Below are 115,343 nucleotides of genomic sequence, written 5' to 3'. Positions count from 1 at the left end.
TAGGTTGAAAGGGTTAAGAGTTCATAAAAGATTAAAAAGGTGAACAGGTTACCCGCCAGCGATATTCCCATCGTACTCGCGACACATAAGCTAAAGTAACCAAAGAAACGGCTTCGGTTAGGCGAGTTTTCAAGATAGCCTATGGCATAGAGGGTGGTGAACAGCCAGAGCACTGAAGACAAACCGGCGAACAAAATCGCCAGAGAATCAGCACGCAAAATCAAGTCTAACCCGGGAAGCACTTCTAAACGTATTTCAGGATACTGTTGTTTTAATACCACCTGTATCAAAAACACAATCAAGATAAGCTTGATACAGGCTGCACCAAGGTTCACCGTGCTGCGAAGGATATGGCGCTGTTCTGGCAGCATAAAAATAATCGTTGCTGCCATGAAGGAGGTCATTAATATCGCTAAAGGTAGCCAATCAAACCAGTTCATGGCAGTGCCTCCATGACCGGTCCCGGCAAGCTAATCATTTCGAGTGGCCATACGGAAATAAACCCCAGTAAAATACTGCCTACGGATAGACCTAATGCAATCAGTTCCAGTGATAGTTTTGGGCGCTTATAGGTATCGAGTGCATCGGTTTCTTGATAGGTGTAGGCAAACACTCTGAAGACATAAGCAGCAGACAAAAGGTTACCGAGCAGTAATACCACGATCCACCACCATTGCCCCGACATAAAGCTGCTTTGTAGCAGCAGCCATTTGGCGTTAAAACCCCCGCTGGGAGGTAGCCCCATCAGACTGACACCGGCCAAGCCAAAAGCAAATATATTCAGTGGTCGATAGCGACTCATACCCGCAAGCGAGACTAAGTCGGGTTTGCCTGTGCAGAAAATGAGATTACCCGCTGCTAAGAACATTCCCGCCTTGGCAAAAGCGTGAGCGAGTAGCATTAAAATACCGCCTTGATAGGCCAGCAGGGATGCTTCACTGCTTTCTGCAACCAGCAGAGGAAACATTAAGGTCATATAACCTATCTGCGCGACGGTTGAGTAGGCAACCACCATCTTTAGGTGTGTTTGGCGTAATGCCATCCATCCACCCCAAAGAATCGCGCCAGCGCCCAGAGCCCCTAATAGTTGGGATAAAGAAGGTAAGAATTGATAGATTTGGAACTCTATCCAAAAGCGAAGCAGAATATAAAAAGAAGCCTTGATCACCAACGCAGACAACAATGCGCTTACGGGTGTTAACGCGCCGCCATGAGCCGGTGGTAGCCACGTGTGTAATGGAAAAACAGCTGTTTTTAGCAGTAAGCCCCCGAGAATCAGGGTAACGGCGACTTGATTGGTCGGCCCCCAATGCCAAGTCTCTGCTAAGCTATCCATGGATAAGGTTCCCTGAGCGCCGTAAAGCAGAGCGACCCCTAACAAGTACGCCATTGATCCTAACAGTGCGGCATAAAGATAACGAATAGAGGCTTCTAACGAGCGCTCATCTGATGCAAAAGCAACCAGTCCAACCGCTGCAAACGTGAGTAACTCTAATCCTACATAGAGATTGAAGGTATCAGCTGCCAGCCAGATACCATTCAACGATGCCCATAAAAACCAGAGCAACGGCCAAAAGTGAGCACGCTTTTGCAGGCTTAAATAAGCATGAGCATAAAACGCACACGCAGAAGCCACTAGGCTACTCATTAAAATGAAAAGTGTTGCCAAACCGTCAGCACGAAGCGCAATCCCTAAAGGCGCTTGCCAATCCGCCATGGCATAAAACTGTGGTCCGTAATGCGTCACCTGATACCAGAGTACAACGGATGCCATCAGTTGCGTGAATATGCCCACGACTGAAGCGGGTGAGCGCCAATGATAGGGCACCAACATGGTCAAAACGGCACCCGCCAGCGGAATCACCAGTAGCCAGGGGATAGGCGACAAAATCATATTCATGATGCGTCATCCTCAGGTAGCTGTGTCGATCCCTTTAGCTGGAACCAACGGCGAATCAACACGAGTCCTAACGCAGTTGCTGCCACTGCAACAACGATACCTGTTAGCACGAGCGCCTGAATCACATGGTCAGTGACACCTTGCCCGCGCTGAGCAAAGCCCACCATGATCAAAAACGTGCCATTACCTATCAAATTAAAGGCAATCAGCCGTCTTAACAGATGGCGGTGATAGATAAAACCAAAAAAACCTATACCACATAAGCCAACACCACAGAGGGTGAAGATCAGATTAGTGTCCATGGTCGCCTCCTTGATCTTTATGGTGAGGAGGCGAATTAGCGATGGTAAATAGGCTTAAAAGAATCAGTCCAATGGATAATGTCAGTGCTAGCTCAATAAGCAGAATTAACATGCCTGCACCACCTTCTGGATAAGTCAGTAACGGTCTTCCCCCAATTAAGCTGCTGGTAGCGACGGCAAGAAACACGCCAAAACCTAACAATAATCCTGCTTGCATCATTCGGTGGCTGACTTGAGAAGAGAGTTTGATACCAGAAATATGCAGCAGAATAAACGCTGCAGCTAACATGGCGCCTGCTTGAAATGCTCCTCCAGGGCGGTCGGCCCCCGCCCAAAGCAGATACATGGAGGTAATCAGCATGGCTGGAATTAACAGGGTTAGGCAGGCATGCAACAAAGGATTCGGTAACCCAGGTAAGCTATCTTGGGCTTGTTGATCAGTTTGAAGTGCTAAGCCAACCAAGACTGCAAGTACTAGGACTCCCACCTCTAGCAAGGTATCGTAACTACGGAAATTGAGTAGCACAGCAGTAATCGGATGGGATACACCACTTTCCGGCATCGCCTCAGTCACCAACAGGTGAATATTGATTGCGGGAGTCGGTTGATTGAACACCGCCCATAGCAATAAACCGACCAGAGTAAAGCTGGATACTATGGCAAGAATCAGTCGTTTGCGGCCTGGAGCCGGTTCATCGTTTTCAAGGTTGCCAGTTTTTTTCAGATGTCCCAGCGTATCTAATAGCAAAACTCCAGTGATACCGGCACCTATTGCCGCTTCAGCTAAGGCAATATCAGGCGCACCTAAGCGTATCCAGCCGATCGCCAGCATCAAGCCTAACAAAATAAAAAACACCACTGATCGAAATAGGCTTCGACTTATTAGGCAGGTTAAGGCAATCGCTAGGATGCCGATTAACAAAGTGAAATCAATCAGAAGGTTCATCGCTAGACTCTTTGGTTGATAACTCTCTTTTCGAAAACGTCTCTTTAGACGATTCGCCTTCTGACGGTTTAAGTGGCACCTGTTGCGCACGGGCCTCCCACGCAACAAGATGCCCGCTTAAGGCGCTAGCCAACATGACTAATAGCCAAATTAACAGTATTTTTAGTGTCACTAACACTGAAAAACTGGCAGGAATGAGCCCGATTACGATCAATCCTAAACCTACGTTATCTGCTTTGGTCAGTGCATGGATGCGTGTGTAAGTATCTGGGAAGCGGACTAAACCTATCGAACCCACTAAAAACATCAGTGCGCCAGAAATTAGCAAAATACTTTGCAATATCATCAGTAGGGTCATGGTCGATCCTCTGAGTCAGGTCTGACTTTCCACACTCTGCTGACAAACGCGACGGCTGCTAACATGGCGAGTAAAGCAAGAACGAGCGCAGTATCTCGTGCTGCTGGAAGCGATTGGAGTTCCGCTAGAAGGAGTAAAACAGCAACACCCGTTGTGCCAAACAGCTGCGCAGCTAATAGCCTATCGGCTAAGCGTGGCCCTTGAATCACACGCCATACGCCAACGATTAGCGATATCAGCAGAATGAGCAGCGTGACAGCATAGACCCACGTCATAAATCACTCTCCCGCTTTTTAAATAATGCTATCAGCTTATCTTCAAGCTTTTTGAGGCCTGAAAGGGTTGTTGCTTTATCATCGAGCGAGTGAATCACAAGTCCATAAGCTTCGCTGCTGACACTGAGAGTGCCCGGCATCAGACTGAGGCAGCTCATAAACAACCAACGAGGCAAGCCATCTAAGCGGGTTTCAAAAATAACCCACTGAGAACCTACAGGTAAGTCACGATGAAGAGTACGTTTGGCAATATCAAAGCCAGCGATCAGCGAAGTGGCAATAAAAAAAATAATAAAACTGGGCAGTGCAATAAAACGGAGACGATAGGGGTTGTACTGCGTCAGATGAAAACTGACTAACACCGCAATTAGCACAGTAGGAATGCCTATTAACCAACTGCTCGAGCTGCCTTCAGTTAAAATCCACCACAGTAAGCAGCCGAGGGCCAAGCGCCAAAATAGCGCTAAGGGCTGAGCAATGATCCGATTGTAAAGACCCACCATACTCTGTTAAACCCCTTATATAACTACAAATACAACTGCTTACTTTAGCGGAAAGCGGCGCAGTAGTCTTGTTCAGGCATTGTTGGGGTAAAGAGTAGAAAATCGCTGGTTAGTTCCCCAACTGGAAATTCGGGGTAGGCTTCGACCAAGTATTTGCTGGGTTCTGTCATGTCTTCCAACGACATTAAAATCAAACTGGTATTATTTATTGATAACCATCGCGGTATGCCTAAGTCATTTCTGACGTGCATAGAACCAGCGATTAACACATTCACTTTTTCAGCATCGGTATTGGCAGCCATGGCATTAGCCATCTGTTGATCACGTCCCAATTGCACTTGTAACATTTGTGAAAGGTTGGCTCGCGGAAGCATTTCACAGTGACTGGTGAAGATCAATTCCATCATAAAGTGACTGTGGGCATGATCCAGTTGTCCCTCAGCGGCTCCCTGCTGATAGGCTTGCATTTGACCCGTTCTGGGAAGGTCTGCACCTATCACACGCGTTGCATGGTTTAATGCTTGTCTAACTTGCTGTTGATAACGCTCCCACGGCCAACCTGGTGACCAGTTAAGCTGCTCGGGTTCAACGTCATCACCGCGCCCTAACCATTCATCGAGTAAAGGCTGCTGTTCGATGTTGGCCATCTCAAAGGCGACGGCACCCAGTCGGTTATTCTCTGCAAGTTTAGCTAAGATAGCCGTCTGTAATTGATGGTGATCAGGGTGGTCATGCTGTTCGCCCATCAACAGCCAGCTACCCTTTTCAAGATCATCAATAAATTGAGTTAAAGAGAAAAGTTCATCAATTTCACTACTCCATACTTGACCAGCCAGAGGGTGTTGCTGATGATCCGGCGCTTGCCAATCAACTAAGGAATCAGCAATGACCAAAGACTGTGTCAGCAGCAAGCTGGCCATGAAGAGTGGTTGCCATAGTTTCATCCGTTACGGTTCCTTCTAGCGCTCTCTCGATTTAACATCTAAATAGTCACGCTGAATAACGGTTTCCAGCGCATTAACGGCGGCAACTAACTCATCAAAGGTTTCTCGGCATTGGCGAAGTTGTTTGATTTGATCATTAGAAGGAGCCGCGTCAGGAGACAGCTTAGAGATTTCGAACAGTTCAGTCACATAAGCCGCACGCGCATGAGCAACCATGGTTAGGATAGGCTTTAAGTCATCCAATGCCAGTTCAGGGATCAATGGATTGATGATAGAACGGTTAATCTCACGACGTACTTTTTCAAGTTCTAGCATTAATCGGTTGTTGTTAATGGGCATGGCTCTTTCCTCTAGAGTAGTAATACCTTTATTATGGTATCAGGGTTGCAATTGTGAAGCCTGTTTGTTGATATTTACGGAAAAATTACCCAAACCGGAATTTAAATGAGCATAGAAACAACGTTTAACGGTGAAACTGAAAGTCTTCCGCTACGGCATTTCAGTGAAAAAGCCTATTTAGATTATTCCATGTACGTCATTTTGGATCGTGCTCTGCCACACATAGGTGATGGTATGAAGCCGGTACAGCGCCGTATTGTGTATGCCATGTCTGAGCTAGGCCTAAAGGCAACAGCAAAGTACAAGAAATCAGCAAGAACCGTCGGTGACGTACTGGGTAAGTTTCATCCACATGGTGACTCAGCCTGTTACGAAGCAATGGTGTTAATGGCTCAACCCTTTAGCTATCGCTACCCGCTGGTGGATGGTCAAGGTAACTGGGGTTCGCCGGATGATCCCAAGTCCTTTGCGGCGATGCGTTATACAGAATCGCGCCTGTCTCCCTACGCTGAAGTTCTGCTGAAAGAGTTAGGTTTAGGTACGGTCACCTGGCAACCTAACTTTGACGGTACGCTGGACGAACCTGAAGTATTGCCTGCTCGTTTACCTAATATACTGTTGAACGGTGGAACAGGCATTGCCGTGGGTATGGCAACCGATATTCCACCCCATAACTTGCGAGAGGTAGCCGCGGCCTGTATCCATTTGTTGGATAATCCGCAAGCCGATATCGAAGCACTGTGCGAAATTATGCCCGGCCCCGATATGCCAACGGATGCCGAAATTATCACGCCACGTGATGAGCTGCTAAAGCTATACATTACCGGACGTGGCTCGTTAAAAATGCGCGCAGTCTATATGCGCGAAGATGGCGATATCGTCATTACTGCTCTGCCTTATCAGGTTTCTGGAAATAAAATCCTAGAGCAGATTGCCGCACAAATGCAGCAGAAAAAACTGCCGATGGTCAGTGATTTGCGTGATGAATCCGATCATGAAAACCCAACACGTTTAGTGATTGTGCCACGATCAAACCGCATCGATGCGGAGCAGTTGATGGCGCACTTATTTGCCTCTACCGATCTTGAGCGCAGTTATCGCGTGAATATGAATATGATCGGTATCGATGGACGCCCGCAGGTTAAAGATCTGCGCCAGATTTTGACCGAATGGCTCAGTTGGCGAACCGAAGTTGTTCGCCGTCGTTTGCAGCATCGTTTGCAAAAAGTATTGGATCGCTTACATATTCTTCAAGGTTTAATGATTGCCTACCTCAATATTGATGAAGTGATCAGAATCATTCGAGAAGAAGAAAATCCAAAGCAGGAGATGGTGGCACGTTTTGGTATTACCGAAATTCAAGCCGATGCCATTTTGGACCTTAAATTACGTCATTTAGCACGTTTAGAAGAGTTCAAAATCCGTACCGAACAAAATGAATTGGAAGAAGAGCGCAAAACCCTAGAAGAAACACTCGCGTCTTCTGAAAAAATGCGCAAGCTAATTCGAGAAGAGATCGAAGCCACTGCTGAGGAATTTGGTGATGAGCGTCGTTCACCGCTGATGCAGCGAGCTGAAGCACAAGCCTTTAGCGAAAAAGATCTACTGACCTCAGATCCGGTAACGGTTGTATTGTCCAAGCAAGGCTGGGTTCGTGCGGCTCGTGGGCATGACATTGATGCCGCGGGGTTAAGTTACAAATCAGGTGACGGATTTAAGCTGGCTTGTCTAGGACGGATGAATCAACCGACCATTTTGATGGATTCAACCGGTCGCAGTTACACGCTGGATACGCATACACTTCCTTCAGCTAGAGGGCAGGGCGAGCCAGTGACGGGTAAACTCACTTTGCCGAAAGGTGCCACCATCGATGGCATGATCTGTGGTGCAGAGACGGATCAAGTGTTGCTTGCTTCCGATGCTGGCTATGGCTTCGTGACCCGTATTGCCGATCTGAGTAGTAAAACCAAAAATGGTAAAGCGGCGCTGACGCTACCTAAAAATTCACAGGTATTAAGTCCAATCCGTATCCATAATGCTGAACAAGATTTGCTTGTCGCGGTTACCAATGAAGGTCGAATGCTGGTTTTCCCTGTCAGTGAGTTGCCAGAGCTGTCCAAAGGTAAGGGTAATAAAATTCTGAATATCCCATCCGCACGAGCTGCGAGTCGTGAAGAACTCTTGGTCGCTGTGGCGGTACTATCACCTGAAGATCAACTGCAGGTTATTTCAGGAAGGCAGCATCTGAAGTTAAAAGGCTCTGATCTTGAACACTATCGAGGTGAGCGAGGGCGTCGTGGTAACAAGTTACCTAGAGGCTATCAGCGCGTCGATGGTTTGCAAGTGATTAAGGCGGGTGGGGAAGAGCCATCAGCGTAGGGTAAGAGCCATCAGCTTAAAACTAAAAAATCCCGCAATCTAAAGCGGGATTTTTTATGTTTAAAGGGGCTTGGATGCTTGCTTACTGATTCAGTTTGCTCATCAAGTGTCTAGATTGTTTTTCAAGAAGGTCTTGATAAGACTGGCTTATCTGTAAAATAAGTACCTTGTCTTCAGCTTCCCTACGAATGCTGGCGCCTTCGAGTAAAGACTCTTTCAATTGCGGTGATTCTGTCAAGGCAGTATGACTGATCAGTTCGTTACTTTGTGTTGTTCGGGTTAAGAAACGGGCTTCTTCAAGCAGTCTATCCAGTTTTTCTGCTTTGCCTCGTACCAGTGCCATGTGTAAATTCATCACGGGTCTAAATAAGCGGATGCGCGAATGGTTGTACTGCTTATAAAGATGGGTAAACAACATCGCAGCGCACATCGCATTAACACCGTGAGTGTCGTCTTCTTGTGGTTGATCGAAAATTATCTGTAAATCGCCATTAGACGCTTTCTCGACACGGCCGTTGTAGATAGAAGCAACGGATTGAGCCAGCGTGAAGTAGGTCTTCAGTAGCGTTTGATGTTCCTCTTCTTCAACCAATTCTGAGTGTGCACTTGTTGTATCGACTAGCAGTAAGTATCCCGCCTCTTTAGCAGGGACTAACAGCTCAAGGTCCTTTTCAAATGCAAAGATATTAGGCAGATCTTCGTCATCATCCAGTGCACTCAGTAGAGGATTAGATCGAGGCAGAGTGATGTTGGGTTCAGGTTCGCGTTCTTCCAGTTCAACCCATGAATCCTTGTCGAACTTATCAAGATCACGTGTGCTGCCTGCGCTAATCGGTGTAAAACGAGGCATCTGAGGCGTGTCTCTTTCAGGGCGCAGGAGTGACACGAGTTCGTCATTATCAAGCTCTTCATCACGTGAACTTAAGTGGATCGAAACGTCGTCTAAGGCATCAGGAATGTCGCGCTCTGCAACAAGACGCTTGATTTCAGCGGTTCTTAAATCTGAACTAGGTGCAGGTTTAGATTCTTCTTTCACTTTAGCGTAGGGCTCAAAGTGAGAGCTTGATGCTAGTGGTGCTGAGTAGGTTGAATCAGGCTTTTGGTATTGGGGTTCAGTCGCCTTTGGTGCGTGAATGTCAGGTAGAATAGGGCTTAAATCTAAGCTATCCAAATCATCTGGATCTAATGTAGGCAAACTATCATCAAGGTCATCTTGAGTGACTTGTTGCAATACTTTATCAAAGTCGATGGAATCCTCTTCCTCTTCAGGTTTTTCAACTTTAGGGCGAGAAATAATCAATAATGTGAACAGTAGAAAGACCAGCGTCACCCCAGCACCAATGGCCATGGTTGTTTGTTGACGCTGAAGCATATCCAATAAGCTAGTGCCATCCGCCCAGACTTCTAACTTACCCAGGGGTTCTTCATTCTTCATGAGTTCAACATTAAGCGTTTGGCCCTGTTGGCTTCCACTCAGTCCTAAAATGGTGCCTTGACTGTCCGTCAGACGCATGCCTTTGATAACAGGTTGGCTGGCCATTTCATTTAATAGGTAATTGATGCTAATGCGGTCTTCATTTATGACCAGAGGGGTCAATAATAAACTGGCACTTTCAGCCAGAGCGCCACTGCTAAGTAAGGCATGTTCTTCCGCTAGGCGAGAATTGTCCTGTTCGAGCCAAAAAAGGGTAGCAAACATGCCTATCAAACTAACTAATAGAGTAACCCAAATGGGACGAAAGCGCGGTGCAGGTGTCTCAGTAACGACAGGGGTGTTTTCCATGGCAGAAATGTTCCGAAAACCTCAAAAATTGCTGTAAATCATACCAGTTCATCGTCCAGAGTCACACAGACGATTAGATACTTCTTATCTTCTGTGAAATGCGCATGACCCATAGGTTCAAGCAAGCTATAATAACCCACTTTACCGAATCACCGATGCAACCGTTATAGCGGATAGGTTGAATGAATACTGAAGCATATATGATTGAGTTGGGCAAACAAGCTCGACACGCAGCAAATACCATGGCTAGAGCTGAAACAGGTCAAAAAAATCGTGCCCTACAAGCAATGGCTGCTGCGTTGGATGCAGCAAGAGCTGATCTTCATGCCGCAAATGACAAAGACTTGCAGGCAGGTCGTGAAAAAGGTTTGGATGCCGCGATGTTAGATCGCCTTGAGCTAACGCCTGCTCGAGTTAACGCTATGATTGAAGGCTTGCATCAGGTAACTGCCTTACCTGACCCTGTCGGTGGTATTACTGGAATGAATTATCGTCCTAGTGGTATTCAAGTTGGCAAGATGCGTGTTCCTTTAGGGGTTGTGGGGATTATTTATGAATCTCGCCCTAACGTGACGGTTGAAGCAGCAAGTCTATGCCTGAAGTCTGGCAATGCTACGATTTTACGTGGTGGCTCAGAGGCGATGCACTCTAATCAAGCCATAGCAGAATGTATAAAAATTGGTCTAAAGCAAGCAGGGTTGCCTGAAGCCGTTGTTCAGGTTGTTAATACCACCGATCGAGAGGCGGTGGGTCACTTGATTACCATGCCTGAGTATGTGGATGTTATCGTTCCGCGCGGTGGTAAAGGCTTAATCGAGCGCATCTCTAAAGATGCGCGTGTGCCAGTGATTAAACACCTTGATGGCGTTTGTCATGTCTATATCGACAAAGCCGCAGATAAAGCGAAAGCCATTAATATTGCGTTGAATGCCAAAACTCATCGTTATGGCACGTGCAACACCATGGAAACTCTATTGGTTCATTCAGATTTAGCCGCCGATGTGCTTCCTGATTTAGCCGAACGTTATCAGTCATCTGGTGTGGAGTTGCGAGGCTGTGAAGTGGCACGCCAAAGCCTGCCTTATATCAAAACGGCAACAGAAGAAGACTGGTTTACCGAGTATCTTGCGCCCGTGCTGGCCATTAAAGTAGTTGATAGCTTGGATGATGCTATTCGCCACATTAATCACTATGGTTCTCATCATACCGACTCTATTGTGACCGAAAATTATACCGATGCTCGGATATTCCTTCGTGCGGTAGATTCAAGTTCTGTTATGGTGAACGCTTCAACACGCTTTGCAGATGGATTTGAATATGGTTTGGGTGCAGAAATTGGTATCTCAACAGACAAAATTCATGCACGTGGGCCGGTAGGATTAGAAGGCCTAACATCTGAAAAATATGTTGTCTTGGGTGATGGTCATATACGGCAGTAATTCATGCAGTTAGTAGAACCCTATGTGTTTATGGGCGGGACCTTTGATCCCGTCCATAACGGACATCTGCGAACTGCGTTGGAACTTCAGCAGTGGCTTAAGGTTAAACAGGTTACCCTGATACCCTCAGGTGAGCCTGTGCATCGCAGTGAACCGGGCTGTTCAGCCAAGGATCGATTAGCGATGGTTGAACTGGCTGTGGCGGATGCGGCGAGTTTGCAGGTTGACTCTCGTGAAGTGGATGCGCATACACCTTCATACTCGGCACTGACATTGGCCTCTCTTCGTCAAAGCTTGGGACCAGATAAGCCTATCTGCATGGTGATGGGGATGGATGCTTATTTAAGTTTGCCGAGTTGGAAAGACTGGCATACTTTTTTGTCGCTCTGTCATATCATTGCCGTTGCAAGACCGGGCTATGCTTATACAGCAGATGATGTGATGGACGACTTTACTCGCCGTCATCAAATAGAATCGACTGACATGCTGTGGCAGCAGCCCTGCGGTGCGGTCATGATCCATGAGTTAACCCCACTGGGTATCTCTGCTACACAAATACGCAACTTGGTAGCGCAAGGTAAAACGCCACGCTATTTAACCCCAGATCAAGTCTGGGAATATATCAAACAACATCAGCTTTACGGCTATCAACGAGGTGATTGGATTAGTGATGCAAACTGAGCAACTGATCGAAAAAGTACAAACTATTCTGGATGATATGAAAGCACGCGATCTTGTCATGATCGATGTGAAAGGTAAATCCAGTGTCACAGATTATATGATCATCGTGAGCGGCACGTCGCGTCGTCACGTTTTGTCTATGGCAAATGAAGTGCTGCAAAAAGTCAAAGAGCTAGGTATCAAACCGATGGGTAGCGAAGGACAAGAAGGCGGTGACTGGGTTCTGGTCGATTTGGGCGACATTGTTGTTCATGTAATGATGCCTGATGCCCGAAGCTTCTATGATCTAGAGCGTTTGTGGCGTCATTCAACAGAAGAAGCTGTAACGACCGCTTAGCATGCGTATTCGAGTTCTGGCCGTAGGGCAAAAAATGCCCAGTTGGGTTGAAACCGGCTATCAGGAATACAGCAAGCGCCTACCTGCCGACTTTCAACTTGAGTTAGTTGAGCTTTCCCCTGGTTATCGGGGGAAGGGTGCTGATATTGCCAGAGCCATGCGTGCTGAGGGTGACGCTATGTTGGCGGCGATAGGTAAAAATGAACGTGTCGTCGCCCTAGATGTAAAAGGCAAATCCTGGAGTACAGAACAACTGGCACAGCAGGCCGATGATTGGCGGATGGGTGGTGTCAATGTGTGTCTACTGGTAGGTGGTCCCGATGGTCTGGATCCTAGGTGCTTGGAAAGAGCCGATCAAAAGTGGTCTTTATCAGCACTGACTTTGCCTCATCCGCTTGTTCGTATCGTGTTAGCTGAACAAATCTATCGAGCATGGACGTTGCTTCAGGGTCACCCCTACCACAAATAACAGGTTACTATGCAGCAGGAAACAATCAAGGATTACAGCCAAGACGGACGCACGTTTAAACTGCGGGCTATCTTAGCGCTGGTCATAGTGACACTGGTTTTATTTATTCTGCTTGGCCGCGTCTATTTCTTACAGGTCGTAGAGTATGATCGATATGCAGCCATATCCGATCGAAATCGAATACAACTTCAGCCCGTACCACCGAGACGTGGTTTGATTTATGATCGCAACGGAATACTGTTAGCGGATAATCAGCCTACCTTCAGTGTGACGTTACTGCGTGAAGAGATTTCCAATATAGATGAAACGCTTGAAGCGCTGACTGACTTAATCGAGATCAGCGACCGTGATGTTGAACGATTCCGGCAGCGCTTACAGCAACGTCGTCGGCCCTACGAGACCGTCCCTTTACGTTTTCGTTTAACTGAAGAAGAAATTGCAAAAATTTCAGTTAACTATCATCAGTTGCCTGGCGTTCAGGTCGAAGCTGATTTGATACGTTACTATCCATTTGGTGCCTCTGCCGTTCATGCTTTAGGCTATGTAGGCCGCATTAACGAGCGCGATTTAGAAACCTTAGATCCGGTTAAGTATGCGGGCACTAACTACGTTGGTAAGTTAGGTGTCGAGCGTTTTTATGAACCCATTTTGCATGGTGAAGTGGGTTTCAGAAAGGTAGAAACCAATGCTCGAGGGCGTGTGCTTCGTGTTCTAGAGCAACAGGATCCTACCCCGGGAGCAGATATTCAGCTCAGTTTAGATCTACGCCTACAGCAGTTTACCGAAAAACTTCTTGAGGGAAGGCGCGCATCAGTTGTTGCCCTTGATCCCAAAACAGGTGGTATTTTAGCCTTAGTCAGTACCCCGACCTATGATCCCAACTTATTTGTAATGGGAATTTCCCACGCGGACTACACAGAGCTGCAAGAAGATTTGGATATTCCTTTATTCAATCGTGCAGTTAGAGGTGGCTATAAACCTGGGTCAACTTTAAAACCCATTATGGGATTGGCTGCCATAGACTCTGGGACTGTTCGTCCAGACTATACCATATGGGATCCTGGATATTACCAAATCACACCGGGTGGGCGACGCTATCGTGATTGGCGAAGAGGGGGGCATGGGCGTGTAAATTTACCCACCGCTATCGCCCAATCCGTGAATACTTGGTACTACGATGTTGGTCATCGCATGGGTAATGAGCCTATGGCCCGTTACTTGCGAAAATTTGGCTTTGGTCAGATAACTGCGTTAGACACGCCAGAGGCGATCACAGGTGTGTTGCCTACAGCTGAATGGAAGCGAGCAACCCTAAATGAGCCTTGGTACCCTGGCGATTCAGTGAATATGAGTATCGGTCAGGGGTTTGTAGTTGTGACGCCTTTACAGTTAGCCATCGCTGCTAATGTCTTAGCTAATCGCGGTCAATGGCAGCAACCGCGCTTATTGAAAGGAGTTGTCGAGACTACAGAAGAGGGCGAGGTTCTAACACTGCCTGATATTGTTGAATCTCGACCTGTTCCCGAGGATGTTGTTGTCACCAATCCAAGCTTTTGGGATCCCATTATCAAAGGCATGGTGGATGTTGTGCATGGTCCTACGGGTACCGCTCGTCGAGTAGGTCAGGGAATGCAGTACCAAATGGCCAGTAAAACAGGTACAGCGCAAGTGGTTGCCCTTCCCGATGATGGGCGCTACAGACCCGATGAGCTGAGTGAGAGAAATCGTGACCATGCATTATTTATTGCCTTTGCGCCTGTCGATGATCCAAAAATCGCCTTGGCCATCGTGGTCGAGAATGGTGGCGGTGGTTCCAGTGTCGCGGCGCCTATTGCCAGACAAGTAATGGATGCTTGGATCTTGGGTGAATACGGTGATGAAGAAGAGGAGCTAGACGATGGTGAGTCGTGATTTTCAGCGCACCATGCCGGGTGCTAGCACCCACTTTAGGCGAGCGCCGAGCTTGTGGAGCTATACTCACTTGGATGCTTGGCTACTATTGCTGCTTCTTATGCTCTGTGGCTATGGCTTATTTGTGCTCTATAGTGCATCAGGGCAGGATATTGGCGACGTCAAGCGACAAGCGATACGCATGGGTGCTGGCTTCTTTATGTTGATTTTTTTGGCGCAGGTGAAGCCAAGAACCTTGGTGACCTTAACCCCTTGGTTATATCTGTTTGTGTTAGCCTTGCTCGTTGCGGTAATGCTGTTTGGTGTATCTGCCAAGGGTGCCCAGCGCTGGATTGCCTTACCCGGTTTTCGCTTCCAACCCTCAGAGTTGATGAAGCTGGTGTTGCCTATGGCAGTTGCGGCTTATTTAGTGCGTGATCAATTGCCACCAAGCTTCAAGCAAGTCATCGTTGCTGTATTGATTATGGCTATCCCAACCGCCTTGATCATGAAGCAACCTGATTTAGGAACGAGCTTATTGATTGCATCCTCAGGTGTGTTTGTGTTGTTGTTATCTGGATTGTATTGGCGTTATGTGCTGGGTGCTCTGGCAGTTATTGGTGCTTGTTTGCCGGTTTTTTGGGGGTTTATGAAACCCTATCAACAGCAGCGCGTATTAACCTTTTTAAATCCTGAAAGTGATCCGTTAGGGGCAGGTTGGAATATCATTCAATCTAAAACAGCCATAGGATCTGGTGGTCTTTCAGGGAAGGGGTGGCTTCAGGGGACGCAGTCTCAATTGAACTTTTTACCAGAATCACACACTGACTTTATTATCGCAGTGATAGGAGAAGAGCTGGGTTTTTATGGCATAGCATTTCTCTTAGTACTTTACTTGTTAATCATTTTTCGCGGTATGATACTGGCAATGCGTGCTCATGACCGTTTTGCACGTTTATTAGCGGGTAGTATCACCTTAACCTTCTTTGTTTATGTGATGGTAAACATAGGCATGGTTACCGGTTTATTACCTGTCGTTGGCGTGCCATTACCGATGATCAGTTATGGTGGAACATCTATCGTAACCTTGATGTCAGGCTTCGGTATTTTGATGTCGATTGGTGCACATGCTCAATCAAAACAGAGAGCTTAACTCGGAATTTTTATCTTGGCGCTGACAGCGCTGATTGAGGGTGATAATGCGTTGGTTGCTTATATTCAGTCTTTCATTACTTTTATTAGGCGGATGCGCCACTCAAACTGACAAAGGTAAACCCAAGAAAGCTCCCAGTGATCAGCAAACCAATTTTGGTCGCTACAGTATGCAGCATGATAAAGCACCTGAAAGTCCACCGGACGTTAGTAAAGTGCCAGATGCAGTGCCTCGCTATGAACCTCATAGTCGTGGAGGTAATCGAAGCCCTTATGAAGTTTTCGGGCAAACTTATACAGTACTACCATCCGCTGAAGGCTATCGAGAAAAGGGTATTGCCTCATGGTATGGTTTGAAGTTTCATGGACATTTGACCTCAAACGGAGAGGTCTATGATATGTATGAAATGACGGCAGCTCATAAAAGTTTACCTTTGCCGACCTTTGCTCGCGTGACTAACCTAGATAATGGTAGGTCAGTTATTGTTCGTATAAATGATCGTGGGCCTTTCCATGATGATCGTTTAATTGATCTTTCCTATGCAGCGGCATACCGTTTAGGCATCTTGCAACATGGAACGGGGCGGGTTGAGGTGACTGCCATCACACCACCTCCACCTTCTGGACAGATGTTAGCATCAGCCAGTTCAAGTGCGCCGGGGAGTACTGCTGCAAGTTCGACAAGCACGTCTGCGAACAATGTTACTGCTCAAGGTTCCAATCTGACTATGAGAGCATCTCACGATAGGCGTTATTTACAAGTAGGAGCCTTTTCTACTGAAGATGCGGCTCAACGTGCTCAACGCCAACTACAACCTCTAGCCAATGGCTTTCCTGTTGGGATTTACCCTGCAACCCCCTCGGGTTCAACGGTTTACCGTGTTAAGATAGGCCCATTAACGGTCGGCGAACCTTTGGACACACTGATTGCAAGCTTGGCAAGTGCTGGTTTTCATCGACCTCACTTAGTAAGCCAGCCTTAAGTGTTAGAGTGAACTTAATTGTATATGGTTAGTCTATCGGCCACAGCCCATCATCATAATTTAACCGAAAGGGATGCATCACGGATGTTATCAAGAAGCTTAAATCGTCTTTTTTTAGTCTTCATCTCCAGCTTATTGTTGGTGGTTCAAGCTCACGCCAATATGATCCCAGCTCCTCCACAAATACCCGCGCGCTCCTATGTTGTTATGGATGCTGCAACAGGGCAGGTGATTTTGGCTAAAAATGAACATGATCGTTATCCACCCGCTAGTTTAGTCAAGATCATGACCAGCTATATCGTCGAGTTAGAATTGATTAGAGGTAACCTCTCTGAAGAGGAAATGGTCAGTATCAGTGAAAATGCATGGCGCACCGGTGGCTCGCGTATGTTCATTCAAGAAGGACGTCAAGTTCGTCTGCTTGATCTGTTGCGTGGTGTGATTATTTCATCAGGAAATGATTCATCGGTTGCCCTTGCTGAACATGTTGCCGGAAGTGAAAGAGCCTTTGCCGATCTGATGAATCAGCATGCTCAACGTTTGGGTATGAATAACACCCATTTTGAAAATGCCACAGGTCTACCTGCCGAGAATCAGTATTCAAGTGCCTTTGATTTGGCATTGTTATCACGAGCGTTGATCAATGATTCCCACCAGTATTACCCTATTTATGCGGAAAAATACTTTGAGTTCAATGATATCCGTCAGCCAAATAGAAACAGACTGCTATGGCGTGACGATACGGTTGATGGCATAAAAACGGGCCACACGACTGAAGCCGGTTATTGCTTAGTGGCCTCTGCGGTGCGCGACAATATGCGCTTAATTACGGTTGTCATGGGATCAGCTAGCGAAGAAACGCGCGCGCAAGAAACACAACAACTTCTAAACTACGCCTTCCGCTTCTTTGAAAGTGTACCACTCTACACTGCGGGTCAAATCATCAGCCAACAACGTGTATGGGGCGGCGATAAAGATGAAATTCAATTGGGTGTTGCTGAAAACCTAGCTTTGACCATTCCTCGCGGACAGCAAGATCGCTTGGAAGTTGTGTTGGATCTGCCTCGCAATATTCAAGCACCCATAGAGCAAGGAGAGATGGTGGGTAAAGTGGTGGTATCCATTGATGGCGAAATCATCAATGAAACTCCATTAGTTGCCATGCAAGCCATTGAAAAAGGTGGTTTTGTGAAGCGTCTATGGCATAGCGTATTAAAGTTCTTTACAGGCCTTTTGAATAGATAAGTGAACAATAGATGACTGATACTCCAGAAGCACCCAAAATTACGTTTCCCTGTGCTGACTACCCTATCAAGGTAGTCGGTAACAACGCCGATGACTTTTTTGGCTTTGTTGTTGAAACGGTGAAAGGTTTTGATCCAGAACTGGATCTAGAAAAGGTGTCTATTCAAGATAGCCGCAATGGACGTTTTCGTTCTGTTAGATTAAAGATGACCGCGACAGGCGAAGATCAACTTCAGGCTTTATTTGAAAAACTCAAGGCATCCGGTCGCGTGCATATGGTGCTGTAATTGACTGATCTGATTGTTCGTCAATTAGGACTGCAACCCTATGCACCGATTTGGGAAAAGATGCAGGCTTTTACCAATCAGCGTGATTCAGAAACACCGGATGAGATCTGGCTGTTACAGCATCAACCTGTGTTTACTCAAGGACAGGCCGGTAAAGCGCAGCATTTGTTAAGCCCCGGCGAGATTCCGGTGGTGCAAACGGATCGTGGAGGCCAAATCACCTATCACGGTCCTGGTCAGTTAGTTGTGTACCTGTTGTTAGACTTGCGTCGTCGCAAACTAGGTGTTCGCGATGTTGTCACCTTGATGGAAAACGCAGTCATAGAACTACTCGCTTCTATCGGGATACAGGCGTCTGCAAAACCAGACGCACCGGGAGTCTATGTGGATGGCAATAAAATCGCCTCCCTAGGATTGCGAGTCAGGCGTGGCTGTTCTTTTCATGGATTAGCATTAAACGTGGATATGGATCTAGAGCCATTTCTGCGCATCAATCCCTGTGGCTATGCCGGTATGCAGATGACTCAGGTGAAGCACTTTGTTGACGTCAATATTGATGATCTAGCTAAAGATTTGACTGATTATTTCGTGAAAAAGCTTAGTTAGCCAAGAAATCTCAGCCGCCCCCACTAAGTTGCCTTCTTCACCAATAGATGTGCATCATGGCTGATGCACATAGGTTCACAGTTTACCGAATAGCTTATTCAATAGTATTCATAATGGTTTGAACGATGTCGTTCATGCAGACTAAACCGATTAGCTCATTGTCATCGACTACAATCACTCGCTTAACACGTTGTGCAGTCATTAGGCTTGCAACATGTTTTACCGACAAGCTTTTGCCTACCGAGATGATGGGTTTTGCGCACACATCATAGACATTGATAAGATCGATATCGCCACTTTCTGCGACTACGGTTTTCATAATGTTGGTATAAGTGATTAATCCGTATGCATCATGGTCTGATGTTTTCTCTACCACCAGAGATTTAAGTTTGTGCTGCTTCATCAAGCTAAGTGCTTCACGAAGGGTTGCAAAGGAAGATACCGTTACTACATTTTTGATCATTACATCATTTACAAGCATGAAATACTGTCCTCTTTAAAGTGTGTCTTTGAGGTGCTGCTCAAACTTCGCTAATTGCGAAAGATCAATGCCGCCTAAATGTTCTAGTGGAATGGTGAAGACTACACCATGCGAGTCATTGTTTTCTTTGTCTAATATCAGCGCTTGAATCGCTTTTAAAATCTCTAAAGATAAACCCTTTTCAAGAACCATAATAACGATTGACTGGCTGCCTTCGTAGGTCATACCGAAAAAGGTTTTTTTGGCTTCGTTACCAATACCTCTTCCGGATAACAAAGTAATACCACCTGCCCCTGATTTTTGAGCAGTATCAATCACTTTTTGCTCATAATCTTCAGAAACAATGGCGGCGAGTACGGAGAATTTCATAGTGTCTTCCTATTGAGTTTGTTCAACCAGTCCACTGCAATGGCGTAACACATGACAGAGACAATCGGGAAAATAGAGGCAAAAGCGATCAAGCCAAACCCATCAATTAATACGTTACGACCTTCGATATGGGTTGCTAGGCCAATGCCGAGAGCTGTTACCAGTGGTACAGTCACTTCAGAAGTGGTCACGCCACCTAAGTCAAACGCTAAGGCAACAATGTACTTAGGGCTTAACATCGTCAGTAAAATAACAAGCGTATATCCACCAATAATGAAATAGTGAATCGATCCGCCAGTAATCAGTCGATACACACCGATGGTAATACCGACAGCGACACCCATGGCTACGAGGATGCGGATCATATTGCCTTTAATTTTGCCTGCAGCAGCTTCCTCTGCTTGTTGACCCACCGCAATTAAAGCGGGTTCTGCCATCGTGGTTGCGAAGCCAATCATAAAGGCAAAAAGATAGATAAAACCGTAACTATTTAAACCAATCAACTGCTCAGCCATGCTGGTACCAATTGGAAATAGTCCGATTTTAAGGCCTACAACAAACGCATATAACCCAATGATGACTAGAAGAAAACCAAATGCAATTTTGGGCGGATTAGATAGAGGGCGCTTCAGAACAATATATTGAAAAAACAAAATAGTGATAAGAATCGGTAATACATCTCTGAACATGGTCAACAGATCTAAGAGACCTTGTACCACAGGATGTGTCACAGCCACTTCGGCTGTTTGAATCACTTGAGCAGAAACACTGTCAACATCGACTGAATAGACAAAAATGCCATACAGCTGCACGCTGATCATAGGAACCATGACCGCCAAAGCGACTAGACCAAAGCCATCGATAAGCGGATTACGACCCCGTATCGACGATGCTAGGCCTATGCCTAACGCGGCTATCAATGGAACCGTCACAATGTTAGTGGTGACTCCGCCAGAGTCATAAGCTAAACCGACTATCTCTTCAGGTGCAAAGAAGGTGACACTGACCACAATGATATAGCCAATAATCATGTACCAATGAATAGGGTGTCCGAAAATAATTCTGAATACGCCAAGTGCAATGACTAAACCGACAGAGCTTGCTACCAAAAGGCGTAAAACGAGCGCATCAATCCTGCCTTCACTGATTTCTTGTGCTTGGCTTGCTACTGCTATCAAAGCAGGTTCTGCGACCACTGCTGAAAAGCCTAGTGCGAAACCAAAGCTTAACAAAATAGGTACAGAGCCTTTTTTGGCGAACTGGTTTGAAAGGCTTTTACCGACAGGGAAAATACTTAACTCTAATCCCTGTAGAAATAACGCGACACCAACAGCAACAATCAGCAGGCCAATAGCCATACTGAGACTGTTTTCCGGTATTTGTTGCAAAATAGCTAGTTGAAAAAACAAAACTACCACAAGAATAGGTAACAAATTCTTGAGCGCATGGATGAATGCATGGGAAAAGCTTTTTAAGTACAGCAAATCGGCCTCGCGTTAAGTTATAAGGTCATGAACGCTAATATCAGAGGCTAGATAGCCCACTTAAAACCAGGTCATCATAGTTAATAACACCAATGATTTCATCATCTTTGTTGACAACCGGTGCCATGGTTAGACCGAATTTATTGAACAATCGTGCACAAAAACGTATTTGCATCTGTGCTTTTACAGTTAAAGCAGGTTTCGACATGATTTCATAAACATTGACTCGCTCGGGTGATAGGTTGCGGGCCAATACTTTTTTTGCAATGTCAGAGAGAAGTACCAATCCAAACTCATCTGAAGAGTCGCGTTTTTCAACGATCAGGACTTGTGAACGCGTTTGCTTCATTAACTTCACCGCGTCAGAAACGGTTACTAAGCCATCAATCATCCGAAAATTCTGATTCATAACATCAGCAACTACTTTGTTTATATGATTAGACATCGTTAATCCTCCTGAGCAGAATCGAAATGTGCAGTGATAGACTTAATTTGATGCTTAACGCCAAGGGCATCTTCTACATCAAGTTGCAAAGCAATTCCTGTTCCATGAGAGTCGTCAAACTCACCCACTTCAGCAATTTTCTCTAAAATTTTGCGACAACGATGTTCTTCTACCAGTAAAAGAAGTACATCTCGACTGCTGGTAATTTCAAGCCCAAAAACACCTCTGGTTTTTTTGAGCCCTTCACCACGGGCGTTATTAATGATGGTTGCTCCAGTAGCGCCAGCGTCTCTGGCAGCATCCAAAAGAGCATCGGTTTTATCATCATCGACGAACGCTAAAATAAGTTTAAAGCGCATCTTGTTCTCCTAGAGTCTTAGGATGACTCATTACGTAAACGGTTTCGTTTTTCCAGCCATTCTGCAATTTGTGCGTAGCCCATTACGGTAATAATTGGAAATAAACAAGCCAAAGCGATCATGCCAAATCCATCCATCAATGGGTCGCGACCCGGTATCGATGTTGCTAGTCCTAAACCTAATGCTGCAATAATAGGTACCGTAATGGTGGAAGTGGTGACACCCCCCGAATCAAATGCCAGTGGAATAATGCTTTTTGGAGATCGCAATGTTTGAATAATAACAAGTAAATAGGCGCCCAAAATGAAGCCTTGCAGTGGTAATCCCATCACGATGCGCCACGTACCTAAGGTAATGCCTATTGCCATACCTAATGCCACTGCAATCCTTAATATAAATGGATTAATCGTGCCACCGGAAATTTCCCCCGCTTTTATCGATACTGCGATTAACGAAGGTTCTGCAATGGTCGTACTAGCACCTATGGTAAATGCAAAAATATAAACCCAATAATAGTCTGACCAGTGGCGCTGAACATCCTCTGCCAAAGTAGGTAAAAAGCTAGGGGAGGTTAGCTGTTCAGCCATCATGCTGCCCATAGGAAATAAGGCTTTTTCTAACCCCAGTAAAAATAAGCTCAGCCCCAATAACACCAGTACAAAGCCAACAATGACTTGGGGTAAACGATGGACCTTTTTACGAATAACGAGATATTGAAAACCAAAAATAATGGCAATAATCGGCGCGATGTCGAATGAGGTGCTAAGTAAGATATTAAAAAAATCCATGCTCTCCACCTTAAAGTAGGATTAATCCATAACTTAATACAAAGATGATCGGCATAACGGATGCTAAAGCGATCAATCCAAAACCATCCAACATTGGGCTGCGCCCTTTAATGGAAGAGGCCAGTCCAACACCGAGAGCAGTGACTAGGGGTACTGTGATTGTCGAGGTAGTGACGCCTCCTGAATCGTAGGCAATACCTACAATTTCTGAAGGTGCAAAGAGTGTAAGTACCATGACAATCACATAACCGCCAATAATCATATAATGTAAAGGCCAACCTTTTAAGATGCGTAAAACGCCGATAAGAACAGCACTACCAACCGACATGGCAACTACTAAGCGCAACTCTAAAGCAAAACGCTGTTGTGCTGTTGATGTTGCCTCAATCATTCCGCCACCCGATACCACCTCAGAGGCTTTTCCTGCAACGGCAATGAGTGCTGGTTCAGCTATCGTTGTTCCGAAGCCTAGCGCGAAAGCAAAGACTAGCAAGCTAATAACTGATGACTTTTTGGCAAACGCATGCGCAAGACTTTCACCCATTGGAAAGAGGCCGATTTGTAGCCCTTTGATAAACAACGTTAAGCCAATGAGAACTGAGAACAGACCAATCCATAGATCGGAAAAACTTATTCCATCTGGAAGTGGTTGACGAATAACAATAAGTTGGAAAAAAGCCATAACAAGCAACACAGGGATAAGGTCTCTGAGACTATCACGCGCTTGTTTGGTAAACGCTAAAAATATCTCTTTCAAAAATAATCCTTTCTAATGCTTGTGATCACTTCACAGGGATTTCTTTTTCAAGCGCACTGATATGCTCTTTAAGACCCAATGCTTTATCTACATCGATCTGAATAGCAATACCTGTGCTTAATGATTCATCCATTTCGCCCGCTACCGAAATTGCCTCAAGAATATGCTCTGTTCTTCGGCTTTCAGACAAGATCATTACAACAGCACGAGGTTCTAATACTTCAAAACCAAGAATACCAACAATCTTGTGTAGGCCCTGTCCTTGTGCATTATTAATAATGGTAGCTCCTGTAGCACCGGATTCGCGAGCAGCAAGCATTACTTTTTCAGTCTTGTCGGCGTCAACAAATGCCATAATTAGTTTGAACTGCATGATGACTCCCCTGTTGGCGGCTGTATTTAATATTAGGTTAGCAGATTTTTTGTAGCAGCTTATTGTTTTATCTCAATATAAGCTATGAATTTTTATAGCATTTCTTTTTGTTTTTGATAAATTATTTGATATAAATCAATTAATTATACAATCCTAATGTTTGAAGTATACGTCGCTAATACTGGAGATTTTTTCCTGAAGACAATTCTTTGAGTTCTTCGCTGCAAATGAGATTGGTAACCCCGAAAACATGTGCTACATTACCATGAGGAATAAAAATTTCATAAAGTAAAGTGCATGTTCTAGCTCATGGTCGCATGAGCAAGGGGGATAATTGACCGCGCTTTGGGATCAATACATACAGCAAGCGATTCATCTAAGAAGAGAGTTGCATAAGCAGCCGGAACTGACGTGGCAAGAAGAAGCCACAGCGGCACGAATTCGTGCTGAGCTGACCTCGCTGAATATTCCTTGGGAGTCTTGCGCGCAATACGGCACCTTGGGTCGGCTAGCGACGGATAAGCCAGGACCTCATATTGCCTTGCGCGGTGACATCGACGCACTTCCTATCAATGAAAAAAGTGGCATGCCTTGGAGTTCTGAAAAGCAAGGCTGCATGCATGCTTGTGGTCATGACGGTCACACAGCCACGTTGATGATGGCTGCGTATTGGTTGAAAGCGCATGAAGATCAGCTTCCCGGTCCTGTCACCTTGCTCTTCCAACCTGCTGAAGAGGGTGGCCATGGCGCACTGCGCATGATTGAAGAGGGCGCCTTAAAAGGAATCGATATGATTTACGGCTGGCATAACTGGCCAGCTATTCCTTATGGTCAAGCTGTCTGTCCAGAAGGCCCTGTGATGGCCGGTAACGGTACCTTCAAGCTAACCGTCACTGGTCAGGGTGGACACTCAAGTCAGCCTGAAGTCTGTCGTGATCCAGTGCTTTCCGCTTCTGCTATCGTGGTCGCACTTCAGCAAATTGTGAGTCGTCGTTTACCACCACAAGATTCTACGGTTCTGAGTGTTACCTCCATCGATGGTCGCAGCTCACCTACCGTGATACCCGATGAAGTCATCATCGAGGGTGGTTTTAGAATTGCCCAGCCTGCAAACCGTCAGCGATTAGCCAATTTAATCGAAGAGATTGCAGGTGCCACTGCGCGCGCTTATGGCACGCAATGCCACGTAGAGATGTTTCCTCGATATGATGCAACGATTAATCATGCAAAACAGGCTGCACATTATCGGGATGCCCTTGAGCAAGAGTTTGGCGATCAAGTCATCAGTCAAACAACACCTTTACCCATTATGGCTTCTGAAGATTTCAGTTATTACCTGAAAGAGATACCCGGCGCTTTTGCGCTGATCGGTAGCGATGATGGGCAGTTACAACACAGTAGACCTTGCCACAACGCGCAATACGACTTTAACGATGCGTTGATTAATCGTGTGGCAAGAGTGTACGCACGACTGGTGGGCGCTCCGGTCCCGGATAGCCCATAACGATAAACAGCAGGCATTTCTGCTGGTGTCATACCGAGTCATTGTATTCCCAGTGACTCAATAAAAACGCTGCTGAGACAGAATAACGATAGATCGCTCAGTAGTATCACTAACGGGTTCAACCCCAGTCATATGAAGGAGGATTTCCATGCAAGTTTTCGATAAGTGGGAATCAGAAATCCGCGGCTACTGCCGTATCTATCCAACTGTGTTTAAGTCTGCTTCCAATGCACGTCAAGTGGATGAAGCGGGTAAGTCATACATTGACTTTTTTGCCGGAGCCGGCGTGCTTAACTTCGGCCATAACAACCCCAAAATGAAAAAGGCTTTGATTGAATTTATCGAGGCCGATGGTGTTGCGCACAGTCTTGATACCAGTACGACGGTTAAACGGGACTTTATTCAAGCATTTGCTGATACCATCATTGTTCCACGAGGATGGAATCATAAAATGCAATTTATGGGGCCAACGGGCACTAATGCGGTGGAAGCGGCATTGAAGTTGGCACGACGTGTGACTGGACGTAAATCGGTGGTTGCTTGCACTCATGGTTTCCATGGCATGACGCTGGGTTCTTTAGCCTTGACCGCCAATAGTTATTTCCGCAATGCAGCAGGTGTTCCTCTGGATCATGTGGTCCGTATGCCGTTCGGGTGTAATAAGCCTTGTCGTGGCTGCAAGTTAGGTTGTGGTACCTCCACGTTGGATAAGCTTAGAGCGCAGTTTGAAGATAGCTCCAGTGGTTTAGAGCTACCGGCTGCATTTGTTGTCGAGCCGATTCAAGCAGAAGGTGGTGTACATGTTGCCAGTCAAGAATGGTTACTAGCGGTACAGCAATTAGCGAAAGATCTGGGTGCTTTATTTATTCTGGATGATATCCAAGCAGGGTGTGGTCGCACCGGTAGCTATTTTAGTTTTGATGGTATGGGTCTTGATCCAGATATTGTCACGCTTGCCAAAGGTATCGGTGGTTTCGGTACACCTTTGGCGATGAACCTGGTTAAGCCAGAGCATGATAAGCATTGGTCGCCAGGTGAGCATACGGGTACTTTCCGTGGTCAAGGTTTCTCGTTTGTTGCCGGTAAAGTGGCAATGGAGTACTTCCAAGACGATAGCTTGATGAAAGAAGTAAAGCGTAAAGGCGAGCAGATGGCAGCTGCCCTCAACACGCTTGCTGATGCCAGTAACGGAGCATGGCAAGTGCGTGGTAAAGGCATGATGCAAGGAATCGATATTGGTGACAGCGCCTTGTCGAAAGCCATCGTGACTGAGTGCTTTAATCGCGGGCTGCTGCTAGGTGGCTGTGGCACCGGTGGTCAAGTTATTAAAATGATTCCCCCTTTGACGATTCCGGATGAAGACTTGACTCAAGGTTTGGAAATCTTTGCACAGGCTGTGAAAGCAGCACAGGAGGCGCTATGACAGAAATGTCGGTTGCGGTGATCAATCCGGCCAACGGTGAAAAGCTACAGGACTCTCCGATGCTTGACGCTACTGCTCGTGAAGCGGCGTTAGTGCGTGCACGTGAGACTTATAACAGCTGGAAGTTAACCAGTTATACTGAGCGTGCTGAAGTACTCAAAGCCGTCGCCGCAAAAATGCGTGAAGAGGTGGAAACTTTAGCGCCTTTAATGACGGTTGAAATGGGTAAGCCCATTAAGGAAGCGCGAGCAGAAGTGCTTAAAGCCGCTTGGTGTGCGGAGCACTATGCCGAGCAAGCAGAAACCTACTTGACGCCGATGACGTTAGAATCAGATGCTTCGCACAGTTATGTTCAGTATCTGCCGCTAGGTACCGTATTAGGTATATTGCCTTGGAATGCTCCATTTTGGTTGGCGTTTCGTTTCTGCGCTCCAGCCATCATGGCAGGCAATACCTGTTTGATGAAACATGATCTTCATGTTCCCGCCAGTGCACAAGCGATTGCTGATCTGTTCATTAAGGTCGGTGCCCCTGAAGGCTTAATGCAAAATGTGCCGATGGATAATGCAGCGATTGAAGCGGTGATTCGTGATCCTCGTGTTCAGGCCGTTTCATTAACCGGTTCAGAGCGTGCGGGAAGTGCGGTAGCGGCTATTGCAGGTTCAGAAATTAAGCCTGTCGTGCTGGAATTAGGTGGCTCTGATCCTTGTATCGTCTTATCAGATGCCGATTTGGAAAAAGCCGCTGACATTATCACTTTGTCGCGTATTATCAATGCCGGTCAATCCTGTATCGCGGCAAAACGCATCATTGTTGAAGATGCGGTTTATGATCAGATGGTCGAGCTTCTTAAAACCCGTTTGGCGAAGCTTAATCTAGGTAATCCCGCTGAAGAAACCACCGATGTGGGGCCAATGGCACGTGATGATCTTCGTCAAAACCTGCATCGCCAAGTGGAAGAAACCAAAGCCGCCGGTGCGCGCTGCCTGTTAGGTGGTGAAATTCCAGAAGGCGAAGGTTTCTTCTATCCAGTGACCCTGCTAGTCGATGTGGAGCCGGGTATGACGGCGGCGGTTGAGGAAACCTTTGGGCCTGTTGCGGTGGTGATGAAAGCCAGTGATGCCGATCATGCGATTGCGATAGCCAACGACAGTCGTTATGGCTTAGCTGCCGGTTTGTGGACGGAAAAGTCTCGTGGAGAACAGCTCGCTCGCCGTATTGAAGTGGGTCAGGTCGCGGTTAACGGTATTGTGAAAACCGATCCTCGCTTACCCAGTGGTGGAATCAAGTGTTCTGGTCTGGGTCGGGAGTTGGGTCCGCAGGGCATTCGTGAGTTTGTGAATGCTCAGCAGATCTGGTTAGGCTAGGCTTAGCGTAAACACAACCAGTACTTAAGTTGTAGGCATGACCATAGCGTTAACAGTTATGGTCATGCTATATTTGATGTCGTTTTTAGTTCGAAACATGTCGATCGGGAGAGATTACTGGCTTATTTTACATAAGTGCAGTGACGCCGAAGGAGCAACCGCCCCGGAAACTCTCAGGCAAAAGGACCGGTTGATGTTTAAAGAACTCCGAAGAGATGTCTTAATTGGCACACCGAAGGAGCAAGCACTGTTATCAGTGTGAATCTCTCAGGTACAGCAACGGAGGGGGTGGCGTTTTTCAAATGAATGACGTCTAACCTAATGTTGAATTCGGAGTTGTCTGATGCAGTCTATTGCAGTTATCGGCGGTGGAATCACCGGCGTCACTTCCGCTTACGCACTGGCTAAGCGTGGTTATCAAGTTACCCTGTTTGAAAAGCAACGCTATGCAGCGATGGAAACCTCTTTTGCGAATGGTGGTCAGTTATCGGCTTCCAATGCTGAAGTGTGGACCTGTTGGTCTACCATTCTTAAAGGGTTGAAGTGGATGCTGAAAAACGATGCGCCCTTGCTCGTTAATCCCAAGCCTTCTTGGCATAAATTCAGCTGGTTTGCTGAGTTTATGGCCTCTATTCCTCAGTATGAAAATAACACCACCGAAACTGCCCGTATGGCGATAGCCGCTCGTGAACTACTGTTTGGTTGGGCTAAAGAAGAAAATATCGATTTCGATCATGTCGAAAAAGGGATATTACATATTTACCGTGATAAAGCAGGATTTGAGCACGCTCAGCGAGTATCCAAATTACTCGCTAAGGGTGGTTTGGTTCGTGAGACATTATCTCCCAGTGATATCCAGCGGATAGAGCCAACCTTAAAAGGTCAGTATTACGGTGGCTTTTTAACACCCAGTGATACCACCGGTGACATACACAAATACACTCAAGGTTTAGCTAAAGCTTGTGAACGCTTAGGTGTCAAATGCCTCTATGAGCAAGAAGTCTTGGATGTGAAAGCAGATGATCGCGGTGCCTCCGTTACGGTAAAAACCTCAGAAGGCTCAATCCGTCACCAATTTGATGCAATAGTAGTGTCTGCGGGTGTCGGCAGTCGGAAGTTAGCAGCATCTTTGGGTGATCGAGTCAATATTTATCCAGTTAAAGGTTACTCCATTACTGTCAATCTTCTTGACGAGCAAAGCCAAGCCGCAGCGCCTATGGTCAGTTTGTTAGATGATGAGACTAAATTGGTTACCAGTCGTTTAGGGAAAGATCGTTTCCGTGTCGCCGGTACCGCTGAGTTTAATGGTTACAATAAGGATATTAGAGCCGATCGAATCAAGCCGTTGGTTGACTGGGTTAATCAGTGTTTCCCCGAGGTAAATACTCGCAGCGTTATCCCTTGGGCGGGTTTGCGTCCCATGATGCCTAATATGATGCCGAAAGTGGGTAAGGGCAAATTACCCACCGTCTTTTATAATACCGGTCACGGTCATTTGGGCTGGACGTTAAGTGCTGTTACAGCGGATATGTTAGCGGATGTGATTGATCAAGCTAACACATCCGCACAATTTGTACCTGCTTAAGCCTTACCCAGGCATATTTTCCCATAAGGTCGATCTCAGTCTCTCTTTGGTGGCTGAGTCGGCTGGTTGGCTGCTGATAATCGACCAGTCATTGTCCACATGATGTATCCAGACCTGCCCATCACGCATTTCTATGCTGGTCAAAGGCTTAATGTCGCGACGATCTTGTGCGGTATAAATATTTAATAACTCAAAGTCTAAGATCCACAAACGATTATTCACCTCCACTGCAAGAACAGTCAAAGGTTCAATCTCATACCCACTGGGCGTCACATGTTGGGCGTGAGTGATCATTGTGCGAGCATGGGGATAGCGTTGACGGACTAAATGATATTTAGCCAAGGCAGAGTGGTTATATCGTTTTTCTTTTGTTGGCTGTCTTTGAAATTCTAAATTAACTTGTGCATTGATGCTTCTTAATTCACGAATATCGATAGCTACTGCCAATTGGCTCATGAGTGTCAAAAACAACAGCGTTAGACTGGTGACTATTGCTCGCATGATCGGGTCCTTATAATTGATCTATCACTTCGGAAAAGGATAGTGTCTGTAACTGATTAACCTCGCAATAAAAATCAGCTCACTTTGTGACCTAGATCACATATGAAGGGGGAGTGGCATAAAGGTTCGTTGTGAATAGGGTATCGTAAGCGCACAATGGAGATTCACACTAAATAGGTGTTCAGCTCCGATGTTAGAGCCTCAAGTAGTCTCCGCTACTAAAAATTCGCTATATAACCGATTTCTTCATACATTGTTTTTGGCGTTAGGCTATGCACTATTTGGTATCTTAACAATTCTCTCTTCATTTGCTGAAGGTTACTCAGTCCCTTTTTGGCCAGCTGCTGGACTAGGTCTTGCTGGGTTGTTAATTTGGGGTAGATACTGAATGGGGGTACGGCCTAACGCAGGTAACAAAAAGCGCTCTAGTGCGCTGCTTATCTTCTTTATATTTTGCTTATGTGTGCTGGGGTTTATGCCATCAGCCAGCAATTGCCGTGCTTCATCAGACTTTGAGCGAGCTTGTTTAAGGGTTGTTTCAGGTTATACCCCCAGTTCTACCCTCTGAAATAGCTATAAGTTTCGCTATTGAGTGAGAAGCTATTAGAGTAATATTAAGCTCTAACCCGCATGGTTACAAGGTTTGAGAGATTGTACGAGAAGGGTTAAAACCCCGTAATGGTAGCGGTGGGCGGACTCGAACCGCCACGCTTATTCAGCAACGGATTTTGAATCCGTCGTGTCTACCAATTTCACCACACCGCCAACTTGAAGCTGAGTTGAAGCGTTTACCTCAACAACAGAGCGCATATTATAAGGTCTTTTTCGCAGCGGTCAATCAAGACTGAAAAATTCTTTTGATTGAGGTAAAATACGCAACTTAATTTTTCTTACAGGTTAGATCATGCGCGTCAGTGATTTCTCTTTTGATTTGCCGGAAGAGCTTATTGCTCAGTTTCCTTTGGAAACGCGAAGTGCGAGTCGTTTATTGTGTTTAGATGGCAACACTGGTGAGTGTCAGCATCGACAGTTTAGTCAGCTGACTGAGCTACTACAGCCGGGTGATTTGTTGGTGTTTAATGACACTCGGGTGATTCCTGCCCGTTTGTTTGGGCAGAAAGCTTCAGGTGGAAAGGTAGAAGTCCTGATTGAGAGACTTCAAGGTGATCAGCGTGCGCTCGCTCATGTTCGCTCAAGTCGATCACCTAAAGTGGGCAGTCGATTACTGTTAGAGGGTGGTGTTGAGGCTGAGGTCATCGGTCGTCAAGACAATCTATTTCAGTTACAGTTTGATCCTCAAGAAGATCTGATGCGACAGCTCGAAGCGCATGGTCATATGCCTTTGCCTCCTTATATGCATCGTGAAGATTTACCCTCTGATCGTGAGCGTTATCAAACGGTTTATAACAAGCGCCCGGGAGCTGTGGCTGCGCCAACTGCGGGCTTGCATTTTGATCAACCGTTACTCGATCAGCTGAAAACGATGGGTGTAGAAACTACCTTTGTAACGCTTCATGTGGGTGCAGGAACCTTTCAGCCAGTTAAAGTTGATCAGGTTGAAGAGCATAAAATGCACGCTGAGTATATTGAAGTGTCAGAAGCTGTGTGTGACGCAGTTAATGCAGCACGTGCACGTGGGTCTCGCGTTGTTGCGGTAGGAACCACCAGTGTGCGGTCGCTAGAATCCGCCAGTCAGTCGGGGCAGATTCAGCCGTTTATGGGTGATAGTTCCATATTTATCTATCCAGGCTACCGCTTTAAAAGTGTCGATGCGATGGTGACAAATTTTCACCTTCCTGAGTCGACCTTGATCATGCTGGTTTCTGCTTTTTCGGGTATCGAGCATATTCGACAGGCTTATTCTGAAGCAATTCAACAGCGCTACCGTTTTTTCAGTTATGGTGATGCAATGTTTTTGACGTGTCAGTCTAATATTGCCAAGGAGTCCGCGTGACTAGACAATGTTTTATGCAGTTTGAGCGTTTAGCAACCGAGGGTAAAGCGCGTCGTGGTCGTTTAACCTTCCCGCGAGGTGTGGTTGAAACGCCTGCGTTTATGCCAGTGGGGACTTATGGCACCGTGAAAGGGATGTTGCCGCGCGATGTTAAAGCCTTGGGTGCGCAAATCGTTCTAGGCAATACTTTTCATTTAATGCTTCGACCTGGTACAGAGATCATCAATTTGCATGGTGATCTGCATGACTTTATGCAATGGCAAGGGCCTATTTTAACTGACTCCGGTGGCTTTCAAGTCTTCAGTCTTGGCAAGATGAGAAAGATTACCGAAGAAGGTGTTTCGTTTCGTTCACCCGTGGATGGTAGTAAGGTCTTTTTAAGTCCTGAGCGTTCGATGGAAGTGCAGCGTGCGCTGGGGTCAGATATCGTCATGATTTTTGATGAGTGCACGCCGTATCCCGCAACTGAAATCGAAGCGGCTGAGTCGATGCGGATGTCACTCCGTTGGGCTGAGCGCTCAAAAACCGCGCATGGAGACAATCCTTCGGCACTGTTTGGTATTGTTCAGGGGGGTATGTACCCTCACTTTCGTGATGAGTCTTTGGCAGGCTTAACTGAAATAGGATTTGATGGTTATGCGATCGGCGGTTTATCGGTTGGTGAACCTAAAGAAGAGATGATCGAGGTACTGGATCATCTAGCCTACAAGATGCCAGACGATAAGCCTCGCTATTTAATGGGTGTAGGTAAGCCGGAAGATATCGTTGAGGCGGTACGACGCGGTGTCGATATGTTTGATTGTGTAATTCCAACTCGCAACGCGCGAAATGGGTTCTTGTTCACGTCAACAGGCGTCGTTAAGATCCGTAATTCAGCGAATAAAACGGATATTCGTCCGTTAGATGAAAATTGCGACTGTTACACTTGTAAAAACTTTAGTCGGGCTTATCTACATCATTTAGATAAGTGTGGTGAGATGCTGGGTGCTCAGTTAAGTACCTTGCATAATCTACATTATTACCAGACCTTGATGGCTGGTTTGCGCAATGCCTTAGAACAGGGTAAATTGTGCGCCTTTGTAGACGATTTCTATCAGGCAAGAGGGCTGGAAACTCCTCCCTTGTTAGACACATCATCATGATCGTCTTTAAAAAATATTTAAAAGTTTCGTTAACTTAGACAATAACTGGAGAACGCCTGAATGAGCTTCTTTATTTCGCCAGCCTTCGCACAAGAAGCGGGTGGTATGGATCCTGGCATGTTTAACATGCTGTTTTTGGTTGGCTTTGCGCTAATCTTTTATTTCTTCCTTTGGCGTCCACAGGCAAAACGTGCCAAGGAACATAAAGCGCTAGTCGGTGGTCTGAGTAAGGGTGATGAAGTGATTACTGCCGGTGGTATTATCGGCAAGGTCGTTCGTCTGACCGATGATTATGTGGTACTAGAAGTCAGCAATGGCGTAGAACTTAAGTTTCAGAAAGCCCATGTGGCCGCTGAGCTGCCTAAGGGTACCATCAAGGATATCTAACGGCTGAAACCAGCGTCAGCGCCACTCCTGTAGTGGCGCTTTTGTTTACCGAGGAAGGAGCACAATGCTCAACCGCTACCCTTTGTGGAAAAATTTACTGATTGTATTGGTGTTGGTCATCGCCGCCATCTATGCAGCTCCAAACCTATATCCTGAAGACTATGCCGTGCAAATTTCGGGCTCACGCGCCGTTCATCAAGTTGATGACCGCATCATAGCTCAAGCGGTTAATGTACTGGAACAAGAAGGTATCAGCTTCAAAAGTGCCGAACTGGAAAATGAAGCGGGCATGATACGTTTCGATTCGGGTGATGCACAGTTAAGAGCTCGAGCTGCGCTAACGCGAGGGCTGGGCGAAAATTTTGTTGTGGCGATGAATTTAGCGCCAACAACCCCAGATTGGTTGACTGCGATAGGTGCAAGACCGATGACTTTAGGTCTTGATCTGCGTGGTGGTGTCCACTTCTTAATGGAAGTCGACACGGTACAGGCCGTGACTCAGCGTTTAGAAGTCTATGCCAGTGATATACGTACCACATTGCGTGAACAGCGCATTCGTTACCGTTCAGTGGAACTAGAAGATGATGGTCGCTTGGTTGCTCGTTTTGCTGATGCCGAAGCACGAGATGAAGCACAAAGCCGCTTACGCCGAGATTTTCAAGAGTTTGCCTTTGAAACTGCCCAGCAAGATGAGGCATGGTTTCTCTATGTTACGTTGAATGAGCAAACCGTTCGTGATATCGAAGACTACGCAATTCAGCAAAACTTAACGACCTTACGTAATCGTGTTAACGAGTTAGGTGTTGCAGAACCCTTAGTTCAGCGTCAAGGTCGAAACCGAATTGTGGTTCAGCTTCCTGGTATTCAGGATGCGGCTGCCGCTAAGCGTGTTATCGGTCAAACGGCTAACCTAGAGTTTCGTTTAGAGGCTCTTAGTGATGCAAGTAGAGCCGCAACTGAAGTATTTGAGTTCCGTAATGATCCTGATCGCCGTGCAACACTTGAACGCGATATTATTATCACCGGATCCAGCGTGGCTAACGCCAATGCCACCTTTGATGAAAACGGTATGCCACAGGTTTCTATAACCTTGGATGCGCGTGGTGGCCAGATGATGAGTCGTGTCACCCGAAATGCACTGCAGCGTCGCATGGCGGTTGTATTTGTTGAACATAAAACACGAAATGTAATGGAGCGTGTTGACGGTGAGATGGTCGAGCGCCGTATTCCCTACACGGAAAAGCGCCTGATTTCTTTAGCGACGATTCAAAGTGTCTTAGGCAATCAGTTCCGTATTACTGGACTAGATAGCCCTCGAGAGTCTTCTGAACTGGCCCTGTTACTGCGAGCTGGTGCCTTGGCCGCTCCCATCTATTTTGTTGAAGAACGAACCATTGGTCCAAGCCTAGGTGAAGCAAACATCAAGATGGGTGTTACATCGGTACAGATAGGCTTTGCCTTGGTGATGGTGTTTATGGCGCTTTTCTACCGCGTCTTCGGATTATTGGCAAACGTCGCGCTAACGCTTAACTTGGTGATGATTATCGCAGTCATGTCGATGTTAGGTGCAACGCTGACGCTTCCGGGTATCGCAGGTATTGTGTTGACAGTCGGTATGGCTGTTGATGCTAACGTGTTGATATTTGAGCGTATTAAAGAAGAGCTCCGTAGCGGTGCACCGGTGCAAAGTGCGATTAATTCGGGCTTTGGTCGCGCCTTTAGTACGATTTTGGATGCTAACGTTACCACCCTAATTGCAGCAGTGATTCTGTTTGCTATGGGTACAGGGCCTGTCAAAGGTTTTGCTGTAACGCTATCGGTCGGAATAGTCACCTCAATGTTTGCAGCACTCGTGATTACGCGAGCCTTGGTCAATGCGACCTATGGTGGCCGCAAACTGCAGAAGCTTTGGCTCTGAGGGTTATATGATTAATATTAAAAAAGAATTCAACTTTATGGGAGCTCGTCGCATTGCGGCGATCTTCTCCATCGTGTTGATACTCGTTTCCATAGGCTCATTAGCGATTAATGGACTTAAGTTCGGCTTAGATTTCACCGGTGGTAGTCTTGTCGAAGTGACCTATGATCAGCCGGTCGAACTAGAGGTGGTCAGAGGTCATCTTCGTGGTGCTGGTTATGGCGATGCAGTGGTGCAAACCTTTGGCTCTGCAAATGATATCCTCATTCGACTGGGTGAAGCGCATGATCCGCAACTAGGACAAACAATTCTAGAAATTTTGCAGCAAGAAGCTGATGGCTCGGTTACTTTAAGACGTAATGAGTTTGTTGGCTCTCAAGTGGGTGAGGAGTTACGAGAACAGGGTGGACTAGGATTGTTAGTTGCCTTGATTATGGTAATGATCTACTTAGCCTTCCGTTTTCAGTTTAAGTTCTCGGTGGGTGCGGTATTGGCTTTAGCGCATGATGTTATTATTGTGCTAGGCTTCTTCTCGTTGATGCAGATAGACTTTGATTTAACGGTATTAGCAGCACTTTTAGCGGTTATCGGCTATTCTTTAAACGATACCATCGTTGTCTATGATCGTATTCGTGAAAACTTTAGGGTTTTACGAGTCAGTGATTCGATTGAAGTGCTGAATACATCGCTTAACCAAACCTTAAGTAGAACGATAGTCACTTCTTTAACGACGATGATGGTGTTGGTCGTTTTAGCTATATTTGGCGGTGAAATGATCTATGGTTTCGCGATAGCACTGTTAGCAGGTGTTATTATTGGTACTTATTCGTCGGTTTATGTGGCTGGTAACATTCTATTGTTGTTGAATGTCACCCGAGAAGATTTGATCCCTCCACCTCCGAAAGAGGATGAGGAAGAGGAACTGGTTCCTTAATTGATCTTTACAAAAAAGCCGGCTATATGCCGGCTTTGTTTATAAATGGAAAAAATATGAAAAATAAATGGGTTGAAAAAGATCCTAATGCAGCACAGGAAGCAACCAAATATGACAATCCTGTGCCGAGTCGTGAGTTTATACTCGAATTTTTACAAAAATGGGGTGCGCCGATTGCACATCCTGATCTGTGCGATGAACTAGGTTTAACACACGAAGATGATATAGAGGCGATACGTCGTCGACTTATTGCCATGTGCCGAGACGGACAATTAATCTCCAACCGTCGCAATGAATTCGGTCTGATCGAAAAAATGAATCTCATCAGTGGTCGTGTGATTGGCCACCGAGATGGTTACGGTTTTTTAAAGCCTGAAGATGGTGGTGATGACCTGTTTTTGAATGCACGTAATATGCGTGAAGTGTTTGACGGTGATAAAGCCTTAGTTCAGGAGATCGGTTTAGATAGCCGAGGTCGTCGTGAGGCGAAGGTTGTTGAGGTATTAGAGCGCAGTATTAAAAAAGTGGTGGGTCGTTTTGACGGTCACAATGGCTTTGGTTCGCTGATACCTGAAAATCAACGCATCACCAATCAAGTGATGATTATTCCGAATGAACAGTCAGATTTAACCTATAGCGATGGTCAGTTAGTCGTTGCTGAAATTCTTCAGTATCCTAATCGTCGGCAACCTGCGCGTGCGCAAGTGGTTGAAGTGTTAGGTGAGCATTTATCAGCAGGGATGGAGATCAAAGTCGCCATTCACAGTCATGATATTCCCAATGAATGGCCGGAAGCGGTGCATCAGCAAATTGCTGAACTTGCTCCTGAAGTGGCGGAAAAAGATAAAGCCAATCGTGTTGATCTGCGTAATTTACCCTTAGTGACAATTGATGGTGAAGATGCACGTGACTTTGATGATGCCGTCTATGCTGAAAAGAAACGTCTAGGCGGTTGGCGTCTATGGGTTGCCATCGCTGACGTTTCTTACTATGTCCAGCCAGGATCAGCGCTGGATAATGAAGCGATTCTTCGTGGTAACTCTGTTTACTTCCCCGGCTTTGTGGTGCCGATGCTACCAGAGTTATTATCCAATGGACTTTGCTCGTTAAATCCTAAAGTTGATCGTTTATCCATGGTTTGTGAGATGAATATTTCACGTTCCGGTGTGCTAAAAGACTTTCGTTTTTATGAAGCCGTCATCAACTCTAAGGCACGTCTTACTTACAATAAAGTGGCAGCGATCCTTGGGCAGATTGGTGAGGCGGACGAACAAAAGCAGTTGCGTCAAGAATATGCTGCGGTTACTCCTCATTTGGAAACCCTTTACGGCCTGTATAAAGCCTTACGGAAAGCCAGAGATGAGCGTGGTGCGATTGACTTTGATACGGTTGAAACACGTATTGAATTTGGCCCAGAGCGCAAAATTGAGCGTATTGTTCCCATTCATCGTAACGATGCTCATAAAATTATTGAAGAATGTATGTTGTGTGCGAACGTAGCAACAGCACGATTCCTGGATAAGTATAAACAGCCGAGCCTGTACCGTATTCATGAGGGGCCAAAGGATCAAAAGCTTAAAAACCTCCGTGGTTTTTTAAGCGAGTTAGGTTTAAACCTTCCGGGCGGTGAGAAGCCAGAGCCGAAAGACTATTTGAAATTGGCAACTGCGATAGAAAACCGTCCAGATCAGCATATTATTCAGACCATGATGCTTCGTTCCATGCAGCAAGCGGTCTACAGTCCTGAAAATAAAGGACACTTTGGTCTGGCCTATGAGGCCTATGCACATTTTACATCGCCTATTCGTCGCTATCCCGATTTGCTGGTGCATCGTAATATCCGTGCTGCCATTCATACCGGTAAGCGAATTAAAGAGATAGAGCGACCTTCAGGGTTTAGTGCTAAGCCTGCTTTCGTCAAGCATTACACGATGGAAGAGATGTTGGCGCTGGGTGAACAATGCTCGATGACAGAGCGACGCGCTGATGATGCGACACGCGATGTGGTTGCTTGGTTGAAATGTGAGTATATGCAGGGGCAGATCGGCAATCACTTTGAAGGAGTCGTTGCGGCTGTGACTGGGTTTGGTTTGTTCGTAGAGATCAAAGACCTCTATGTGGAAGGCTTGGTACATATTACCGGTCTGCCCAGTGATTATTACCACTTTGATGCAGCAAAGCAGCGCTTAGTGGGTGATCGTACCAAGCGAGTATTTAAGCTAGGCGATAGCCTAAATGTGCGTGTGGTTAGAGTGGATCTTGATGAGCGTAAAATCGACTTTGATTTGGCGGATGGAACCAGTCAGAATAGCGCTCCCGTGCCCAAAAAACCGTCGAAGCGAGATCAGCTTCGCAAAGGCAAAGTCGATGACAGTAAGTCATCACCTAGTCGTAAAGCTGGGCCTTCAACCGCTTCATCACGTAAGCCATCATCAAGAAAAAAATGACATCCATGAACGAAATAATTCTGATGACACTCTCGGGTAAGGATCGCCCGGGAGTTACCGCGGGTATTACCGGAATTCTGGCAAATTTTAACGTCAATATTTTAGATATCGGTCAGGCTGTTATTCATAACACCCTGTCCTTAGGTATATTGATTCAAGTGCCCACGGAAGCCGGCGCTTCTAACTTATTGCGTGATTTACTGTTCAGAGCGCATGAATTAGATATGCATGTGCGTTTCGAGCCTGTCGATCCACGTGATTATGAGCAATGGGTTTCTGGGCAGGGTAAGTCTCGGCATATCATTACGTTGCTAGGTCGTCGTATTAGTGCACTGCATATCGCACGTGTTGCTGAAATTGCGGCTAGTCACGGTTTGAATATCGATAATATCAATCGTCTTTCGGGTCGAGTGTCTCTTGAAACACCCTCCAATACAGAAAAGACTAAAGCCTGCGTTGAATTCTCCGTTCGCGGTATTCCGGCAGATGCTTCAGCTTTAAGACAGGCATTTCTTCAAGCAGCTTCAGATTATGAAGTGGATATCGCTTTCCAGCATGATGATATCTTCAGACGCAATCGTCGTTTAGTTGTGTTCGATATGGATTCAACCTTGATTGAAGCAGAAGTGATTGATGAGCTAGCGAAAGAAGCGGGTGTCGGTGATCAAGTTGCCGAAATCACCGAAGCCGCGATGCGAGGTGAGCTGGATTTTAATGAAAGCTTCCGCAAGCGTGTGGCGCTGTTAAAAGGGTTGGATGTTTCCGCCTTGGATAAAATTGCAGCACGTTTGAAGTTAACTGAGGGTGCTGAAACCTTGGTATCTCAACTGAAAGCCTTAGGGTTCAAAACGGCTATTCTATCGGGCGGCTTTAACTACTTTGCCAAAGGCCTTCAGCAGCGACTGGGTTTTGATTATGTTTATGCGAATGAGCTGGACATCATTGATGGCAAAGTAACAGGTGAAGTAACAGGAGAGATCGTCAATGGTGAGCGTAAAGCTCAACTGTTGCGAGAGATTGCCGAGCGTGAGGGATTAAGGCTAGAACAAACGATTGCTGTTGGTGATGGGGCGAATGATCTGCCAATGCTTTCAATAGCCGGACTTGGTATTGCTTTTCGGGCCAAACCGCTTGTCAGAGAGAGCGCTAAACAGGCCATTTCAACATTAGGTTTGGATGGTATTCTCTACCTGATTGGATTTCGTGATCGTGACGGGATCTAACGTCTAATCATTTAAAGCAGAAGCCTAATCAGTATCAATGCTGATTAGGCTTCGCTAGTCGTTTCAAAGAAATCGTATTTCATATCCGCTTGAGGGGGCTGCAAATAGTGGCCCTGTACCATATTAATACCCATGCGGAAGAGTTGGCTCATTTGACGCGTATCCTCGACCATCGGTGCAATCAGCTGAATACCTTTCTCTTTTAACGGCTTGATAATTTCACCCATCTGCTTGGGCGTTAAGCTATTGCGATTCAATTCTTTTAAATAACTAACATCTAGTTTGACGTAATCAACCTTAGCATCCGCAAGAACATAATTAGATTCAGAGGTACTGCCAAAATGCTTTAGGCAGATGAGGCAGTGTAGTTTATGAAGTGCTTGGCAAAATGCTTTATAGTAGGCTGGTGATGCAAGCGCGTCCACTTCACTGATCTGGAAAACAAAGTGATCGGCAGGGAGGCGCAAACTTCTCAGTTGCTCTGCGAACCAAGGCAGTAAGGATTTATTGCGCAGTGTTCTTCCGGTTACGTTGACGAACAAACGTTGACGTTTACCTTGATCCAACGCTTGCCGCATTAACATCAGGCACTCTTCAAGCACCCACATGTCCATTCGGGCTAAGACGTTATCATCTGGAATACTGCTCATAAAAATAGTCGGTGAGACTTCTTTGTTATCATCCGTCAGCAGGCGAAGAAAGATCTCATAATTAGCGATCTTAATCTCTGTCTCTAGTGGAACAATGGGTTGGAAAAGTAGGCGGAAATGGTTATGCGTAATCGCATCGACAACACGTTGTACGGCTTTGGCATCATTACCAACCACCGGTTTGCTTTGATCCAACTGATGAAAGCTAAAGCCATTGCCTTGACGCTCATTAAAGTGAAGACTTTTGGCTGCTTTTTCTGCTTGTAATAGTGCCTCTGTACCCCGTGAGGTGCTCTCATTGATCATGGTAATACCGATCGAACAAGTGGTCTGCACGTGATAATCACCAACAGATAAATTCATTTCTGCGATGGCTAAGCATATCTCACGTGCAAGGGCTTTGGCTGTGTCTTGTTGTGGATCAGCAAGGAGAAGGGTGAATACACGATCATCAATATGAGCAAGGGAGTGAGCTTCGTTGACCAGGCCTTTTAATAATCGTCCAATACTGCCGACGAGAAGATCAACCCCTTCCTGACCTGTATTTTGATAGATGGTGTCAAAAGCATCTAGGGAAATGTAACACAGAAATCCATCATTACCACCTTTGCGAGCTAGCTCTAATCGTTGCTCAAGTTGTTTGGTAAAGCCCTTACTGTTTAATAAACCGCTAATAGGGTCAATTTCATTAAAGATTTCAGTATCGGTTAGCTGTTGAATGACGTCGATTTGTACAGCGTCTTTTTCGTTAAATACGGCTTGATGCAGGGTAAGCGTGGCATGGAAGCGTGTCGAGTCTGCACGCATCATATCAACCCCTATACTAGCGGTTCTTACTGTGCCAGAGTTAACATTGCTAATTTCTTGAAGAACTGAATCTCGATGATAAGATGTAACGATATGTTCTAAGTTAAGGCTGCTTAGGTCTTCAAGCACGGTATAGCCTAACAGTTCATGAAAGCGCTCATTGGCATAACAGATATGATTATTTTCAATAAAGCAGATTGCTGTCCGTGAATCATCAATTAATGCCGTAATTCGATGCTCAGCCTTTTCAAGTAGTGTCTCACAGTAACGCCAATGCCTACGCTGTTTTAGTGCTGCTAGGGCTTGATAGATATACATCACCGTTAATTTTTCACTACTAGCGGTACAGGCGACCTGAATGCCTTCTTCTAGCAGCATTAGATGGCTCTCTGAATCAGGCAGTGTTTCGCATATAAGAATTAATGGAATGTCTTTATTTAATTCTTTTACAACCTGAGCGGCCCTCTGAAAATCCAAATCTTGAGGTTGCATGGTGCTTAGTATGAATAATGACCAGCTTCGCTCTGCTAACGAAGCTTTTAGTTCATTTTCATTTGTGATGATTCTGCAACGTGGCGAAATATTCGCTGATGCCAGTGAAGCCTGTGTTTTTGCTGCAGCTTCACGTGTATAACCTAAAAATAGAATAGATACAGTCTCTATTTGTTCTCGGTTTCTGTTATCTGAGTTGGAGTTTGGTTCATCAGAATTCATAAGACAGCCACGTTTCAATTATAACCGCTCACAGACTATTGATTTTTTAGTTCGTAAAATAAATCAAGGGTCGCATAAATAAATATATTATCAGAAATGTGACGTTGAGAGAGGTTTTTGTTCGAATAAAATAACACATGAGATGGGAAGGTGGCAGGGGTAGGAGGATTCGAACCTCCGCATGACGGGATCAAAACCCGTTGCCTTACCGCTTGGCGATACCCCTAAATCGATTTTTTACTCGCTGGTGGCAATGGCGGGATTCGAACCTGCGACCCACGCATTATGAATGCGTTGCTCTAACCAACTGAGCTACATTGCCAAGCGAATGGCAGGGGTAGGAGGATTTGAACCTCCGCATGACGGGATCAAAACCCGTTGCCTTACCGCTTGGCTATACCCCTATAACCGAAACTTGAAAACTGGTGGCGATGGCGGGATTCGAACCTGCGACCCACGCATTATGAATGCGTTGCTCTAACCAACTGAGCTACATCGCCACGTGCTTTCAAGGCCGCAAATTATTCTCTTTTTGGCCTCGATTGTCAACAGCGTGACTGCAAAAAACACTGAATCTCTAAGCTTTTAGCCAACACTTAGACGTTGAAGCGGAAGTGAACCACATCGCCATCTTTGACAATGTATTCTTTGCCTTCTAAACGCCACTTTCCAGCTTCTTTAGCGCCTTGCTCCCCTTTGTAGGTGATGAAGTCGTCATAGCCAATCACTTCGGCGCGGATAAAGCCTTTTTCAAAATCGGTGTGAATCACGGCTGCAGCTTTTGGGGCCGTATCACCAATGCGGATTGTCCAAGCGCGGACTTCCTTAACACCTGCGGTGAAGTAGGTTTGTAGTCCTAGCAGGCTGTAACCAGCGCGTATCACACGATCAAGACCCGGCTCTTCCATTCCCATCTCTTGGAGGAACTCAAGCTTTTCATCATCATCCAGTTCAGCGATTTCTGACTCTAGCTTGTTACAGATAGCGACCACTTCTGCGCCTTCTGATTGGGCTAGTTCACGGACTTTATCGAGGTGTGGATTGTCTTCAAAACCATCTTCAGCCACGTTGGCAATGTACATGGTGGGCTTGGTGGTGAGAAGGTGAAAGCTTTCAATGAGTTTTAGTTCATCATCATTGAGCTTTACCGCGCGAGCAGGTAAGCCTTCGCTGAGGTGAGGCAGAAGCTTTTCTAATAGGGCTTTTGCTGCAACGGCATCTTTATCGCCGCCTTTAGCATTACGAGTAACCCGCTGTAGCTGTTTTTCAACCGAGTCTAAATCGGCTAAAGCCAGCTCTAGGTTGATGGTTTCAATATCTGTCAGAGGATCAATTTGATTCGCAACATGGATGACATTGTCATCTTCAAAGCAGCGAACCACGTGAGCGATCGCGTCAGTTTCGCGAATGTTGGCTAGAAACTTGTTACCAAGTCCTTCACCCTTAGAAGCGCCTGCAACTAGGCCAGCGATATCAACAAACTCCATCGTGGTCGGTACGACACGCTCGGGCTTTACAATTGCCTCCAGCGCTTTCAATCGCGGATCAGGCATAGGAACCACGCCTGCATTAGGCTCGATGGTGCAGAAAGGAAAGTTCTGTGCTTCAATGCCTGCTTTGGTTAAGGCGTTGAAAAGAGTCGATTTGCCGACGTTAGGCAGTCCGACGATGCCACATTTAAAACCCATGGTCTGTTCCTGTTATTTGGTTGAGCCTGAAAAGCTATGTAGTTGATTCATTGCACGCTGCCACTGACCTTCAATAGCCAAGGGTAGGTGGCGGATTGACTCATCAATCGCGGCTTGAGTGTTATCTCTTTCTTGTGTGGGTGCTTTGGTCAATACGAAGCCTGATACTTGGCTTGCATGTCCAGGGTGCCCGATACCGATGCGTAAACGATAGAATTCTTTGTTATTGCCTAATTGAGCAATAATATCTCGTAAACCGTTGTGGCCTCCATGGCCTCCACCTTTCTTTAATCGCGCAGTTCCCGGCTGTAAGTCCAGCTCATCATGAGCGACAAGAATATTCTCGGGTGCGATTTTGTAAAAATTAGCTAAGGCTGCTACTGACTTTCCACTCAGGTTCATAAACGTAGTGGGGATCAACAGGTGGATAGGTGTGCCTGCAATCTGCGTTTTGGCGTAGAGGCCATAAAAACGAGCTTCAGGTTTTAGAGGAGAGTTCTGGTGGGCAGCAAGCTGCTCCACCAGATGCGCACCGGCATTATGACGCGTTTCGTGATATTGGGGCCCTGGGTTGCCAAGGCCAACAATGAGTTGAATAGAGTCATTCATGCCGAGCACGATCAGTCATAAAGACTGATTATTTTTTAGCACCGCGTGGCGCGTAGCAGTAACCGATACCTTGGTCATGGTCTTCACCACGACGAAGAGCAACAATTTCAACACCTTCAGGCAGAACGATGTCTGAAAGGTGAGCAATTTGGCCCATTTCGATATTGGATAGATCCACATCTAGAGCTTCTGGCAATGCTTTTGGTAAGCATAGGATTTCTACAGTAGAAGCTTCAGGTGCGAATTTAGCGGCTGCTTTAGACGCTGCAGATTTTTCGAAGTTTACAAAGTTCAGAGGTACCTGAATCTTGATCTTCTGGTTGTCGTCAATGCGCTGGAAGTCAGCGTGAAGAACAACAGGTTTAGCAGGGTGACGCTGTAGATCTTTAATGATAACAGAGGTTTCTTTACCATCTAAGCTGATTGTCAGAATAGATGAATAGAAGCCATCTTCTAAAAGCATACGATAAAGATCTTTACCGACAACAGAGACAGCGACAGGTGTTTCGCTACCGTAAATGATGCCAGGTACCATGCCTTGACGACGCAGGCGGCGGCTCGCACCCTTCCCCTGATCTTCACGGCTTACAGCGTTGATTACGAACTTAGACATTGTGTATTACCCTATAAAATTAAAAAACTGCAACCTCCCGCGACCAGGATTTTGCAGTATTTGATTACCCTGTTTGTCAGGGAAAGTGCAAAATACTTAGTTATATAGCTATGTATTTCGCATTGTTCGATTGAGCGAATCTCAATCTACCTAGCGTGATATTCTTAGCGGAACATCGCGCTGATGGATTCTTCATTACATACGCGGCGAACCGCTTCAGCCAGCATGGGTGCAATCGTCAGTTGGCGAATTTTGGAGCACTTCTGTGCTGCTGGCGATAGCGGAATAGTGTCCGTTACCACCATCTCGTCAAGCATAGAGCCATTGATGTTGTCGATCGCAGGACCTGATAGCACAGGGTGCGTTACATAAGAGACAACACGAGCAGCGCCTTTGTCTTTTAGTGCTTGGGCTGCTTTACATAAAGTCCCAGCGGTATCGCACATATCATCAACGAGAATGCAGGTACGTCCAGCGACATCACCAATAATATTCATGACTTGTGATTCATTAGCTTTTTCGCGACGTTTGTCGATGATAGCTAGATCACAGTCAAGTTGTTTAGCAACTGCTCTGGCGCGAACCACACCGCCAACGTCAGGCGAAACAACGATCATGTCTTCGTATTTTTGATCTGTAATGTCATCTAATAGCACCGGAGAGCCATAGACGTTATCAACGGGGATATCAAAAAAACCTTGAATCTGGTCAGCATGTAAATCAACAGTCAATACACGGTCAACACCGGCACTGGTCATCATACTGGCAACGACTTTGGCACTGATCGGTACTCGCGTTGAACGAGGGCGACGATCTTGGCGTGCGTAGCCAAAATAGGGAACAACCGCTGTGATTCTCATAGCAGATGCACGACGCATGGCATCTGCAAATACGATCAATTCCATTAAGTTGTCATTGGTCGGAGCACAGGTTGACTGAATAATGAAAACGTCTTTACCGCGAACGTTTTCTTGTATTTCCACACTCACTTCACCATCACTAAAGCGACCTACGTCTGCTTTGCCCAGTGGGATATCTAAGCGTTCCACCACCTTAAGTGCCAGTTCCGGATTGGCATTGCCGGTGAAGATCATCATGCTGGACATGCGCTTTACCTTTTCGATTGCTGCTGAATGGGTTTCAAGTGCTGAAGGATTATCAGTCATCATAGTCTTTGGCTGGGGTAGTAGGACTCGAACCTACGCATGCTGGAATCAGAATCCAGTGCCTTACCAGCTTGGCGATACCCCAAACTCTCCTTTGGCATCGTTATAGCCTTAAAAGGAAGGCGCGTATTCTGTGCAAATTTAAGCCAAAAATCAACCCCTGAGGTCAGGGTGTTAACTCCCAGCGTCCTATTACTAAGTTTACTGTAATCTCATTATGCACCATCCTCATGCGAGAGGGTAGTCGATGGTTCGCACCGATCTCTTGAAAACGTAAAATATCAATATCCCAATCTGCTTGAGTAAAGCGGTAATTACTCTGTTCAGAAACCAGTGCATGGGGTAGCGATGGATCAGGTACGCCTCTAATCCACCATACCGCGTGGCGAATAGGTAAACTCCATCCAAGTATCGCCTGCATCAAAGCCTCTGGAGATCGAGCCGTGTAACGATCATCTTCACCAGCAACCTGAATTTCCGCTCGCCCTGGTCTTCCTGTCATGATCGCAACAGTTTGATTGAAAGGGCCGGCAGATAGGTGGATTTTGTAATCATCTTGCTGTTGCTCCCAGTTTAACCGAGCAGAATCTGAACGATCGGCTAAGGGTTGGGTAATGCTGATACGCGCATCGAGTGCCCAGTCTTCCAGTTCATAGACCCAAGCTTGTTCAACTCGATCGGGAGGTGGAAGCATTGGGCTGGTGCTACAGGCTGATAAAAGCAGCAATACCGCGACGATTAAGAGCGCTTTCACTGAATTACTCAATTTCAATTCTCTCAAGTGCATCTAGTAGGTGTCGATTATCGGGCATTCTGGAGAGGTAATCCTCTAACAGTGTTGTTGCATCATCATGTCGGCCGAGGTGATTTAATACTCGCACTAAGTGTGCAACCACCTCGGGATCTGGAAATAAATCGTAGGCACGTTGTAAGAAGAAAAGCGCTTCATCTGCTCTGTTTAACTTAAATAGAACCCAGCCCATAGAATCCAGTGTGGCAGCATCGTTAGGTTGTTGTTCAAGAGCTCTAGAGATCAATGAATGTGCTGTTTCATAATCATCGGTGTGGACGGTCATGGTGTATCCCAGTGCATTCAAAAACACTGGGTTATCTGGATCAAGTTCCAGTACACGTCGAAGGTCGCTTAGTGTTTTTTCAGGTTGTTCTGGTTCATGGAAGAGCGCACGCGTATAAAGAAGGCGAGTATCGGTGGGTGATTTGTTAATTTCATTAGTTAAGCGTTCAAGCGCCAAGGGTTTTAAGTCATGAGTTTTGTACCATTCTGCCAACACAATAACCAAGCCAGTTCTGAGTCCAGGTTGAAGTGTGATGGCCTTGTTAATAGTATTCTCGACACGAGCTTGGTATGCCGGATCATTGAAAAGCTCCAGCATGCGTGCTCGTGCTTGTAAAAAGGTATTACCTTGCTCGACGGCACTGTAATAGGAGAGCGCTAGCTCTCTATCACCGCGCTGTTGGGCTAAATGGCCCAAGTAAAAGTCTACTTCAGGGTTGTCAGGTGATTTTAATTTTAACGATTCCAGAAGATCGCGACTGGATTCGTATTGCTGATGATCAAGTAACAAGAGTGCAAAGTATAGGTGAAGTTGCGTATCACGATGACGTTCTTCTAATAAAGAGGTCATGAGTTGTTCCGCTCTCTGAAATTGACCAGATAGCATCAACAATTGTGCTTGTTGAATTTGCAGTTGATTGCTTTCTGGATGGCGCAACGCTGCACGATTAATCAATTGTAGTGCAGGCGTGATCTCATCGCGTTGACGTAAAAGCTCTACTTTTTGCATCACCAGTTGTGGTTGATAAGGTTCAATCATTAAACCTCTGTCAAAAGCGCGCATGGCAGCATCTTCTTCACCAATGCGAATAAATAGAAGGCCAGTGGCTAGATGCAGATCGGTTCGTTGCGGTTGCTCAACAAGAATTGTCTCAATCAGTTCCAAATATTGACTGGCAGTGGTTGGATCAATGGTCTCTGCTTGAGAACTGATTAGTAAAGCAGCGTCAGATTCTGCATCGATTAACAGTGTTTCTAGCCAAGGTAATGCTTCATTGAACCGACCCTCATGTAACAGAATACCTGCCAGAAGTTCCCGTGGCTCTTGTGAATGAGGTGCTGCATCTGCCCAGAGTTTTGCGCTAGTGATAACGGCTTTGCTGTTACGCATGAACTGAGCGATACGTGTGGCCCGTTCTGCAACGGCAGCATCCTGAGTGTTGCGTGCCTGATTGAGATACAAGCTTAAGGCATCATCATATAAGCCTATGTGTCCCGACATCTCTGCCGTGATCAGGTCAACTAGAATTTCTCTATTTAGCTGTCCTTGTTCATACTTGACCTCTGGAAGCGGAGTGTCAAGAACGTCAAAAGGCTGCGTTTCGGTGGTGTCATGAGTTAAACCTGAGCATCCACTGATCAGTAGAGTCAGTAAAAGAACCCATAGCAGTTTATTCATTAAATTACATCCTTTAGCAATCGCAAGGCTAATGCACTATAGAGGAAATCTGGGCAGTTTGTCGATTGTACGCCTTAAAATCATTACGTATAACAGAACTTGATGGTTTAGTTTACGCCCATCCTATTAAGGTGGCTTAATCCCTGCGCCGTTAAGGTGTATGATAAGCGGCTTATTTCGTGTAGTCGGGTTGCTGATTCTTTTATATGACATTGTTGGCATTAGGTATCAATCATAAAACGGCACCTGTTGAGGTGCGTGAGCGTGTAGCATTTGCTCCAGAGAATCTCGCTCAGGCGATGCATAATGCCTGTCATGCGGCAGGTTTAAAAGAGGTCGCTATCCTATCAACCTGTAACCGCACAGAAGTATACGGTTGCGGTTCATCGCCTAGTTTAGAAAAGTTGCTCGCTTGGCTAGCTCATTACCACGATCTGGATATCAATCGTCTGCAAGATTGTAGTTACCAATACGAAGATGATAAAGCGGTTCGTCATATGATGCGGGTAGCATCAGGACTGGACTCTCTGGTATTGGGTGAGCCGCAAATTCTAGGGCAGCTAAAGTCTGCTTACAGCGTTGCACAAGAAGAAGGTCTGATAGGTGCTGAATTAGGTCGTCTTTTTAGGCATGCCTTTAATGTCGCTAAGCAAGTCAGAACACATACCGCCATAGGACAAAATCCCGTATCCGTGGCATACGCTGCTGTGAGTATGGCACAGCATATTTTTGCGGATTTAAATGAGTCTCGGGCACTGTTGATCGGTGCGGGAGAAACGATTGAACTGGTTGCGCGACACTTGTATCGTGCCGGTGTTCGTCAATTAACGGTGGCTAACCGTACATTGGGTCGTGCTTTAGACTTGGCAGCATTGTTTGATGCCAAAGCTATCGCATTGGGAGATATTCCTGATGTGTTGCCCGATGTTGATATCATTATTTCATCGACAGCCAGTCAATTACCTATTTTAGGCAAAGGTGCGGTTGAAACCGCTTTGAAGAAACGCCGTCATAAACCTTTCTTTATGGTAGATATCGCGGTTCCTCGCGATATTGAGCCACAAGTGGGTCAGCTCGACGATGTTTACCTGTATACCGTAGATGACCTTAAAGAGGTGATTGAGGAAAATCAGCGGGGGCGTGAAAGTGCCGCTCGTGAAGCAGAGCAGATTATTGAGGTTGGCGCTAACGAGTTTATGCGCCAATTGCGTGAGCTGGATGTGGTAGACACTGTCACCTCACTCAGAGAGCAGGCTCATAGTGTTTGTGAAGAGGCATTAGAAAAAGCTCAGAAACAACTGCTTGCGGGTAAAGCTCCAGAGCAAGTGATTGAAGTGCTGGCACGTGGTTTGACCAATAAATTATTGCATCAACCCACGGTGAAGCTGCGCGAGGCCTCAGCTGAAGGGCGTGATGATCTTCAGCAATTAGTCATAGAATTATTTCAACTTCCGGGTGCCGACAAAGCGGACCGACAGGACTGAGAACCAAATAAATGAAAGCTTCCATACGTAACCGACTTGAAACGCTTGCTGATCGTTTTGAGGAACTGTCTGCCTTATTAAGTGATGCTGGCGTCATCAGTGATCAAAAGAGTTTTCGTCGTTACTCCGTTGAGTATTCTGAGTTGGAACCGGTTGTAGAACATTATCGTGATTGGTGCCAAGCCCTTGCTGATATCGACGAAGCCCAGCTGATGTCTAAAGATAGCGATCCTGATATGCGCGCTATGGCAGAGGAAGAGATCGTTGCAGCAACCGAGCGACGTGATGCACTGGAGAAGTCATTGCAGCTGTTGTTGCTGCCTAAAGATCCCAATGATGATCGAAATGTGTTTCTTGAAGTGCGTGCAGGAACAGGCGGTGATGAAGCGGCTATTTTTGCCGGTGATCTATTCAAAATGTATTCCCGTTATGCCGAGTTACAAGGTTGGCGTGTTGAGTTAATCAGTGCCAGCGAAGGAGAGCATGGCGGCTTCAAAGAGGTGATCAGTCGTATCTCAGGTCAGCAAGTTTACGCTCATCTGAAATTCGAGTCGGGCGCGCACCGTGTTCAGCGTGTACCTGAAACGGAATCTCAAGGTCGAATTCATACCTCTGCCTGTACGGTTGCGGTGATGCCAGAAATGGATGAAGCAGCTGCGATAGATATCAACAAAGCCGATCTGAAAGTGGATACCTTTAGATCCTCAGGTGCGGGCGGTCAGCACGTTAACACCACTGATTCAGCGATCCGAATTACCCATCTTCCAACAGGCGTGGTTGTGGAGTGTCAAGAAGAGCGCTCACAGCATAAAAACCGAGCCAAAGCGATGGCACTTCTGGTATCACGCATACAGCAGGCTGAAACAGAAAGGCTTCAGGCATCTCAAGCATCGACACGCAAAAGCCTGGTTGGCAGTGGCGACAGGTCGGAACGCATTCGCACTTACAACTATCCTCAAGGGCGCGTCACTGATCATCGCATCAACTTAACACTCTACAAGCTTAATGAAGTGATGAATGGCGATTTGGCATCCGTGATTGAACCGCTGCGTAATGAACATCAGGCGGAGCAGTTAGGTGCATTGAGCAATGAGGATTGAACAGGCGCTGACGTTATCGCAAAGCCTTGAAACCTTGAGTGACTCTGCGCGTGTAGATGTCGAATTGTTGTTATGTCATGTGTTAGGCAAATCCCGCAGCTATTTGTATACCTGGCCTGAAGTCGAGTTGTCAGAGCAGCAGGTTTCGCTTTTTCAGCAGTTGTTAACACGTCGTCAAACCGGTGAGCCGATCGCTCATCTCACAGGAACACGGGGGTTTTGGACGCTAGAGCTTAATGTTAGCAAAGAGACCTTGATCCCTCGTCCTGAAACCGAAATGTTGGTTGAGTGGGTGCTTCAGCAGTTTCCTAAACAAGAATTTCGCATGGCTGATTTAGGTACAGGTACCGGCGCCATTGCACTCGCGCTTGCCAGCGAACGGCCTTCGTGGCTGATTGAAGCGACTGATCTTATGCCCGGTGCTGTTGAATTGGCTAAGCGAAATGCCCAGCAGTTAGGTTTGCAGCAAGTAAAAATATTGCAGGGTAGTTGGTGTGAGCCTTTAACAGGTCAGTATGATCTGCTGATCAGCAATCCTCCTTATATAGATCCCAAGCATCCCTGTTTACAGGAAGGTGATCTTCGCTATGAACCCTTAACGGCACTGATTGCAGAGCAACAAGGGCTTGAGGATATTTTGACTATTATCGATCAATCAAAAGCCCATTTGAAAGAAGAGGGATGGCTGGTGTTCGAGCATGGTTATGATCAAGGACAGGCTGTTAGAGAAGCGCTGCAACAGTCGGGCTTCTATCAATGTTTTACTCAGCAAGACTTAAATGGGCATGATCGTATGACCGGAGGCTGTTATGGCACACAATAATCATCTTGATGAAATGCCGTTGCTGAGTGATGAGCAGCTGCTTAGGTACAGTCGACATATTATGTTGCCTGATATCGAGATTGATGGTCAGCAGCGCTTACTCAACAGTCGTGTTTTGATTCTGGGTTTAGGTGGATTGGGTAGCCCGGTTAGTCTTTATCTGGCATCTGCAGGTGTTGGTGAATTATGGTTGGTAGATGATGATGTCGTCGACCTATCCAATCTTCAGCGTCAAATTGTGCATGCTCAAGCGCGTATTGGGCAAAGTAAAGTAGCCTCTGCCGCTCAAGCCTTGCAGGCGATCAATCCTGATGTAAAGTTGAAGCAAATAGAACAGCGAGTAGATGCAGACACATTGGCTGCGTTGGTGAGTCAAGTGGATCTGGTGCTCGATTGCACCGATAACTTCACTACCCGATTTGCCCTGAATAAAGCCTGTTTTCAATCAGGTGTTCCTTTGGTATCTGGGGCGGCGATTCGGTTTGATGGACAAGTGAGTGTGTTTGATCCGCGAGATTCACAATCACCCTGTTATCAATGCCTGTATCCTGAAGGTGATGATGCTGCACTGACCTGTGCAGAATCGGGTGTATTAGCGCCATTGGTAGGTGTTATCGGTTCGATACAAGCGATGGAAGCGATTAAGTTGTTGGCGCATGCAGGGAAATCCCTGACAGGGCGCTTACTCCTCCTGGATGGACGTCGAATGGAATGGCGTGAAATGCGCCTTGTTAAAGATCCCGAATGTAACGTATGTTCATCTCGATCCTGAGTCAGCTTCACACCCATCCGAGTAGCGTTGCAGAATAGATCGCTAAACTAATCGTAACCACTGAACCTAAAGTTGTGGTTAAGATAATATTGGCAGTCAGTTCGGCATTAGCACCCATGGCTTTCGCCATCACAAAGCTTGCTGCTGCAGTAGGGCAAGCGAATAAGATCATCATCACGGTTAAATCCTGCCCTCTAAATCCAGCTATCCAAGCCCCCAGTGTTAAAAAGATGGGTAAGAAAACTAATTTAGTGCTGGTCGCCCAAAAGGCTTGCGTCGAGCTATCACGCAAGCTCTTCATGTTTAAGGTACCTCCAATCGCTAAGAGTGCTAATGGAAGGGTTAGATTGGCAAAGTAGCGACCTGTTGTGGAGATAACATCTGGCAGTTTAACGCCGAAGTAGGATATGGGTAAGGCAAACACCACCGCTAAAATCAACGGATTCTTAACCACTTCAATGAGAGTGGAAAATACACTGACAGACTGACTTTTTCGAAAGGGTAGCGTCAAACATAATATAGCCAGTACGTTATACATAGGGATGATTAGGGCTAAGAGCAATGATGCTTGAGCTAAGCCAGATTGTCCGAAGAGGTTAAAGCTAACCGCTAGGCCAATAATGCCGTAATTACTGCGGAAGCTTCCTTGAATAAACGCACCTAGGTCCGCTGGATCTTTGATCCATCGTGCGGCTAAAAACCAAATCACCACATAGGTCGCCAAGGTACCGATCACCACATAGGTCAGCTGTCCTGGGTTAAATACCGCATGAAAATCCATCTGCGCTATCGACATAAAGACCAATGCAGGTAACGTGACAGTGAAGACTAATTTCGAGCTGACACTGACAAATCCCGCATCAATGACGTTTAGGCGTCTAAGCAGGTAGCCTAAAAAAACAATAAAGAAAATGGGTATAACAATACTGGCGGTAAAGCCTAAGGCTTCTAAATAGAGTTCCACAGGTTAGTTCTCAGTCATCTGGGTGAGTGTCATTGAAAGGGTGTTGTGAATGCAGCTTTGGATAATCCAGTCGAATACAGTGAGCACAACCTCGATGCAGGTCACTCCATTTCTCTATATTCAAGCCTAAATGAAGTACGGCACTGGTTGGGAAATGTGGCACAGAGGATCTGTTCTCTAGTAAATAATTACCTAAATCTTGTAATCCTGGGTTGTGCCCAACCAGCATGAGATGGTTTGTCTGATCGGTTACTTGCTGAATGACTTGCAATAGTGTTTCGGCGCTGGATTCATAAATCTCTTCTCGATCTTGGCAGTTCGGTAAAGGGATGGCTAAACGCTCGATAATTCTTGCTGCGGTTAAGCGCGTTCGGGTAGCGGGGCTATAAATCAGTTGGTCAGGAAAAAGTTGATACTGAATCAGTCGCTCGCAGAGCAAGGGCAGGTCTTGCTTACCACGTTTATTCAGTGGTCTATCGAAGTCTTTTAATCCATCATGTTTCCAACTGGATTTTGCATGACGAACTAGGGTTAGATATTTCACAGCAATTTTTACCTTTTAATTAGGAAAATAAGGAAAGGTTCAAACCTGCTAACTTAAGAGGATTGCCATCCTTTCCATAGTGAAAAAAACAGTTAAATATGAGCGTTTATGAGCATACCACTCGATTACGACCTGCAGATTTAGCAGCATATAATGCTTTATCCGCTTCGCGATAAGCGGTATCAATTGGATTATCTTTGGAGATATCTAATAGCGAAACGCCAATGCTAATGGTCACTCTAACTTCGTTTGGAAGACAAGGTAAAGCAAGTTCGCTGACTGCAACACGAAGCTGTTCAGCTCGTTGTGTGGCAGTTTTTAATGACGCACCAGACAGCAGAATCATGAACTCTTCTCCACCAAATCGAGAAGCGATATCTCCTTCTCGAGTGTTTTGTTTTAGAGTTAGCGCAACGTATCTAAGCACCTCATCCCCGATCGGATGTCCGTATGAATCGTTAACTTTTTTGAAATTGTCAATGTCAATTAGCAAGATTGCAGAAGTGCCTTTTACCTGACGTAATCTAATCAGCTCTTGTTCAATAAATCGAGAGAAGTGTAAGCGATTAAATAAACCTGTCAGTGAATCAGTACCTGCTTGATATTCAAGTTGAAGAGTATTCTTATCTACTTGGCGACGCGCAAGGGTAATAGAAGTAAATATCACTAGAAACAGGAACATCCCCAGAGATCCGCTGAGCATTGCACTGCTTTTAAAGCTGTCATTGACTCGAGACTGAACGGACTCAGCAGTTTTCTCCACCACTAGCCAAGTGTTCCAAGGTTCCATAAAACGCACCCAGAGCATCGCACCTTGATCGTCCTTATTAGCGATAGTATCACCAGAGATATTTTGATTTTTTGGAAGAGAGTTGAATTCTATATTCCATAGATCATTGAAACTGCGTTGCTCTGCCAATAGTTGCCGATCTTTAGCATAGACCAGTTGACCATCTACACGAGCCAAAAACACATTAAAGCCTTCAAGACGGTTATAAGCTAAAAGCATGTTACTGAAATCTTCGGTATCGACTCCTACTCCGGCTAAACCCAGAAATTCACCGTTATCATCAAAAAGAGGTGCGTTGACCCAAATGTGTAACTTGTCTTCTTGAGCGTAATACCATGTATCAATATTGGTAGCTCGCAGAGTGTCGCGATAAAGATAATACCAACCATCTCTGGAAACATTATTGGGGTCAAGCTTTACAACTCGCCGATCATTTGAGTAGTAAGTCTCTGATCGGTCACTGACCATGCTGGCATCCGCCAAACGAAATCGCAGGCTAATGTCACCTAAGAATTGACGTAACGAGTCAATGTCCTCTTCGCCAGCTAGAATCCAGTTACGAATAAAATCATCACGTAGGAGTTCATCACTAATTCGGAGATATTCGCCAGCCGTTCTATCAAGACTTGCCGCTAAAGCCATACCTATTGAGGGTAATTCGTAATGTTGAACAAAATGTTTAATTCTGCGACTGTCTTGCCAAGCATAAAAGCTGGTCATTACGACGAATGCCAGAAATACCACCAAGCTTAGCAAATGGAACAGGCGATCTTTCATTAAACAGAGCCTAACAATAATTCATTAATGAGATTCACATACTCTATTAAGCATAGCTTAGTCAGAGCATTTGTTTGAGTGGTCTATCGAAGTCTTTTATTGCATTATGTTTCCAACTGGCTTTTATAAGACGGACTAGCGTTAGATATTTCGTACAATGTTCTCTGCCCGTGATTAAGAAATTTTCAAACCCACTCTAACGATTTGATCACCTTGCATCGCTTTAACAACCAATGTCACCGGTCCCATTTTCACGCGATCGCCAACCACGGGTGCGTTGGGTAGCGCTTTGCTGATAAAATCCGCGATGCTTTGATCAGCAGAGTTGTCTGGAATGGTGACACCAAAACTAGCCTGTAAGTCTTTCAGTGCGATGGCGGCATCTAGCTCAAACAAACCAAAGAAAACATTTTCGCGCAGTGCCGGTATTGAATCTGTGGAGCTAAATAATCGCGCTAGGGCGGCTTCAGTTTCAGCAGGGCCAATAATGGCCAGTCTATCTCCGCCTTGCAGTTCAAGATCCATGTCCCACGGCAGTAGTTTTTCATCACGAAGGGCTGCACAAATCACAATGTGTTCAGGTAGGCGGATACGCCTCAATGAACGTGCAGGTGTCCAGTGCTCACCATCAAGTTCAAAAATCATCAGTTGATGATGCCCATGTTCACTCCACTCTAATGGCATATGTTGCATCGCTTTGGGCTTTGCTGGAAGCTCCAGTTTTAGCCAACGAGCGGATGACGCTAAAGTAGAGCCCTGAACTACCAATGACATGATCACCACAATAAAGGCAATCGTTGGGAAGAGGTGTGCATTGTCAATGTTTGCCATTAATGGAAAGAGTGCCAATACAATAGGAACGGCACCGCGTAAACCTACCCAAGAAATAAATAATTGCTCTTTAAAGCGAAAACCGAAGGGCCATAAGGTCAGCGCTACGGCAATAGGGCGTGCCACTAAAATTAATACAGCCCCCAGTAAGATGCCTTCATAGATATGATCCAGCTTTTCATTGGGTGCTAACAGTAATCCAAGCATCAAGAACAAGCAGAGCTGTGCCAGCCAAGCCAGGCCATCATGAACTTGAAGAATATCTTCCATGCGACGTACTTGGCGATTGCCCAAAATAACGCCCATCAAATAGATGGCTAAAAAGCCGCTGCCATCCAACAAGGTCACAGCAGAAAACATGGTTAACCCTGCAGCCGTCACCAGTAAGGGGTAAAAAGCATCAATGAGTACAAAACGTTTCAGCAGCCATGCGGTTAAAAATCCACCGAGTACACCACCCAACCCACCTAAGGTGAGTTGTTTGAATAGCAGCCACGCGGCATCCAGTGCATTAGGGGGCGTTTGTTGAACGATCAGTTCCAGCAAGACAATGGTTAAGAAAATCGCCATGGGATCGTTACTGCCGGACTCAATTTCGAGGGTGGCACTGACACGTTGATTGAGTCTTAAACCACGATTTTGCAGTAGCGCGAAGACGGCAGCTGCATCAGTGGATGAAATGATAGTGCCGATCAGTAGGCCGTAGATAAGGGGTAGATCAAGGATCCATACTGCAGCGAGGCCAGTGATGCCTGCCGTAATGACAACGCCAAGCGTCGCTAAGGTTAAAGCCGGTTTAAGTCCAACTCGGAAGGTTTCAGCGCGTGTGCGCATACCACCATCCAGCAAAATAATGGCTAGAGCTAAATGCCCTACCATAAAGGTGGTTTCGGTATCGGCAGGCAGTAAATGCCCAAAACCATTTTGCCCAGCCAGCATGCCCACACCCAGAAACAGCAACAGTACAGGAAGTCCGATGCGGTTAGACAGTGGGCTAAGCAGAATGCTGATCATCAGCATGGCTGCAACAAATAACAGCGTTAAAATCATCTCAGTAACAGGCCTTAAAAACTTACGCTATTATTATGGCATAAAGTACTTCTATCATTTCATTTATGCTTGAATTACAAAATACTTTTAACACATTAACTTCAAGATATTTTGAACATTATTGTTATTTAGGCTGGCGGCAAACGTTATTGAAGCTAGAACTTTAATAAGGGATGCTATGGGGCATCTAAATCCTATAACAAATTTATAAACAGGATGACGCTATGAATACACGTGACGTTTACTTCGTTGCCGGTGTTAGAACAGCAATAGGTGGTTTTGGTGGCTCGTTAAAAGATCAGGCACCTGCTGATCTGGCCGGAAAAGTGGTTGCCGAAGCACTCAAACGCAGTCGTCTAGATCCCAGTCAAATAGGTCATTGTGTTTTTGGTAATGTCGTACCAACCGAGCGTCGTGACCTGTATCTTTCCAGAGTGGCTGCATTGCAAGGCGGTTTAGCCGATATTACTCCCGCACTTAACGTAAATCGCCTTTGTGGCAGTGGTTTGCAGGCGATTATCACCGCTGCTCAACAGATACAGCTAGGACTGTGTGACGCTGCCATTGCGGGAGGTGCTGAGTCCATGAGTCGCACTAACTATTGGATGCCTTCAGGTCGATGGGGACAACGTATGGGCGATGCTCAAGTCCTTGATTCTATGGTGGGTGCGCTGACCTGCCCGATGGAAAATATCCATATGGGCGTGACGGCTGAGAATATCGCAGAGAAATGGCATATCAGTCGTGAGGATCAAGATCTGCTGGCGCTACAAAGCCATCAGCGAGCGCAGCATGCGATCGAGCAAGGGCGTTTTGCGTCTCAAATTCTCCCTGTCACCGTGAAAACCCGAAAAGGTGAACAGGTTTTTGATACCGACGAGCACCTACGTTTTAACTGCACTCTTGAAGAGATGCAGACATTGCGTCCTGTGTTCAAAAAAGACGGCACGGTCACTGCCGGAAATGCCTCTGGTTTGAATGATGCTGCCGCCGCCGTTGTGTTGGCCAGTGGTGAATTGATTGAAAAAACTGGCGTTAAACCCATGGCAAAACTGATCGGCTATGCCTTTGTTGGTGTTGAGCCAAAATACATGGGTATTGGTCCAGTACCGGCAGTTAAACATCTTTTGAATGAGGCAGAGCTACAAGTCGGTGATATTGACCTTTGGGAAGTTAATGAGGCATTTGCTGCTCAAGCCTTGGCGGTAGTCAGGGATCTTGATCTGCCTAATGAACGTGTTAATCCCAACGGCAGTGGAATCTCTCTTGGACATCCTATCGGTGCGACCGGTGCCGTTATTAGTGTTAAAGCGCTTTATGAGTTAGAGCGCATTCATGGTCGCTATGCCGTCATCACCATGTGTATCGGTGGGGGCCAGGGAATCGCAGCGTTGATCGAACGGTGCGCGTAAACTTAGTTTAGACAATTAATCAACAGCGAAAAAATAATAAATATGCTGAAAACTCTAGTTAAACGCTTAAGTCTCGTCTGTATCGCGGCGATGACACCCGCCATATTCGCCGCGCAGCCAGATCGCTTAGATCAGCCAGCACCTCTATCGAGTGCTGCTCACTCTGTATTACTCACGGATGTCGTGCGCGCAGGTGAAAGGCTGGTCGCTGTAGGCGATTTTGGTGTTGTGCTTTTTTCCGATGATGAGGGAGTGGAGTGGCAGCAGGCTAGCGTGCCTGTTACCACCTTACTCACCTCGGTCTTCTTTACATCACCTCAAACGGGATGGGTTACGGGTCACGATGGCGTGTTGCTCTACTCTGATAATGCTGGTGAAGAGTGGACACTGTTCTTCGATGGCAATGAAATTAATCGCTTAAAAGTTGAATACTTCGAGTCGCGTATAGCATCACTGACAGATGAAGAGACAGTAGAAGATCCTTTCCTAGAAGAGGATTTAGTGTTTGCTTTAGAAGATGCTGAGTTTGCGCAAGAGGAAGGTCCGGTAAACCCTTTATTAAAGGTTTGGTTTAAAAACGAGCATACGGGTTATTTGTTAGGTGCTTATGGTCTTGCCCTGATGACCGACGATGCCGGTCAAAACTGGTCATTCATTAGTAGCGATCTACCTAATCCAGATCAGTTTCATTTGAATGCTATCACCGCTTTAGAGAATAGCTTGATTATTGCAGGTGAAGCCGGATTGTTGATGAGATCGGATGATCAAGGTGATAGCTGGTATGAGCTGCCTTCACCTTATGGCGGTTCGTTTTTTGATGTGATTGCGCATCAGCACGCCTTGTTTGCCCTTGGGCTACGTGGACATCTCTTTATGAGTGAAGACGGTGGTTTCGATTGGCAGGAAATACCCGTGGATACCACAGTCAGTTTTATGGGTGCCTTCAGTGATGGAGAAACCATAGCGATTGCTGGCTTAGGTGGCACCCTATTAACAGGGGGTGAGCCAAATCAACTTACCCTACAGCCATTGGGTACCCGTCATCATTTTAATGCCGTTGTGTCGACTTCATCAGGTTGGGTTCTGGCTGGTGAACAAGGTGTTTTTCGAACGGTTGAACAGGGAGTGTCCCAATGAAGCGCATGGCAGAACGTTTGTTATACCCTATTCGTCGTTCTGAGCAATGGGTTGAATATTTACTCTTTCATCAGCGTGCTTGGGTGTTGTCAGTTTTTCTGTTGGTGACACTGGTGTTGGGTTGGCAGGCGATACAAATCCGGCCTGATGCCAGCTTTATTAAAATGATTCCCACGAGCCATCCTTATGTTGAAAACTACCTAACCTATCAGCAAGACCTGTCAGGTTTAGGTAATAGTGTTCGTGTAGCCGTCGCCACAACCGAAGAGGATATTTTTAACGCTGAGTTTCAGGATGTGTTGCGTCTTGTTACCGATGAGCTGTTTTTTATCCCGGGTGTAGACCGAGCAGCGTTGCAATCTATCTGGACTCCTAATGTTAGGTGGACAGAAGTTACCGAAGAAGGTTTTGTCGGCGGCCCGGTCATTCCACCTGATTTTGATGGCAGTGAAGCGACCTTAGATCAGTTGCGCATCAATGTTTTGCGTTCAGGGCAAGTGGGTCGCTTGGTGGCCAATGATTTCCGTTCGGCCGTTATTGAAGTGCCTTTGCTTGATTTTGACCCAGAAACGGGTGAGAGGCTTGATTATCAGGCTTTTTCTCAGCGTTTAGAAGAGCGAGTTAGAGACCAGTTTAGTGATGATCAGGTTTCCATACACATTACGGGCTTTGCCAAAATTGTTGGCGACTTAATCGATGGTGCGCGACAGGTAGCATTATTCTTCGCCTTAGCTATCGTCATTACCATGGTGTTGCTGTATCTCTACTCTCGCAGTATTCAAGGTACGCTCATTCCGCTGGTCTGTTCGTTGATCGCCGTGATCTGGCAGCTAGGTTTGCTGAATGCACTGGGATACGGTATCGATCCTTATTCCATGTTGGTGCCTTTCTTGGTGTTTGCGATTGCGGTCAGTCATGGTGTACAAATCATCAATGCGATACGCCTAGAAAGCCTTCATGATCCTGATAAATGGCATGCTGCCCGAAGTGCGTTCCGATTATTATACATTCCCGGGCTGACGGCATTGGTTTCCGATGGTATCGGCTTCTTTACCTTGATGGTCATCGACATTCGAGTCATTCAAGAGCTGGCTGTTGCTGCATCCTTAGGGGTTGCAGTCATTATTCTCACCAATTTATTGCTGCTTCCTCTGCTAATGTCCTACGTTGGTGTGGGTGAAAAGGCGATAGAACATGCTAAAGCTCAGGCCGATCAAGGTGGAGAGCATTGGCGAGTACTAACCTGGTTTGCGACTAAGAAAGGTGCTGCTACGGCATTGACTGTCGCGGTTTTGTTGGCTTTCGGGGGTGTCTATGCCGCTCAAGGCTTGCAGATAGGTGATTTAGATCGAGGCGCGCCTGAGTTAAGGGCAGATTCTCGATATAACCTCGATAACGACTTTATTACGTCAAACTACTCGACCTCGAGTGATGTGTTTGTGGTGATGGCCGTGACTGAACCGGACCAGTGTAGTAGTTCCGCCACTCTGTCAGCGGTTGAGCGTTTTCAGTACGCCATGCAAGCTGTGGAGGGTGTGCAGTCGAGTGTTTCGCTTGCGGATCTTTCCAAGCGGATTACCTCTGGCTTAAATGAAGGTAATCCTAAGTGGCGTGCTATCAGTCGAAATCAATTTGTCATTAACGCTTCTTTGGCTTTTGTTCCAGGTGGCTTAATGAATGCAGATTGCTCTTTACTGCCAGTGATTTTGTTCTTGGATGATCATAAAGCGGAAACCTTGATCCGCGTTAGTCAGGCGGTTGAGACGTTTGCAGATCGATATAACTCTGATCAATTACAATACTTACTTGCCGCTGGTAATAGTGGCTTTGAAGCAGCTACTAACCAAGTTATTGCGCGTGCCCAGTATGAAATGCTGGCATGGGTATATGGTGTGGTGAGTTTGCTGTGCTTGCTCACTTTCCGTTCAGTTAAAACCGTACTCTGCATTATTTTACCTTTAGCGCTCACCTCATTGCTGTGTCAGGCATTGATGGCAATGATGGGTATTGGCGTTAAAGTGGCCACGCTACCGGTCATCGCTTTGGGGGTGGGTATCGGAGTGGACTACGGTATCTATATTTACTCTCGGTTGAGTAACTATTTAAGCCAAGGTCTTAAGCTGACAGATGCCTATTTTGAAACCCTGAAAACCACCGGTAAACCAGTCGCCTTTACGGGCCTGACGCTTGCGATAGGTGTGGTTCTATGGGTGTTCTCGCCGATTAAATTCCAAGCTGATATGGGGATTTTGTTAACCTTTATGTTCCTCTGGAATATGTTAGGTGCGCTGATTTTGCTTCCTGCATTAACAGCCTTCCTAAAACCGCATCCAGAGCTAACCTCCAGCCCTGAATTGTTTGAAAATGACCGATAAGGGTTATGCTTGAACAAAATTGTTAGTCGATCTATTGAAATAATAGATCGCTAATCAGGGAAAGAGTGGTTTTGTTAGTGATATTGGTCCGTTTTGTTATTGGTGAACTAGCACTATTCGTTCATGCTGTACGTATCAAGAAACTAGAATAACGACAAATTGGTGAGGTTAGCTACATGGCCGAATATAAAGCTCCGTTACGTGATATGCAGTTTGTATTAAATGAAGTGTTATCACTCGAAGAGCACTATCAAAATTTGCCAGGATGCGAAGAAGCAACGCCTGATATGGTTTCTGCCATTTTAGAGGAAGGTGCAAAATTTGCTGAACGCGTTCTGTCTCCTTTAAACCAAGTGGGTGATCAACAGGGCTGTCAGTTCAATGATGGACAGGTAAAAACACCCGAAGGTTTTCGAGAAGCTTATGAAGCCTTCGTAGAGGGTGGCTGGCCTTCTCTTGCTCACCATCCAGAGTGGGGTGGTCAAGGATTGCCTGAATCACTTGGTATCGTTCTGAACGAGATGGTGGGGTCGGCGAACTGGGCATGGAGTATGTATCCTGGACTAAGCCATGGTGCAATGAACACCCTTGAAGCTCACGGTACAACAGAACAGAAGCAAACCTATTTAACTAAATTAGTATCTGGTGAATGGACAGGCACTATGTGTTTGACTGAAGCACACTGTGGTACCGATTTGGGAATGCTAAGAACCAAAGCTGAACCTAGAGAAGATGGTAGCTACAGCATTACCGGTACAAAAATCTTCATTTCAGCCGGTGAGCATGATCTAGCAGACAATATCGTTCACATCGTTCTAGCACGTTTACCAGGTGCCCCTGAAGGCACTAAAGGTATCTCTCTATTTATCGTACCTAAGTTCCTACCAGATGCTGATGGTAATGTCGGTGAGCGCAACGGCGTTAGCTGTGGCTCTATTGAACATAAAATGGGTATTCATGGTAACGCTACTTGCGTGATGAACTTTGATGCTGCGCAAGGCTTCCTGATTGGACCACCTAACAGGGGTCTAAACTGTATGTTCGTGTTTATGAACACTGCACGTATCGGTACAGCATTACAGGGTCTTGCTCACACGGAGTGGGGTTTTCAGAACTCACTAACTTATGCACGTGATCGTTTACAGATGCGTGCCTTGAGTGGACCTAAAGCACCAGAGAAATCAGCAGATCCTATTATTGTACACCCAGCTGTACGTAATATGTTACTGACACAAAAAGCTTTTGCTGAAGGTGGACGTGCGTTAATTTACTTTGCTGCACAGCAGGTGGATCGTGCAAAACTCGCTGCAACCGATGAAGAGAAACAGGAAGCAGAAGATCTACTCTCTTTGTTGACTCCAATTGCTAAGGCATTCCTAACCGAAATAGGTGTTGAGTGTGCAAGCCATGGTCTGCAGGTGTTCGGTGGGCATGGTTACATTGCTGAATGGGGTATGGAGCAGAATTTACGTGATGCACGTATCTCTACCATTTATGAAGGCACTACTCAGGTTCAGGCGTTGGATCTGTTGGGTCGTAAAGTACTGATGACTCAAGGTGAGTTGCTGAAACGTTTCACTAAGAAAATTCATAAGTTCTGTCAGACGCATGAAGGCAATGCCAAGATGGATCCTTACATTAAGCCGCTAGCTAAGTTGAACAAAGAGTGGGGTGATTTGACACTTCAGATCGGTATGAAAGCGATGAAAGATCGTGAAGAAGTCGGTGCAGCAGCTGTTGAATACCTGATGTACTCTGGTTATATCACCTTGGCATGGCTATGGGCGCGTCAAGCAGAAGTGGCCTTGGCTAAGTTAGAAGCAGGAACTACAGAAGCTGATTTCTACGAAGCTAAACTGAAAACAGCGAACTTCTACTTTGCTCGCATACTGCCACGTACTCGCAGCTTGTCAGAGTTAGTCTTAGCAGGTGCAGACAATCTGATGTCCTTAGACAGTGAACACTTTTCGTTCTAAGGTTGTCTGAAATATGAAGTCTTTATTAAGTACTAAGGTGGGACAGCGTGTGCTGTCCTCGGCCTTAAAGTTGAATGCTAAACGTTATAAAAAACAGCCCACCACAGGAGAGGCGACAATGGCAGATTTAAATGCGGTTTTTTCATCCATGGAACAACGTTTCAACGCAGCTGCTGCAGGCGATTTAGAAGCAGTTTTTCAATATCAAATTACTGATGGCGATGCTTGGGCTGTAACTGTTGAAAATGGTCAATGTAAAGTTGAGCAGCTTGCCCATGGTGAGCCCACAGTGACACTCACCATGGATAGCCAAACACTTGAAGAAGTGATGAGTGGAGAAACTGACGGGATGCAGGCATTTATGACCGGCCGTATTCAAGCCGATGGCGATATCATGTTGGCAACACGTTTAACGTCAATCTTTCCACTGTAGTGTTGACGCTTAACGACTTTTAGTCTGGTCGATAGATGTTTTTTGATAATCTAATTCAGTGATATCTATCGACTTCGGCTGCTATAATCGGGCTATACTTTAGCCCAATAAATTTGATTTTATAATAATAATATCAGGATCATCCTATGGACATGCCACGCGGAAGTCTGATACCTAAATCTTTAAATCCTAAGGGATTTAACAATATTGTTGATGTGTTCGAGCAAAGCTGTCAGACGTTTGCCTCAAAACCTTCCTTTACCAGTTTTGGGCGAACATTGAATTATGCAGAGCTTCATGAGTTAGCAGATGCATTTGCCGTTTACTTACAAAAAGAAACCGATTTAAAGCCCGGCGATCGTATTGCGATTCAATTACCTAACCTGATCCAATATCCAGTTGTGCTTTTTGGTGCGTTGAAAGCAGGTTTGGTGATAGTGAATACCAATCCACTTTATACCCCTCGTGAAATGGAGCATCAGTTTAAAGATTCAGGTGCTAAAGCTCTGGTGATTCACAAGAGTATGGCGCACAAAGCGCAAGACTTTATTGCAAATACCGACATTAACACTGTGTTTTTGACACAAGTTGGCGACTTGCATGGTTTTGTTAAGCGCTGTCTTTTGAATGCCGCAGTTAAATACATCAAAAAGATGGAGCCTGATTTCTACTTGCCTGGAGCGCTTCATCTTCGTGAAGTTTTGATGAAGTACGTCGGACAGAAGCCTTCTCCCGTCACTATCAACACTGACGATATTGCTGTTTTACAGTACACCGGTGGGACCACAGGTCTTTCCAAAGGTGCTGTACTGACGCACGGAAATTTGATTTCTAATATGCTTCAAGGGGTGAATGTTCTTGATGAAGCTGCTGAAGGTTGTGTTGAAACCGTCATCGCCCCTTTACCTCTTTATCATATTTACGCTTTCACTATTTCACTGGTTGTCATGGGGTATGGCGGGCATAGCGTTCTTATACCCAATCCGCGCGACATACCTGGCTTTGTCAAAGAGATGCAGAAGTGGCAAATGTCTGCTTTTATGGGTCTAAACACCCTGTTCATCGCTCTGTGTAACAACCCTGATTTCAAGTCGGTCGATTTTAGCAAGTTTACACTGACTATCTCGGGTGGTTGTGCATTAACACACAAAGCGGCTGATCTCTGGAAAGAGGTAACCGGTTGCGAAATTATGGAAGGTTATGGCTTAACCGAAACTTCTCCAGTAGTGTCTATCAATCGTCCCGGCGCCATTAAGCTTGGTACAATCGGTGTCCCGGTAGCGGAAACGATAGTGGTCATTTTGGATCCTGACGGCGAACCTGTTGCCGATGGCGTTCCTGGTGAACTATGCGTCAAAGGCCCGCAAGTGATGGTCGGCTATTGGCAACGAGAAAAAGAGACCGCCGCCTGCTTTACCGATGATGGCTATTTCTTAACGGGCGATGTTGCCGTTCGCGAAGAGGGTGGCTATTTGCGTATCGTCGATCGAGCTAAAGACATGATTTTAGTATCAGGTTTTAACGTCTATCCGAACGAAGTGGAAGATGTGTTCTGTTCTCATCCGGCTATTTTGGAATGTGCAGCCATTGGTATTGCTGATGAGCATAGTGGTGAAGTGGTCAAACTCTTTGCTGTTGCACGAGATGAAAAGCCAGATGTTGAAGAACTTAAAACATGGAGTAAAGAGTACCTTACTCGTTATAAAATACCGAAACAAATAGAGTTTGTGGATGAGTTGCCTAAAACTAACGTTGGTAAAGTGCTCAGACGCATGCTTAAAGAGCAACAGGTCAAACAAGAAGTGGCCTGATTGCAGGCCCTTTTTTAAACTCTACATTGAGGAGTAATGACCGAATGCCTTTGCCAAAGCCTGTTCGTAGAACCCTTCACCACCGTCGTGAAATCGTCTGTGAGGGGTACTTGCGCGATGATGGTCTGTGGGACATTGAAGCGCGAATGACAGATAAAAAAACGCATTCAATCGATAATCCAGAGCGCGGTGGCTACGTGGGAGCAGGTGAGTTTTTTCACGACATGCGTATGCGAATCACGATGGATAAGAAGCTCTTCATTCATCAGGTGGAAGCCAGTATGGATGACTCGCCTTTTCAAATGTGTCCGGGTATCGCTAGGGCCTATAAGCAATTGGAAGGAACACAAATTGGCCCGGGCTGGCACCGTAAAGCACTTGAATTAACGGGTGGAGCTAATGGCTGCACTCACTTAAACGAACTGTTAAAACCGATAACCACCACGGCGGTTCAATCGATTTGGCCCAGTGGTGATACGGATATGGTTAAGCTCGGTGCGAATGGATTATTGAATACCTGTCACACCTGGGCACAAAACTCTTCGGCAGTGAAAACCTATCTGCCAGAGCTCTATAAACCTGAACCACCAAAGCGCTAGCCTTTTAGAGATTAAGGCGAAAGCGTTCAAGACATAAACGGAGAATAACAAATGAGTATCCCTGAATCTTTTCAGGGCAGGTTACGCTTGCCCCTAATTTCTGCTCCTATGTTTTTAGTGTCGGGTCCTGAATTGGTCATAGAAGCCTGTAAAGCCGGCATTGTAGGTACCTTTCCAGCCCTTAATGAACGCAGCTCTGAAGGCTTTGAGCAGTGGCTCATTCAAATACGCGAAGCCTTGGATCAATTTGAGCAAGAAACCGGACAGAAAGCGGCGCCATTTGGGGTAAACCTGATCGTCCATCAAACCAATCCCCGTGTTAAGGCTGATTTGGAGCTGTGCATTAAGCATAAGGTGCCATTAATCATCACCTCGTTGGGCGCTGTTAAAGACTTGGTGGATGCTGTCCATAGCTACGGTGGTTTAGTGTTTCATGATGTCATCAATATCCGTCATGCTAAAAAAGCAGCGGCAGCCGGTGTGGATGGTCTAATTGCGGTATGTAATGGTGCCGGTGGTCATGCCGGTACCCTGAATCCTTTTGCACTCTTGTCTGAAATTCGTCAGTTTTATCAAGGCACGTTGATACTGTCAGGTTCCATGTCAACGGGCCAAGATGTTGCAGCAGCGCAAATGATGGGCGCAGACTTGGCTTATATGGGAACACGTTTTATTAACACCCAAGAGAGTCGTGCTAACCCTGAGTACAAACAGATGATTATCGACTCAGCGGCTTCCGATATTACCTATACCCCAAAAGTCTCGGGTATTTGGGCAAACTTCTTAAAACCCAGCCTGGAAATAGCGGGTTTAGATCCTGAAAGCGGTGAAAAGAAAAAAGTTGATTTGGGTGAAGAGTTACAAGCCCCCGAAGGGGGAGCCAGTGCGTGGAAAAGTATCTGGTCAGCTGGCCATGGCGTAGGTGCTATTAGTGACGCACCTTCAACAGCAGAGCTGGTTGATCGTATGGCTAATGAATACCATCGAGCGGCGGATCAGTTTGCCACTCAGGCAGCGCAATTTAAGAGGTCAGCATCATGAGTGATGTGGTGCTTAAATCTTTATCTGATCAAGGCGTGTTAACCCTAACACTGAACCGTCCTGAAAAGAAAAATGCCCTAACGGGTGCCATGTATCAGATCCTGACGGATAGCCTAAAAGAGGCTGAAAAGGATGATGCCGTGCGTGTGGTGGTGCTATGTGGCGCTGGATCGGATTTTTCTGCCGGCAATGATATACATGACTTTGTTAGTGCGATCAGCGACCCGCAAAAGATTCGTATTCCGCTGGGTTTCTTGCAAGCGATTTCTAGCTTTACTAAGCCAATTTTGGCGGCTGTTTCGGGTGTTGCCATTGGTATCGGAACGTCATTATTGCTTCACTGTGATCTGGTGTATGCAGATGAAACGGCTAAGTTTCAACTTCCCTTTACCAAAATGGGGTTAGTGCCTGAAGGTGGAACCAGTTTGCTGCTGCCTTCAGCCTTGGGTCATCGTAAAGCATTTGAGATATTGGTATTGGGTGATGCGTTTAATGCGAAAACGGCCACTGATATCGGGTTGATCAACGCAGAAGTGCCCTCAGTCAGTTTGATCGAAACTGTTACCGAAAAAGCCAATCAGCTAGCACAGATGGGGCCTGAAGCCGTTCATCAGAGTAAAGCGATGATGAAGCAGTATGATGACAATAAATTGCAGTCAGTACTAGTCTCTGAAGTTGAAGCCTTTGCTGCTCGCTTGAGCTCAGTCGAAGCCCGTGCGACCTTTATGGCATTTATGCAAAAAGGAGCGAAAGGCTAATTACAGTTGATCGCTTTTGTCATTCAGACGGGTGGATTTTGTTATTGTTAAAACCACCCGCTTGAATCATATTGTTACCATTCCGAACGGTACTCTTTAAATGCTCAATTAGGGTTATAAGTTTAATTAGACCTAAAAGAACAATTCGAAATTTACAATAATAATTCGAGGTGTGGTAATGAAAATACTCGTCGCGGTGAAACGGGTTATTGACTACAACGTCAAAGTCCGTGTTAAAGCGGATGGCTCTGATGTTGATCTCGCCAACGTAAAAATGGCCCTCAATCCCTTCTGTGAAATTGCGGTAGAAGAAGCGGTTCGTCTTAAGGAACAGGGCAAAGCCTCAGAAATTGTCGTCGTCTCTATCGGTCAAAAAACCTGTGAAGAACAGCTAAGAACAGCGCTGGCGCTCGGAGCGGATAGAGCCATTCGCGTTGAGGTTGATTCGACACCGGATGCCTTAACCATTGCACGTTTGCTCGCCAAAGTAGCTGAAGAAGATCAGCCTGGATTGGTGCTACTGGGTAAGCAGTCTATCGACTCTGACAACAATCAAACCGGTCAAATGTTAGCGGCCTTAATGAAACGCCCTCAAGCAACCTTTGCGTCTGAAGTTCAAATCGATGGCGATACCTTAACGGTTACCCGTGAAGTCGATGGTGGTTTGCAAACCTTAACACTCAGTTTGCCTGCTGTGGTGACGACGGATCTTCGCTTAAATGAACCACGTTACGCATCCCTGCCGAATATTATGAAAGCGAAAAAGAAACCGCTAGAAGTGAAATCGGCCGCAGACTTGGGTGTGACGTTAACTAATAAAATCAAGCTGATTTCTGTGGCGCCTCCGGCTGAGCGCAGTGCGGGTATTAAGGTAGGTTCTGTGGCTGAACTGGTCGACAAACTGCGTAATGAAGCAAAGGTGATCGCATGAGTATTCTCGTTTTAGCTGAGCATGATAATCAGCAATTAAAGCCAGTCACCTTGAATGTATTGGCGGCGGCTCAACAACTGGGTGGTGATATCACCTTGCTGGTGGCGGGTCATCAATGCGCTTCCGTTGTAGAGCAAGCCGCTAAGATTTCCGGAGTGAAACAAGTGCTTGTTGCCGATGCTCCAACCTATGCTCATCATCTGGCTGAAAATGTCAGTGATCTGTTGGTTGATCTGGCTGAACCCTTTACGCATATACTTGCCGCATCAACCACCACGGGTAAAAACATTCTTCCTCGTGCGGCGGCGCTGTTAGGTGTGAATCCCTTGACCGACGTTTCAGGTGTCGAGTCGAGCCATCGATTCAAGCGTGCTATCTATGCGGGTAATGCGATTGCAACCGTCGAAATCGACGAGCCTAAGGTGGTGATGACCGTTCGAGGTACTGCCTTTGATCCAGTTGCCGCTGAGGGTGGTTCTGCTGAAATCACCTCGGTTAGCGCGGTTTTTGAAAATGCGGATATTCGTTTTAGCCATGAAGCGCTGGCGGAATCTGATCGTCCCGAACTTACCGCAGCCAGTATTGTGGTTTCCGGTGGTCGTGGATTAGGTAACGGCGAGAACTTCGAACTACTCTATCAAGTAGCCGATAAACTGGGTGCGGCGGTCGGCGCTTCACGAGCCGCAGTAGATGCCGGCTATGTGCCTAACGATATGCAAGTGGGGCAAACCGGGAAAATGGTGGCGCCTGAGCTGTATATCGCCGTCGGTATTTCTGGCGCAATCCAGCACTTAGCCGGTATGAAAGATTCCAAAGTGATCGTTGCCATCAACAAAGATGAAGAAGCACCGATTTTCCAAGTAGCTGACTATGGTCTAGTGGCGGATCTATTCGAAGCCGTGCCCGAGCTGCAAAACAGTCTTTAATTCAGGACAGCCTATCAAGGCGATACGTTAAATAGGAGCGTAAGCATGATATATCAGGGTAAAGCGATTACGGCCCAGCAGATTGAAGGGGGCGTTGTTGAGGTCCTGTTCGATCTTCAAGGTGACAGTATCAATAAACTTAACCAACTCACCTTGAATGAGTTGCGTGAGGCCGTTGCTGCCGTTCAAGCGGCAAAAGATATCAAAGGTGTTATTTTTAGTAGTGCTAAAGACTGTTTCATTGTCGGTGCAGATATCACTGAGTTTAGTCAGATGTTTGATCACACCGAAGAAACTATCGTTGAGCATTTGCTATCGCTGCACGAAATTTTCAATGCGATTGAAGATTTGCCCGTCCCCACCGTAACCGCAATTAATGGTATCGCTCTCGGTGGCGGTTTTGAGCTATGTTTGGCAACAGATTTCCGCGTCATGGCGGATAGCGCCAAAGTAGGTTTGCCAGAAGTGAAATTGGGTATCTATCCTGGTTGGGGTGGAACGGTTCGTCTGCCACGTTTAATTGGTGTGGATAATGCGAACGAGTGGATCTGTGGTGGTGCAGAGAAGCGTGCGAAAGATGCACTGAAAGACGGTGCTGTCGACGCGGTGGTTGTGACCGCTCAGGTGCGCGATGCGGCACTCGATCTGTTGAATAAAGCCATTGAAGGTGTGTTTGATTTCCAAGCGCGCCGCACAGAAAAAACCACTGCTATTAAATTGAATCAAATAGAACAGATGATGGCGTTTGAGTCAGCTAAAGGATTTATTGGTGCTAAAGCGGGGCCTCATTACCCAGCACCGATGGCTGCCTTAAGTAGCATTCAAAAATCGGCGAACATGACCCGTGATAAAGCGATTGTCGTCGAAGCTAAAGGTTTCGCCAAGTTAGCAACTAACAGTGTGACGCGTGCGTTGGTTGGCTTGTTCCTGAAAGATCAATACGTTAAAAAAGTCAGTAAAGCGTTTGAGAAAGACAGCGTGCCGGTCAAACAAACCGCCGTGCTGGGTGCCGGTATCATGGGGGGTGGTGTTGCTTACCAGTCTGCCTCCAAGGGTATTCCTATCTTGATGAAGGATATCAACGAAAAAGCGCTGCAGTTAGGTCTGGATGAAGCCACTAAATTGCTTAATGGTCAGATCAAGCGTGGACGTATGGACGCGCAGAAGATGGCGAAAGTACTAACGCAGATCACTCCAACGTTAAGCTACGGCGATTTTGGTCGTGTCGATCTGGTGGTTGAAGCGGTTGTCGAAAATCCAAAAATCAAAGGTGCCGTGCTAGCTGAGGTGGAAGCTGCAGTGGCTGAGGATGCGATTATCACCTCTAACACCTCGACGATTTCAATCACTGAGTTGGCAAAAAACCTAAAACGCCCAGAAAACTTCTGTGGAATGCACTTCTTCAATCCGGTACATCGTATGCCGTTGGTAGAAGTGATTCGTGGTGAGAAGAGTTCTGAAACAGCGATTGCTCGCACCGTGGCTTACGCTAAAGCGATGGGTAAAACCCCAGTCGTGGTAAATGACTGCCCAGGATTTTTAGTTAACCGCGTGCTTTTCCCTTACTTTGCGGGCTTCAGCTTGTTGATGCGTGACGGGGCTAACTTCGTCCAAGTTGATAAAGTGATGGAGCGTTTCGGTTGGCCGATGGGTCCTGCTTACTTGCTGGATGTGGTCGGTATTGATACTGGACACCATGCGGATGCTGTGATGGCCGAAGGCTTCCCTGATCGTATGGGTCATGAAGGTGAGAACGCCATCGACCGCATGTACACACTAGAGCGTTTCGGTCAGAAGAATAACAAAGGCTTCTACCGTTATGAACTGGATCGCAAAGGTAAGCAGGTCAAGATTATTGACGAAGAAGTACCTGCCTTGCTTGACGGAGTCATGGGTGAGGCACGTGAGTTCTCTGATGAAGAGATTATTGCACGCATGATGATTCCTTTGTGTATCGAAACGGTTCGTTGCTTAGAAGACAATATCGTTGCCACCCCGGCAGAAGCGGATATGGGCTTGATTTACGGTATAGGTTTTCCTCCGTTCAGAGGAGGTGCATTGCATTACTTGGATGAAATGGGGTTACAGAACTTCATTGAGATGGCAGCACCTTACGCAGACCTTGGCCCACTATATCATCCGACAGAACGGATGAAGCAGATGGCAGCCAACGGCGAAACCTATTTCGGCAAATAACGGAGGAAGGAACATGAGTTTACAACCAAATGATGCGGTAATCGTGGATGCAGTTCGTACCCCGATGGGCCGTTCGAAAGGGGGCTCCTTCCGCAATGTGCGTGCTGAAGCCCTATCTGCAGCAGTGATGCAGGGTATTTTAAAGCGTAACCCTGCGCTGAACCCTGCGTTAATTGATGACATTATCTGGGGGTGTGTTAACCAGACCCTAGAGCAAGGTTTTAATGTTGGCCGTAACGCAGCGGTCATTGCAGGCTTACCCCATACGATTGCCGCACAAACGGTGAACCGTCTATGTGGATCGTCTATGGCGGCAATGCATACGGCAGCGGCGTCCATTATTGCCGGTCAAGGTGATGTCTATCTGGTGGGTGGTGTTGAGCACATGGGTCATGTCGATATGACTCATGGTGTGGATATCAACCCACAGGCTTCTAAGTATGCCGCAAAAGCAGCGATGCTAATGGGTGTGACTGCTGAAATGCTCGGTAAAATGAATGGTATCACCCGTGAAATGCAAGATGAAATGGGTGCGCGTTCTCACCGTCTAGCCCAAGAAGCAACTGATAAAGGGCTGTTCAAAAACGAAATCATCCCAGTGGAAGGGCATGATGAAAACGGTTTTAAGTCATTGCTGACTTATGATGAAGTCATTCGTCCAGAAACAACGGTTCAGACCTTGTCGCAGTTAAAGCCGGTATTCGTTCCTAAAGTGGGTACGGTGACAGCGGGTACTTCCTCTGCTTATTCTGATGGCGCATCAGCAATGCTGATCATGTCAGCGGCTAAGGCGCAAGAACTCGGTCTAAAACCACGTGCGAAGATTGTCAGCATGGGTGTAGCGGGTTGTGATCCATCGATCATGGGCTTTGGTCCTGTCCCTTCAACGCAAAAAGCGCTGAAGAAAGCAGGATTAACCATTGAAGATATCGACTATGTTGAGCTGAACGAAGCCTTTGCTGCTCAGGGCTTGGCGGTACTAAAAAACCTGAAGTTGATGGATAAGATGGACGAGAAGGTTAACTTAAAAGGTGGCGCGATAGCTCTTGGTCACCCGTTGGGTTGTTCTGGTACGCGAATCAGCACCACCTTGCTCAACATCCTTGAAGAAAAGGGTGGGCGTTTAGGTCTGGCTACCATGTGTGTCGGTATGGGTCAGGGTATCTCGACCATTATTGAACGTTTAGATTAATCGTCTTAACAGGTTTAAGTTAGAAATGCTGATATAAAAACATGCCCGCAATCGCGGGCATGTTTTTTGATAGAGTAAACTGAATCAATAGATCAGTCGTTAATAATCTCCATCTTCTGACCATAGATCTTTATGGAATCTGACCACCTGATTTCGTCCACCTTCTTTCGCCGCATAGAGCGAGACATCGGCAAATTTAAGTACCTGCCAAAATGCCTGTCCATCGTTGGGATAATCGGCCAAGCCTGCGGAAATGGTTTTACTTAAGCTAGTTCCACCCACTTTAAACTTGTGCTTTTCGACCGCTGCGCGAATCTTTTCAGCCACTTGTAATGATGACTCGGCATCGGTTTCTAATAAGACAATTAAAAACTCTTCACCACCGTAACGGATCACCAGATCAGACTCGCGTACATTCTCTTCCAGTAACACCGCCAGTTCACGCAGCACTTGATCGCCCGCGTCATGCCCATAGGTGTCATTGACGGGCTTAAAGTAGTCCAAATCCATCATCAACAGCGTCATAGGTACTTTACGACGCTTACATTGGCTGATCAGCGTTTCAGCGTATTCTTCTAAGAAGCGACGGTTCTTTAACCCAGTCATCGCATCTTTAAGACTGGATTCTCGAAGGCTGTTCATCAGGCGCTTCGCTTGAAGCACAGGAGCAGACTCTCGAAGGTAAGCTTCCAGCATCGGACGTAAATTGCGTATTCGCGAACTTTCTTCGGCATCAAATACCAGTTGAACAACACTGCCAACGCTGCCACTTTCTAATATTGGTAAACACATATAGTGTTTATCTTTTGCCAGCGCATCATGACTGAATGATCGACAGATTAAGGTATTCTCTGAACCATCAATCAGATGACCTGTACGAACGGCTCGGCAACCTTGGCAATGGTCTTGGATTGCCTGTTCGCACCAATGAATTTGTGCATCGGGGACGGCATCAACGATAATGGGATGCATTTTTTTCTTTTGTGCATTGACCTCGTAGATTGAGAACGACTGAAGTTTAAACTCCTGCTGCACGACATCACTGATACGCACAAATACTTCAGACGCCGTTTCATCCTCTTCAATCGCCTGCTTAAATTGCGAGACATGAACCAGTCCCGCAACGGTTTCAGCGGTTTCCGTTAATAGGTTATTACCTTGATAATCCGGCTTAGATTGCACCAGTTGAACGACGTTTTGACGTATGTCGCTGAGCTTGTCGGTAATCCCTTCAGAAAGCGCATTAAATTGCCGCGCAATTTTACCTATCTCGTCATTGGTGCGACTTTGAATACGGTGATTAAAGTCACCGCTAATAGCCGCTTCAACAGCCACTTCAATCTCATTGGCGGTGGTTACTAGGGGTTGTAGCAGGCGTCTTAAAAAGAGGATAGAGATGATGGCAAATAGAACAACGGCCATCACCAAGAAAGCAACCGTCATAATCGCAGCAGATTTCATGTGTTCGATGGATGCGGTCAGTGTCACCGCCCCGAGTACGGTGTTTTCAGGAACAGAATGACAGAGTAAACAGTTAACATCGCCCTTGGAGGAAGCAATATAGGGAATCGTGGCTCTAAATTCAGGACTAAAAAAGCCACCAACTAGCGTAAAGACAGGTTTTCCACTTTCTAATACGCGTAAGTCGAGAGCATCAGCTGCACTTTCACTGATACGGCCTTCACCATATTGCTCATTCACTTGGGAACCACGAATGACTCGAGCCTCATCAAGACCATGAATTCCTGCGATGCGCTCTAGCAGAGAGTCTCGTCTATCAATGGTGCCATTGAGCATTGCTTCCGTTAGCGCAACACGAATCACCTCCGCAGCAGTGCGGGTATGTTCTGTCGCAGCACGGATCGAAAAGTCTCTAAAAGAAGCTAAACTGGCAAGCGTAATGACAAGCGTCAAAAGCAGCATGACACTGGCCAGCGCAACTATTATTTTTGTTTGTAGTTTATGCATTGGCTGATAAAGCTCTAATTGAGTTAATTGGGTATCATGACGTATTGGTTCTTGTTAAATCAATATAAATTCTAAGGGATATGAACGAAAGTGTTTAGAAAATTGATTTTCATCAATAATTTAGTTTTTTCTTATGTTTTAAAAATACTGTTTTTCTTGGTTTTGTGTAGCGCGGTGTATGCGGATACGTGTACCAAAGAAAGCTCTGCTAACCTTGCGTCAATTAAGCGAGTTATTGATGCAGATACACTGGAGTTATCGACCGGTGAGCGAATTAGATTAATTGGTGTCGACGCTCCTGAACTGGGACGTCGAGGCCAGGCCGATGAACCTTTTTCTCGTGAAGGAAAACGTGCATTAGAACAAAAACTTGAATCACACAATCATCGTGTTTGGGTGCAGCCAGGAGAAGATCCTAAGGATCGATATGATCGTCTGTTGGCGGATCTTTTCTTTGAGGACGGTCGCTCAGTACAAGGTTGGTTGCTAGAGCAGGGTTTGGTCATGCAGGTATTTATTGCGCCTAATCTTCGTTATTCAGATTGTTTATCTATTGATGAGCAGAAGGCGAGGCAGCAAGGCATCGGTATCTGGAGTTTGTCCGAGTATGAACCCGGTATTGCCTCAACCGCGGTTCCCAATTCAGTGCGTGGTGCGGTCATTGTCAAAGGGCGTGTTGTTCGTATAGGTCAAAGCCAAGCGAATATTTGGTTAAATCTAGAAGGGGGTGTTGCGATTCAAATACCTAGAAAATCATTGCAACGCTTTAATCAGAATATTGAGCAGTTAGAGGGAAGGCAGGTTCGCGTTAGGGGGTGGATTATTAAAGACAATTCACAGCACCATCAGTGGCGAATTCGCATTGAAGATGGTCGCGCATTAGAGGTCTTGTCAGATTAACTATTGGCATTGCAAGCGTACAAATAAAAACGGCTCTCAAACTGTGGGTTAGAGAGCCGTTTAAACATTGTAAGTCTTCTATGTAAGTCTTCTATGCTTTACGATTACGCATGAAACAGATCGGATGAAGCACGAACCATGCGTAAATGCCTGCACCAATTGAAGCACCAATCAAATTCATCCAGTCTACCCATGTATTGACATAAGCGATGGTTGACTGAGTGTGAATAGGCAGCAAAAACAAAGCCGCGACAGCAATAATCGGAGGTAAAACCTTAGAGCCAATACCGCCCGTTGATTTAAAGGTGTAACCCTTCAAACGCCCAAGAATTTGAGGCACTAAAAAAACAACGATCATCAATGCAATCAGCCACAGCCAAGGCAGGGCGGAGTACCAAAGAACAGTTAAAATACCAGTAAGTGTCATGTGTGGTTCTCCTTAGATCTTGCCTTCAAGCATGGCGAAGTAAGCGGGACGTAGCATACGTTCTTTCATGACCCAAACGGTCCAAGATTCTTCTTTTGGATCAATAAAAGAGAAGGATGGCAGTAATTTGCTATCCCAGCCGAACTCAACCAACATCGCTTTACCGATACCCGTGATTAGCGGGCAAGACGTGTAGCCGTTGTGACGTGCGGGTAATGGCTGACCTTGTAAGTGTGCTAAGAAGTTTTGCTCAAGTACACCCGCCTGCATTTTAACGCTGGCAGCAGTTTTGTTACTTGGCATACCCATCACATCACCAATACCCCATACGTTGGGATAGTTCGGGTTTTGTAAGGTTTCACGATCCACTTCCATCCAATCTTTGAAAGGCGAGTCGTCAGCAAACTTTAATGGGCTGTTTAGAATGGCATCCGGAGCCGTCATGGGTGGTACGACATGGATGAATTCATAGTCTTTAACTTGATCTTCACCATCTCGAACGCTGTAGTAGGCTTTTTTGGCATCTGCATCGATACCTTTCAGCGTCCAGAAATCGTTACGTGTAACGCCTTGATCAGTGAAGCGTTGTTTTACGAAGTCATTATAGAAAGGAACGCCGAACAAGCCGCCTGATGGCGTCATAAATTCAACATTAAACTGATTGCGACGACCGCTATCTTCAAGGCGTGATAGGGTAGTGAAGGTCATCTTCAGTGGTGCACCCGCGCACTTGAGAGCCGTTGGCGGTAAGTTAAATAAACCCGTACCACTGCCTTTCTGAATCCAACGAGAAATTTCGTCATAGGTGACTGCGGCAGCATCGATACTTGCGTAAACACTGCCAACGCCTTTACCTTGACCAATAAGGTTGGTATCCATGCCCTCAATGCGATCAAAACGTAACTCTAAACCACAGGCAACAATTAAATAATCGTAGTTGATGGTTTCGCCATTGCTGACAGTCACGCTGTTGTTATCCGGATCATACTCGGTAACCATACCGCGTACCCAGTTCACCCGAGAAGGAATCCACTCACCTGTTTTGGAGATGGTTTTTTCTTTATTCCAGACGCCAGAAGCGACTAGAGTCCAGCCTGGCTGATAGTGATGATCTTCACGAGCATCAATAATGGTAATACGAGCACCCGGCAAACTGCGTGCAAAGCGGTTTGCCATCGCAATTCCTCCCGCACCGGCACCACTAATCACTATGTGGGCATTGGTTTGAACAGTGTTGGCGGCTGCATTGCCGGTTAGGCTTAGAACAGGGGCAGCAACAGCCGCACCAAGACCTAGCTTTAATAGGTCACGGCGACGTTCGTTCGCCTTAGGGGAGAGTTTAGAAGACATGCTGAGCTCCGGAAGTTTTTCTTCTATTCATATTCCGGTCCTTGGTACAGGTGAGTCCTTTAGTTACGATCTGATTATAGGTTAGATAAAATTAAAGTAAATATAACTAATGTATTATGTGCATATGCAAATAACTTATAAAGTCGCATTGCTAGTCAGGACTTCCCATCTATCGTTATACTAGAGTGACTATCCAAGTAGCGGCAAACTGGACTTAAGTACGCGTGAATCCAAGAAAAATTACCTATGCAGACAAACATGTCCTGTTGATAGAAAGCAGCGGCAATATGCGCGCCACGATTGTGCAGATGCTGCGGCAGTTGGGTGTCGCGAATATTAAACCTGTTACGGTCAACGCACGGGTGCTTGAGATTATTCAGGAAGAACGTTTTGATATTGTGCTGCTGGGCCACAATGCCAGTGACAAGGTCACCGGTATCCAGTTGCTAGAAGAGGCGCGCTACCGAAACTATATGCGCCCCTCTACTGGCTGGATCTTTATGACCAGCGATGCTTCTCAGCAAGTGATTCTGCATGCTATTGACAGTAATCCCGATTATTTACTGACCAAACCTTTTACTGTTGAAGAGTTAAAGCATCGTATTGATGCCTTAATTGTGCGTAAGCAACTGCTGAAAGACGTTGATGAAGCGGTAGAAAGAGGGGATTTAAAAACCGCTCTGAGTGCATGTGATCAAGTCTCTGTCACCGATCCCAGTTATGACTTTGCGCAACGCTATAAAGGGCGTCTTTTATTACAACTCAAGCGAGCGGATGAAGCGCTTAATTTGTTACAAGAGCGCTACTGGCAAAACTCTGATAAAGACACAGGCTTATTAATAGCCCAAGCTCTGTTAGCACTGAAGCAAGCTGATGCGGCGATACAGCAACTCCAAGAGTTAATCGAAAACCATCCATTGTTAGTGCCTGCTTTAGATCTGTTAGCACAAGCCTACGAAATGAATGGTGATTTGCAACAAGCTCGCGATGTTCTGCATGAGGCAGCTCGTAAATCACCCTTGGGTATTCCACGACAAATGGAGCTGGGGCGTATTGCGACACAAACGCGCACGCTGAACTTAGCAGAGGGTGCGTTTAAGCGATCGATCGTGTTAGGCCGCTCAAGTTGTTATAAATCTCCCGAGCCTTATCTTCGATTAGCTAATATCCGTCGATTAGAGATGCAGGATGCAGATAAAGATAAACAGATTGAATTACATAACGATCTTGATGCTTTACTGAATCATGCCCAGTTTAGTTTTCCCAAAGATGAATCGTTAAAAGTTAAATCACTTCTGATTCGCTCACAAACCTATAAAGATCTGGGCAAACAAGTGAAGGCGGATGGCCTACAGCGTGAAGCTGAGAAGCTAAATGCACAGTTGCCGGAGCCAATTGACTTAGCTAGAGAAGCGATTCTCTTATCCGGTGATGCCGTGCCTGTTCTTGAGGAAATGCCAGAGCAGACAGAAGCGAAAACTCGGTTGCCATACGATGAAGTCCTCAGCGATAAGATGAATCGGATGGCGATTCGTCACTACATGGCAGGAAAATATATTCAAGCCATGCGTTGTTTGAATATGGCAGCAGAGTATAACCCCACCAATACTGCCGCTATTCTTAATTTAGCCCAGCTCTATTTAGAAATCGCTCGTGATCAGCAAGAAAGACGTGAAGAGCGCTTAACCATGGTGAAACGTTTCATAAAACTCAGTTTAAAAATGCAATTGTCTGAAATTGCACAGATTCGCCAACATGAGTTGGTCGATCACCTCAGAAAACCCATAGATTCTCTTCCAAAAGGTTCATTAGGCGTGCTATTGCGCTAATATTAAGTAAAATAATTTTATAAAGTGAAATAGTAGGGAAGATAGCAATGTCGCTAAGGATGCTCAGCAAATTCCGAGCAGAGAAAATAGCCTTGTCCTATTTTCTGTTTGCCATGCTGTGGATCTTAACATCTGACTATCTCCTTGGCGTATTGGTCACAGATCCAGCGCTGCTTGTTTCAATCAGTACCTACAAGGGAATTCTGTTCGTTTGCACCACGGCTCTGCTACTCTACCTGGTCTTACGAGTCTGGTTTTTTTCACCTTCGATAAATAATGAAGCCACAGAACAACATGAAAGTCGAACCGGACTAGTCATGGTGTTTGCCGGCATGGCATTGCTGGTCCCTTTGTTATCACTGAGTGTGATACAGATTGCTCAACCTCAAGCGGTTCAATCTGCCCGAACTCATATTCAAATGATTGCAGAAATGAAGGCAGACTACCTAGATCAGTGGTTTTCCGAACGCACAAATCTGCTGGATATGATTGGCATGGATTATGCGCTGCAAGACTGGATTGCTGATTGGAATCAGCAGGCCACAAATAATACCGCAGTTAATCAACTGACGGGATATATCAACCGCCTGTATGCCAGTCATCAGTATGATGGTATTTATCTTTATCATATTGAAAAACAGCAAGCGCTCGCTGCTGGGATGGTTGGTTATCAAACCGGAGAACTTGATCATTTAATCGCTGAGGCGATCAATTCAGGTGATTCATTTTTTGCAGGAATCCATAAAACCCATTCTGGCTTGAGTTTTTCATGGGTATTACCGCTATTCGCTTCAGGTCAATATGCTGCTCCATCAGCGATCATGATATTAAGTATTGATCCAGAAACCTATCTTTACCCCAATTTGTCTCAATGGCCAGACGATAGCCATTCGGGAGAGCTTTTTTTACTGAAGTCGATCGATTCAAACCACTATACGTTATTAAGTCCAGTGAAATCCGAACACCTAGCAGTACTCTCGACGCTAGAGTATCGTGGTACAGAAGGGCTGGGTTATAACAATAGAGAGGTTATTGGTGCTTTAAAACCATTAACTCAAGTCGATTGGATGGTGGCTGCTCACCAAGAGCGTTCCGAAGTCCTCACGCCCATTTATATGATAGCCGCTTGGTTAGGCTTATTATCACTCGCGACTGTTATCAGTGTGATGTTCGCCTTACGTTTAGTGTGGCTGCAGCAGCGTCGGTTAGAAAAAGCAGCCTATCAAATGCAAACAGCTGAAAAAGAACAGTTGCTACTGAAGTTTTTTGAAATGCCTTTTGTTGGCATGGCAATCACCGATCCCAATACGGGCAAATGGTTGCAGTTCAATCCAGAGCTTTGCCGATTATTGGGCTATTCGGAAACTGAGCTTAAGGCATTAACTTGGCAAGCAGTGACTCATCAAGATGATCTGCAAATGGATCAGCAAGCCTTTGATCGCTTACACAGCGGTCAAGTGGATAGCTATACGTTAGAAAAACAATTTGTTCGTAAAAATGGCATGCCTTTTACAGCATTGCTTAATGTGGGGTCGGTTCGTTACCCTAGTGGACAGATGCAATACTGCATTGTGACGGTTCAAGATATCACCGATCAAAAGCGTCATGAATCTGAACTGATGCATCAGCGAGATCTATACAACACCTTGTCAGAAACCAACCAGACCATTATTCGCAGTCAGAGTGAAGATGAGGTGTTTTCTCAGGTCTGCAGAATTGCGGTTGTTTACGGCAAGCTACGTTATGCTGCTATTTTAAAAAAAGAAGGTGATAGTCTTAAATCCATTCATCACTATGGCGATCGCCCTTCAGATCTATTTAGTTATGATGAAACGTCTTGGTTTTTATTAAACACCGACTTTGAGTTAGCCAGTGTTATTCATAGTAGTGAATCTTTGGTTTTAAATCAGTTGAGTGATAAAGGATCAAAAGCTTACTTCCCCGTTCGTTTAGACGGTGAGGTGATCGCTGTCATGCTGTTGTCTGCCTACGATGCTGAGTTTTTTAGCCAAGATGTCGTCTCCACGCTAACGGAGATGGCAGACGATATTGCCTTCGCCATACGCTTTATTCAACAGGAAGATGCGCTAAGAGCCGCTGTTCAAGTGGTTGAAGCCAGTCCAGTGGTGCTGTTTCGCTGGGAGAACCTTCCTGGATGGCCAGTTTCTTATGTCTCTGCCAATGTCAGTCGTTGGGGTTACACAGCGGAAGAGTTTTTAACGGGGCTAGTGGATTTTAATGATCTTGTTTATCCAGATGACCGACAGTGGCTTAGAGATGAAGTGGCATTATTCCTATCTCAAAAACGAGAAGAGTACCTGCAGGAATATCGTATTTTGACCCGAGATAAAGCCATTATTTGGGTAGAAGATATTACTAAAGTGGTTTATTTAGCCGATGGCAGTGTGAAGTACATTGAAGGCGTGGTCACTGATGTGACTTCGCGTAAAACCATTCAGCAGCGCATTGAATTTTTGGCTCGCCACGATGCGTTAACCTCTCTGCCTAATCGAACCGATGTGTTGACTAATATTGAGACCAGAGGCAACAGTAGAACGGCTCTGTTAATGTTGGACCTAGACAGGTTCAAAGATGTGAATGATAGTTTTGGTCATAGAACGGGAGATCAGCTGCTCTGTGGTGTTGCAGAATTACTACGGTCAGTTTGTCCTACCGATGCGTTGTTAGCTCGTTTTGGTGGCGATGAGTTTGGTGTCTTGATTGATCGTAATCCTGAAGAGTTAAAAGAGATTGCCTTAACACTGATAGATGCTCTGAGGACGCCTGTTCGATTGCCAGATGGTATGGAGATTCGTATTGGTGCATGTATTGGCATTGCCATGTTGAGCGAGGCGGAGAGCAGCGCAGAAGAGTTACTTCGTCAAGCCGATGCTGCCCTATATAAAGCTAAAGAAGCGGGGCGTGAGCAATTCTGCTTCTACACCATTGAGCTAACACAAGCCGCATTAGTACGTTTGAATACAGAATCTTTACTACGTGAGGCAATGAACGAAGGACAGTTATCTGTCTATTTCCAGCCGCAAATCGACATTGCCTCTGGAAAACTCATCGGTGCTGAAGCACTGCTTCGTTGGAAAAATGAATCTGGTTTTATTTCTCCCGATACCTTCATTCCGGTTGCTGAGCAGAGTGGTTTGATTCATCCCATTGGCGAATGGGTGATGGATCAGGTTTGTCAGACTGGCAAGCGGTGGTTAGATAAGGGATATCCACCCATCACCTTGGCTGTAAATTTGTCATCTTTCCAATTGCGTCACGGCAATGTGGTCGAAATGATTCAAGGCATACTGCACAAATACCATTATCCGGCTGATTTGCTAGAGGTTGAGCTGACAGAAAGCGCGTTGATGAGACGTGAAGATGAAGCGGAACAAATCTTTGAAGTCCTGCAAGCCATGGGCGTTTCGTTGGCTATCGATGATTTTGGAACGGGGTACTCATCGTTATCTTATCTGAAAAATTTCCCGCTGAATGTGCTAAAGATAGACAAGAGCTTTATCCAGGATCTGCAATCCAATAAAAATGATCGAGAAATCACCGCTGCGATTATCGCCATGGGGCATACCTTAGGACTCAAAATTCTAGCGGAAGGCGTTGAAACAGAAGATCAGTTAATGCACCTAAAAGAATTAGGCTGTGATTATTATCAAGGCTATTTAACCAGTCCAGCAGTGACGATAGAACTGTTTGAAAAGCGGTTTTTGGCGACGATGGTCTCCCCACAGGGACTCGAACCCCGATCTGGCCCTTAGGAGGGGCCCGCTCTATCCAGTTGAACTATAGGGAGAAAAATAGATTGTATCGAGAATTCAATAGATCTGCCAGTTGTCAGAGCGATTAAGCCTTACCGATACGACGTTGAGCGGCATAATTTCCTTTACTACCACCGGTATCATACAGCACATTTGAACTTTGATGCCCTTGAAGCAGAGATAGCAGTTGATCAACGTTTTGCTTACTTCTAACTAAGATCTGCTCGTTACGTTTACTCGCAGTCCTAACGTCCATCAGTAACTTTTGCAATTGATGCCAGTCTGTCATTAGGGCTTCACGCTTAGTTTCCGGCATCAGTTGAGTAAATTCATCAAAGCCACTCTCTGATGGCGCAAAACCCGCTTGGACCAGAACACTATTACGCTCACGAATATTGGCTTCAATATTGAGTAGTAATTGATGTTTGGTTTGGGTGTTTAACTTGAGTGCTTCTAGATCACGCTGTTGAAGAACGAGTTGTTCCTGCTCCAACGTTTTTTGCAGGTCATCAAAAAGCAAACAACCCTGACGAGTCAGGGTCGAGAAAGAATCGAAAAGATCGTTAGCTTGCGGATCAATCGCCACGGTATGAGCCTATATTTAATGAGCTAGTTGATACTCATATTAGCTAAATAATTTCTCAAATTGTAGCATCTTATCAGCTACACGCTCAGCATTGATGCTAAAACTACCATCCGCGATAGCGGATTTAATTTCAGCGACACGCTCAGCGTTAAAGTCACTCTTGTCGTCTATCTGACGATTAGCAGACTGAATAGCTTGAACAGCATCACTCAAACGAACAGTATCCGCCTGCGTGGTTGCAGTGTCCGGCTTGCCATTCTTGGTGGCAACAGCATTGCTTTGATCGGCAGTTTTACTACGAGCCGCTGTCGTCTGATTGGAGGACAGGCCGTTCAGTTCAATAGCCATCCTGAATCACCTCTTTATCTGGTTATGCAAGTGTTATCGGTCAGTGCATCAACTTCTTTAGGATTATTTTAAATTTTTTTTGCACCTGCACAGTCATACTTAATAGTATACCGAAAATCTTTTGATTAAGGCACTTGGACTCTGCCGGGTGCTATGACTAGGGCACGAACTTCGTTACCACTATTTTCATTCAATACACGAATCTGTTGGTTAAGATTACCATCCTCAAGCGCAACGCCCACTGTTCTGATGACTAAAGATCCTCTTCTAGACTCAAGCGAGACTTGATCGCCTCGTTTGACTGCCAGCGCCACCTCGACCATACGTGTATTAATGACCTGATCACTGCCGATAGGACGGCGAACTTGTTTACCAACGACATCCTCCAGTTGGACAAAATAATCGCCATTTAGTCGGATAACATCTTGCTCGGATAGTCGAACATCAGTTGAGCTAATCACACTGTTTCGTGATAAGGGTCGGTTAGTAATGACCACATCCATTAATTGCCTGACTTGTGCCGTAACAAAAATACTCCAGACGGGAGAGTGGCAGTTAACACGAGCGGTGATACGTTGCCCGCTATTGAAGGGCAAGGTGATTTCAAGTGGCGTTAGGCAAGAAGGTAAGTCAAGTGAACGATTTACAGGATTTATTGCTGCTTCAACCCGGCTTTCTGGTAATCGTGTGTTAAACTCATTAATAATAGCTTCGTGAACTTGTCGTTCGATCAGTTCGGGAGACATTTGAGCACTAGCGGACATGGCAAAGAAAAAATTAGCCAAAAACAATGCAACTAGTGTTAAATTAACTTTATTCACGGATATCCTGTCTCGACGGGAAAACCAACTCTGGTAAAAGACGGCTTGAGGTTTATTGAATCATGTCAGGTATATTGGATAGTGTAAACCTTCGAACACAGATGGTCGGTCAGAATCGTCTAGAGCTACTCCTGTTTGGTCTGGAAACGGATCAGCGTTATGGCATTAACGTGTTCAAAGTAAGGGAAGTGTTACAGTGCCCTAGTTTGACCGAGGTCCCTCGTAAAACTACCGTTATTAAGGGTATGGCACATATACGTGGCGAGACTATTCCAGTGTTGGATCTGTCTGAAGCTATCGGACGTCCGCCTATTCCTGAATCGGAAGAGCGCACCTGCTTCTTAATTGTTGCCGAATACAACAAGCGCACACTTGCGTTTTTGGTTCGTAGAGTCGACCGTATTTTGAATACCAATTGGGATCAAATTATGGCTCCTCCAGCTGAAATAGGTTCAGATAACTATCTGACCGCTGTTTTTGAATATGAAGGTAAGTTGATCGAAATTATCGATGTGGAACAAATTCTTGCTGATATTTATCCGGCTTCTACGATTGTCAGTGATGATATCGCCACTAAAGAAGTGAGAACACAAGCCGAACAGCACCGTGTTTTAATTTGTGATGATTCTCAAGTTGCGCGCACGCAAATGATTCGCAGTCTTGAAAGTATGGGCTTGAAAGTTACGGTCGCTAATAATGGACGTGAGGCATGGAATCTTCTTAAAGATCTTGCAGAACGTGATGTCGATGTTGCTACCCATTTCCTCATGTTGATTTCTGATCTTGAAATGCCCGAGATGGATGGCTACACCTTAACCTCAATGATTCGCAGCGATACGCGCATGGATAAGATGCATGTGATACTTCATTCATCCTTAAGCGGTGGTTTTAACGTATCGATGGTTAAAAAAGTCGGTGCAGATGGATTCTTAGCTAAGTTCAATCCCGATGACCTAGCTAAAGTTGTTGTTAAACGTATTAACGCTGTCAATCAACGCTGATGCCGAATAGGTGGTATTGAGTGAAAACTGGATTCACAATCAGTTCTGAAGAGTTTAAAGGCTTTAGCCAATTTCTTGAAAAGAGCTGTGGCATTTTGTTGGCAGAACACAAACAGTATCTGGTTCAAAGCCGCCTGAGTCGAATTATGCAGAAAGAGGGGTATAGCACGCTTTCTGAATTAATTCGTCGTCTAAACCAACCGGGTAACTCCACCATCAAAGAACAAGTCATTGATGCGATGACCACAAACGAGACGTTGTGGTTTAGGGATATTCACCCTTACGATATTTTGAAAAACCAGCTGCTGACTGAGTTGAGTAGTAACAACAGTTTTCAAAAATTACGTATTTGGTCTGCGGCTTGCTCTACAGGGCAGGAACCTTATTCTATTAGCATGATTATTGAAGAGTTTCGACAATCAAAACCTGGTGCCTTTTCGTCAGGACAAGAAATTGTTGCAACGGATATTTCTTCCACTGTTCTGGATCAGGCCCGCAAAGGTGAATATGAAATGCTGGCGCTTGGACGAGGATTGTCGCAGGACAGATTGACTCGTTTTTTCACTAAGACCTCTGAAGGTTCTTGGCAGATTAAGCCTGAAGTGCGTAATCGAGTTAAGTTTCAAAGCCTAAACCTGCTGGGTCCCTATTCAAGCTTAGGGCAGTTCGATATTGTCTTTTGTCGTAACGTGTTGATCTACTTTTCATCTGATGTGAAGAACGATATTTTGCGCAAAATACATAAGCAATTAAAACCTGGTGGTTATTTGATTTTGGGTGCATCTGAATCGCTATCAGGATTACCCGATCTATACAAAATGATTCATTGCCGCCCCGGCATTATCTATCAGGCGATCTAGTCTTGCCGCATAAGTGGCAAAACAGGGTGGCAGGCACTTGCCGCTTTAATCGACATCAACGACCCTAGTCACATCAGAAGCCCGTTATAGCGGGCTTTTCTATTTCTGGCATACAAGTTGCTTTATTAAAGACAAAGTCACAAAGAATTTGGAAAGCAACCATGGCATTTAGTTTTGATTCAGCACTCGGACCCCATGCAGACGCATTGGTATTGCGTGCGCGTCGAGCTGAAGTGTTGGCAAATAACATTGCTAACGCAGATACCCCAAACTTCAAAGCAAGGGATATCGACTTTGCCGCTGTGTTAGAGGGTGTTCAAGGTGGTCAACAATCACCACTGAAGTTGGCCACCACACAGTCAAGGCACCAAAGCCAAATAGCCGATCCAGATTTTGCCGCTGACTTGATGTACCGGATACCACATCAACCAGCCGTTGATGGAAACACCGTTGAAGTTCAAGAAGAGATGGCACGTTACACCGACAACGCCCTGCGTTATCAAGCCAGTTTTGAATTCTTGAACAGCAAGTTTTCAGGCCTAACCAAAGCAATTAAGGGTGAATAACGATGTCACTATCTAACGTCTTTAATATCTCTGGTTCAGCAATGAGTGCTCAAACCATCCGTTTGAACACTACCGCCAGTAATATGGCCAATGCGCAGAGTGTCAGTTCTAGCGAGGGTGAAACCTATCGTGCTAGACACCCTGTTTTCGCTTTGAAAGCGCCTGAGCCAGAACAGATGCCAATCACTCAGCAGGGTTTGGTTCCAGGTCAGGGTGTTCAGGTTTTAAGAATAGTTGAAAGCCAAACCGATCCACGTATGACATACGAGCCAGATCATCCGCTGGCGGACGAGCGTGGTTATGTGTACTACCCGAATGTGAACATTGTTGAAGAGATGGCCGATATGATTTCGGCATCACGTTCTTTTCAAATCAATGCTGATGTGATGAATACAGCGAAACAGATGCTTCAGCAGACCTTAAGATTGGGTCAGCAGTAAATAGAATTTAAGAGGAAATCGTCATGAGCACGATTAACAACAATCCGAACAACAACGTCTTTGATCAGATCAATCAGGCGAATCGTCAAACCAGCACTCGCCAGGTCGATAAGTCTGACGATCAGATGTTTATGAAGCTGATGATCGCACAGTTGCAGAATCAGGACCCCACCAGTCCTGCTGATACCAGTGATTTTATGCAGCAGATCTCTAGCATGACCATGGTTGAAACCATGACAGAAATGTCAAGAACCTTTCAGACCATGAGTAACAGTTTGCTGAGTAGCCAAAGCGCATTACAAGCGTCATCCATGGTCGGTCAACGGGTTTTTATCAATTCAGATATTGCCAATTTGAGTCAGCAGGGCGGTGCATTGCCTGGAACCGTGAGTTTAGAATCGAGTACTACGGACCTTCGCATCTCTATCTATGATCGAGGCGGTTCGTTAGTGGATCGTGTGAATATGGGGCAAACTCAAGCGGGTGAACGAAGCTTCGTGTGGAATGCTTCTGAAGAGGTTCCAGCGGGTAGTTATCAGATTATTGCAGAAGCCTTTGATGGCGAAAAATACAAACAAGTGGATACCTGGATGCCCTTTACCGTGAACAGTGTGTCACTGGGACAAAACGGCATCGGTATGAAAGTGAATACAGCAATTGGCAGCATCGACTTTAAAGATGTGAAGCAGCTAGGCTAAGTGAGGGTAAAATCATGTCATTCAATACAGCAATTACAGGTCTAAAAGCCGCTTCCACTATGTTGGATGTGACAGGTAACAACATTGCCAACGTCAGCACCACTGGCTTTAAGTCTTCACGAACTGAGTTTGCAGATATTTATGCGACTTCAGTTGTGGGTGCTGGCTCGAGCAATAGTCCGGGTTCGGGCGTAACTGTTGCAGGGATTTCTCAAGACTTTAGCGCTGGTACTATCGAATTTACCAACAATAACTTAGATCTTGCTATCAATGGTTCTGGGTTCTTTCAGTTAAGTGATGGGCAAGGTAGTACTACCTACACTCGTGCAGGGGCTTTCGAACTAAATAAAGACGGGCAGATTATATCTAAGTCAGGTAAGTTCTTGCAGGGTTATGGATTAGACCAAGAAGGTAACAGGTTGCCAATAGGTAATTTGCAGGTATCACAGAAAGAAAGTCCTCCGAAAGCTACAGAGTCTATAGATTTATCATTCAATATTGATGCTAGGTCTGATGCTACTAGGCTTTTACCAGAATATGACAAAGATGAACCAGGCTCCTTTACTTATACAACTACAGTAAGAACTTTTGACAGTCTTGGTAATGAACAAACTGTAAAGTTTAACTTTGTTGAGCAACAACCTGTAAGACAGGAGTTTAGCTATATTTTGTCCGACTTGCTTAGTGCTCCAGGTAACAATACCCTGACTATTTCAGGTGTTGAGCTTGATATTACTTCTGATTTCTCTGAAACCCCTCCAGGGTCAAATATTTTTAACCTTAATACAGGAAATGCAATCACACCAAATGGGGATTTATTACTACGGACGGACCCAAGAATAGACTTGGCTTCAGTTAGTATTGATAATTCTGGTGCTAGCCCTATATTAACCTTTGATTTTAAGTCTCAATATACTGATTCAGGCAGTGTTCTTGTTCGTGATACCAGCACAGCTGCAGGTATTGCTGGATCTGTTGTTGCTCCAGATGATGTCTCGAAAAGACCATCAAATGAAGTTAGAAAATATGCATTATCTTTGGATCCAGCGAATACAGAGGGGTCAATAAGTATTGGCGGCGTTCCAATTCAAGTTACTGGTACAATGACGCAAGCAGAATTAGAAGCGGCTATCAGATCCAATGAACCGAGAATTTTGGATAGAAATCCAGATATCGAATCAGTAGCAATTGTTGATGGATCTATACCTGGCACTCGTGAGATAGAAATTACATTTAGAGCGTCTGCTGGAGATGTTCCTGATAATCAATTTAGACCTGAAGTTACAGTTAATTCGGGTTTTTTAATTGTCGGTCAGCAAACATACACTTCAGGTACTAACTTGGCTACTCCAAACGAAGTAGTTGAAGGTGATAGGGGATACTTGGGTCACTATCGTGCTTATGCATATTTAAATAATGAAGAATTGCTTGATATTGGTAAGAGACAAGATCCCGGTACTGGAACACTTACGGAGCCAGGTTCAATTCTATTATCCTTTAGACCTGAAAGTGGTCTGTTAAATGGTATTAATGTTTTTGGTGGAAATGGTGTATTTACTCCAGGTACTCAAGTGCCAGCGATTACTATCCAAGGTGCTGATCCAGCTAACCCTAATACAAATATACGTTTAGATTTAACTAACTCAACACAATTTGCATCTGCTTCAATTGTTAAAAACCAACAGCAAGATGGTTATACCAAGGGTGATTTGATTGGTGTAACCTTTGCTCCTACCGGCGAAATGATTGCATCTTTCAGTAATGGTCAAAACCAATCCCTAGGTGTCGTAGCATTTGCGACTTTTGAAAACCAAGATGGCTTGCAGCCTTCAGGTGATACTGAATGGATTGCTACCTTGGCTTCAGGTAATGCAATACTTAACCCGCCGGGTACTGGTTTGAATGGTACGTTGCGTTCAGCTGCCTTAGAGCAGTCAAACGTTGATCTGTCTACCGAGTTGGTAAACTTGATACAAGCACAGCGTAACTTCCAGGCAAGTTCTAAAACGTTAGAGACTGCCAACAACATTACCCAGACTATCTTGAATATCTAAGTTTTTTATTGGAGTTCGTTCTGAACGAGCTCCAATTCTTTTTTGAAAGCACTCCTTCCTGATACTCACCTCTATGGTTTTTTCTCTCCTTATCCTTGATGGCACACTCCTTGCTTAATATCTATTAGTCCCGATAAAAGCGGCAAGCCGCAACCGCCGCGATAAGGAGTGGATAATGGATAAAGTGTTATATCTGGCAATGACTGGCGCACGCGAGAATATGAACGCGCAGCAGATACGTGCCAATAACTTAGCCAACGTTACGACGACTGGTTTCAAGCAAGATTTTGAGCAAGCTAGAGCGATGCGAGTGTTCGGTGATGGTCAGGCATCGCGAGTCTATGCTATGGCGGAGTCTCCCGGAACCAATCGTGCCTCCGGTACCTTGCAACAAACAGGGCGTGATCTTGATATTGCAGTTGTGGGTGGTGGTTGGATTGCTGTTCGAGCACCCGATGGAACAGAGGGTTATACCCGTGCTGGTGAACTGCAAATCAATGCCGCAAACCAATTAGTGACTGGCAGTGGTTTGCCTGTTATTGGTAATGGAGGTATTCCGATCGTGATTCCTCCGGCTGAAAAAGTGCAAATAGCCAATGATGGGGCAGTAACCATTCGTCCCCTCGGTGATGGTGCGGCTGAACTTGCCTTGGTTGATGTCATTAAAGTGGTTGAGTTAGATCCGGCGACTTCATTTAAAGGGACTGAAGGTTTAATGCGAACCAATGATCAACAGCCTCTGCCACCATTAATCAATAGACAGATTCGGTCCGGTTATCTCGAAACCAGTAACGTTAATGCGGTTGAAGAACTCACTGCCATCATCGGCTTATCTCGACAATATGAGATTCAAATAAAGATGATGAAAACAGCCGAAGAGAATTCTAGCTCAGCTGCACGTGTGTTGCAGCTTAGCTAATACGATATAAAAATAGGGGAATAACATGCACGGTGCACTTCACGTCGCAAAAACAGGGTTAAGCGCTCAGGATACCAATCTGCGCGTTATCTCCAATAACTTAGCCAACGTCAGTACGGTCGGCTTTAAAAAAGATCGTGCCGTCTTTGAAGATCTGCTCTATCAAATACGCCGTCAACCAGGCGCACAGAATGCTGATGATGCACAGTTGCCATCGGGTTTACAGTTGGGTCATGGTGTCCGTACCGTCAGTACGCAAAAAATGTTTGATACCGGTGACTTGCAGATTACCGATAGAACCTTCGATGTGGCCATCAATGGTCGTGGTTTCTTCCAAGTTGTTCAGCCGAATGGCGATATTGCTTACACCCGAAATGGTCAATTCCATTTGAATGGTGATGGGCAAATTGTGACAGCAGAAGGTTATCTGCTAGACCCTGAAATAGCACTTCCCGGTGAAGTGGTTAATTTTAGTGTTGGCGTCAATGGCATCGTAACAGCAGTCATTGCAGGTGATCCCAATCCACAGGTGTTAGGGCAAATTGAGTTAGCAGACTTTGTAAACCCAGAAGGTCTTCAAGCGGTGGGGCAAAACCTGTTTATCGAAACAGCAGCGAGTGGCCCCGCAAACGTACTCAATCCCGGTGAAGATGGCGTTGGTATCTTAAAGCAAGGAATGTTAGAGGGCTCCAACGTTAATGCGGTTGAAGAGCTAGTCAATATGATTACTACGCAGCGTGCTTATGAGATCAACTCCAAGGTGATCTCAACCGCAGATCAGATGCTGTCGTTCGCAACGCAGCAGCTTTAATGAGTGAAGTGTGAGGGTAGTATGATGAAACTAACGATAAGTCCATCAATTAAAATAGGATTAATGCTGGGGATGTTGGCGCTGTTATCTGGTTGCGTTAACAAAGCTCCAAAACCAGATAACCCCTATTATGCACCGGTTCAGATGCCAAGCTTTGAAACACCAAAGCCTATTAATGGTGCTATCTTTCATGCTTCCACGAATCGAGATATCTACAGTGATGGTCGTGCGCTGCGTCCAGGTGACATTATCACCATTAACTTAACTGAGCGTACCCAGTCGAGTAAGCAATCCAGTACCAGTTTAGATAAAAGTACCGACGTAAACCTACCGGTACCGAATGTCATGGGTGAACCCTTAACCGTATTTGGAAGAGAGTTATCAGCAGGAGTAGGTGGTGATAGCAGCTTCTCAGGTGACTCATCCTCGAATATGCGAAACCAGTTAAGCGGCAATATCACAGCAACCATCCATGAAATCTATCCGAATGGAGTGATGTTGGTTCGAGGTGAGAAGTGGGTGACTTTAAACCAAGGTGATGAATATATTCGAATTAGTGGTCTTGTTAGGCCTCAGGATATTCGCGCCGATAATACCGTTGATTCAACCCGTTTAGCCGATGCAAGAATTACCTACAGTGGAACGGGTGCAACAGCCGATGTAAACGTGATGGGCTGGTTAGGTCGATTCTTTATCAGCGCATTAATGCCCTTTTAAGTGAGGTGTAAAATGAAAAAGTTACTCTTTATCGCACTGGTTTTGTTATTCAGTATTGAATCTGCGCTAGCCAATGTGAACACCTCACGTCTGAAGGATTTGATTACGGTGTCCGGTGTTCGTGATAACCAATTGGTCGGTTATGGATTGGTGGTGGGTTTAGATGGTACGGGTGATAGTCGTGCGAATTTTACCTCACAAACCTTTCGTAACTTGCTTAACAACATGGGCGTGGCTATGCCGCCCAATGTGAATCCTCAGTCTAAAAATATTGCGGCAGTCGCGATACATGCCAATTTGCCACCCTTTGCAAAGCCGGGTCAAACCATCGACATCACCGTGTCAACGATTGGTGATGCGAAAAGTCTTCGTGGTGGTTCCTTATTGATGGCACCCATGAAAGGTGCAGATGGACAAGTTTACGCCATGGCACAAGGTAATTTGATTGTTGCCGGTTTTGGTGCCGAAGGTCGTGATGGATCACGTGTTTCGGTGAACGTACCCAGTGTCGGTCGAATTCCAAACGGTGCCACCGTCGAGCGTGAAGTGCAAAGTGGTTTTACCCAAGGTGATAGCTTAACGCTCAATCTAAAAACACCTGACTTTACTACGGCCAGAACCGTATCGGATCAGATTAATGGACTGTTGGGGCCAGGTGTTGCCATGGCGTTGGATTCCACTTCCATACGTGTTCGCGCACCTCGTGATCCATCCCAGCGCGTTAGCTTTATGTCGGTGTTGGAAAATCTACCGATTGAAACGGCTGAAGAAACCGCTAAGGTGATAATTAACTCACGTACTGGCACAATAGTGATTGGACAGCATGTGCGAGTCTCTCCTGTGGCGATCACTCACGGTGGTTTGACAGTGAATATCACTGAAAACCTAGATGTTGATCAGCCCGGTGCGTTAGCCGGTGGGCAAACGGTCGTGACTCCTCGTACAGAGCTAGAAATTGATGAAGGTTCAGGGCGTATGTTTGAGTTTTCACCTGGAGCTTCTTTGCAGGATATCGTTGAAGCGGTAAATAACGTCGGTGCTGCACCTGGCGACCTGATGGCGATATTAGAAGCGTTAAAACAAGCCGGCGCTCTGCGCGCTGAGTTAGTGGTGATCTAAATGGTAACGGGTAAACCTCCTGTCATGACGCAAAGTCCTCAGTTTTACACTGAGCTGAACCAGCTGAATGATTTACGCAGAAAAGCGAAAACCGATGAGCAAGCAGCACTTAAAGAAGTTGCTCAGCAGTTTGAGCAGATTTTCTTAAGCATGATGCTGAAAAGTATGCGTGATGCGAATGCATCTTTTGGTGAGGATAACCCGTTCAACAGCAATAACACCCGCTTTTTCCAAGACATGTATGACCAACAACTGACACTTGATATGTCAGGGAAAAGCGGTATGGGCTTGGCGGATGTCATGGTGCGTCAGCTTAGCCAGCATAGTGATGTGAGGACGACCAAAGGTCGTGACGAACAAGAACGTCCATTGACCGAAGCAGAGATGCTCATTAATCGTGCTATGAACCTTACAGCCGGTATGGCGGCATCAGCGGTGCTTGGGCAGGCTCAATCAAGTCCATCACTTAACAGCAAGGCGGCCGAAGCTAATGCCGATGAAGCCAATCGAGTGGAAGCGGTTAAGCCACAGCGCACCACTGTTAATGTTGAAAATTTACCGAAACGTTTTGAGTCGCCTCAAGAATTCGTGGATAGCCTGCTGCCCTTAGCTGAAGAAATGGCTGGCGAGTTAGGTGTTGATCCACGAGTATTATTGGCACAAGCCGCACTAGAAACTGGTTGGGGCCGACACATCATTAATGGCAGTAACAACCTGTTTAACATCAAAGCGGACAGTCGCTGGGCAGGCGAACGCGTTAGCGTATCAACACTTGAGTATCGTAATGGTGTTGCAGCCCCTGAAATGGCTGCTTTCAGAGCTTATGGTTCCTACGCAGACAGCTTCCGTGATTATGTGGATTTCCTAAGAAGTAATCCGCGTTATAAACAAGCATTAGAAAATACGGCAAACCCAGCGACGTTTGTGCGAGAGCTGCAGGCAGCCGGTTATGCAACCGATCCCAATTATGCGTCGAAAATTGAACGCATTTTTAATGGAAATATTCTTGCGCAAGCGGGTCGAGAGTCTCAAGAAGGCTGACTATTGGCCGATATATAGAGTTACATATTGCCTTTAAATACTAAAAGGCATGGAGGAAAAAAATGACCTACGGCATCTTAAATATTGGTACGCAAGCACTGAAGTCAAATCAGTCTGCGCTGTCTGTTGTTGGTCAAAACATCGCCAACGTCAATACGCCAGGTTATTCGCGTCAGCGTGCCGAGTTTTCCTCTCTTTCTGGCATTGGTGGGGTAGAGATAGCAAATATTTCAAGGATTGCTGATCAGTTTCTGACTCAACAAATCTATTCCGATACCTCAACGTTTAGTAGAGCCCAATCCTTTGAGCGTTTGTACAATCAATTAGATAATCTTCTAGCTTCCGATGTTACAAGCGTATCCATTGCGATGGACAAATACTTTGGTGCATTACAAACGGTCGTAGATGATCCCATTAGTCTTCCAGGTAGAGAGCTCTTCCTTGCCGAGGCCGACTCACTGGTTAGGCGCTTCAATGACTTAGGTGCAAATCTGGAAAGACAAAATCGAACAGTGAATGGTGAGCTTGAAAGTTCAATTGATCAAGTGAATGCCATTGCGCAGAACATAGCAAACTTAAATGATAAGCTTAGAATTGCCTCTGCTGCTGGAGTGCAAATCAACGAACTGGTCGATAAGCGCGAAGCTGAGTTACAGCGATTGGCCGAGTATGTTGACTTCACCACCATAGAGCAACGAGGCTCTAATATTGTTGATGTGTTTATAGGTCAAGGTGAACCACTTGTCATTGGACAATCCGCAAATCGTTTAGTCGCAACAACAGATCTTAATGATTCCGGTAGAGTCAACGTAGCTCTACAGACAGGAACTCGCAGTATTATCGATGTAACGGATCGAATCAGTGCAGGGAAAATAGGTGGATTGATTGACTACCGTTCAGCAAATCTTGATAGGGTTCGTGATGAAATAGGGATTATAGCCTTAACTTTTGCTGAAACTATGAATCAACAGCACCAAAAGGGTATGGATCTAGATGGTCAACTTGGTGGACTTATATTCAACAACCTAACAGGTGAACGTTCAGATAGACTCTTAGCCAGTGGTAAAAACACGGGTGTCGCATCAGGCAGTGTGAGTATTACAGATGTTACCAAGCTAAAAGCGAGTGAGTATCGAGTCATTTTTAATGAGTCGAATGGTTTTAATTTGGTTAGAGAATCTGACGGAAAGATATGGAATAACAATTCTCTAACTAATGTAGCCGTCAATGCTGTTGAGGCAGATGGACAGTTTTCACGTGATACATCGACAGGTGAGTTAACTATACGTATTGATGGTATTGAAATTAAACTTAATCCGGCCACTGATTTTGCTTTTGGAGATAGTTATAAAATTCAAGCAGCAAGGAGTGCTGCTTCAGATCTTAGACTTGAATTAAACGATGCTCGTCAATTAGCTTTAGCAAATCCCGTCAAGGTTGAATCAGGATTCAATAATAGAGGTACCGGTGTTGCGCTAGTAGAAGTAACCGACATCACCTCTACATCATTTGCCGCGCAGTCAGGCGAATTAACGCCACCATTGCAGGTCGTGTTCAGTGAAACTGCTGGTTCTTTAACCTATAGTATTTTTGATGTCACGGATCCAAATAGCCCTGTTTTATATGAAATGGAACCACCAATACCGCCTGCCACCTCGAATCCATTTGCACAAGACGAACCTTTTACACCCGGTCAGTCAATCGAATTAAATGGCTTTAAATTAACCATCAATAACCGTCCAGTAATGGGTGATAGATTTGATATTGGTTACAATACTGCTGGCGTGTCAGATAATCGTAACGCATTAGCGATGTCTAATTTGCAACAAGCGAAATTATTAAATGGTGCATCCTATCAAGATCGTTATGGACAAGTAGTAGAACGTGTCGGTAGTCAAACCGCAGTAGCACAAATTAATAGTCAGTCGAGTAAGTCTGTTTTAGATGCAACAATAATGCAACGCGACTCAATTGCCGGCGTTAATTTAGATGAAGAGGCAGCTAAACTGGTTCAGTTCCAGCAAGCTTACATTGCTTCATCACAAATTATTCGTGCTTCTCAAACTATCTTTGATGCACTGATAAGCGCAGTGTAAGGAGCCGAACATGAGAATTTCAACTAACCAGATATTTACCGGTAATGTAAATAATCTTAGTAGGGCAAATGCAGAGCTTTTTAAAACTCAGCAGCAGATCTCTACAGGTAAAAAAATACTTCAGCCATCAGATGACCCACTGGCATCAGCACAGATCATTAAGTTAAAGCAAGAGCTAGCGAGAACCGAGCAGTTTCAAAGCAATATTGAAGTCACCGATCGTCGTTTAGGCTTGCAAGAAATAGCGCTGGGTCAAATATTTAATGATACGGTTCGTTTAAAAGAACTGACGATACAAGCAGGAAGCCCTGCGTTAACGGATAATGACCGTCAAGCGCTTGTCGCTGAAGTCAGAGAGATCGTTAACCAGTTACAAGGTCAGATGAACTCAAGAGATACTCAGGGTGAATACCTATTTTCAGGGTTTAAAGGAAATACACAGGCCTATCGTTATGATCAGGCAACAGAACGCTATATCTTCCAAGGAGACAGTGGTCAGAGATCAATACAAGTTGGGCCAAACAATATCATTACTGCAACAGATTCAGCGGTACAGGTGTTCGAGTCAGTTCAGCCTGTCAATGTTCCTGTCTTGGACAATGCCGATGGCTTAGTTTCAAACCTCTATGTCACAAACTTTGCAGAGTTTGAACAAAGTACCGAGGGTGTGGCTTTTAATATCAGTCTCAACGATGCTGGATTGCTAACGATTACATCAACACCGGCAGGTCAGCCTGTATTTTCAGATGATCAGCCGCCTATTGATTTAACGAATGTCGGTATCAATGTCGAGGCAGGCGATACGGTTAAATTTGCAGGGGTTCGCTTTGATGTGCAAAGTTTGCCAGCAGCGGGTAACACCTTTAGCGCAGACCTGAGCTCTCGTCCAGAGAGATCGAGTATTCTTAATACCGCTTTAAAGTTAGAGCAAGGTCTTAGTCAGATTAGTACAGGTACCGAAGCAGGTAAGGCCGCCTTGGGTGAGTTATTAGCAAGAACGCTAAAAGAAATAGAAGCAACCAGCGAACTTAATTTGCGTGCCAGGGGCTCGATCGGTGCCAGGATGAATGCATTAGAGTCACAGCAGCGAGTTAATGAAGACTTTGAATTATTTACGCGGACGGCGTTATCTAGTTTTGAAGATCTGGATTATAACGAAGCAATCAGCCGTTTTACTTTACAACAAACGGTCTTAGAGGCTGCTTATTCAAGCTTTAACCGAATCAGTAACTTGAGTTTATTCAACTTCATCCAATAAGTGGATAAATGCCTTAGTGCGCTATAAGTAGTAAACGCTAAAAATTTATAGAGTGAGTGTGCTAAGGTAAATTATGGTAAGCGTTAATACCCGCTTGAACTTTTTGCTGCTTTTTATGTGCTTCAGAAATGGCATCTCTTCTCTTGATAAATGCCTCTCTTAATACAAGGTTCATTTCTTTAAGTTCATCAAGATAACTTTCTGCAAAGCTTGGATCGCCAAGAATGTCATTAACATTCATGGACTGCGCTAAAGCAGTCCATTGATTAAGTAACTTATCGGCTTCAACAATTTCATCAAGCGGTGAATTTGCTAACAAAAGTAGTGCGTTATGGCACTCCCTAGCAGCCTCTATCTTTGCTTGCCAGGCTTCCTTGTTCATGGGTTGACAGAAGAAGGGTTGTTATTTTCTTTTTTAATTGCAGTGCGCTGCTCTTCAGGGATAGCATCCCAACCACTTTTTATCTCAACGAGAATATTGAGCACTTCATCCAGTTTATTCACATTACCCTGTAGGTTCGCTTCTATTAAGCATCGAAGTACATACTCGTAGAGTGCAAACAAATTAGCAGATACAGGGTTCGTCTCTAGATCGCGCAGACAGGCTTGTAACTCACCAACAATCGCGATGGCGCGGCTGATTGCTAAACCTCTGGCCTCAATGTCATTCCTTGATAAAGCGCCTTTTGCGGTTGCAGTTTGTTTTAAAGCACCTTCAAATAGCATACTGATTAATCGGTGCGGCGATGCGTGCTCTATCTCTGAGCTAATATTGATTTGCTGATAAGCTTGAGTAGCGCGATGCATGTTCATAACGATGGCTTGAACCTCTAATAGTTTAACGTTTTGAGCGCGGTGCGCTAATTTGACTTATATTTTCAAGCTGCTGTGTCAGGAAATTACCCGTATTATTCAGCTGAGCAACAATTGAATCCATGGCATTGAATTGCGCAAACATGCGCGCCTCTAATGCGCTCATTCTTCTGGCTACCGTTTCCCTTTCGGTTCCTAAACTACGAATCTGTTGATTGATTGACTCAGTGCGCGTATCAAAGGTGCCACTTCGCTGTAAATAAATACTCAGTGTGTCATTAAGTCGATTCGCAATGCCTTGTTCACCACTGAAGAACTGACTGACATCATTAAAGTTTAAACGTAACGTTGAGTTTAAACGGACGGTATTGACTTCTAAAGTGCCATCTCGTTTCGTGGTGATGCCAAGATCAACCAAAGCACGAATATCACCACTGCCTGACTGACTGGATGAAAAAATATCACGAAGTTGATTTTGCACGGTTCGAGTGAGCGAATCACTTAAAAGGTTGCCAGCCTGTCCTGTCGCAGGATTGAGGCGTGTTTCTTCAGCAATCAGTTTTCGTAAGTCATTATAAGCCGATACAAAGCTTTGTATTTGTTCACTGACGTCATTAATGTTTGATTCAACATTCAAGGTAATAGGTTTGTTGGGCTCGGTTGTTCCTTTCAATGTAAAGGTCACGCCAGGAATGACATCTTCAATGCTGTTTGAAGCCGAATTAACCAGTTGTCCTTCAATGCGAAATAAAGCGTCTTCGGCCGCAGTGACTTGGTCAAAGTTGCTGTTGTTGCCATTAAGCGCTGGGTCAAAGCTATAATCAAAAACAGACAGATCGCCATTGGTTGAGTTGCTGGTAATCGACGTTATTCTGCTCGCCTCACCCGTGTCGTTGGCTGTGAGTACTAATCTAGGGCCTGATGATAAATTTAGAATGGTAGCGGTCACACCAAAATTGTTCTGAGCTGAATTAATTGAGTCTCGAATACCCGCAAGAGTTGCATCCTGTGAGTTGATATTCACAGTAAAGCTGGCACCCGCCTGATTGCTAAAACTTAAACTACCCGTATCACCCGAAGTGTAGGCTTGTTGGCTAACCAGTTTTTGAGCCGAAGCAAGACGTTCAACATCTAAGGTATAACTACCGATGCTGGCGGTTTGTTCTGCGGTGATGGTCGCAACCGACTCATTGCTGCTGCTTGCAGATCGGTTGTTAAAGTTACTGGGGTTTCGTAATTCGGTTAAACTACTTTGAAAATCTGACAGTGCTGATTTCAGCAAACCTATGCTAGAGAGTTCGGTTTGCAGGCTGGCTTCACGTCGGTCCAGTCGATTTAACGCAGGGCGTGATTCAGCCTCAACCAATTGTGTGACTAAGTCATTAATTGGAAGACCAGAACCAAATCCAGTAGATGATATAGTTGACATGGAGCACCTCCTAACGCACTAGCAAATGTTGATCGTTAAGCGCGTTCTTCAAACAACAAGCTTTGCATGTTTTGCATACTATTGATCAGTTTTAAGATATCTTCTGACGGAATCTGTTTAATTAATTCCGAAGTTTGTTTATCCATAATTTTGATCACCGTGCGTCCATTATCGTCATCAACCCTAAAGTTGATACCCCGTTCAATGGATCGCATCATATCATTTAAGGCTTCCACGGTTTCGCTGATTTCTTCAACGGTTAAGGTGGTGCTTTCAGCAACACTACCCTGTTTATTGAGTTTTTCAACACTGGGGGCACTCAGGGATACTTCATTCGCAGTGGCACCCATAACGCGTCCACCACGCGAACTTGTCTCGCTGGCAGTGTTGGATGTTGAAGGCATATTGCCTAGTGGTTGAATGCTACTCATGACTTGTCTCCTTTAGACAAAAACGGGGACCCTGCGATCCCCGTTAAGTATATCCAAAAACTCCCTTTACTGTTACTGCAGCAGTGACAAGACTGACTGCGGAACAGTGTTGGCCTGAGCCAAGATTGAAGTACCTGCCTGCTGTAGAATCTGGATGCGAGTTAGATTCGAAGTTTCTTGTGCAAAGTCAGCATCCTGAATACGTGAGCGTGCAGCTGATACGTTTTCAGAGATGTTACGTAAATTACTGATAGTAGACTCTAGACGGTTTTGCAATGCACCGAGGTCTGCGCGATTAGCATCAATAGTCGCTATTGCACCATCTATTACAGCAATTGCATCTTGCGCTCCACGTGATGTGGAAATATTAACATCACTTATTGTTTCGAGTCTTGAGGTTTCTTGTCCAAATATTTCAGCTAAATCACCCTCTTCGCTAGAAAGTGAAAATTTATCAGTAGAGGTTAAGTTAATTGAACCAGCTGCAACAGCATCTTCCTCACCAACAACATCTACCTCAGTGTCAGTATCAACTACGCCATTAATCACAGAGCTTACATTTACTTCATCGGCTGTATCTAAATTGAAGAGAATATTTCTTCCTTCAGCTGATACTAAGCGAATATTACCTGTTTCTGCGTTAATTGATGCGGATAAACCAGTATCACCAGTTTCTCTGTTAATTTTATCGACAATAGACTGAAGGTCAGATAAACCATCAAGGTTTGTGGCTCCTCTAGAGGTGCCGATCTCTCCACCAATTCCATCATCATCATCAAAAGTAATTTCAAGTTCAACTTCAGTACGTGCAGTTGCAATTACGTTTGTTGTAGATGAAATAGCATTGATTTTATCAGCGACGATCTTTGCATCAAACACTTCTTCTTCTTCAAGCGTAATAATGCCAGCCTGTTCGGTCGTGCCATTTAAGATGGTGATTGTACCACCCTCAAGCTCTAAGTCTCCAGGATCAGTTGTGACAAAACCAGCAAAATTCAATCCTTCAGTGTTCTTTACGCTTTGACCACCTATTGAGGTTGCTGAAACGTTTTGAAGTGATATGTTAATTGTCTCATTGGCTTGAGATCCTACTTGTAAATCTTGCGATCCAAAAGTTCCATTAAGTAATTTCTGACCACCAAATGCTGAAGTATCTGCAATGCGTGTTAATTCTGCTTGGAGTGCAACTACTTCTTTCTGCAGTGCAGCACGATCAGAGGATGAGTTAGAGCCGTTAGCTGCTTGTAGGGCTAACTCTCGCATACGTTGCAAAATGTTGGTTGATTCTTGTAGAGCCCCTTCCGCAACCTGCGCAATAGAGATACCATCATTGGCGTTACGTGCAGCAACATTCAAACCATTGATCTGTGATGTTTGACGGTTAGAGATTTGAAGGCCTGCAGCGTCGTCTTTAGCGCTGTTAATACGCAGACCAGAAGATAGACGTTGCAATGAAGTTTGTAATTCACCCTGTGAACGAGCCAAGTTGTTTTGCGCGTTGAGGGATGAAATGTTTGTGTTAATAACAGACATGGTCGTTCTCCTTAAAATCATTTGCAGGTTGCACTCTGTGCTTAAAGCTGCAAATGTTTTGGTTGGTGTGTCTAATCAATTTGCTCTGTACCCTTTATAACGGCACCCTTACAGAAAACTTTAGCGTTAGTTGGAAGAATTTTAAAAAATAGAGGATGCTGTGCTTGAAACAGGAACTTAGACAGTTAACCCGCGATGATGCTGCACAATTCATTGCCTTGGTAGATGCTAATCGAAACTATCTACGGCAATGGTTGCCTTGGGTAGATAGCCACAGGGATATTACTGCTAGCCAGCGCTTTATTGCGGATACCGATAATCTTTTCAAACAACAACACTCTTTTCATTTAGGCTTGTTTACGGCAGACCAGTTGGCGGGGGTGATGAGTATTCATCACCTTGACTGGCGCAATCGAAAAGCGGCATTGGGCTATTGGATAGGTGAGTCGTATCAAGGCCAAGGTTTGGTGACCGACGCGTGTAGAACCTTGATTCAATTTTGCTATGAAGATCTCGACCTCAATCGTTTAGAGATACATTGTGCGGTTAATAATCACAACAGCCAAAAAATTCCTGAGCGTTTAGGGTTTGAACTAGAAGGTGTATTAAAGCAGGTTGAGTGGTTATACGATCATTGGGTTGATCATAAACTTTATGCCTTATTGAGAGATGATTGGAGTCAGCACTAATCTCAACGACCCTTGCTAAGCGTGTCAGAGAAGTTAACTGACACGCTGCTAAAATCAGAAATTTTAAGCAATCCCACGAATTAACGTAATGCGTTCAACTTTAGGTAGCGATGCTTGAAGCGCTTTACGAGCCCTAAGATTAATCACTAAAGGACCTTGTAAGTTTGCCCGAATGCTTTGGTTTGGCACTGTTTCATGGTCTTGCTCTGACGAATTTCCTGCTTTTGATAGCATCAACACGACAATCAGTTCATCACCTTCGGTGACTTCGAGTATTTGTGTTTGTTCATCGCTTAATTCAAATTCATAGCCCAGATTCAATAAATCAGGCTCCATTACAGAAAAGCAAAGCTCCGCATCATCCACCGATTGTAACCAATGCACTGTCGGCTTGCCTTCCTCATGAAATACTTTAAAGCGGGTATTCTCTTCAAACCCTGGTAGGCCTTGTGGAAAGGTAATTAATTCGTCGTCTTGAATCTCTTGCGGGCCAAATAGGGCGGTGTTGATTTGCATATCCTGTTCCCTCTCTTGTTGTAAGTGATAGCTAGAGATTAGCAGCTACCTAGCAGGGCGTCACTATTGGTGTTCTTTTAAAACACATTTCCTTGATGTACATCTACACTGGTCAGTTGTTTAGCGTTAGGATGACCTAATTAGCTGAGTTTATATAGGTTGCATGCCGCTATGAATCTGATCTTTTTAGGTATTGTCTTGATCGCTGTCATGGTGGCAGGCGCTCGTCAGTTAACTCATGTGCCTGTTGAGGGCATAGCAACACCGATGGAGCTGCTTTCATCCGGTATGATTAGCTCGGCACAAGGGGCAGTAGAGCTGGCGATTGGTCTTGTTGGTGTGATGACCCTATTTCTAGGATTGATGAAGGTTGCTGAAGCTGGCGGCTTGTTAACCATTATTGCAAAGTTAATTCGTCCTTTGATGGTGCGTTTATTTCCTGAAGTCCCTCCTGATCATCCTGCCATGGGTGCGATGATCTTGAATATGTCAGCGAATGCCTTAGGGCTTGGCAATGCGGCAACACCTTTTGGCATCAGAGCTATGCAGGAGCTAGATAAGCTCAATCCTCAACCGGGTACAGCAACGAATTCGATGGCATTGTTTTTAGCCATCAATACCTCAAGTATTACCTTGTTACCTACAGGTGTTATTGCACTTCGAGCGGCCGCTGGTTCTGCAGACCCGGCAGGTATTTTACCCTCAACCCTGTTTGCTACGATTTGCGCAACTATCGCTGCGATTTGTGCCGCTATGCTTTACCGTCGATGGTTTCCTGTTCGTCCTGATCCTGAAGCATTAAAAATGGATCGACCTTGGGTCACTGATTCAACGGATGTTTCACCTGTTAATAATAGTGGCGCTTACCCGTTTTGGGTGTCAGTGATGTCTTTGTTGGTGATCGTGTCGTTGATTCCGATGATGATATTTTATGGATCATCCGTGTCGCCTTGGATTATGCCGATGTTGATGGTTGGTTTTTTATTGTTCGGAGCTATTCGTGGTGTTCGAATTTATGAGGTGTTTGTAGAAGGTGCCAAAGAAGGTTTTCAAGTCGCCTTACGAATCATTCCTTACTTAGTTGCCATCTTGGTTGCAGTCGGTATGTTCAGAGCCAGTGGTGCAATGGATGTGATGGTTTCGGCGATTGGTGGCTTTACCTCACGTTTTGGCTTGCCGCCTGAAGCCTTGCCGATGGCATTGTTAAGGCCTCTATCAGGTTCAGGTGCCTACGGTATTATGGCCTCAGTCATTAATGATCCAGCGATAGGGCCCGATAGTTATGTAGGTTACTTGGTTTCAACCTTACAAGGTTCTATTGAGACAACTTTTTATGTGTTGGCTGTCTATTTTGGTGCGGTACAAATCCGTAAGGTCCGTCATACCTTAGCGGCTGCGCTAACGGCTGATGTGGTGGCGGTAATTGCGGCAGTAGCGGTGTGTAGTTATTTGTTTTTGTAAAAACAGCTTCTCCTCATCTTGAAGATTGTGCGAGGATTTGAGTGGGATTATTGCTAAGTGAAGCACTTGCATACTGGTGCGTTAGTTACTATGCGTAGTAGCGTCAAGTTTATCTATCAGCTCCAGACCGCGTTTAACATCTCCAGATGCAGCTAGCGTGCGAAAACGTGTTTCACAGTCAAACTCGGCTAATGTCTGAGTTGAAATCTCTTCAATTAACTTGTTTACGCTCATTTTTTTACTACGAGCCATGGCTTTCAAGCGATTATGTTTGTCGTCAGGTAGCCGGATAGTTAAGGTAGCCATACTATTGTCTCCTAAGTAATTGTTCAGGTGTCATTACATGCAATCCAGGAAATATCAGCTCAGAAGATTGGATATCCCTGATGTTGTTGGTAACAACACAATAGGCATTGCCGGCAACGGCAAGTTCAATTAAAAAATTGTCACCCTCATCGGACAAGTTTGGGCGCCATAAATAGTAAATGTGCACCCACTCGCAAATGCTATAGTATGCATTTAGTAGCTCTCGAAGTTCATTGGGTTCCAATGGGCATAAATCAAGGATATGAGATCGGTTTGTAACATCTTCATATTCCATGAATAGAGTATTGCTAATCAATGGCTTGTAATAGCCAAGTAGGCAGCTTTTTATCAACTCCCTAGCGGGGCCAGTAGGGCCAATAAGTGCATTGATTAGCACACTAGTATCTATGACTATAATATTGTTCATGTATTAATGATGGCATATATGCCATCACTTGGCAAGTCGAGATAATTATTCTGCAATCTGTACAGATCTACTTTGCGCAGTATGTTCCGGATTGTGTTGAGAAAGAAATTCAAGGTCGTAAAAAACAAATCCGAGTTATCATAAAGCGTCGAGTTTGACTAACGGCTCTAGAGCTCTGCAATAAGCAGCCCAGTCACCGGAAATGTGGTATTAGTTTACATTCATTTGTTTTTTGATAGACTAAGTTTAATAAACTAAGTTTAAGGTGTATGGTATGGAATCGATTAACATTCATGAAGCCAAGACCCATCTATCTAAGATTATTGCAAAAGTAGCTGAGGGTGAGGGTTTTATCATTGCGAAAGCAGGTAAGCCAGTGGCTAAAATTACTGCTTATGATGCGCCTGCAGAGTCAGAGATTAAGCGAATTGGTTTTTTGGTAGGTGAGTTTAAAGTGCCAGACGATTTTGATCGAATGGGTCAAGATGAAATTGCTGATCTCTTTGGTGTGTAGATGAATTTGTTACTGGACACCCATCTATTACTTTGGTGCGCATCTGAGCCATCTAAGTTATCGCAGGAAGCAATTAGACTCATCAATAATCCATCTCATTGTTTGTACTTTAGCGCAGCAAGTATTTGGGAAGTAACGATTAAGCAAGGTTTGAATAGAGATGATTTTTCGGTTGATCCTTATTTATTGCGTCGGGGGTTAATTGATAATGGCTTTATAGAGTTACCTATTACATCGCAACATACGCTCAATATCATCAATTTGCCGAGTATACATAAAGATCCTTTTGATAGGCTTTTGATTGCGCAAGCGGAAGTAGAAGGGTTCTTGCTGTTAACTCATGATAATTTGGTCGCTCAATATCCTGGACCAATAAGAAAGGTTTGAGTTTGAGTTGCTCTTAACTTGGGTGTCGGTTAACTTCTCTGACCGTCGTTTGCCATGGATGGCAAACGCAAGCGGTCATGGATGACGTAAAGCGTGTCAGATAAGTTAATCGACACGCTAAGTGGCACTATCTAAAGTTAATCATGTAGAGTAATTACAAGCTACAGCTATTTTCCGTATCACTTCCTGGTAAGATTGCGATGCGATCTGCGTGGTAGAATTCGACCATGCCATCCATGTAAATCAACTCTACCCCTTCAATTTCAAAGCAGCGTAGGTTGTGGTTTTGCCATAGCTGTTCCCAATGACGGCTTCCGCTCGCTTGTCCTGGTGCAAAAGGTCCTGCAACACGAAGCCATGTATTGGGATCACCAGAGCGCTTGGATCTAACAATACTACCGTTGTGATCATACGCAGTGGTTTTGAACATTACGTATTCAATGGTTAAATCAGTACCGTTAATAAAGTTGATGTAAGCACCTACATCGCCTCTAGCTTTGGGTGTTTCTGGAGTCATTTGGCTGATGAGCAAAGCAGGTTTGGGTAACGGTGGTGGGGGTGGTACTTCTACAACAGGTTCAGGTTCTGGTGCATCTTTTTTAAAATTGAAATTTAAGCAACCGGTTAAACTTGCCGCAGTGATAAAAACAATCGAAGTGCGTAACAATAGTTGAGAGGCTGTGTTGCGTGTGCGAATGGGGTTCGCCATTTTCATGAAATCACTCCAGATGATTTTTGTATGTCGTCTAACGGTGTCAGTAATGTTTTCGACGCTTTACCGGGTATTTCAACAGCCAGACGGGGCATTAAATAGCCAGGTAAACTTGCTTGCATATCGGCTGCTAAGCGACGTGCTTCTGTTTCCGGTATGTCAAAATGCCCTGCACCCGCTACCGGATCAAATAGAAATAGATAATAAGGTAATATGCCTGCCGCGAAAAGGGTTTTGCTGAGTGTTTTTTGTACAGTTGCATTATCGTTGATCCCGCGCAACAAAACACTCTGGTTTAACAAGGTGATATTTTGTTGTTTGAGTTGATTCGCTGCATGGTTAACTTCTTCATCTATTTCATTAGGATGATTGATATGCAGCACTATAACCGTTGATAAACGAGTACTCGCTAGCATGCTCACCAATGCAGGTGTAACGCGTGAAGGTATGACCACCGGTAAGCGGGTATGGATACGCAGACGTTCAAGGTGAGGAATCTTTTCAAGGTCGCTGATCATGCGGTGAAGTCGGCTGTCAGGAGTGGCTAAAGGATCACCACCAGAGAAAATAACTTCTTCGACTTCGGTGTGTTCTTGTAAATACTTCAAAATAGCTTGCCACTGCTCTCGCCCAAGTTGGTTGTCTTGATAAGCAAAGTGACGACGAAAACAGTAGCGACAGTTTATTGCACATGCACCACTTAGAATTAACAATACCCGATGTGTGTATTTGTGAATGAGTCCCGGCAAAGGGTTGGATGCATTTTCTTCTAAAGGGTCGGTTGTGTATCCGGGAAGTTGTTGAGTTTCTTGTTGCTGTGGAAGTACTTGAAGCAATAAAGGATCCCTTGGGTTTCCTTTTTCGATTCGAGATAAATAAGGTTCTGGAACACGCAGGTCAAATAGAGCATCACCAGCGATAGCTCCGTCAAGCAGATCATCTGGAAGTGCTAACCTTTTCAAAAGCTGTGCAGGGTCGGTTATGCTCTCGCGAAGCTCATCTTGCCAACTGCGTACAGAAGTGATTGAAATAGGTTGCATGGCGCTCCGAGTTTTTACATTCAGTGACTTTGCGTGCGATTATTTTCACGACAAAATTGGACTGCATTCTCGTTTGAAGTAGAATGCCTGTCAATTCTTTAAAACGGCTTTAGTCAAGGAAACCTGAATGGCTAACTATTCTGCGAATCAGTTCAAAAATGGTCTTAAAGTGATGCTGGATGGTGATCCATGTAGCATGCTAGATGTTGAGTTTGTTAAACCGGGGAAAGGCCAAGCGTTTACGCGCGTGAAAATGCGTAACCTGATTACCGGTCGCGTGTGGGAACGTACTTTTAAATCCAATGAGTCGATTGAAAGTGCCGATGTGATGGATACAGATTTAGAGTATCTCTACAGCGATGGTGAAATGTGGCACTTTATGGACACGAGCACCTTTGAACAGGTGGCTGCGGATCAAAACGCGATTGGTGATGCAGCGAAGTGGCTTAAAGAGCAAGATAAAATCATGGTGACACTGTGGAATGGCAATCCTATTGCCGTGACGCCACCTAACTTTGTTGAATTAGAAGTGGTTGAAACTGACCCAGGTGTGAAAGGTGATACGGCTCAAGGTGGTTCTAAACCTGCTACCCTAAGCACAGGTGCTATTGTACGTGTACCGCTGTTCATCGAGATAGGCGAAAAGCTGCGTATTGATACGCGTTCTGGCGAATACGTCAGCCGCGCTTAAGCCTTTATAGAATGTACTCCAACGAATGGCAGCCCACAGCATCGCTGACGAATCTTCGTCAGCGTGCTGAACTCTTCAAATCGATTCGTCACTTCTTTGATCAGCGCAATGTAATGGAAGTGGATACACAAATCCTTTCTCATTGTGCAGTGAGTGACCCCTTTATTGATTCACTCTCGGTTGAGTATCGTCCTCATCCGAATGCTGAAGGTCAATTTCTGCATCTGCAAACCTCACCTGAATACGCAATGAAGCGTCTCTTGGCTTCAGGTAGTGGTGATATTTATCAGTTAGGAAAAGTGTTTCGCAACGGTGAAGTAGGGCGACGACATAATCCCGAATTCACCATGCTCGAATGGTATCGACTGGGTTTTTCGTTAGAAGATCTCATGGATGAAGTTGAAGATTTAGTGAAAACGCAGATTGCTGATCTGCCATGGCGACGTGTTTCTTATCGTGAGCTGTTTATTGACGTATTGCAGCTAGATCCTTTTACTGCTTCTCTGCAAGAGCTTCAGTATGCATGCCGACAGCAGGTAGAAGCGTCCTTTGATGATGACGATCGTGATACCTGGCTGAATTTGTTGATGTCTCATATCATTGAACCACAATTAACCGGCGCAGTGTTTGTGCATAGCTACCCCCCGAGCCAGGCTGCCTTAGCCTGTGTTCATCCTGATTCAACTGGGGCGCAGGTTTCTGAACGTTTTGAGCTATACCTTGATGGTCTTGAACTGGCGAATGGCTACCACGAGCTAGCGAATCCCCAAGAACAATCGCAACGCTTAACGGCAGATCAGCAGCAAAGAGCTTTGCTGGGCTTGCCTCAACGGCCGCTGGAAAGACGATTAGTGAAGGCGTTAGAGCACGGGCTGCCTGAATGCAGTGGCGTAGCACTGGGTGTAGACCGCCTGCTGATGCGAATGTTAAAGGCAGAGTCTATCGCTGAGGTGATTCCGTTTGGGTTTGAGCGGGCTTGATCTGATTGATCAAGCCGGCAGATGATTCAACAGACCTCTACGAATCCGGTCAACTGCTTCCTCTAATAAGCTTCTTGGACAACCGAAGTTAAGCCGCATAAATCGCTCATCACCAAAATCACGTCCTGCTGACATACCAACGCCAGCTTGCTCAAAGAAGTGCGCAGGATTTTCCAGTCGTGCAGCACTGATATCGATCCAAGCTAAGTAGGTCGCTTCGATGGGAAGAAGCGACAATCCTGGAATGCTGTTAATCTCCTCTAACAGATAATCACGATTACCGCGAAGGTAATTAATTTGCGCTTGGTGCCAAGCTTCTCCATCACGGAAAGCGGCAAGCGCTGCGGTGTATCCTAATAAGTTGACATCAGGAACGATGCCTTTGCGTGCCCGTTGAAAGTCTCGTCTGAGTTGTGGGTTTTGAATGACTGCAAAAGAGCAACCTAATCCCGCAATGTTAAAGGTTTTGCTGGGTGCCATCAGGGTAATCGTTCTGTCAGCGATCTCAGGATGCAGGCTGGCGATGGGGATATGCTCCAAGCCTTCTTCTAGAATCAAATCGCAATGTATCTCGTCTGAGCAGATGATTAAATCATGTTTGATAATGAAGGCTGCAAGTTGCTCTAGTTCATCACGCTTAAAAACAGTGCCCCCTGGGTTATGAGGGTTACAAAACAACATCAATTTGGTGTTATCAGTGATCGAGCTTTCTAACGCGTCAAAATCGATCACATAACGCTGACCTTCAAGACTTAACGGTACTTTGATTAACTGCCTATCGGATAAATGAGGAGAGGTCATAAAAGGCGGATAAACGGGGCAGGGTGTGATGACAGCCGTTCCACTTGAACCCGTTGCTCGACAAGCTAGGTGTAATCCCGGAACTAAACCTGGTAGCCACTCCAATTCGTCGGCTGTGACAGTCCAGCTGTACATATTCGCCAGTCGCGTTTGAACTTGCTCGATTAGTTCTTGCGGGGTGTTGGTGTAACCAAAAATGCCATGATCGATACGTTTATGTAATGCTTCTAATACGGCAGAGGGTGCCATGAAGTCGGTATCAGCAACCCACATGGGTAACACACTGGTATCACGATAACGCTCCCATTTCTGGCTGGCGGTATCTCGACGATCAATCAGTTTGTCAAAATCAGTGGGGCACATAGGGTGATCCTTGTCCATTATCAATTATCAGGCTTTTATATAGAGTGGATTGAGTTTAGCCCTCATTTCTTGCAGCATCAATCTTAACTGAATCCGTTAATGATTAGCTGTTCTGCATCAATACGTATTAAAATAGAAGCATAAAGCAGCGCTTGAGTTGCCGCTGTAATCAGATTTCGATGGGAGCCATGTCATGAGCCAGAATAATGTCATTATTTTCGATACCACGCTACGAGATGGTGAGCAAAGCCCCGGTGCATCGATGACGCGTGATGAGAAGCTTCGTATTGCACGTCAGTTAGAGAAGATGCGTGTTGATGTCATTGAAGCGGGTTTTGCCATCGCGAGCCAAGGTGATTTTGAAGCAGTCAAGGCGATTGCTGATAACATAAAAGAGAGTACAGTGTGTTCTTTGTCTCGTGCCCTCGATGCTGACATTGATCGTGCCGGTGAAGCATTAGCTAATGCCAACTCAGGACGCATCCATACCTTTATCGCGACATCTCCGATCCATATGAAATACAAATTGCAAATGCAGCCAGATCAAGTGGTTGAGAATGCTGTTCGTGCGGTGAAACGTGCCCGTGGTTTGGTCGCCGATGTCGAGTTTTCATTGGAAGACGCCAGTCGTTCCGAGCTGGACTTTATGTGTCGTATCATTGAGGCAGTGATTGATGCCGGGGCGGGTACGATCAATATTCCTGATACGGTGGGTTATGCCGTTCCACAAGAATTTGGTCACACCATTACTCAGTTATTAAACCGTATTCCTAATGCCGATAAAGCGATCTTCTCGGTCCACTGTCATAACGATTTAGGCTTGGCGGTGGCTAACTCTTTGTCTGCGGTCGCCGCGGGTGCGCGTCAGGTTGAGTGTACGGTGAATGGACTGGGTGAGCGTGCTGGTAACGCCTCTCTTGAAGAGATCGTCATGGCACTGCGTACGCGTAAAGATGTGATGGGATTGGAAACCCGTATCGACACCACGCAAATAGTGCCTGCCTCTCGTTTAGTGTCCAGCATTACCGGTTTTCCGGTGCAGCCGAATAAGGCGATTGTCGGTGCCAACGCCTTTGCGCACGAATCGGGTATTCACCAAGATGGCGTTCTGAAGCATCGTGAAACCTATGAAATTATGACCGCTGAAAGTGTCGGCTGGAATACTAATCGAATGGTGTTGGGTAAATTGTCGGGTAGAAATGCTTTCCGCACTCGAATGGAAGAACTAGGTACCACCTTTAGTTCGGATGCAGAGCTCAATGATGCCTTTGCTCGCTTTAAAGATTTGGCAGATAAGAAAAGTGAAATCTTTGACGAAGACTTAATTGCTTTAGTCAGCGATGCGCGAGCAACCTCGGGTTACGAGAAGTTCCGTTTTAGCAGTTTACAAGTCACCTCTCAGACAGGTGAGATACCCGTTGCTCAAGTGGTTGTTTCTGTTGAAGGCGCTGAGAAAACCGCTACTGCAGAGGGTGGTGGTCCGGTCGATGCCGCATTGAAAGCCATCGAGTCCATTGCCAATATGGGTGCAAACTTACTGCTTTATTCTGTTAATGCCATTACCAGCGGTACCGATTCACAAGGTGAAGTGACTGTACGTTTAGAAAAAGGCGGTCGAATTGTGAATGGCTTGGGTGCTGACACGGATATTATCACTGCGTCTGCTAAAGCCTATATCCATGCGTTAAACCTGTTGGATGCCAATCTTGAGAAGGCGCATCCTCAGGTATGAGTTCGTTTTCGGCTTTGCAGCAACTGGAGCAACA

110 protein-coding genes, 7 tRNA genes, 1 pseudogene and 1 riboswitch (2 of these 119 cut by a window edge) are annotated in these 115,343 nt (G+C 45.5%); of the genes and pseudogenes, 63 read left to right on the top strand and 55 right to left on the bottom strand.

Annotation, left to right across the window (positions count from 1 at the left end):
- The 9 genes in view from F7R24_RS07420 to F7R24_RS07380 are tightly spaced (at most 44 nt apart) and all read right to left on the bottom strand, a layout consistent with a single transcriptional unit that may run on beyond the window.
- Positions 1-440: the start of a complex I subunit 5 family protein gene (locus F7R24_RS07420; protein ID WP_151670604.1), read on the bottom strand. 1,057 nt of this gene lie to the left of the window's left edge; only the first 440 of its 1,497 coding nucleotides appear in the window; it begins with the start codon at positions 438-440; the stop codon falls past the left edge of the window.
- Positions 437-1,900: a complex I subunit 5 family protein gene (locus F7R24_RS07415; protein ID WP_206057494.1), complete on the bottom strand. Its 1,464-nt coding sequence runs from the start codon at positions 1,898-1,900 to the stop codon at positions 437-439. The genes F7R24_RS07420 and F7R24_RS07415 overlap by 4 nt, the downstream gene beginning before the upstream one ends.
- Complete coding sequence (locus F7R24_RS07410) at positions 1,897-2,202, bottom strand: NADH-quinone oxidoreductase subunit K (protein WP_151670603.1); 306 nt, start codon at positions 2,200-2,202, stop codon at positions 1,897-1,899. The genes F7R24_RS07415 and F7R24_RS07410 overlap by 4 nt, the downstream gene beginning before the upstream one ends.
- Positions 2,192-3,148: a hydrogenase subunit MbhD domain-containing protein gene (locus F7R24_RS07405; protein ID WP_151670602.1), complete on the bottom strand. Its 957-nt coding sequence runs from the start codon at positions 3,146-3,148 to the stop codon at positions 2,192-2,194. The genes F7R24_RS07410 and F7R24_RS07405 overlap by 11 nt, the downstream gene beginning before the upstream one ends.
- Positions 3,132-3,506, bottom strand: a complete 375-nt coding sequence (gene mnhG / locus F7R24_RS07400; RefSeq protein WP_151670601.1) for a monovalent cation/H(+) antiporter subunit G — start codon at positions 3,504-3,506, stop codon at positions 3,132-3,134. Before mnhG ends, F7R24_RS07405 begins: the two co-directional genes overlap by 17 nt.
- Positions 3,503-3,781 carry an MrpF/PhaF family protein gene (locus tag F7R24_RS07395; RefSeq protein ID WP_151670600.1) on the bottom strand — a complete coding sequence of 93 codons (279 nt, stop codon included), beginning with the start codon at positions 3,779-3,781 and terminating at the stop codon, positions 3,503-3,505. The genes mnhG and F7R24_RS07395 overlap by 4 nt, the downstream gene beginning before the upstream one ends.
- Complete coding sequence (locus F7R24_RS07390) at positions 3,778-4,284, bottom strand: Na+/H+ antiporter subunit E (RefSeq protein ID WP_151670599.1); 507 nt, start codon at positions 4,282-4,284, stop codon at positions 3,778-3,780. The genes F7R24_RS07395 and F7R24_RS07390 overlap by 4 nt, the downstream gene beginning before the upstream one ends.
- A gap of 44 nt (positions 4,285-4,328) precedes the next feature.
- Entirely contained in the window at positions 4,329-5,228 is a 900-nt protein-coding gene (locus F7R24_RS07385; protein WP_151670598.1) for a ChaN family lipoprotein, read from the bottom strand.
- A 15-nt stretch (positions 5,229-5,243) separates the two neighbouring features.
- The gene (locus F7R24_RS07380) at positions 5,244-5,567 is read right to left on the bottom strand and encodes a hypothetical protein (protein ID WP_151670597.1); all 324 of its coding nucleotides are present in this window, start codon (positions 5,565-5,567) and stop codon (positions 5,244-5,246) included.
- A gap of 105 nt (positions 5,568-5,672) precedes the next feature.
- On the opposite strand from F7R24_RS07380, the gene parC reads away from it, so the two are divergent.
- Positions 5,673-7,946: a DNA topoisomerase IV subunit A gene (gene parC / locus F7R24_RS07375; RefSeq protein WP_151670596.1), complete on the top strand. Its 2,274-nt coding sequence runs from the start codon at positions 5,673-5,675 to the stop codon at positions 7,944-7,946.
- Positions 7,947-8,028: 82 nt separating this feature from the next.
- On the opposite strand, the gene F7R24_RS07370 is transcribed toward parC, so the two are convergent.
- A complete protein-coding gene (locus tag F7R24_RS07370) occupies positions 8,029-9,729 on the bottom strand; it encodes a hypothetical protein (RefSeq protein WP_151670595.1) in 1,701 nt (566 codons plus the stop codon).
- Between the two features lie 182 nt (positions 9,730-9,911).
- On the opposite strand from F7R24_RS07370, the gene F7R24_RS07365 reads away from it, so the two are divergent.
- The 10 genes from F7R24_RS07365 (at position 9,912) to lipB (ending at position 18,818) form a co-directional block, all read left to right on the top strand.
- Positions 9,912-11,168: a glutamate-5-semialdehyde dehydrogenase gene (locus tag F7R24_RS07365; protein WP_151670594.1), complete on the top strand. Its 1,257-nt coding sequence runs from the start codon at positions 9,912-9,914 to the stop codon at positions 11,166-11,168.
- A gap of 3 nt (positions 11,169-11,171) precedes the next feature.
- Positions 11,172-11,849, top strand: a complete 678-nt coding sequence (gene nadD, locus F7R24_RS07360) for a nicotinate-nucleotide adenylyltransferase (RefSeq protein WP_240776030.1) — start codon at positions 11,172-11,174, stop codon at positions 11,847-11,849.
- A complete protein-coding gene (gene rsfS / locus F7R24_RS07355) occupies positions 11,839-12,186 on the top strand; it encodes a ribosome silencing factor (protein ID WP_151670593.1) in 348 nt (115 codons plus the stop codon). The genes nadD and rsfS overlap by 11 nt, the downstream gene beginning before the upstream one ends.
- Position 12,187: 1 nt before the next feature.
- Entirely contained in the window at positions 12,188-12,655 is a 468-nt protein-coding gene (gene rlmH, locus F7R24_RS07350; RefSeq protein ID WP_151670592.1) for a 23S rRNA (pseudouridine(1915)-N(3))-methyltransferase RlmH, read from the top strand.
- Between the two features lie 9 nt (positions 12,656-12,664).
- On the top strand, positions 12,665-14,566 hold the full coding sequence (mrdA, locus tag F7R24_RS07345; protein WP_151670591.1) for a penicillin-binding protein 2: 1,902 nt from the start codon (positions 12,665-12,667) through the stop codon (positions 14,564-14,566).
- On the top strand, positions 14,553-15,698 hold the full coding sequence (rodA, locus tag F7R24_RS07340; protein WP_151670590.1) for a rod shape-determining protein RodA: 1,146 nt from the start codon (positions 14,553-14,555) through the stop codon (positions 15,696-15,698). The genes mrdA and rodA overlap by 14 nt, the downstream gene beginning before the upstream one ends.
- 46 nt (positions 15,699-15,744) lie before the next feature.
- Positions 15,745-16,680, top strand: a complete 936-nt coding sequence (locus F7R24_RS07335) for a septal ring lytic transglycosylase RlpA family protein (RefSeq protein WP_151670589.1) — start codon at positions 15,745-15,747, stop codon at positions 16,678-16,680.
- Positions 16,681-16,764: 84 nt separating this feature from the next.
- The gene (locus F7R24_RS07330; RefSeq protein WP_151670588.1) at positions 16,765-17,925 is read left to right on the top strand and encodes a D-alanyl-D-alanine carboxypeptidase family protein; all 1,161 of its coding nucleotides are present in this window, start codon (positions 16,765-16,767) and stop codon (positions 17,923-17,925) included.
- 11 nt (positions 17,926-17,936) lie between these two features.
- Entirely contained in the window at positions 17,937-18,212 is a 276-nt protein-coding gene (locus F7R24_RS07325; RefSeq protein WP_151670587.1) for a YbeD family protein, read from the top strand.
- Between the two features lie 60 nt (positions 18,213-18,272).
- On the top strand, positions 18,273-18,818 hold the full coding sequence (lipB, locus tag F7R24_RS07320) for a lipoyl(octanoyl) transferase LipB (RefSeq protein ID WP_240776031.1): 546 nt from the start codon (positions 18,273-18,275) through the stop codon (positions 18,816-18,818).
- A gap of 94 nt (positions 18,819-18,912) precedes the next feature.
- Here lipB and F7R24_RS07315 read toward each other — a convergent pair whose 3' ends face one another.
- The 8 genes from F7R24_RS07315 to F7R24_RS07280 all read right to left on the bottom strand — a co-directional run bounded on the left by F7R24_RS07315 (position 18,913) and on the right by F7R24_RS07280 (position 23,874).
- Positions 18,913-19,299: a CBS domain-containing protein gene (locus F7R24_RS07315; protein WP_151670585.1), complete on the bottom strand. Its 387-nt coding sequence runs from the start codon at positions 19,297-19,299 to the stop codon at positions 18,913-18,915.
- A 15-nt stretch (positions 19,300-19,314) separates the two neighbouring features.
- Positions 19,315-19,668, bottom strand: a complete 354-nt coding sequence (locus F7R24_RS07310) for a P-II family nitrogen regulator (protein ID WP_151670584.1) — start codon at positions 19,666-19,668, stop codon at positions 19,315-19,317.
- Positions 19,665-21,086, bottom strand: coding sequence for a DUF1538 domain-containing protein (locus F7R24_RS14945; RefSeq protein ID WP_338087097.1), 1,422 nt, complete (start codon positions 21,084-21,086; stop codon positions 19,665-19,667). The genes F7R24_RS07310 and F7R24_RS14945 overlap by 4 nt, the downstream gene beginning before the upstream one ends.
- A gap of 106 nt (positions 21,087-21,192) precedes the next feature.
- The gene (locus tag F7R24_RS07300) at positions 21,193-21,597 is read right to left on the bottom strand and encodes a CBS domain-containing protein (protein WP_151670582.1); all 405 of its coding nucleotides are present in this window, start codon (positions 21,595-21,597) and stop codon (positions 21,193-21,195) included.
- A gap of 2 nt (positions 21,598-21,599) precedes the next feature.
- A complete protein-coding gene (locus F7R24_RS07295; protein WP_151670581.1) occupies positions 21,600-21,956 on the bottom strand; it encodes a P-II family nitrogen regulator in 357 nt (118 codons plus the stop codon).
- A 17-nt stretch (positions 21,957-21,973) separates the two neighbouring features.
- Complete coding sequence (locus tag F7R24_RS07290; RefSeq protein WP_151670580.1) at positions 21,974-22,744, bottom strand: DUF1538 domain-containing protein; 771 nt, start codon at positions 22,742-22,744, stop codon at positions 21,974-21,976.
- Positions 22,745-22,754: 10 nt separating this feature from the next.
- Positions 22,755-23,426: a DUF1538 domain-containing protein gene (locus F7R24_RS07285; RefSeq protein WP_151670649.1), complete on the bottom strand. Its 672-nt coding sequence runs from the start codon at positions 23,424-23,426 to the stop codon at positions 22,755-22,757.
- A gap of 100 nt (positions 23,427-23,526) precedes the next feature.
- Complete coding sequence (locus tag F7R24_RS07280) at positions 23,527-23,874, bottom strand: P-II family nitrogen regulator (RefSeq protein ID WP_151670579.1); 348 nt, start codon at positions 23,872-23,874, stop codon at positions 23,527-23,529.
- A gap of 334 nt (positions 23,875-24,208) precedes the next feature.
- Here F7R24_RS07280 and doeB2 point away from each other — a divergent pair, with 334 nt between their 5' ends.
- The 4 genes from doeB2 to F7R24_RS07260 all read left to right on the top strand — a co-directional run bounded on the left by doeB2 (position 24,209) and on the right by F7R24_RS07260 (position 29,753).
- Positions 24,209-25,378, top strand: a complete 1,170-nt coding sequence (doeB2, locus tag F7R24_RS07275) for a N(2)-acetyl-L-2,4-diaminobutanoate deacetylase DoeB2 (RefSeq protein ID WP_151670578.1) — start codon at positions 24,209-24,211, stop codon at positions 25,376-25,378.
- 148 nt (positions 25,379-25,526) lie between these two features.
- Positions 25,527-26,801, top strand: coding sequence for an aspartate aminotransferase family protein (locus F7R24_RS07270; RefSeq protein ID WP_151670577.1), 1,275 nt, complete (start codon positions 25,527-25,529; stop codon positions 26,799-26,801).
- Positions 26,798-28,168 carry an NAD-dependent succinate-semialdehyde dehydrogenase gene (locus tag F7R24_RS07265; protein ID WP_240776028.1) on the top strand — a complete coding sequence of 457 codons (1,371 nt, stop codon included), beginning with the start codon at positions 26,798-26,800 and terminating at the stop codon, positions 28,166-28,168. Before F7R24_RS07270 ends, F7R24_RS07265 begins: the two co-directional genes overlap by 4 nt.
- 95 nt (positions 28,169-28,263) lie before the next feature.
- Positions 28,264-28,367, top strand: a riboswitch (glycine riboswitch).
- A gap of 144 nt (positions 28,368-28,511) precedes the next feature.
- The gene (locus tag F7R24_RS07260; RefSeq protein WP_151670576.1) at positions 28,512-29,753 is read left to right on the top strand and encodes a D-amino acid dehydrogenase; all 1,242 of its coding nucleotides are present in this window, start codon (positions 28,512-28,514) and stop codon (positions 29,751-29,753) included.
- A 3-nt stretch (positions 29,754-29,756) separates the two neighbouring features.
- Here the strand turns inward: F7R24_RS07260 and F7R24_RS07255 are convergent, their stop codons facing one another.
- From F7R24_RS07255 to F7R24_RS07250, 3 genes and pseudogenes are all read right to left on the bottom strand, one after another.
- The gene (locus F7R24_RS07255) at positions 29,757-30,254 is read right to left on the bottom strand and encodes a hypothetical protein (RefSeq protein ID WP_151670575.1); all 498 of its coding nucleotides are present in this window, start codon (positions 30,252-30,254) and stop codon (positions 29,757-29,759) included.
- 318 nt (positions 30,255-30,572) lie between these two features.
- Positions 30,573-30,785: pseudogene (locus F7R24_RS14995) on the bottom strand (hypothetical protein); the annotation flags it as partial.
- Positions 30,786-30,933: 148 nt separating this feature from the next.
- Positions 30,934-31,019 (bottom strand) — tRNA-Leu (locus F7R24_RS07250).
- A gap of 139 nt (positions 31,020-31,158) precedes the next feature.
- On the opposite strand from F7R24_RS07250, the gene queA reads away from it, so the two are divergent.
- The 7 genes from queA (at position 31,159) to serB (ending at position 40,259) form a co-directional block, all read left to right on the top strand.
- Positions 31,159-32,208, top strand: coding sequence for a tRNA preQ1(34) S-adenosylmethionine ribosyltransferase-isomerase QueA (gene queA, locus F7R24_RS07245; RefSeq protein WP_151670574.1), 1,050 nt, complete (start codon positions 31,159-31,161; stop codon positions 32,206-32,208).
- Positions 32,209-32,222: 14 nt separating this feature from the next.
- Complete coding sequence (tgt, locus tag F7R24_RS07240; protein ID WP_151670647.1) at positions 32,223-33,350, top strand: tRNA guanosine(34) transglycosylase Tgt; 1,128 nt, start codon at positions 32,223-32,225, stop codon at positions 33,348-33,350.
- Between the two features lie 60 nt (positions 33,351-33,410).
- On the top strand, positions 33,411-33,737 hold the full coding sequence (gene yajC, locus F7R24_RS07235; RefSeq protein ID WP_151670573.1) for a preprotein translocase subunit YajC: 327 nt from the start codon (positions 33,411-33,413) through the stop codon (positions 33,735-33,737).
- A 64-nt stretch (positions 33,738-33,801) separates the two neighbouring features.
- Complete coding sequence (gene secD / locus F7R24_RS07230; protein WP_151670572.1) at positions 33,802-35,655, top strand: protein translocase subunit SecD; 1,854 nt, start codon at positions 33,802-33,804, stop codon at positions 35,653-35,655.
- Positions 35,656-35,662: 7 nt separating this feature from the next.
- Entirely contained in the window at positions 35,663-36,589 is a 927-nt protein-coding gene (secF, locus tag F7R24_RS07225; protein ID WP_151670571.1) for a protein translocase subunit SecF, read from the top strand.
- Between the two features lie 56 nt (positions 36,590-36,645).
- Entirely contained in the window at positions 36,646-39,036 is a 2,391-nt protein-coding gene (gene rnr / locus F7R24_RS07220) for a ribonuclease R (protein ID WP_151670570.1), read from the top strand.
- Between the two features lie 5 nt (positions 39,037-39,041).
- Complete coding sequence (gene serB, locus F7R24_RS07215) at positions 39,042-40,259, top strand: phosphoserine phosphatase SerB (RefSeq protein ID WP_151670569.1); 1,218 nt, start codon at positions 39,042-39,044, stop codon at positions 40,257-40,259.
- 44 nt (positions 40,260-40,303) lie between these two features.
- On the opposite strand, the gene F7R24_RS07210 is transcribed toward serB, so the two are convergent.
- From F7R24_RS07210 to F7R24_RS07155, 12 genes are all read right to left on the bottom strand, one after another.
- Complete coding sequence (locus F7R24_RS07210; RefSeq protein ID WP_151670568.1) at positions 40,304-42,430, bottom strand: EAL domain-containing protein; 2,127 nt, start codon at positions 42,428-42,430, stop codon at positions 40,304-40,306.
- 151 nt (positions 42,431-42,581) lie between these two features.
- Positions 42,582-42,656, bottom strand: a tRNA-Gln gene (locus tag F7R24_RS07205).
- Positions 42,657-42,675: 19 nt separating this feature from the next.
- Positions 42,676-42,752: transfer RNA gene (locus tag F7R24_RS07200), tRNA-Met, on the bottom strand.
- Between the two features lie 7 nt (positions 42,753-42,759).
- Positions 42,760-42,834: transfer RNA gene (locus tag F7R24_RS07195), tRNA-Gln, on the bottom strand.
- A gap of 19 nt (positions 42,835-42,853) precedes the next feature.
- Positions 42,854-42,930: transfer RNA gene (locus tag F7R24_RS07190), tRNA-Met, on the bottom strand.
- Between the two features lie 96 nt (positions 42,931-43,026).
- Complete coding sequence (gene ychF / locus F7R24_RS07185) at positions 43,027-44,118, bottom strand: redox-regulated ATPase YchF (protein ID WP_151670567.1); 1,092 nt, start codon at positions 44,116-44,118, stop codon at positions 43,027-43,029.
- 12 nt (positions 44,119-44,130) lie between these two features.
- Positions 44,131-44,727 carry an aminoacyl-tRNA hydrolase gene (pth, locus tag F7R24_RS07180; RefSeq protein WP_151670566.1) on the bottom strand — a complete coding sequence of 199 codons (597 nt, stop codon included), beginning with the start codon at positions 44,725-44,727 and terminating at the stop codon, positions 44,131-44,133.
- A 28-nt stretch (positions 44,728-44,755) separates the two neighbouring features.
- A complete protein-coding gene (locus F7R24_RS07175; RefSeq protein WP_151670565.1) occupies positions 44,756-45,340 on the bottom strand; it encodes a 50S ribosomal protein L25/general stress protein Ctc in 585 nt (194 codons plus the stop codon).
- 164 nt (positions 45,341-45,504) lie between these two features.
- Positions 45,505-46,446 (bottom strand): ribose-phosphate pyrophosphokinase, encoded by a 942-nt coding sequence (locus tag F7R24_RS07170; protein WP_151670646.1) that lies wholly within the window; start codon positions 46,444-46,446, stop codon positions 45,505-45,507.
- 69 nt (positions 46,447-46,515) lie between these two features.
- Positions 46,516-46,591: transfer RNA gene (locus tag F7R24_RS07165), tRNA-Gln, on the bottom strand.
- Between the two features lie 81 nt (positions 46,592-46,672).
- Positions 46,673-47,260, bottom strand: coding sequence for a lipoprotein insertase outer membrane protein LolB (gene lolB / locus F7R24_RS07160; RefSeq protein ID WP_168926791.1), 588 nt, complete (start codon positions 47,258-47,260; stop codon positions 46,673-46,675).
- A 4-nt stretch (positions 47,261-47,264) separates the two neighbouring features.
- The gene (locus F7R24_RS07155; protein WP_151670563.1) at positions 47,265-48,980 is read right to left on the bottom strand and encodes a tetratricopeptide repeat protein; all 1,716 of its coding nucleotides are present in this window, start codon (positions 48,978-48,980) and stop codon (positions 47,265-47,267) included.
- Positions 48,981-49,186: 206 nt separating this feature from the next.
- On the opposite strand from F7R24_RS07155, the gene hemA reads away from it, so the two are divergent.
- Genes hemA through F7R24_RS07135 form a run of 4 tightly spaced genes read left to right on the top strand, consistent with a single transcriptional unit; the run spans position 49,187 to position 53,159 of the window.
- The gene (hemA, locus tag F7R24_RS07150) at positions 49,187-50,464 is read left to right on the top strand and encodes a glutamyl-tRNA reductase (RefSeq protein ID WP_151670562.1); all 1,278 of its coding nucleotides are present in this window, start codon (positions 49,187-49,189) and stop codon (positions 50,462-50,464) included.
- An 11-nt stretch (positions 50,465-50,475) separates the two neighbouring features.
- Positions 50,476-51,564 carry a peptide chain release factor 1 gene (gene prfA, locus F7R24_RS07145; RefSeq protein WP_151670561.1) on the top strand — a complete coding sequence of 363 codons (1,089 nt, stop codon included), beginning with the start codon at positions 50,476-50,478 and terminating at the stop codon, positions 51,562-51,564.
- Entirely contained in the window at positions 51,554-52,387 is an 834-nt protein-coding gene (gene prmC / locus F7R24_RS07140; RefSeq protein ID WP_151670560.1) for a peptide chain release factor N(5)-glutamine methyltransferase, read from the top strand. The genes prfA and prmC overlap by 11 nt, the downstream gene beginning before the upstream one ends.
- Positions 52,374-53,159: a molybdopterin-synthase adenylyltransferase MoeB gene (locus F7R24_RS07135; protein ID WP_338087096.1), complete on the top strand. Its 786-nt coding sequence runs from the start codon at positions 52,374-52,376 to the stop codon at positions 53,157-53,159. Before prmC ends, F7R24_RS07135 begins: the two co-directional genes overlap by 14 nt.
- A gap of 7 nt (positions 53,160-53,166) precedes the next feature.
- On the opposite strand, the gene F7R24_RS07130 is transcribed toward F7R24_RS07135, so the two are convergent.
- From F7R24_RS07130 to F7R24_RS07115, 4 genes are all read right to left on the bottom strand, one after another.
- The gene (locus F7R24_RS07130) at positions 53,167-54,123 is read right to left on the bottom strand and encodes an AEC family transporter (RefSeq protein WP_151670559.1); all 957 of its coding nucleotides are present in this window, start codon (positions 54,121-54,123) and stop codon (positions 53,167-53,169) included.
- 10 nt (positions 54,124-54,133) lie between these two features.
- Positions 54,134-54,667, bottom strand: a complete 534-nt coding sequence (locus tag F7R24_RS07125) for a SixA phosphatase family protein (RefSeq protein ID WP_168926790.1) — start codon at positions 54,665-54,667, stop codon at positions 54,134-54,136.
- A 106-nt stretch (positions 54,668-54,773) separates the two neighbouring features.
- Complete coding sequence (locus F7R24_RS07120; RefSeq protein WP_151670557.1) at positions 54,774-56,234, bottom strand: sensor domain-containing diguanylate cyclase; 1,461 nt, start codon at positions 56,232-56,234, stop codon at positions 54,774-54,776.
- 174 nt (positions 56,235-56,408) lie between these two features.
- Positions 56,409-58,115, bottom strand: coding sequence for a potassium/proton antiporter (locus F7R24_RS07115; protein ID WP_151670556.1), 1,707 nt, complete (start codon positions 58,113-58,115; stop codon positions 56,409-56,411).
- 224 nt (positions 58,116-58,339) lie between these two features.
- Between F7R24_RS07115 and F7R24_RS07110 the strand changes: the two genes are divergently transcribed.
- The 13 genes from F7R24_RS07110 (at position 58,340) to fadA (ending at position 74,902) form a co-directional block, all read left to right on the top strand.
- Positions 58,340-59,527, top strand: a complete 1,188-nt coding sequence (locus F7R24_RS07110; RefSeq protein WP_151670555.1) for an acetyl-CoA C-acyltransferase family protein — start codon at positions 58,340-58,342, stop codon at positions 59,525-59,527.
- 42 nt (positions 59,528-59,569) lie between these two features.
- Positions 59,570-60,664 (top strand): WD40/YVTN/BNR-like repeat-containing protein, encoded by a 1,095-nt coding sequence (locus F7R24_RS07105; protein ID WP_151670554.1) that lies wholly within the window; start codon positions 59,570-59,572, stop codon positions 60,662-60,664.
- On the top strand, positions 60,661-63,039 hold the full coding sequence (locus F7R24_RS07100; protein ID WP_151670553.1) for an efflux RND transporter permease subunit: 2,379 nt from the start codon (positions 60,661-60,663) through the stop codon (positions 63,037-63,039). Before F7R24_RS07105 ends, F7R24_RS07100 begins: the two co-directional genes overlap by 4 nt.
- 176 nt (positions 63,040-63,215) lie before the next feature.
- Complete coding sequence (locus F7R24_RS07095; RefSeq protein WP_151670552.1) at positions 63,216-65,015, top strand: acyl-CoA dehydrogenase C-terminal domain-containing protein; 1,800 nt, start codon at positions 63,216-63,218, stop codon at positions 65,013-65,015.
- 13 nt (positions 65,016-65,028) lie between these two features.
- On the top strand, positions 65,029-65,448 hold the full coding sequence (locus tag F7R24_RS07090; protein WP_240776026.1) for an SCP2 sterol-binding domain-containing protein: 420 nt from the start codon (positions 65,029-65,031) through the stop codon (positions 65,446-65,448).
- A 146-nt stretch (positions 65,449-65,594) separates the two neighbouring features.
- A complete protein-coding gene (locus F7R24_RS07085) occupies positions 65,595-67,259 on the top strand; it encodes an AMP-binding protein (RefSeq protein WP_151670551.1) in 1,665 nt (554 codons plus the stop codon).
- A gap of 44 nt (positions 67,260-67,303) precedes the next feature.
- Positions 67,304-67,858 carry a DUF2889 domain-containing protein gene (locus tag F7R24_RS07080; protein WP_151670550.1) on the top strand — a complete coding sequence of 185 codons (555 nt, stop codon included), beginning with the start codon at positions 67,304-67,306 and terminating at the stop codon, positions 67,856-67,858.
- 51 nt (positions 67,859-67,909) lie between these two features.
- Positions 67,910-68,899 (top strand): NAD(P)H-dependent flavin oxidoreductase, encoded by a 990-nt coding sequence (locus F7R24_RS07075; protein WP_151670549.1) that lies wholly within the window; start codon positions 67,910-67,912, stop codon positions 68,897-68,899.
- Positions 68,896-69,657 (top strand): enoyl-CoA hydratase-related protein, encoded by a 762-nt coding sequence (locus tag F7R24_RS07070; protein WP_151670548.1) that lies wholly within the window; start codon positions 68,896-68,898, stop codon positions 69,655-69,657. The genes F7R24_RS07075 and F7R24_RS07070 overlap by 4 nt, the downstream gene beginning before the upstream one ends.
- Positions 69,658-69,835: 178 nt before the next feature.
- Positions 69,836-70,588 (top strand): electron transfer flavoprotein subunit beta/FixA family protein, encoded by a 753-nt coding sequence (locus F7R24_RS07065; protein WP_151670547.1) that lies wholly within the window; start codon positions 69,836-69,838, stop codon positions 70,586-70,588.
- Positions 70,585-71,514 (top strand): electron transfer flavoprotein subunit alpha/FixB family protein, encoded by a 930-nt coding sequence (locus F7R24_RS07060; RefSeq protein WP_151670546.1) that lies wholly within the window; start codon positions 70,585-70,587, stop codon positions 71,512-71,514. Before F7R24_RS07065 ends, F7R24_RS07060 begins: the two co-directional genes overlap by 4 nt.
- Positions 71,515-71,559: 45 nt before the next feature.
- Entirely contained in the window at positions 71,560-73,710 is a 2,151-nt protein-coding gene (gene fadB, locus F7R24_RS07055) for a fatty acid oxidation complex subunit alpha FadB (protein WP_151670545.1), read from the top strand.
- 13 nt (positions 73,711-73,723) lie between these two features.
- Positions 73,724-74,902 (top strand): acetyl-CoA C-acyltransferase FadA, encoded by a 1,179-nt coding sequence (gene fadA / locus F7R24_RS07050; RefSeq protein ID WP_151670544.1) that lies wholly within the window; start codon positions 73,724-73,726, stop codon positions 74,900-74,902.
- Positions 74,903-75,001: 99 nt separating this feature from the next.
- Here fadA and F7R24_RS07045 read toward each other — a convergent pair whose 3' ends face one another.
- A complete protein-coding gene (locus F7R24_RS07045; RefSeq protein ID WP_151670543.1) occupies positions 75,002-76,870 on the bottom strand; it encodes a diguanylate cyclase in 1,869 nt (622 codons plus the stop codon).
- Between the two features lie 174 nt (positions 76,871-77,044).
- On the opposite strand from F7R24_RS07045, the gene F7R24_RS07040 reads away from it, so the two are divergent.
- The gene (locus tag F7R24_RS07040; protein WP_168926789.1) at positions 77,045-77,770 is read left to right on the top strand and encodes a thermonuclease family protein; all 726 of its coding nucleotides are present in this window, start codon (positions 77,045-77,047) and stop codon (positions 77,768-77,770) included.
- Between the two features lie 91 nt (positions 77,771-77,861).
- Here the strand turns inward: F7R24_RS07040 and F7R24_RS07035 are convergent, their stop codons facing one another.
- Both F7R24_RS07035 and F7R24_RS07030 read right to left on the bottom strand, forming a co-directional pair.
- A complete protein-coding gene (locus F7R24_RS07035; protein WP_151670541.1) occupies positions 77,862-78,197 on the bottom strand; it encodes a hypothetical protein in 336 nt (111 codons plus the stop codon).
- A 12-nt stretch (positions 78,198-78,209) separates the two neighbouring features.
- A complete protein-coding gene (locus F7R24_RS07030) occupies positions 78,210-79,547 on the bottom strand; it encodes an NAD(P)/FAD-dependent oxidoreductase (RefSeq protein WP_151670540.1) in 1,338 nt (445 codons plus the stop codon).
- A 224-nt stretch (positions 79,548-79,771) separates the two neighbouring features.
- On the opposite strand from F7R24_RS07030, the gene F7R24_RS07025 reads away from it, so the two are divergent.
- Positions 79,772-81,376, top strand: coding sequence for a response regulator (locus F7R24_RS07025; protein ID WP_151670539.1), 1,605 nt, complete (start codon positions 79,772-79,774; stop codon positions 81,374-81,376).
- Positions 81,377-81,423: 47 nt separating this feature from the next.
- On the top strand, positions 81,424-85,149 hold the full coding sequence (locus F7R24_RS14990; RefSeq protein ID WP_420812982.1) for an EAL domain-containing protein: 3,726 nt from the start codon (positions 81,424-81,426) through the stop codon (positions 85,147-85,149).
- On the opposite strand, the gene F7R24_RS07005 is transcribed toward F7R24_RS14990, so the two are convergent.
- From F7R24_RS07005 to flgA, 4 genes are all read right to left on the bottom strand, one after another.
- Positions 85,109-85,184 (bottom strand) — tRNA-Arg (locus tag F7R24_RS07005). The genes F7R24_RS14990 and F7R24_RS07005 overlap by 41 nt on opposite strands.
- A gap of 50 nt (positions 85,185-85,234) precedes the next feature.
- The gene (locus F7R24_RS07000; RefSeq protein ID WP_151670538.1) at positions 85,235-85,735 is read right to left on the bottom strand and encodes a flagella synthesis protein FlgN; all 501 of its coding nucleotides are present in this window, start codon (positions 85,733-85,735) and stop codon (positions 85,235-85,237) included.
- A gap of 39 nt (positions 85,736-85,774) precedes the next feature.
- Positions 85,775-86,083: a flagellar biosynthesis anti-sigma factor FlgM gene (flgM, locus tag F7R24_RS06995; RefSeq protein ID WP_151670537.1), complete on the bottom strand. Its 309-nt coding sequence runs from the start codon at positions 86,081-86,083 to the stop codon at positions 85,775-85,777.
- A gap of 125 nt (positions 86,084-86,208) precedes the next feature.
- Positions 86,209-86,904, bottom strand: coding sequence for a flagellar basal body P-ring formation chaperone FlgA (flgA, locus tag F7R24_RS06990; RefSeq protein WP_151670536.1), 696 nt, complete (start codon positions 86,902-86,904; stop codon positions 86,209-86,211).
- A 62-nt stretch (positions 86,905-86,966) separates the two neighbouring features.
- Between flgA and F7R24_RS06985 the strand changes: the two genes are divergently transcribed.
- The 13 genes from F7R24_RS06985 (at position 86,967) to flgL (ending at position 100,484) form a co-directional block, all read left to right on the top strand.
- Positions 86,967-87,905: a chemotaxis protein CheV gene (locus F7R24_RS06985; protein ID WP_151670535.1), complete on the top strand. Its 939-nt coding sequence runs from the start codon at positions 86,967-86,969 to the stop codon at positions 87,903-87,905.
- A gap of 20 nt (positions 87,906-87,925) precedes the next feature.
- Entirely contained in the window at positions 87,926-88,765 is an 840-nt protein-coding gene (locus tag F7R24_RS06980; RefSeq protein ID WP_206057492.1) for a CheR family methyltransferase, read from the top strand.
- Positions 88,766-88,926: 161 nt separating this feature from the next.
- Complete coding sequence (gene flgB / locus F7R24_RS06975; protein WP_151670534.1) at positions 88,927-89,331, top strand: flagellar basal body rod protein FlgB; 405 nt, start codon at positions 88,927-88,929, stop codon at positions 89,329-89,331.
- A 2-nt stretch (positions 89,332-89,333) separates the two neighbouring features.
- The gene (gene flgC / locus F7R24_RS06970) at positions 89,334-89,771 is read left to right on the top strand and encodes a flagellar basal body rod protein FlgC (protein WP_151670533.1); all 438 of its coding nucleotides are present in this window, start codon (positions 89,334-89,336) and stop codon (positions 89,769-89,771) included.
- A 23-nt stretch (positions 89,772-89,794) separates the two neighbouring features.
- Entirely contained in the window at positions 89,795-90,469 is a 675-nt protein-coding gene (locus tag F7R24_RS06965) for a flagellar hook assembly protein FlgD (protein WP_151670532.1), read from the top strand.
- A gap of 14 nt (positions 90,470-90,483) precedes the next feature.
- A complete protein-coding gene (locus F7R24_RS06960; protein WP_240776024.1) occupies positions 90,484-92,523 on the top strand; it encodes a flagellar hook-basal body complex protein in 2,040 nt (679 codons plus the stop codon).
- A gap of 175 nt (positions 92,524-92,698) precedes the next feature.
- Positions 92,699-93,442 (top strand): flagellar basal body rod protein FlgF, encoded by a 744-nt coding sequence (locus F7R24_RS06955; protein WP_151670530.1) that lies wholly within the window; start codon positions 92,699-92,701, stop codon positions 93,440-93,442.
- Positions 93,443-93,467: 25 nt separating this feature from the next.
- Positions 93,468-94,253 (top strand): flagellar basal-body rod protein FlgG, encoded by a 786-nt coding sequence (gene flgG / locus F7R24_RS06950; protein ID WP_151670529.1) that lies wholly within the window; start codon positions 93,468-93,470, stop codon positions 94,251-94,253.
- Positions 94,254-94,277: 24 nt separating this feature from the next.
- Positions 94,278-94,970, top strand: coding sequence for a flagellar basal body L-ring protein FlgH (gene flgH / locus F7R24_RS06945; RefSeq protein WP_151670528.1), 693 nt, complete (start codon positions 94,278-94,280; stop codon positions 94,968-94,970).
- 12 nt (positions 94,971-94,982) lie between these two features.
- A complete protein-coding gene (locus tag F7R24_RS06940) occupies positions 94,983-96,089 on the top strand; it encodes a flagellar basal body P-ring protein FlgI (protein ID WP_151670527.1) in 1,107 nt (368 codons plus the stop codon).
- The gene (gene flgJ / locus F7R24_RS06935) at positions 96,090-97,130 is read left to right on the top strand and encodes a flagellar assembly peptidoglycan hydrolase FlgJ (protein WP_240776022.1); all 1,041 of its coding nucleotides are present in this window, start codon (positions 96,090-96,092) and stop codon (positions 97,128-97,130) included.
- Between the two features lie 62 nt (positions 97,131-97,192).
- Positions 97,193-99,226 carry a flagellar hook-associated protein FlgK gene (flgK, locus tag F7R24_RS06930; protein WP_151670526.1) on the top strand — a complete coding sequence of 678 codons (2,034 nt, stop codon included), beginning with the start codon at positions 97,193-97,195 and terminating at the stop codon, positions 99,224-99,226.
- Between the two features lie 10 nt (positions 99,227-99,236).
- Positions 99,237-100,484 (top strand): flagellar hook-associated protein FlgL, encoded by a 1,248-nt coding sequence (flgL, locus tag F7R24_RS06925; RefSeq protein WP_151670525.1) that lies wholly within the window; start codon positions 99,237-99,239, stop codon positions 100,482-100,484.
- 61 nt (positions 100,485-100,545) lie between these two features.
- Here flgL and F7R24_RS06920 read toward each other — a convergent pair whose 3' ends face one another.
- The 5 genes from F7R24_RS06920 to F7R24_RS14900 all read right to left on the bottom strand — a co-directional run bounded on the left by F7R24_RS06920 (position 100,546) and on the right by F7R24_RS14900 (position 104,690).
- Entirely contained in the window at positions 100,546-100,866 is a 321-nt protein-coding gene (locus F7R24_RS06920; protein WP_151670524.1) for a hypothetical protein, read from the bottom strand.
- Entirely contained in the window at positions 100,863-101,297 is a 435-nt protein-coding gene (gene fliS / locus F7R24_RS06915) for a flagellar export chaperone FliS (protein WP_151670523.1), read from the bottom strand. Before fliS ends, F7R24_RS06920 begins: the two co-directional genes overlap by 4 nt.
- A gap of 25 nt (positions 101,298-101,322) precedes the next feature.
- Positions 101,323-102,726, bottom strand: coding sequence for a flagellar filament capping protein FliD (gene fliD / locus F7R24_RS06910; protein WP_151670522.1), 1,404 nt, complete (start codon positions 102,724-102,726; stop codon positions 101,323-101,325).
- 35 nt (positions 102,727-102,761) lie between these two features.
- Positions 102,762-103,157: a flagellar protein FlaG gene (locus tag F7R24_RS06905; protein WP_151670521.1), complete on the bottom strand. Its 396-nt coding sequence runs from the start codon at positions 103,155-103,157 to the stop codon at positions 102,762-102,764.
- 72 nt (positions 103,158-103,229) lie between these two features.
- Positions 103,230-104,690: a flagellin gene (locus tag F7R24_RS14900; RefSeq protein WP_151670520.1), complete on the bottom strand. Its 1,461-nt coding sequence runs from the start codon at positions 104,688-104,690 to the stop codon at positions 103,230-103,232.
- A gap of 164 nt (positions 104,691-104,854) precedes the next feature.
- On the opposite strand from F7R24_RS14900, the gene F7R24_RS06895 reads away from it, so the two are divergent.
- Complete coding sequence (locus F7R24_RS06895; protein WP_168926788.1) at positions 104,855-105,379, top strand: GNAT family N-acetyltransferase; 525 nt, start codon at positions 104,855-104,857, stop codon at positions 105,377-105,379.
- A 63-nt stretch (positions 105,380-105,442) separates the two neighbouring features.
- Here F7R24_RS06895 and fliW read toward each other — a convergent pair whose 3' ends face one another.
- Positions 105,443-105,895, bottom strand: coding sequence for a flagellar assembly protein FliW (gene fliW, locus F7R24_RS06890; protein ID WP_151670518.1), 453 nt, complete (start codon positions 105,893-105,895; stop codon positions 105,443-105,445).
- A 171-nt stretch (positions 105,896-106,066) separates the two neighbouring features.
- On the opposite strand from fliW, the gene F7R24_RS06885 reads away from it, so the two are divergent.
- Positions 106,067-107,356 (top strand): nucleoside recognition domain-containing protein, encoded by a 1,290-nt coding sequence (locus tag F7R24_RS06885; RefSeq protein WP_151670517.1) that lies wholly within the window; start codon positions 106,067-106,069, stop codon positions 107,354-107,356.
- A gap of 81 nt (positions 107,357-107,437) precedes the next feature.
- Here the strand turns inward: F7R24_RS06885 and F7R24_RS06880 are convergent, their stop codons facing one another.
- The gene (locus tag F7R24_RS06880) at positions 107,438-107,662 is read right to left on the bottom strand and encodes a toxin-antitoxin system HicB family antitoxin (RefSeq protein ID WP_151670516.1); all 225 of its coding nucleotides are present in this window, start codon (positions 107,660-107,662) and stop codon (positions 107,438-107,440) included.
- A gap of 1 nt (position 107,663) precedes the next feature.
- Complete coding sequence (locus F7R24_RS14985) at positions 107,664-108,089, bottom strand: putative toxin-antitoxin system toxin component, PIN family (RefSeq protein ID WP_151670515.1); 426 nt, start codon at positions 108,087-108,089, stop codon at positions 107,664-107,666.
- A gap of 274 nt (positions 108,090-108,363) precedes the next feature.
- Between F7R24_RS14985 and F7R24_RS06870 the strand changes: the two genes are divergently transcribed.
- Entirely contained in the window at positions 108,364-108,603 is a 240-nt protein-coding gene (locus F7R24_RS06870; RefSeq protein WP_151670514.1) for a type II toxin-antitoxin system Phd/YefM family antitoxin, read from the top strand.
- Positions 108,604-108,990: a type II toxin-antitoxin system VapC family toxin gene (locus F7R24_RS06865; RefSeq protein WP_151670513.1), complete on the top strand. Its 387-nt coding sequence runs from the start codon at positions 108,604-108,606 to the stop codon at positions 108,988-108,990.
- A gap of 154 nt (positions 108,991-109,144) precedes the next feature.
- Here the strand turns inward: F7R24_RS06865 and F7R24_RS06860 are convergent, their stop codons facing one another.
- Positions 109,145-109,705, bottom strand: coding sequence for a hypothetical protein (locus F7R24_RS06860; RefSeq protein ID WP_151670512.1), 561 nt, complete (start codon positions 109,703-109,705; stop codon positions 109,145-109,147).
- Positions 109,702-110,742: an EF-P beta-lysylation protein EpmB gene (epmB, locus tag F7R24_RS06855; protein ID WP_151670511.1), complete on the bottom strand. Its 1,041-nt coding sequence runs from the start codon at positions 110,740-110,742 to the stop codon at positions 109,702-109,704. The genes F7R24_RS06860 and epmB overlap by 4 nt, the downstream gene beginning before the upstream one ends.
- 127 nt (positions 110,743-110,869) lie before the next feature.
- Here epmB and efp point away from each other — a divergent pair, with 127 nt between their 5' ends.
- Positions 110,870-111,433, top strand: coding sequence for an elongation factor P (efp, locus tag F7R24_RS06850; protein ID WP_151670510.1), 564 nt, complete (start codon positions 110,870-110,872; stop codon positions 111,431-111,433).
- Between the two features lie 11 nt (positions 111,434-111,444).
- The gene (gene epmA, locus F7R24_RS06845; protein WP_151670509.1) at positions 111,445-112,413 is read left to right on the top strand and encodes an EF-P lysine aminoacylase EpmA; all 969 of its coding nucleotides are present in this window, start codon (positions 111,445-111,447) and stop codon (positions 112,411-112,413) included.
- A 9-nt stretch (positions 112,414-112,422) separates the two neighbouring features.
- On the opposite strand, the gene F7R24_RS06840 is transcribed toward epmA, so the two are convergent.
- On the bottom strand, positions 112,423-113,577 hold the full coding sequence (locus F7R24_RS06840; RefSeq protein ID WP_151670508.1) for a MalY/PatB family protein: 1,155 nt from the start codon (positions 113,575-113,577) through the stop codon (positions 112,423-112,425).
- Between the two features lie 193 nt (positions 113,578-113,770).
- On the opposite strand from F7R24_RS06840, the gene F7R24_RS06835 reads away from it, so the two are divergent.
- Both F7R24_RS06835 and F7R24_RS06830 read left to right on the top strand, forming a co-directional pair.
- Positions 113,771-115,309 (top strand): 2-isopropylmalate synthase, encoded by a 1,539-nt coding sequence (locus F7R24_RS06835; protein WP_151670507.1) that lies wholly within the window; start codon positions 113,771-113,773, stop codon positions 115,307-115,309.
- A protein-coding gene (locus F7R24_RS06830; RefSeq protein ID WP_151670506.1) for a uracil-DNA glycosylase family protein crosses the window boundary here: on the top strand, positions 115,306-115,343 show its start. Its footprint extends 835 nt past the window's final position; only the first 38 of its 873 coding nucleotides appear in the window; the start codon lies at positions 115,306-115,308; its stop codon lies off the right edge, out of view. Before F7R24_RS06835 ends, F7R24_RS06830 begins: the two co-directional genes overlap by 4 nt.

The sequence above is a fragment of the Nitrincola schmidtii genome, from assembly GCF_008973715.1.
In the GTDB taxonomy this organism is placed as follows: domain Bacteria; phylum Pseudomonadota; class Gammaproteobacteria; order Pseudomonadales; family Balneatricaceae; genus Nitrincola; species Nitrincola schmidtii.
The sequence above is the reverse complement of the archived record's forward strand: the minus strand, read 5'-3'. Positions and strand labels throughout refer to the sequence as shown.

Coding starts and splice junctions, on each gene's coding strand:
- F7R24_RS07415 (WP_206057494.1), bottom strand. CDS start 1,900: ATGAATATGATTTTGTCGCCTATCCCCTGGCTACTGGTGATTCCGCTG.
- F7R24_RS07410 (WP_151670603.1), bottom strand. CDS start 2,202: ATGGACACTAATCTGATCTTCACCCTCTGTGGTGTTGGCTTATGTGGT.
- F7R24_RS07405 (WP_151670602.1), bottom strand. CDS start 3,148: ATGAACCTTCTGATTGATTTCACTTTGTTAATCGGCATCCTAGCGATT.
- mnhG (WP_151670601.1), bottom strand. CDS start 3,506: ATGACCCTACTGATGATATTGCAAAGTATTTTGCTAATTTCTGGCGCA.
- F7R24_RS07395 (WP_151670600.1), bottom strand. CDS start 3,781: ATGACGTGGGTCTATGCTGTCACGCTGCTCATTCTGCTGATATCGCTA.
- F7R24_RS07390 (WP_151670599.1), bottom strand. CDS start 4,284: ATGGTGGGTCTTTACAATCGGATCATTGCTCAGCCCTTAGCGCTATTT.
- F7R24_RS07385 (WP_151670598.1), bottom strand. CDS start 5,228: ATGAAACTATGGCAACCACTCTTCATGGCCAGCTTGCTGCTGACACAG.
- F7R24_RS07380 (WP_151670597.1), bottom strand. CDS start 5,567: ATGCCCATTAACAACAACCGATTAATGCTAGAACTTGAAAAAGTACGT.
- parC (WP_151670596.1), top strand. CDS start 5,673: ATGAGCATAGAAACAACGTTTAACGGTGAAACTGAAAGTCTTCCGCTA.
- F7R24_RS07370 (WP_151670595.1), bottom strand. CDS start 9,729: ATGGAAAACACCCCTGTCGTTACTGAGACACCTGCACCGCGCTTTCGT.
- F7R24_RS07365 (WP_151670594.1), top strand. CDS start 9,912: ATGAATACTGAAGCATATATGATTGAGTTGGGCAAACAAGCTCGACAC.
- nadD (WP_240776030.1), top strand. CDS start 11,172: ATGCAGTTAGTAGAACCCTATGTGTTTATGGGCGGGACCTTTGATCCC.
- rsfS (WP_151670593.1), top strand. CDS start 11,839: ATGCAAACTGAGCAACTGATCGAAAAAGTACAAACTATTCTGGATGAT.
- rlmH (WP_151670592.1), top strand. CDS start 12,188: ATGCGTATTCGAGTTCTGGCCGTAGGGCAAAAAATGCCCAGTTGGGTT.
- mrdA (WP_151670591.1), top strand. CDS start 12,665: ATGCAGCAGGAAACAATCAAGGATTACAGCCAAGACGGACGCACGTTT.
- rodA (WP_151670590.1), top strand. CDS start 14,553: ATGGTGAGTCGTGATTTTCAGCGCACCATGCCGGGTGCTAGCACCCAC.
- F7R24_RS07335 (WP_151670589.1), top strand. CDS start 15,745: ATGCGTTGGTTGCTTATATTCAGTCTTTCATTACTTTTATTAGGCGGA.
- F7R24_RS07330 (WP_151670588.1), top strand. CDS start 16,765: ATGTTATCAAGAAGCTTAAATCGTCTTTTTTTAGTCTTCATCTCCAGC.
- F7R24_RS07325 (WP_151670587.1), top strand. CDS start 17,937: ATGACTGATACTCCAGAAGCACCCAAAATTACGTTTCCCTGTGCTGAC.
- lipB (WP_240776031.1), top strand. CDS start 18,273: ATGCAGGCTTTTACCAATCAGCGTGATTCAGAAACACCGGATGAGATC.
- F7R24_RS07315 (WP_151670585.1), bottom strand. CDS start 19,299: ATGCTTGTAAATGATGTAATGATCAAAAATGTAGTAACGGTATCTTCC.
- F7R24_RS07310 (WP_151670584.1), bottom strand. CDS start 19,668: ATGAAATTCTCCGTACTCGCCGCCATTGTTTCTGAAGATTATGAGCAA.
- F7R24_RS07300 (WP_151670582.1), bottom strand. CDS start 21,597: ATGTCTAATCATATAAACAAAGTAGTTGCTGATGTTATGAATCAGAAT.
- F7R24_RS07295 (WP_151670581.1), bottom strand. CDS start 21,956: ATGCGCTTTAAACTTATTTTAGCGTTCGTCGATGATGATAAAACCGAT.
- F7R24_RS07290 (WP_151670580.1), bottom strand. CDS start 22,744: ATGGATTTTTTTAATATCTTACTTAGCACCTCATTCGACATCGCGCCG.
- F7R24_RS07285 (WP_151670649.1), bottom strand. CDS start 23,426: ATGGCTTTTTTCCAACTTATTGTTATTCGTCAACCACTTCCAGATGGA.
- F7R24_RS07280 (WP_151670579.1), bottom strand. CDS start 23,874: ATGCAGTTCAAACTAATTATGGCATTTGTTGACGCCGACAAGACTGAA.
- F7R24_RS07270 (WP_151670577.1), top strand. CDS start 25,527: ATGCAAGTTTTCGATAAGTGGGAATCAGAAATCCGCGGCTACTGCCGT.
- F7R24_RS07265 (WP_240776028.1), top strand. CDS start 26,798: ATGACAGAAATGTCGGTTGCGGTGATCAATCCGGCCAACGGTGAAAAG.
- F7R24_RS07260 (WP_151670576.1), top strand. CDS start 28,512: ATGCAGTCTATTGCAGTTATCGGCGGTGGAATCACCGGCGTCACTTCC.
- F7R24_RS07255 (WP_151670575.1), bottom strand. CDS start 30,254: ATGCGAGCAATAGTCACCAGTCTAACGCTGTTGTTTTTGACACTCATG.
- queA (WP_151670574.1), top strand. CDS start 31,159: ATGCGCGTCAGTGATTTCTCTTTTGATTTGCCGGAAGAGCTTATTGCT.
- tgt (WP_151670647.1), top strand. CDS start 32,223: ATGCAGTTTGAGCGTTTAGCAACCGAGGGTAAAGCGCGTCGTGGTCGT.
- yajC (WP_151670573.1), top strand. CDS start 33,411: ATGAGCTTCTTTATTTCGCCAGCCTTCGCACAAGAAGCGGGTGGTATG.
- secD (WP_151670572.1), top strand. CDS start 33,802: ATGCTCAACCGCTACCCTTTGTGGAAAAATTTACTGATTGTATTGGTG.
- secF (WP_151670571.1), top strand. CDS start 35,663: ATGATTAATATTAAAAAAGAATTCAACTTTATGGGAGCTCGTCGCATT.
- rnr (WP_151670570.1), top strand. CDS start 36,646: ATGAAAAATAAATGGGTTGAAAAAGATCCTAATGCAGCACAGGAAGCA.
- serB (WP_151670569.1), top strand. CDS start 39,042: ATGAACGAAATAATTCTGATGACACTCTCGGGTAAGGATCGCCCGGGA.
- F7R24_RS07210 (WP_151670568.1), bottom strand. CDS start 42,430: ATGAATTCTGATGAACCAAACTCCAACTCAGATAACAGAAACCGAGAA.
- ychF (WP_151670567.1), bottom strand. CDS start 44,118: ATGGGTTTTAAATGTGGCATCGTCGGACTGCCTAACGTCGGCAAATCG.
- pth (WP_151670566.1), bottom strand. CDS start 44,727: ATGAATGACTCTATTCAACTCATTGTTGGCCTTGGCAACCCAGGGCCC.
- F7R24_RS07175 (WP_151670565.1), bottom strand. CDS start 45,340: ATGTCTAAGTTCGTAATCAACGCTGTAAGCCGTGAAGATCAGGGGAAG.
- F7R24_RS07170 (WP_151670646.1), bottom strand. CDS start 46,446: ATGTCCAGCATGATGATCTTCACCGGCAATGCCAATCCGGAACTGGCA.
- F7R24_RS07155 (WP_151670563.1), bottom strand. CDS start 48,980: ATGAATAAACTGCTATGGGTTCTTTTACTGACTCTACTGATCAGTGGA.
- hemA (WP_151670562.1), top strand. CDS start 49,187: ATGACATTGTTGGCATTAGGTATCAATCATAAAACGGCACCTGTTGAG.
- prfA (WP_151670561.1), top strand. CDS start 50,476: ATGAAAGCTTCCATACGTAACCGACTTGAAACGCTTGCTGATCGTTTT.
- prmC (WP_151670560.1), top strand. CDS start 51,554: ATGAGGATTGAACAGGCGCTGACGTTATCGCAAAGCCTTGAAACCTTG.
- F7R24_RS07135 (WP_338087096.1), top strand. CDS start 52,374: ATGGCACACAATAATCATCTTGATGAAATGCCGTTGCTGAGTGATGAG.
- F7R24_RS07120 (WP_151670557.1), bottom strand. CDS start 56,234: ATGAAAGATCGCCTGTTCCATTTGCTAAGCTTGGTGGTATTTCTGGCA.
- F7R24_RS07115 (WP_151670556.1), bottom strand. CDS start 58,115: ATGATTTTAACGCTGTTATTTGTTGCAGCCATGCTGATGATCAGCATT.
- F7R24_RS07110 (WP_151670555.1), top strand. CDS start 58,340: ATGAATACACGTGACGTTTACTTCGTTGCCGGTGTTAGAACAGCAATA.
- F7R24_RS07105 (WP_151670554.1), top strand. CDS start 59,570: ATGCTGAAAACTCTAGTTAAACGCTTAAGTCTCGTCTGTATCGCGGCG.
- F7R24_RS07100 (WP_151670553.1), top strand. CDS start 60,661: ATGAAGCGCATGGCAGAACGTTTGTTATACCCTATTCGTCGTTCTGAG.
- F7R24_RS07095 (WP_151670552.1), top strand. CDS start 63,216: ATGGCCGAATATAAAGCTCCGTTACGTGATATGCAGTTTGTATTAAAT.
- F7R24_RS07090 (WP_240776026.1), top strand. CDS start 65,029: ATGAAGTCTTTATTAAGTACTAAGGTGGGACAGCGTGTGCTGTCCTCG.
- F7R24_RS07085 (WP_151670551.1), top strand. CDS start 65,595: ATGGACATGCCACGCGGAAGTCTGATACCTAAATCTTTAAATCCTAAG.
- F7R24_RS07080 (WP_151670550.1), top strand. CDS start 67,304: ATGCCTTTGCCAAAGCCTGTTCGTAGAACCCTTCACCACCGTCGTGAA.
- F7R24_RS07075 (WP_151670549.1), top strand. CDS start 67,910: ATGAGTATCCCTGAATCTTTTCAGGGCAGGTTACGCTTGCCCCTAATT.
- F7R24_RS07070 (WP_151670548.1), top strand. CDS start 68,896: ATGAGTGATGTGGTGCTTAAATCTTTATCTGATCAAGGCGTGTTAACC.
- F7R24_RS07065 (WP_151670547.1), top strand. CDS start 69,836: ATGAAAATACTCGTCGCGGTGAAACGGGTTATTGACTACAACGTCAAA.
- F7R24_RS07060 (WP_151670546.1), top strand. CDS start 70,585: ATGAGTATTCTCGTTTTAGCTGAGCATGATAATCAGCAATTAAAGCCA.
- fadB (WP_151670545.1), top strand. CDS start 71,560: ATGATATATCAGGGTAAAGCGATTACGGCCCAGCAGATTGAAGGGGGC.
- fadA (WP_151670544.1), top strand. CDS start 73,724: ATGAGTTTACAACCAAATGATGCGGTAATCGTGGATGCAGTTCGTACC.
- F7R24_RS07045 (WP_151670543.1), bottom strand. CDS start 76,870: ATGCATAAACTACAAACAAAAATAATAGTTGCGCTGGCCAGTGTCATG.
- F7R24_RS07035 (WP_151670541.1), bottom strand. CDS start 78,197: ATGACACTTACTGGTATTTTAACTGTTCTTTGGTACTCCGCCCTGCCT.
- F7R24_RS07030 (WP_151670540.1), bottom strand. CDS start 79,547: ATGTCTTCTAAACTCTCCCCTAAGGCGAACGAACGTCGCCGTGACCTA.
- F7R24_RS14990 (WP_420812982.1), top strand. CDS start 81,424: ATGTCGCTAAGGATGCTCAGCAAATTCCGAGCAGAGAAAATAGCCTTG.
- flgM (WP_151670537.1), bottom strand. CDS start 86,083: ATGGCTATTGAACTGAACGGCCTGTCCTCCAATCAGACGACAGCGGCT.
- F7R24_RS06985 (WP_151670535.1), top strand. CDS start 86,967: ATGTCAGGTATATTGGATAGTGTAAACCTTCGAACACAGATGGTCGGT.
- flgB (WP_151670534.1), top strand. CDS start 88,927: ATGGCATTTAGTTTTGATTCAGCACTCGGACCCCATGCAGACGCATTG.
- flgC (WP_151670533.1), top strand. CDS start 89,334: ATGTCACTATCTAACGTCTTTAATATCTCTGGTTCAGCAATGAGTGCT.
- F7R24_RS06965 (WP_151670532.1), top strand. CDS start 89,795: ATGAGCACGATTAACAACAATCCGAACAACAACGTCTTTGATCAGATC.
- F7R24_RS06960 (WP_240776024.1), top strand. CDS start 90,484: ATGTCATTCAATACAGCAATTACAGGTCTAAAAGCCGCTTCCACTATG.
- F7R24_RS06955 (WP_151670530.1), top strand. CDS start 92,699: ATGGATAAAGTGTTATATCTGGCAATGACTGGCGCACGCGAGAATATG.
- flgG (WP_151670529.1), top strand. CDS start 93,468: ATGCACGGTGCACTTCACGTCGCAAAAACAGGGTTAAGCGCTCAGGAT.
- flgH (WP_151670528.1), top strand. CDS start 94,278: ATGAAACTAACGATAAGTCCATCAATTAAAATAGGATTAATGCTGGGG.
- F7R24_RS06940 (WP_151670527.1), top strand. CDS start 94,983: ATGAAAAAGTTACTCTTTATCGCACTGGTTTTGTTATTCAGTATTGAA.
- flgJ (WP_240776022.1), top strand. CDS start 96,090: ATGGTAACGGGTAAACCTCCTGTCATGACGCAAAGTCCTCAGTTTTAC.
- flgK (WP_151670526.1), top strand. CDS start 97,193: ATGACCTACGGCATCTTAAATATTGGTACGCAAGCACTGAAGTCAAAT.
- flgL (WP_151670525.1), top strand. CDS start 99,237: ATGAGAATTTCAACTAACCAGATATTTACCGGTAATGTAAATAATCTT.
- F7R24_RS06920 (WP_151670524.1), bottom strand. CDS start 100,866: ATGAACAAGGAAGCCTGGCAAGCAAAGATAGAGGCTGCTAGGGAGTGC.
- fliS (WP_151670523.1), bottom strand. CDS start 101,297: ATGAACATGCATCGCGCTACTCAAGCTTATCAGCAAATCAATATTAGC.
- fliD (WP_151670522.1), bottom strand. CDS start 102,726: ATGTCAACTATATCATCTACTGGATTTGGTTCTGGTCTTCCAATTAAT.
- F7R24_RS06905 (WP_151670521.1), bottom strand. CDS start 103,157: ATGAGTAGCATTCAACCACTAGGCAATATGCCTTCAACATCCAACACT.
- F7R24_RS14900 (WP_151670520.1), bottom strand. CDS start 104,690: ATGTCTGTTATTAACACAAACATTTCATCCCTCAACGCGCAAAACAAC.
- fliW (WP_151670518.1), bottom strand. CDS start 105,895: ATGCAAATCAACACCGCCCTATTTGGCCCGCAAGAGATTCAAGACGAC.
- F7R24_RS06885 (WP_151670517.1), top strand. CDS start 106,067: ATGAATCTGATCTTTTTAGGTATTGTCTTGATCGCTGTCATGGTGGCA.
- F7R24_RS06880 (WP_151670516.1), bottom strand. CDS start 107,662: ATGGCTACCTTAACTATCCGGCTACCTGACGACAAACATAATCGCTTG.
- F7R24_RS14985 (WP_151670515.1), bottom strand. CDS start 108,089: ATGAACAATATTATAGTCATAGATACTAGTGTGCTAATCAATGCACTT.
- F7R24_RS06870 (WP_151670514.1), top strand. CDS start 108,364: ATGGAATCGATTAACATTCATGAAGCCAAGACCCATCTATCTAAGATT.
- F7R24_RS06865 (WP_151670513.1), top strand. CDS start 108,604: ATGAATTTGTTACTGGACACCCATCTATTACTTTGGTGCGCATCTGAG.
- F7R24_RS06860 (WP_151670512.1), bottom strand. CDS start 109,705: ATGAAAATGGCGAACCCCATTCGCACACGCAACACAGCCTCTCAACTA.
- epmB (WP_151670511.1), bottom strand. CDS start 110,742: ATGCAACCTATTTCAATCACTTCTGTACGCAGTTGGCAAGATGAGCTT.
- efp (WP_151670510.1), top strand. CDS start 110,870: ATGGCTAACTATTCTGCGAATCAGTTCAAAAATGGTCTTAAAGTGATG.
- epmA (WP_151670509.1), top strand. CDS start 111,445: ATGTACTCCAACGAATGGCAGCCCACAGCATCGCTGACGAATCTTCGT.
- F7R24_RS06840 (WP_151670508.1), bottom strand. CDS start 113,577: ATGTGCCCCACTGATTTTGACAAACTGATTGATCGTCGAGATACCGCC.
- F7R24_RS06835 (WP_151670507.1), top strand. CDS start 113,771: ATGAGCCAGAATAATGTCATTATTTTCGATACCACGCTACGAGATGGT.